This is a genomic window from Geothermobacter hydrogeniphilus (assembly GCF_002093115.1).
GTDB classification, from domain to species: Bacteria; Desulfobacterota; Desulfuromonadia; order Desulfuromonadales; family Geothermobacteraceae; genus Geothermobacter_A; species Geothermobacter_A hydrogeniphilus.
The window spans coordinates 114,285-221,174 of record NZ_NAAD01000004.1 but is presented as its reverse complement, the minus strand read 5'-3'; the positions used below and the strand labels follow the sequence as shown (position 1 = coordinate 221,174).

The following is a 106,890-nucleotide window of genomic DNA, read 5'->3' as shown; positions in this document are numbered from 1 at the left end:
CCTTCCTCTTTTGCTGGCCCAAAAGAGGAAGCAGAAAAGGGCCATCGCCGGCGGCAGGCATGGACACTGCCCCTTGCCAACCATGCTGATAACGAAACCTGCGGTGCTCCCGTAGCACCGCCCGGCAGTGGTGGTACGTGAAGCTGTCTACGCAGGGAGGCAGACAAGCGGGCTGCTCAAAGGAAGCATTAAAACCAAAAGACGCAATCCGTAGCCGTTTTTCTTCAACACCACCGTTCCAAGGCGGTCGAGACGTGCCCGAATGCAAGGCGCGCGAAGACTGAAACCACAGGTGTAGCGGCAGCTACATCGAGGATTGAAGGCTGAGGGCAACGCCGCAGGCGGGTGCGTCTCGGCCGCCCTCGCAGCATGAGGCGTAGCGGCAGCTACGTCGGAATGACGAGGCGCGGGAGCAACGCAGCAGATGTGCGGATATCGACCGCCCTAGAACCCTACTCGGGCCCGAGTAGGATGGCCATCCACCGCGTCTGCTCCCCGCTTTCAAGAGCGATCTTCAGCGTCATGGTCAGCGGCACCGAGAGCAGCATGCCGATCGGTCCGAAAACCCAGCCCCAGAAAACCAGGGAGATGAAAACCACCAGGGTCGACAGGCCGACCCCGCGGCCCATCAGTTTCGGCTCCAGGATGCTGCCGATGGAGGCATTGAAAACCAGGTAGCCGATCGCCACCACCAGCGCCTTGCTGCCGCCGAACTGCACCAGCGCCAGCAGCACCGCCGGTACCGCGGCAATGATCGAACCGATGGTCGGAATGTAGTTGAGCATGAAGGCCAGCAGCCCCCAGAGCAGCGGGAAATCGACGCCGACGATCGACAGGAAGATCCAGACCGCAACCCCGGTCAGCAGGCTGAGCAGCGACTTGATCGCCATGTACTTGTTCAGGCCGACGGCGAACTTGGAGAAGGCATCCAGGGTCTTGTCGGCGTTGCCGAACGCCCGCCGGACCTTGCCGGTGAAACTCGCCGCTTCCAGCAGGATAAAAATAACCGTCACCATGATCAGGAAGGTGTTGGTCAGGATACCGCCGAAACTGGTCAGCATCCGGCTGGCAAGGCGCATCGCCGCGCCGGGGTCGATCTGTTCCCGCAGGGAGGCGGTCGGGGTCCGGATGCCATGCCCCTCCAGCCAGGTGAGCAGGTTGGCGAATTCCCCATGCAGGCTCTGCTGGTAGACGGGAAGCTCATTGGTGAAGCTGTTCAGGGAAGAACCGAACAGGGCCGCCAGACTGCCGCCGACCAGCCAGATCAGCAGCACCACCAGCAGCACCGCCAGCGGCGTCGGGATCTTGTGCCGCTGCAGCCAGAAAACCGGCGGCGCGCAGACAACGGCGACGAAGATCGCCAGCAGAAAGGGGATCACCAGCGCGCTCGCCTCGCGCATCCCGGCAATGACGACAATAAAAGCGGCCAGTCCGACCAACGCCAGAACCGGGCGGCCCTCCTGTTTTGTATCCGGCATCACAAATCCCTCCGACTGAACATGAAACTCAAGAATGCCGCCAGAAAACTCAAAGCCCCTTTAACGCAGAGGCGGAGAGGGGCAGAGATGGAGAGCAATCTTGTCTGCCTGATGCTGACTTCTCTGCGTCTCGGCCTCTCCGCGCCTCAGCGTTAAAGGTTTTTCCGGAACCCCTGGCGGCCACCTTTCGTATTCCTGTCATCCCAGGCGCAACAGCAGCAGGTTGGCCAGCCCGATCAGGAACCCGAGCAGCCCGCCGAACAGGTTGATGTACTTGAACTGCTCCTGCATGATCGACAGCAGCAGGCCCTCGACCTGCAGGATATCGAGCCGGTTGACCTTCTCCTCGACCATGCGGGAGATATTGAGCGTCTCGACCAGCGGCGGCACCTCGCGCTGCAGGACATCTCCAAGCTGCCGGCAGAGCCCGTCAATCAGCTCTTCCCGCACATCCCCCGGCACCCGGGCCGAGAGCCTGCCCAGCGGCCGCTGCAGCAGCAGCTCTTCACTCTGCCGACGAAGGATTTCATCCATGGCCCGATGCACCGCCGGAGACCTGAGCCACTTCAGCAGCCGCTGCGGCAGATCGCGCCGCCAGTCGTCGAGCAGACCCGCGGGCAGGTTCTGCTCCAGCAGCTCACCGAAGGGGCGATCCTTGATCCGGTCGAGACCGTTCTCGGCCAGGCGCCCGAGCGCGGCCGCGGTCTTCGGACTGTGCAGCATCCCGATCGCCTGTTCACGGGCGAAGCGCCGCACCCCGGCGACCTTCTCGTAGGGCAGGTTTTCCAGGTAGCTCGCCACCGGCCGCTGCAGCATCGCCGCGACCCGCTCACGCAGCAGCTGCGCCACCTGCTGCTGGGTCTTCTCCTCCTTCAGCCAGCGGGCGATTTCATCCCCGGTCCGATCGAGAAATTCGGGCAGCCTGTCGTAGATCTTGTCGAGGTTGATGAAGCCGGAGAGCAGCCCGGCCAGACCCTGCAGCGAGTCGAGAAAGGTATCGATCCCTTCACGGGCCTTCTTCACCAGCCGTTGCCGGAAATCGGGGTCGTAGAGCAGACCGCCGAATTTTTCCAGCAGTCCCGGCACTTCCTTTTCGAGCTGCTGCAGCAGCAGCTCGACCAGGTCCTCCGGCAGCAGCTCCGCCAGGCTCTGCTCGCTGGTGAAGAGCCGGTCAAGGCGTTCTTCAACAAAACGCCCCAGGGCCTGTTCAATCCCCGGATCACGCAGCAGCTGGTCAATCCGCCGCCGCAGCTGGTCACAGAGCGTCCGGTAACCCTCTTCGGAGAGACAGCTCTGCAGATCGCGGGCGAGCAGCTCCTCCCCCCTGTCCCGCAGATAGGCCTCCAGCCGCCGGCGGCAGTCTTCCGACTTCAGGTAGGCAAAAATCAGGTTGAGCAGTTTCCAGCGCAGCAGGTCAATCAGTTCGCGGAAGCGGCCGCGAAATTCCTCCGGCACCAGGCTCTCCAGCGGACCGAGTTCCCGGTCGAGAAAGGAGCCGAGCTTCTCCGCCACCGCGCCGCGCAGTTCACGGCGGAAGGAGTCGCGCCCGAGAACCGCGCCGACATCATCGGCGGTGAGCAGGTGACTGCCGACCGTTTCGCCCATGCGGACCGCCAGTTCCGCCCGCTTGGCGGGGATAATCCCCGGTGTCAGCGGCACCCGCAGACCGAACACCCGCCAGGGACGCAGGGGGCGGAAGAGCATGCGGATGGCGACATAGTTGGTGACGTAGCCGATCAGCGCCCCGAGCAGCGGCGGCGCCAGCCAGGGAAGGAATTGAGTCCAGTCGTTCACGGTTGCAAACCACTCCGATCCATTTTCATCGTCGCGAATTTATGCTTTAATCGGGGTCCAATTCACCAAAGGATCTCTGACATGCCCGAAAAAAACCAGTTGATACGAATTCTCAGTGATGACGGCACCCTGCGCGGCATGGCCGCTGAAACCACCGGCATCATCGAGGAGATCCGCGGCCTGCAGCAGACCGACCCGGTCGCCACCATCGCCCTCGGCCGCCTGGCCACCGGCACCGCCCTGATGGGCGCCCTGCTCAAGGACCGGGAACGACTGGCGCTGATGATGGAGGGAAACGGTCCGCTGCGCAAACTGCACGCCGAAACCGATGCCGACGGCAGCCTGCGCGCCTCGATCGCCAATCCGCTTTCCGGCCCGCCCCCGGAGGACGGCAGTTCGGCCGTGGCCCGGGCCATCGGCAAAGCCGGATTCCTGCACGTGATCAAGGATCTCGGCCTCAAGGAACCCTACCGCAGCATGGTGCAGCTGCAGACCAGCGAGGTCGGTGAGGATATCGCCTACTACCTGACCAGTTCCGAGCAGATTCCCTCAGCGGTCGCGGTCGGGGTGCTGCTTGATGCCGAGGGCCGGGTCGAGGCCGCCGGCGGCTTTCTCATCCAGGCCCTGCCCGGCTGTCCGGACGCGACCCTGGAAAAACTGGAACAGACCCTGAACGCCCTGCCGCCGATCACCACGCTGCTGCAGTCCGGCCGAACCCCGGAACAGGTTCTCGGCCAGGCAATGCGGGATATCCCCTATCACACCCTCGGCCGCTGCGAACTGCGTTTCCGCTGCAACTGCAGCCTGCCGCGGGTAACCGCCATGCTGCGGGGACTGCCGGAAGAGGACCGGCGGGAACTGGCCGCCCGGGATGAGCCGACCGTCATCACCTGCGAATATTGCCGGAAAACCTACTCCTTCTCGCCGGAAGAGCTGGCCGGACTCGGCGACTGAACCGGCAGCAGGCGCAGTTCAAAGGGAGTTCCCGCTTCGCCGACAGCAGTGAAGGTCACCTGTCCCGGCGCCAGTCCGCGGGCGATGAAATAACTCTCCAGCAACCGTGCCCGGCCTGCGGCCAGGCGCTGGTCATAATCCTCCCCGTAAGTGCTGACCGCCCTCACCGTCGCCGCCCAGCGGCGTTCACCGCGACTGCGCAGCAGTTCAACCAGCGGGTCGAGCAGCGCCTCGCTGCCGACCTGCGGCATCACCGCCGCCGGCGCGAACAGGCTCTGCTCCGGATAACTGATGGTCGGCAACGGTCCCGCAGTGACCGTCGCCCCGGGGAGATTCCGCAGCTGTTGAGACAGCTCGGGCAGCGGTTTGTCGGCGCGATCCGGCGCCGGTCCGGCGGGCGCGCAGGCGCTCAGCAGCAGCAACAGGAATAAAGACAGACGTTTCATCAGCACGGTCTCAACTGGATGTTCGGGTTGTTCAGCATCATAGCAGATCATTTCCCGGACGGCGAGACCTCCCCGCCGACCTGACCGGTCGCCCCACGAGCAAACGCCGGGTGACGCCGCAGCGTGCCGATCAGCACATCAGCGGCAATACCGTTCAACAGCCCGGCGCCGAGCGCAAACAGCAGCAGCGGCGGATAGAGCGTCCAGAGTCCGGCGTGACGCACCAGCAGCAGCCAGGCGACCAGCAGCTGACCGGTCGCGTGCCCGGCGGCGCCGAGCAGGGAGGCGCCGATCGGCCCGAGCCGTTCTCCGGCCAGGCGGCGCGCTCCGGTCATCAGCGCCGTCGCCAGAACCCCGCCGCCAAGGGAGAGAAAGAAACCCGGCGAAAACAACCGGCCGAGCAGCAGCGCGCCCACCAGGATACGGGCCAGGGCAACCGTCCAGGCGGCACGGCCGCCGAACAGGTAGAGCGCGACCAGGGTGAGGATATTGGCAAAACCGAGCCGGAACCAGGGGGCCGGCGACGGCAGCATGAACTCCAAGGTGTTGAGCGCGACCGCCAGGGCGATGAAGAGAGAAAGGAAAATCTGCCGCCGGCAGCGGGCCAGTTCCCGCGGATCAACGACTGATGAGGTCATAGCCATCCTCCGCAGGCGACCTGCCGCCCTCGATGCGCAGCAGCAGATGGTTGGGCACGCAGGCCAGCCACTCGCCGCTGCGGCTGATCCGCCCCATGCCGATACAGACCTTGTGGCGGCAGGGGGATGCAAGCACCCGCACGGTCCCGTGTTCAATCACCGCCAGGGTCTCTCCCAGCGGCCCGGCGAGCCGCATCCGCCGGTCCCGGTCGAGGGGGGCGCGGTAGATGATGCGGCCGTCCCGCTCCACCACCAGGCGACTGCCGCCCGGCAGCCGGAAAACCAGCACGCAGAGCAGCAGCGCAACCCCGAGCAGACCGCACAGCAGCATCCGGTCAAGCGGCGTCATCCGCCGCCAGAGCGCCTTCAGCGCCATGTCACCCGGTCCTTCAGCCCCGGCGTCACCAGCGGCGTACCGTCCGCGCCGATGAGGATGCCCTCGGCACCCTGCTGCCGCAGCAGACGACTGCCGGCCTCGGGGCCGAGAACAAAGGCGGCCGTGGCCAGGGCGTCGGCGGTGGCGGCATCGGACGCCACCACCGTCACGCTGCGGCTGCGCCGCGACGGCCGCCCGGTCGCCGGATCAAACAGGTGATGGTAACGCACCCCGTCAACCTCGAAGAATCGCTCATAGTCCCCCGAGGTGACCACCGCTTCGTCCGCCGCGGCAATCACCGCCAGCACCGCGCCCGGTTTCCGCGGGTCCTGGACGCCGATCCGCCAGGGGCGTCCCTGACGATCACCGATCAGCAGCAGGTCGCCACCGGCATTGATCGAGGCATGGCGGATACCGGCCCGGCGCAGCAGCGCCCCGGCGCGATCCACCGCGTAGCCCTTGGCGATACCGCCGAAATCGATCTCCAGCTTCGGGACCAGCTTGATCACCCGGTTCCCCTCGATCCGCAGCTTGTCGACACCGCACTGCCGCAGGGCCCGGCGCAGCTCGGCGGCCGTGGCGACGTGCGGCTTGTCCCCCTCGATGTCCCAGAGCCGCTTGACGCGCCCCAGAGTGGGATCAAAGGCGCCGCCGCTGAGATGGTTCAGTTCGATGGAACGACGCAGCAGCGCCAGGGTCTCGGCGCTGACTTCGGCCCCGCGGGAAGCGGCGGCGAGGCGTGCCAGGTCACTGGTCGGCAGCTGCGGCGACATCAGCTGTTCGATGCGGCGCATTTCGGCAAAGGCATCGTTCAGGGCCGCCTCGGCCTTCGGTCCCGACTGCAGCAGGGTGATTTCCACCACCGTGCCCATCAGCAGTTCGGTCCGCTGCAGGGGCGGCGGGTCGCTTTGCCGGCAGGCCGCCGGCAGCAGGAACAGCAGGAGGGAAAGAAGCACGCAGACCGGCCTCAACAAGGTCGGAACACGCAACAGGATGCTGTCACTCGGCGTCGACGATTTCACCGATCAGATCGTATTCGGAGGAGTCGGTTATGCGCAACGGGACGATATCGCCGACATTGGCCTGGCCGTCGGTGATATAGACCATGCCGTCGACATCGGGGGCCTGGCGCACACTGCGCCCCTGCAGCAGCAGGTCGGTTTCCTCGCTGTAGCCCTCGATCAGCACCGGCTCGATCCGGCCGACCAGCTCCCGGTTGCGACGGAAGGAGACCCGCGCCTGGGCCTTCATCAGCTTGCTGTAGCGCGATTTCTTGGTCCGCTCGGGAACCTGATCCGGCAATGCCGCCGCCGGCGTCCCCTCTTCCCGGGAATAGCGGAACACCCCGACCCGCTCGAAATGCCCCTCCCGCACGTAGGCCAGCAGCTTGTCGAACTGCTCCCGGGTTTCCCCGGGGAAACCGACGATGAATGACGTGCGCAGCGTCACTCCGGGAACCCGCTGCCGGATCCGCTCGATCAGCGCCCGGGTTCCCTGCTCGTCAATGCGGCGGTTCATGTGAGCGAGAATGGCGTCATCGATGTGCTGCAGCGGGATATCGATGTACTTGCAGATTTTCTCTTCGCCGGCGATCAGATCGAGCAGTTCGTCATCGATGCCGTCGGGATAGGCGTAGAGCAGCCGCAGCCATTGCAGATCCTCGATGGCGACCAGTTCCCGCAGCAGGTCGACCAGCCTGGCACCATCCTCGCGCTCGGCACCGAAGGCGGTCACATCCTGGGCGATCAGGTTGATCTCCTTGACCCCCTGGGAAACCAGGCGCCGGACCTCTTCGACCACCGAAGGAACGGCCCGTGAACGCAGGGTGCCGCGCAGGCGGGGGATCACGCAGTAGGAACAGTGGTTGGCGCAACCCTCGGCGATCTTGACGTAGGCCGAATAGTGCGGAGATGACTTGACCCGCGGGGTGGCATGGTCATAGAGAAAGTCCGGCAGGCCGACGGCCTCGACCCGTTCCCCGTCGCCAAGGGCCTTATCGAGCAGCTCGACAATCCGCGGCGCGTCACCGGTGCCCATGAACAGATCGACCTCGGGCAGCTCCGCGGCCAGCTCGTCGCGGTAACGCTGCGGCAGGCAACCGGTCACCGCCAGCAGCCTGCAGTTGCCGGTCTGCTTGTAATCGGCCACCTCGAGAATGGTCTGGATCGACTCTTCCTTGGCGTCCTGGATGAAGGAACAGGTGTTGACGATGATGATGTCGGCCTTGGCCTCATCGGTCACAATCTGGAAACGCTCGGCGGGCAGATGACCGAGCATCACTTCGGCATCAACCAGGTTTTTCGGGCAGCCGAGGCTGACCAGGGAAACTTTATATGTCATGTTCACCTTCGGTGAACAGGCACGAGGCACGAGGCGCGAGGCGCAAGGAAAACCCTTTTGCCGCCCGCCGCAGCCCCCTGACCTGTCAGGTTACGAACGCATGTTGACAAACTGCAGGTCGAGGCCGAAATCCTGCGACTTCAGAGCCTGGATGACGTCCTGCAGGTCGTCGATCTTCTTGCCTGTGACCCGCACCTGGTCCTCCATGATCTGCGCCTGGACCTTGAGCCTGGTGGCCTTGATCGCCTTGACCAGTTCCTTGCCCTTCTCCTTGGAAACCCCCTGGATGATGCTGACATGCTGGCGCACCGCACCGCCCGAGGCCGGCTCCTTTTTGCCGAAGTCGAGGCTCTTGGCCGAAACCTGGCGGCGGGCCAGTTTGCCCTTGAGGATGTCGCTGACCGCCTGCAGCTTGTAATCGTCGGCGGCAAGGATGGTGATCTGACCCTCGTTCAGGTCGATTTCGTTGACCGTCCCCTTGAAATCGTAGCGCTGGGCGATTTCCTTGCGGGTCTGGTTGACGGCGTTGTCGACCTCCTGCAGGTCGACCTTGGAAACAATATCGAAACTCGGCACGTTCATCCCTCCGGTTATGGAAGCAAAAAGCTCCCTGAATCGGTGCCTTATAACACAAAAACGCCCCGGATGAAAGCTCCGGAGCGCGGATTGAGTTATCGGGCTGTTTTGAAACGACCTTCAGCCCCTCCGGCACCATTGAAGGCGGGAAGACACCCGCCCCCAACACCACCGTTCCAAGGCGGTCGAGACGTGCGTAGATGCAAGGCGTCTCACGTGCCGAGGAGTGAGGCGTAGCTGCCGCTACGTCGGAATGACGAGGCGCGGGAGCAACGCAGCAGATGCGTACGTATCGACCGCCCTAGCAGAAAACCGCGGGGTCGCGGCCCCGCTCTCCGCCTTACTCTTGCCTGCTCGCAAGAGTAAGCAGAAAGAGCTTTCGCCTGCGGCGGGCATGGACACTGCCCCTTGCCAACCATGCTGATGACGAAAACTGCGGCGCTTTCGTAGCACCGCCCGGCAGTGGTGGTACGTGAAGCCGTCTACGCAGGGAGGCAGACAAGCGGGCTGCGCAGGGGAGCTATTAAAACCAAAAACGCAATCGGTAGCCGTTTCTTCTTCACCAACACGGCTTCAAGGCGGTCGAGACGTGCGTAGCTGCAAGGCGTCTCACGTGCCGAGGAGTGAGGCGTAGCGGCAGCTACGTCGGAATGACGAGGTGCGGGAGCAACGCAGCAGATGCGTGCGTATCGACCGCCCTCGCACCACCACCGTTGAAGGCGGTCGAGATTCGTGCAGATGCAAGGCACCCGAGGGCTGAAACCACAGGCGTAGCGGCAGCTACGTCGAGGATTGAAGACCGAGGGTAACGCAGCAGATGTGCGGATATCGGCCGCCCTCGTACTTAAAAGCCCATTTCTTTGCCTGTTGGCCTTACCACCTCCACCCCCGCCGGGAGAATGAAATGGAAGCGGGCCGCGGAGATGCCGCGGTTGACCTGCAGCTGACGGAATTCAATAGTGGTGGTATTGTCGTTGGGGTCGGTCACGGTCGACGACAGGATCGGAAAACGGATGCCGGTTTTTCCCTGCTGGACGAACTCGGTGACCGCCCGCCGATCGACCACCAGCAGCATCTCGCGGATCAGCGACGAGACCCGCCGCGGCCGCAGCTTGAGGATGTAATTGCCGTCGATATCACGGTTGGGCGTCCCCCAGCTGATCAGAAAATCACGCGACAGGTTGCCGAGACCGGTCAGAAAGGTCATCGGGTCATCGACTCCGGCCTGGCTCGAGAATTCGATATTCGACTGGATCACCTGGCGATTCTCCGGCAGATAGACGTACATGGTCTTGCCGTCGGAAACGATCTCCTGGGTGGTCGGCTGACGGTATTCCCAACGGAACATGGTCAACGGCACCCTGCGGGTCCGGCTGCGGTCAAAACGCACCGCGACATCCCCCCGGCCGCGCTGCATCTGGTCCAGTGAGGCGAGACGCGATTCCTGGAAAAATTCACCCTGAAAATCCTGGATTCTCTCCGCCGCGGGGGTGGTGTCCTGGAAGGGGCGCTCCAGAGTCTGGATGACGTCACGCAGACCGATGCTCGCGGCGTCGGCAGTGCCGGCGAGGGGCAGCAGCAACAACGAAACCAGCAACAGGATCGAAGCTTTCATCAATCTTCTCCTTTACCGTGGTCCAGCCGACAACGGGCGAAATCAAAGTTCCCTGAGTTTATCACGGCCGCGGGCGAGGCGCACCAAAACTTTGCCGTCCTCCAGGCGGAACTCGCAGGTCCGCCCCTGGCAGCCGCCGACATCCTCGGCCAGCAGCGGAATCCGCAATTCCTCCAGCAGCATCCTGGCGACTCGGATATTTCGTTCGCCGATGGTCATGCGACCGTTCAGATTCTGAAACATATGGGCACCACCGCAGAGCTTCGCCACCAGCTGCCGACGCTCAGCGCCGAACTGCTCCAGCCCCGCGATCAATGCCGGGATGGCAGTCCTGACGAACTTGCCCGGCCGGTTGCCCGCGCCCTTCTGCCCCGGCTCCGGCAGCAGGGTGTGAGCCAGTCCGCCGCAGCGCAGCTCGGGAGCATACAGCATCACCCCCAGACAGGAACCGAGACCGTAGCTGACCAGCCGTTCCGGAGCGCCGGCGATGCGGATCTCGGCGATCCCGACCCGCTGCGCGCACGTCACCGGGAACCTCCGACCGCGGCGAGAACCAGTTCCAGCGTCCGCGGATCCGGCAACAGGAAGAAATGACCGCGGATCGGGTCGGCGTCGACCTCGTCGCCGGAGAATTCGGTCTCCAGCACCAGAGCCAGGTCGCCCGATTCGCCGAGTTCGCCGAGAACATGATCGATGACCGCGCCGGCCATGTCGTAAGCCAGCTGCGGGACGGACGGATAGAGCGTCATGCCGAGCATCCCGCCAAGGGCGTTGAGATAGGAGGAGGCGAGAATGTTGCCGATCTCCTTCAGGGTCGACACCCCCAGTTCATCGTCCAGGCCGACCGTCGAACCGAGCAGGATCTGCAGCAGCTGTTCGGCGCTGGCCCGGGGCAGGACCAGCAGCATGTTCCCGCCGGCCGCGCCTTCGAGTTTCAAAATGACCCCGGCAACCAGCCGTTCCGGGCCGCCCAGCAGGTCAGGCACCTCGGACAGGTCAACGGTCATCACCCGCGGCACATGCAGCATGATGGTCCGGCCGACCAGTTGCGACAGCGAGGTGGCAGCATGCCCCATGCCGATATTGCTCAATTCACGCAGGGTGTCCTGCTGACGACTGTCGAGTTGCTGAAAATCCATGGGCATCTTTCAGGCGGCCTGGCCGGCGGCATCGAGCAGCCCCTGGGGGTCGATGAGAAAAACCACCTGGCCGTCGCCGAGAATTGAGGCGCCGGTGACTCCCGGCAACCGGTCAAGGGGAAAACCGAGACTTTTGACGAAAACCTGATTCTGCCCGACCAGGCGGTCGACCACCAGGCCGACACGACGACCGCGGAGTTCGGTGATCACCAGCGGCACGCTGCCGGCAAAGGGCCGGTTCGGCAGCTTCAGAAGCTTGCGCAGCGACAACAGGGGAACGATCTCATCATCAAGCGGCAACACCAGCTGCCTGCCGGAGGACTGCAGCTGCTCGCGGGACACTTCGAGGGTTCGATGAACCCGGGTGATCGGCAGGGCGACGGTCTGTCCGGCGCACGCGACCAGCAGAATCTGGATAATGGCCACCGACACCGGCAGTTTGAGCAGCATGCGGGTTCCTTCACCGGGAGCGGAGAGGATATCGAGCACGCCGCCGAGATTCTCAACCGCCGCCTTGACCACATCCATCCCGACCCCGCGTCCGGAGGTTTCGGTGACCTGATCGGCCGTGGAAAACCCCGGCAGACAGATCAGCCCGAGCAGGTCGCGATCCCCCATGGCGCGGGCCTGGGAGGCATTGATCAAGCCCTTCGCCAGGGCTTTGTCGCGAATCTGCCGTGGGTCAATACCGCGACCGTTGTCGGCCACCTCGACCAGGACCAGGTCGCGCTCGCGCCAGGCCCTTACCGCGATCACGCCCTCACGGTCGATACCGTGGTCAACGGCGTTGCGCAGCAGGTGAACCAGGGGATCGGCCAGTTCTTCGAGAATCGCGCGATCGAGTTCAACCTCATCGCCGTGGATCTGCAGGTCAACCTTTTTGCCGGTCTTGCGGGCCTGGTCGCGCACCAGCCGCGGCAGGCGGCCGGTAATGCTGGAAACCGGCATCATGCGGACCTCAAGAACCTTGTGATGCAGGTTGTTGACCAGCAGCGAAAGCTGGTCAAGTCCCTCACCCAGATCCTGCCAGGAGCGCCTCTTCTGCGCCGACTGCAGCATCGAACGGGTAGTCATCAACTCACCGGTGAGGTTGATAAAGCGATCCAGCAGCTCGGTACGAACACGCACCGTCCGCTCGCTGTCTTCACGACGGCGGCGGGGAAGAGCTTCATCCTCGCTGTCCTCCCCCCAACGCACCCCGGCCAGGTCACTCATGGCCAGCAGCGCCGCTTCGATTTCGGATCTTTCGCAGGAGGATTCGAGCCGCACCCGCAGGTGACGGACCACGCCGCCCTTGAACAACTCCTCCTGGCTCGGCCATTGTTCCAGCAACTCTCCGAACCGCTCCAGCTCACGCAGCACCAGCAGCGCCCTGGCGGCGGGTGCCGGGGCGTGGTCGGCGATCTCGACCGTCAACTCCAGCGGGATCGTCTCGGCAACCGGTTCCAGTTCAAGAACCTCGATCTCCTCTCCGGTCGGAATCGCCTCGGCCGGCGGGATCTCCTCCTCTCCAGCCGGGTTCTGCAAAAAAGCGTCGATGGAGCGTTCCGGACGTTCGGCGGCGATATCCTCCAGCAGTCCTTCGAGCAGGTCGCAACCGGCCAGCAGCCGATCGATGGCCGTCGCCGGGACTTCGCCGTCACCGCGAAAGCCGTCGAGCAGATCTTCCAGCGCGTGGGCCAGGCCGGCCATCCGCTGATAACCCATCGACGCCGCCATCCCCTTGACCGAGTGGGCTTCGCGAAACAGGGTGTCAATCACCTCGCGGTCATCCGGTGCCTTCTCCAGGTCAACCAGTCGACGCGCCATGCCGGCAAGATGCTCGCGGGTTTCGCTGAGAAACATCTCGCGATATTTGGACATATCCATAGACGTTGCAACCTATCCCGATCGAACCGCGCAGGTCCGTCCGGATCAGTGGGCGGTCACCCGGCGGGCGACTTCAAGGACCTTCGCTTCCTGGAAGGGCTTGACAATAAATTCCCTGGCACCGGCGCCGACCGCCTCGACAATCAGGCTCTCCTGCCCCAGGGCGCTGCACATCACCACCCGGGCCGAAGCGTCCTCGGCGATGATTTCAACAAGCGCCTCGATACCGCTTTTCAACGGCATGACAATGTCCATGGTCACCAGGTCGGGGCGCAGTTCCCGGTAGCGTTCCACCGCCTCGGCCCCGTTCTGCGCCTCGCCCACCACCTCGAAATCGTCGGCGCGGGTAAAAATATCCTTCAGCATATTGCGCATGAACAGGGCATCATCAACAATCAGTACCCGACAACTCATAAAATCTTCTCCTGCCCCCTCACAGCATTTCAAGACGACTTAAAAAGGCCGTCATGTCGAACAGATTGATCATCCGCCCGGCCAGGTCGACAACCTCGCCGATACAGTTGGCGCGACGCTGATCGGCATCTCCGGGCAGGGTTTCGGCCTCATCCAGAACCACGATTTCACCGAGCCGGCCGACCGCCAGACCAAGCACGGCAATCTCACTGCAGGTGACGATGATTCTGGACTCAGGTTCGGTTTCGGAAAATCCGAGCAGTCGGGCGAGATTCAGAACCGGAACGATGCTGCCGTGAAAATTGATCGCGCCCAGGTAGCGGTCATCGGCACCGGGAATGTAGAACAGCGCCGGCGCCTCGACGATCTCCTGAATGGCACTGATCTCCAGTCCGTACAGTTCCTCGCCGAGCGTGAATGTCAGTACCTGCCGCACGACGGCTCAGCCCCGATCGGCGCCAAGGTGAAAACGGCTGACCATGGCCAGCAGCTCCTCGGCCAGGTTCGAAAGCTCCTGCGCCTGGTGAGCCATCTCCTCCATCGAAGCCGACTGCTCTTCACTGGCCGCCGAGACCTCCTGCACCGCCGCGGCGTTGTCGGTGATGACGTTGGCGATCTCATCGATGGCGGAGACCACCTTGCGCGCCCCTTCGGTCTGCTGGGTGGCGAGATCGGCAATGGCATCGGCCTTGGTCTGGGTCACGGCGGCGGTTTCGATGATCGCCTCGAAGCTGCTGCCGGTCTGATCAACGGCCCGGTGTCCTTCCTCGACCTGGGTCATGCTGCGCTGGATCGCATCAAGGACCTTCTGGCTCTCTTCACGGATCACCTCGATCAGGGTGGTGATTTCGCCCGCCGACTGACTGGTCGAGTCGGCCAGCTTGCGGATTTCATCGGCCACCACGGCAAAGCCGCGCCCGTACTCGCCGGCCCGCGCCGCCTCGATGGTGGCGTTGAGGGCCAGCAGGTTGGTCTTCTGGGCGATGCCGGTGATGACCTCGACAATCTGGCCGACCTGCTGCACCTGGCCGCTGAAGGAAACCATCTGCTGGCCACTCTGCTCGACGGTCTGAAAAACCTGGCGCATCTTGCCCAGGGTTTCACGCGCCACCCCGCCGCCCTGCTCGGCGGTGCGGGTCGTTTCTGCGGCGGCGGTTTTGACCTTTTTCGCCGAGGCGGCGACCAGGTCGATGGACATCGCCATCTCCTTGATCAGGGTCGAGGAACGATCAACCATTTCGGACTGGGTTTCGGCCCCCTTGCTGATCTGCTCAACGGTATTGGCCACCTCGTGGGCCGAGGCGGTCATCTCCTGCGAGGTCGCCGACAGGGACTGGGCCGATTCGGCGGTCTTCACCGAGGTACTGCGGATGTAGCCGACCAGTTCCCGCAGACTGTCGACGACGGTATTGAGCGAATTGGCGAGATCGGCCGTTTCATCCTCGAACAGGCTCTGGCGCAGGCGCACGTAGCGAGACAGATCACCGTTGCGCAACCGTTCGGCGCCTTCGCGCAAACTGCGGATATTGGCGGTAAAAACTTTGGAAAAGAGCCAGCCGAGCAACAACCCGACCAGCAGGGCGACGCCCACGCTCACCAGCTGCTGCCATTGCTCAGGGATTCCGACCTTCGGCACCAGCAGGTTGAGCACCACAATCGAGGCCACCACGATGATGAACCCCATGATGAACTTGTAACTGATTTCGACACGCATTGGTCCACTCCTTGAAAAAACCGCAGTCACAAAAACGAAATCTGCGACCACAGATTCAGCGGCGCCGATATATTCGCTCGGCGGCAAACAGCGGTGAGAACGCCTCCCGCGCCCTTCCGATCAGACTTTCGGCATTGCCGAGCACCAGCACTCCCTGTGGCGTGAGGGTGGCAGCGAATCGCTCCAGTATCCGGTCCTGGTCGGCGCGGGAAAAATAGATCATGACATTGCGGCAGAGGATCAGATCCGCGGCCGGCTGTGATTCATCACTGAGGATATTGTGCTCGACAAAACGGACCTGGCGCCGAATCCGTTCGCAGACCCTGAAACCGCGGCCCTCGGGTGCGAAATAGCGTTGCAGAACATCCTCCGGCACCTCGCTGACCCGCAACGCGTCAAAGTAACCGCCGGCGGCCTGTCGCAGGACCGGGGCACTGATATCGGTGCCGAGAATATCAACCTTGAGTCCGTCCGGAGCCAGTTCATCGAGCAACAGCGCCAGCGAATAGGGTTCCTCGCCGCCGGCGCAACCGACGCTCCACACTTTCAGAGTCCTGTCCGGCCGCGTTTCGGCCCGGCGGATCAATCCCGGCAGCACCTCGGCTTCAAGCAGGGCGAAGATCCGGGGATTGCGGAAAAATTGCGAGACGTGGATCGAAACGGCGGCCAGCAGGGCATCGATCTCCTCCTCGCGCTGCTGAAGCAGTTGCAGGTAGTCCGCGGCGTTCTGCATGCCGCTGGCCCGAACCCGGCTGGCAATCCGCCGCCGGATACACTGGTCCTTATACATGCCGAGATCGAAACCGCGCCGTTCCAGCAGCAACAACCGGATCTGTTCGAACTCGCCATCATCGAAATCACTGCCGACAAAGGGCGCGGCGGATTTATAAGTCGATTGCCGGATCATCAAAACGCAACTCCGCCTGACAGACAAGCAAACATCGATCCAAGTTCCGGAATATCCCGCAAGAAGACCCGCTCGGCCGCGCTCTTAAACCCGAGAAGCGGCCTTCCGATCGCAACCGGCATCAGGCACGAAAGTGATCAAACCCCCGCTGTTCCGGGCGTGACCGGGCACCATCGGCGGCAACCAGCCAGAACGCTTCCCGGTCGGGCAGGATCCGACCGATTTCACGAATCGGCACGCCGCATTCGGCGGCCGCCCGCCTGGCCGCAGTTTCCCGATCTGGTGGCAGGGTGAAAAGCAGTTCGTAATCTTCACCACCGGTCAGGGCCAGTTGCAGCAGGTCCGGATTTCCCGCCAAATCCCGCCTGAACGGGGCGGAAAGCGGCAACTCCCCGCTGATGATTTCAGCACCGACGGCAGAAGCCTCAAGAATATGCCCGAGATCGGCCAGCAACCCGTCAGAGATGTCGATCATGGCGCTCACCCCGGCCGCGGCCAACCGTCGACCGAGGGACACCCGCGCCGTCGGCCGATGATGTCGCCGCGCCAGCGACCCTTCCGGAGACACACCTTCACCCAGGTATTTCAGCGCCAGGGCACTGTCACCCAGGGTGCCGGAAACAAAGATCCGGTCGCCGGGACGGGCCCCGCCGCGACGGACGACCTGCCGGGGGTCGGCAGTGCCGAAGGCAGTCACCGAAAGGGTCAAAAATTGTTGTGCCCGACAGGTATCACCGCCGACCAGGGCGGTTTCAAAGGCCTCCGCTTCAGCAATGAAACCCGCGACCAGCTCCCGCCGATCAGCATCATCCAGCCGGTCAGGCAGACCGAGACCGAGCACCAGCCCGACCGGCCGGGCGCCCATCGCCGCCAGGTCGGAAAGATTAACGGCCGCCGCCTTGGCGCCGAGGTCGAAACAACTGGTCCAGTCACACCGGAAATGCACCCCTTCAAGCAGCAGATCGCTGGTCACCAGCAGCTGTTCTCCGGGCGGCAGATCGAGAGCGGCACAATCGTCGCCGATGCCGATGGCCACTTCCGGTGTAACCGCAGCTGTCCGACGGATCTGCGCGATGAAGGAAAATTCGTCAAGCGTCATCGGCGACCGGCTCCGCGAGGGCCGCGTCGAGCACCTCGGCAACACTGCGGACCTTGATGAACCGCAGTTTCTTACGCAACGGAGCGGGGATATCAACCAGGTCCTTATCATTGCGATAGGGAATGATAAGGGTATCGATGTGGGCCCGCACCGCCGCCAACGCCTTGTCCTTGAGGCCACCGATCGGCAGCACCTTGCCGCGCAGGGTCAATTCGCCGGTCATGGCGACATCCTTGCTCACCGGTCGCCCGGTGAGGGCCGAAATCAGGGCGGTGGCCATGGTGATGCCGGCACTCGGACCATCCTTGGGAATCGCTCCGGCCGGTACGTGAATATGAATGTCGCTCTCTTCGAAGCGCAGCGGGTCGATGCCGAGTTGTTCGGCATTGGCCCGGGCGTAACTCAGCGCGGCGTGGGCTGACTCCTTCATCACCTCGCCGAGATGCCCGGTCAGGGCCAGGTCCCCCTTCCCCTTCATCACCGAGACCTCGACGTAGAGCACCTCGCCGCCGGCCTCGGTCCAGGCCAGGCCGGTCGCCACCCCGACTTCATGCTCCCGACGCTCCTCCTCGGCGAGAAACCGGGGCGGGCCAAGCAACCTGGCAACCGAGGTTTCATTGACCAGCACCGGCTTGCGCTTCCCCTCGGCAAAGCGCCGCGCGACCTTGCGGCAGAGGCTGCCGATCTGCCGCTCCAGGTTGCGCAACCCGGCCTCGGCGGTGTACTCGGCAATCAGCTTCAGCAGCGCCTTGTCGGAAATCCGCAGATCCTTCTCCTTGAGACCGTTGGCCTCCCGCTGCCGCGGCACCAGGTAACGCCGGGCGATGGCCAGCTTGTCCTCGCTGGTGTAACCGGACAGATCGATCACTTCCAGCCGGTCCTGCAGGGCCCGGGGAATCGGGTCGAGAATATTGGCGGTGGCGATGAACAGCACCTTCGACAGGTCGAAGGGGAGATTGATGTAATGATCAGAGAAGGCGTGATTCTGCTCCGGATCGAGCAGTTCCAGCAGCGCCGCCGAAGGGTCTCCGCGGAAATCGGCCCCGATCTTGTCCAGTTCGTCGAGCATGAACACCGGGTTGTTGCTGCCGGCCTGCTTCATACTCTGCATCACCCGCCCCGGCAGGGCGCCGACATAGGTACGCCGGTGACCACGGATCTCCGCCTCGTCGCGCACCCCGCCGAGGGAGATGCGCACGAACTTGCGCCCCAGCGCCCGGGCGATCGACTTGCCGAGGCTGGTCTTGCCGACCCCCGGGGGACCGACAAAACAGAGAACCGGCCCCTTCATGTCCTTTTTCAGTTTGCGCACCGCCAGGTATTCGAGGATCCGCTCCTTGATCTTCTCCAGGTCGAAGTGATCTTCGTCGAGTACCTGGCGGGCCTTTTTCAGGTTGAGGTTGTCGCGCGTCGTGACGCTCCAGGGCAGCTCGACCAGCCAGTCGAGATAGGTGCGCAGCATCGAATATTCGGCCGCTTCGGGATGCATCGCCTCCAGCCGTTTAAGCTGCTTCTCCGCCTCCTTGTGTGCCTCTTCGGGCAGCTTCGCCTCCTGCAGCTGTTCCCGCAACTCGGCCATCTCCTCGGCGCGAGCATCCCCCTCACCCAGTTCGGCCTGGATCGCCCGCAGCTGTTCGCGCAGGAAATATTCCCGCTGCGAGCGGGTCATCTCCTCCTTGGCCTGGCTCTGGATGCGATTCTGCACCGCCGCCACTTCGAGTTCCTTGGCCAGAGTGTCTTTGACCAGGCCGAGGCGTTCAAAAGGATCAATCGCCTCGAACAGGGCCTGGGCCTCGGGCACTCTCAGCCCGATATTGCTCGCCACCAGGTCGGCCAGGCTGCCCGGATCCTCGACGTTCTCCAGCGCCACCATCACCTCCGGCTGAAGCGCTTTGCCGAGGTTGACCAGCTGGGCCAGCTGGTCACGAACGGTGCGCATCAGCGCCTCGACTTCAAGGGCTCCGACCGTCAGCGGCGGGTCTTCGAGCAGCTCAACGCGAACTTCATAGCAGGGCATGTCGGCCAGCACGGTCTCGATGCGGGCGCGCGCCAGTCCCTGGACCAGGATCTTGATCCGCCCGTCCGGCAGCTTGAGCATGCGCATGATCATCGCCGCGGTCCCGAAAGAGTAGATATCCTCCGGCGCGGGGTCTTCAACCACCAGTTCCTTCTGGCTGGCCAGGAAGATGATCCGGTCCTGACTCAGGGCCTGTTCAACGGCGGCAATCGATTTTTCACGGCCGACGAACAGCGGAATGATCATGTAGGGGAAGATCACCACGTCGCGCACCGGCAGCAACGGCAGTTGCTGCGGAATATGCATGTCACTCGGATGAGCGGGATTCGCCACCTTGTTGCTCCCTTCCGGAGATACCAGAGTCCATGGCTGTGCCGACAACCGGCCGAGGGTACCGAGCTTATTCTATTCTGCCCCACGACCCTGTCAAGGCCGGTACAGCAGCGGCAATCGGCAGCCGGAACGAACGACATCAGGCTGCCAACGACAGTCTTGCATGAAATCCCTCTTCAGGTACACACAACGAAGCGCGATCGCCCGGCAATCCACCGCCGTCAAAGGGCGAGGGATTTTGTGCCGAATCAAGGCGTGTCCCGGTGAGCGCGGAGGCGTAGCGGCAACTACGTCACACCAGCAGAAGAGGGAGACAACGCAGAGTCGGTGCAAAAGACCCGCCCCAACACCAAAGAACGGCCCGGGGCAATGCTCCGGGCCGTTCAAGGAAGAAATGCGGTCTCATCCAGGACCGCCCCTGTTCAGAATCCGTTCAACTCAGTCGAGCTTCGGACCGTACTGGGCGAAGTCGACATCACCCTCAATCAGGTATTTCTTGAAGTTGTCGATGAACATCCCGGCCAGCTTGTTTGCCGTGGCGTCGAAAGCCTCCTTGTCGTCCCAGGCGTTGCGCGGGTTGAGCAGCTTGGTATCGACTCCCGGCAGGGACTTGGGAATATTCAGCTTGAAGAACCGGGTCTGCTCAAACTCGGCGTCATTGATCGAACCGTCGAGAATGGCGTTGATGCAGGCGCGGGTGGCCTTGATGCTCATCCGCTCGCCAACCCCGTAGCCGCCGCCGGCCCAACCGGTGTTGACCAGGTAGGCATTGACGCCGTGCTCTTCCATCTTCTTGCCGAGCAGTTTGCCGTAAACGGTCGGATGGAGCGGCAGGAAAGCCTCGCCGAAGCAGGCGGAGAAGGTCGCCTGGGGCTCGGTGACGCCGCGCTCGGTGCCCGCCACCTTGGCGGTGTAGCCGGAGAGGAAATAGTACATCGCCTGCTCTTTGGTCAGCTTGGAGACCGGGGGCAGCACCCCGAAAGCATCACAGGTGAGGAAGATGATGTTCTGCGGGTGACCGGCCTTGAGGCTCGGCTCATGATTGTCGATATGGTCGATCGGGTAGGAGACACGGGTATTCTCGGTCTTCGAACCGTCGGCATAATCAACCACTCCGTTGGCATTGGCAACGACATTCTCGAGCAGGGCGTTGCGCTTGATGGCACCATAGATCTCCGGCTCGTTCTCGGCCGAAAGGTTGATGCACTTGGCGTAGCAGCCGCCTTCGAAGTTGAAGACGCCATCATTGTCCCAACCATGTTCATCATCGCCGATCAGCTTACGCTCCGGATCGGTCGAGAGGGTGGTTTTGCCGGTCCCGGAAAGACCGAAGAAGAGAGCGACGTCGCCTTTTTTGCCGACATTGGCGCTGCAGTGCATGGAAAGGATCCCCTGCAGCGGCAGCCAGTAGTTCATCATCGTGAACATGCCCTTCTTCATCTCTCCGCCGTACCAGGTGCCGCCGATGATGGCGACGTTCTTCTCGATGTTGAAGACGATGAAAACCTCGGAATTCAGGCCATGCTTCTGCCATTTCTCGTTGAGATAGTTGCTGGCATTGAAGATGGTGAAGTCGGGGGAGAATCCGGTCAGTTCTTCAGCACCGGGGCGGATAAACATGTTCTTGACGAAATGCGACTGCCAGGCGAACTCGGTGATGAAGCGGACATTCTTGCGGGTGGCCGGGTTCGAACCGCAGAAGCCGTCGGTGACGTAGAGATCCTTGCCGGCCAGGTAGTCGATCGTGTCTTCGTAGAGTTCATCGAAAATTTCAGCGGAAACCGGCTGATTGATGCTGCCCCAGGCGATATTTTCCGCCGAGAGGTCCTGCCGGACGAAATATTTGTCCTTCGGCGAGCGACCGGTGAACTTGCCGGTGTCGACCATCATGGTGCCGTTGTCGGAAACAGCACCTTCCCTGTTGGCCTGCTCATGCTCGAAGAGTTCTTCGTAAGAGAGATTGTGGTAGAGCTTGCCGACGCTCTTGAGTCCAAGCTGTGCGGCGTCAAGTTCGCTTGCTGTCTGCATTGCTGCCCCCTATAGATGTTTGGTGTTGCGGTCACCGTCGACCGCAGACTACGGTTGAAAAACTTGAAAAAGCAAAAGGCCCGACTCCGGTCAGGGCCGGATTTCGGGCTGCTGCTCGAAATCCTCTGGGAGATCAGGCCGGTCGCTGTCGCTGCGACTGGTTGCGGAAGGCGCTCTCAGCCGGCAAGGTTTAGAAGGATAATGGCAGTAACCTCGCCGGTCAACACCCAATATCCCCAGAATATATGATTTACGGCACCGCACCTTAGCAAATTCAGCCAAAATAAAAAAGCAAAAGTTTCAGTAAAACCTGGATCCGTTTGCGAACGCCGGACGACTGCGGGAAAGGAGATAAACCACCAGGCTCCAGATCTCGGTTTCGGAAAGATGCGGACCCCAGGTCGGCATCACCGACCCGCGGGAACGAAAAGGCTCGATTGTCTTGCCGTGTTCAATGCGCCAGTAGAGGTAGGCCGGATCAATGTCACGGTAATGGGACTCGGAAAAATCAGGGGCGGGAGGATCGAAGAAATCAGCCCGCTCCGAGCGCCCCTCCGAGGGATGCCCGTGGCAGGAAGCGCATTTGTGTCGAAACATCCGGGCGCCCGCGCCCTGCGCCGCGCGGGAGCCGAGCAGGCCGGCAGGCACGGTTCGCGACGGGTAGTCCGGCGAAACCTCACTGCAGGCGAACGGAAGCGTCAGCAGGACAAGAAACAGCAGGCCTTTGATCATCCTCTCCCCCGACCGGGCAGGCGCCGGAATGAAGCGAGGGCTGCCTTCGGGGCAGCCCTCGCGATTGAATCCAAACTTTTTCCTTCTCAGGCCGCTTCCGGCGCAGCTCCCCAGGCGGTCAGTTCATCAACCACCCCCTGCACCACCTTCTCCAGGGCCGGTTTGACCGGTTCGGTGAGACCGATGCGCATCTCAATCGATTCGGGCTGCACCCCCCAGACCACCAGTTCCGGCGGACAGTAACCCTGCAGTTCGGCCACCGCCAGCAGATCCTGCACGCCCATCTGGTGTACCGAGAGCTTGTTGGCAAAAGCGCGCGGCACCTCCTCCCCTTCGAGCCGGAAGATCTCGCCGGGGGCAGCGTCCATATTGATGGCGTCGAGAATCAACAGCTTCTCCACCCCTTCGAGTCGGGGAAGCAGATCGAGCCCGAGGGTGCCGCCATCAAGCAGCGCAACCTGTGCAGGAAAACGAAAATCCTGCTGCAGCTTCTGAACCGCGAACACCCCGAAGCCGTCGTCACTCATCAGGCTGTTGCCGAGCCCGAGAACCAGTATTTTCATCAAAGATCCTCGGGTTCAACAAACTTGTAGCCGCCAAAAATCGAGCTGAGCGTCCCGTTCTTCTCCTTCACATCCATCAACCAGGCGCTGTAGACGTGATGGATGGCAAAACCGATCAGCAGCCACATCACCACATGGTGGGTCAGGCGCAGTCCCTGGTTGCCGAAGGCGGTCAGCACCGGGGCAAAGAAGCTGTACCAGCCGACCCCGGGACTGAACTGGGCGTAGAGAGCGAAGCCGCTGACGATCTGCACCAGGTAGAGGATGAAGACCGCCGAGTAGGCCATCGCCGCCAGGGCGTTGTGACCGACCTCGTAGGGCGGCTTTTTTGCCATGAAAGCATAGTACCTGAAGGTCCCGATGATCCGTTTCCAGCCGCTCGGCGTCAGCCAGGGGAAGAATTCCCGCCAGGACGCGTGGTGGTTGCCCACCAGGCTCCAGACCACCCGCGCCAGCACCGACAGCGCGAAGGCATAGGCGAAACCGTAATGGACCACCCGCATGGTTCCCATGACGTATTCGCTGGTGCTGTGAACGGTGATAAACGGGTTGCCGATGTAGAACCCGGTCACCGACAGGACCACGATACTGAGCGCGTTGACCCAGTGGGTGATGCGAACCGGCCACTCCCAGACGTATCTTATCTGCAGCATGGCGTATCTCCTTACTTACAGTGCCTTGACCTTGATCAGCTCATTGCCCTTGCCATCCATGACATGCACCGCGCAGGCGAGACAGGGGTCGAAGGAATGGATGGTGCGCAGGATCTCCAGCGGCTTGTTCTCGTCCGCGATCGGCGTCCCCACCAGGGCGGACTCATAGGGGCCCATCTGCCCGGCGGCATCACGCGGACCGGCGTTCCAGGTCGAAGGCACGACCGCCTGGAAATTGGCGATCTGGCCGTTTTCAATGCGTATCCAGTGGCCGAGAGCGCCGCGCGGCGCCTCGTGGTAACCGAAGCCCTGCGCCTCTTTCGGCCAGGTCGACGGATCCCATTTTTCCGCATTATGGGTCTCATAGATGCCGCGACCCATGTTGTTGACAAGGTCGGCGACCCATTTCTCGTTCATGCGCGCCATCATCAGGCAGTCGACACCGCGCGCCGCGGTCCGGCCGAGGGTCGAGAACAGCGCCTCGGGTCCGACGCCGAGCTGACCGAGAACATAATTGACGATCGTCTTCGCGTCCTGGTTGCCGGAGGCGTAAGCGACCAGCACCCGCGCCAGCGGACCGACCTCCATCGGCTGATCGTTGTAGCGCGGTGACTTGACCCAGGAATACTTGCCGTCGGTATCGAGAAAATCGTAGGGCGGCTTCGGCCCGGTGTAGTTGTGGCTGGTTTCCCCCTGGTAGGGATGCAGTCCCCGGTCATTGCCGCCGCTGTAGTCGTACCAGCTGTGGGTGACATACTCGGTGATCTTCTTTTCATCCATCGGCAGCACGTTGGCCAGGTCTTTGCCCATGATCACGCCGCGCGGGAAGTAGAGATTGTCGGTGCCGCCGGCATTGTCCATATGGAAATCGCCGTAGGCCAGGTAGTTGCCGACCCCGCCGCCGATGGCCGCCCAGTCCTTGTAGAAGGATGCCACCGCCAGCAGGTCGGGAATGTAGACCTGTTCGACGAACAGGCGGGCCTTCTTCAGCAGCTTCTGCATGTAGGCGATCTTGTCCGCATTGATGGCGTTCTGGCTGTCCGGGTCGACCGGAATCGCCATGCCGCCGACGAGGAAGGTCTGCGGATGCGGATTCTTCGAACCGAGAATGGCGTGCACCTTGATCACTTCCTTCTGCCATTCGAGGGCTTCCAGGTAGTGAGCCACGGCCATCAGGTTGGCCTCGGGCGGCAGCCGGTAGGCGCTGTGTCCCCAGTAGGCGTTCTGAAAGGGACCGAGCCGGCCGGTGCTGACAAAAGCGGCGATCCGCTCCTTGACGGCCTTGAAGTGCTTGACGCTGGAGTTCGGCCAGTCCGAAATCGACTGCGCCAGCTGGGCGGTCTTCTTCGGATCGGCCTTGAGGGCGCTGGTGATGTCGACCCAGTCAAGGGCGTGCAGGTGGTAGAAATGGATGACGTGATCCTGCACGTTCTGGATGCCCATGATGATGTTGCGGATCAGCCGGGCATTGTCGGGAATCTGGATCTTCAGTGCGTCCTCGACGGCGCGGATGCTGGCCATCGAATGAACGGTGGTGCAGACCCCGCAGAAACGTTGGGTGAAATGATGGGCGTCGCGCGGATCGCGTCCCTTGAGAATGGTTTCAATCCCGCGGAAGGCGGTCGAAGAGCTCCAGGCATTGGCGATCTTGCCGCCCTCCAGCTGCGCTTCGATGCGCAGGTGCCCCTCAATGCGGGTAATCGGATCAACTGCTATCTTCTTGGCCATCGTCTTATTCCTCCTCGATCACCTTATCTTGTTCCATATTGTCGCCACGCCGGAAACAGCTCGCCACGCCATGGGCGCCGAAGGCGACCGCGGTGGCTGCCGCCAGACCGATGCCGATCTTGTCGGCGGTCATCTCGACCCCGAAACCGGGAACGTTCGGCAGCCGCCGGTAGAAGGGGCTCATGGTGTCCCAGAACTGCGGCTCGGAACAGCCGACGCAACCATGACCGGCCATCACCAGCCAGCTGGTCCCCTCGTTGTAGCGGATGGTCGGACAGTTATGGAAGGTCTCCGGACCCTTGCAGCCGAGCTTGTAAAGGCAGTGCCCCTGACGGTGACCGGCGTCACCGAAGGCCTCGGCGTACTGACCGGCGTCGAAATGGGCGCGGCGCTCGCAGTTGTCATGAATCCGCTTGCCGTAGGCGAACTTCGGCCGACCGAGCCGGTCGGTGGCCGGCAGCTTGCCGAAGGTGAGGAAATGAACGATGGTCGCGGTCAGGTTCTCGGCGTTGACCGGACAGCCGGGCAGGTTGATCACCGGCGCGCCGGGCACCAGGTCCATCACCGACACCGCGTCGGTCGGGTTGGGCGCGGCCGCCGGGATGCCGCCGAAACTGGCGCAGGACCCGACACAGATCGTGGCCGCGGCGTTTCTGACCAACTCGGTACAGCTGTCGACCGCGCTCCGGCCGGCGACGGTACAGTAGACGCCGCCGTCACCTTTGGGAATCGCGCCCTCGACAATCAGCACATACTTGCCCTTGTATTTCTCCATTGCCTGCTGCTTGGCTTCTTCGGCGAGATGACCGGCGGCGGCCATGAGCACTTCGGAGTATTCCAGGGAAATGACATCGAGGATGATATCCCCGGCGGCGGGCTGATTGGCGCGCAAAAACGCCTCAGAGTCCCCCGAGCAGCTCTGGTATTCAACCCAGATCACCGGCAGTCGATTGTCCTCCATGGCCTGGGCGACCCTGGGCACAAAGGTCATCGGCAGGGCCATGGCTGCCGTGGTCGCCGTGCAGAACTTGATGAAGTCACGCCGGCTGACCCCTCGCGCTTCCCACTTCCGCAGGGTTTCCTCCGGAATGGAAACCTCATTCGGAGTATGTTCGGTTTTCATGGCAACGTCCTCCTTTCGCTGTGAAAACAAACCGTCAAAACATTATTATGTTCTTATTTTTCGCTCGATTATGTGAAATTGGTTGATGATTGTTTATGATGAGAGCAGTCGACAGGACGCCCGACAGCCCGAATATAACAGTGTTAATATCGCCCGGCGGCAAATCCTGTCAAGGAGTTTCTACCACGATCGTGTATACGTTATACCAGATAGCGAACCCGGCTACCGTATACATCAGCGAAAGGCCCACCGACTGCCGACTGCTGGTAGAATTGAAGCAAAGCGGTAAGCTGTAAACTGCGAATCAGAGCCGTTGAAACGGGGAGACACGAATGAATATTTTCATAACCGGCGGGACCGGATTTGTCGGCCGCGAAGTTGTCGGACAGTTGCTGGCGGCGGGGCACCGGGTGACCTGCCTGGCGCGCAGCGGCCCCGACAGCAGGCTCGGCCGACATGAAAACCTGCGTTTTCACCACGGCGACATCACCGTCCCGGACAGCCTCGGCGACGGGCTGGACGGCTGCGAAGCGGTCATCCACCTGGTCGGCATCATCCGGGAGTTCCCCCGCCGCGGCATTACTTTCACCCACCTGCACACCGAAGCGACGAACAATATCATTGCCGCGACCCGGAAAGCGGGCATCCGGCGCTTCATTCACATGAGCGCCAACGGCGCCCGCGAGCAGGGCGGAACCGCCTACCATCACACCAAGTGGGCCGCCGAACAGGCCCTGCGCGCTTCCGGTCTCGACTGGACCATCTTCCGCCCCTCGCTGATCTACGGACCGGAAGACCAGTTCGTCAACATGCTGGTCGGGCTGATCCGCAAGCTGCCGCTGGTCCCGGTGATCGGCAACGGCCGCTACCGCATGAGTCCGGTGGCGGTTGAAGATGTCGCCGCCGGTTTCGTGCGCGCCCTGCAGCAACCGTCGAGCATCGGTCAGATCTATCATTGCGGCGGACCGCAGAGCCTGAGCTATGATGAAATCCTCGACCTGGTGGGCCGCGCCCTCGGCAGGGGGCGGGTGGTCAAGCTGCACCAGCCGCTGTCGCTGATGAAACCGGTGGTGGCGATGCTGGATTCGATCCCCGCCTTCCCCATCACCCGCGTCCAGCTGGCAATGCTGGTCGAAGGCAATGAAGTCGATCCGAGCGAATGGGCCAGGGCTTTTGAGATTGAGCCGAAAAACTTCTTTGCCGCCATCAGCAGCTACCTGAAGGACTGATCCGGCAACCCGCCCGCGGCGCTGGACAATCCCGGCGCCGCCACGCATAATGACCTCCGGCCGATCCCCTGAGGACCTACGTTATGCGCCTGACCCTTAAAATAGCCGTCGCCCTGCTGCTGACCGTCGCCCTGTTGTTCGCCATCTACAGCTGGCAGACGGTCAAGCGGGAGCGGGTTCAGATCAAGGCCAACCTGAGCCGTGAGGCGCGCCAGGTCGGCATCGTGCTGCGCCAGATGACGGCGGAAATCTGGCAGACCCGCGGCGAACGGGGAGCCATGATCTTCCTCAAGCGCAACCGCCGGCTTGAAGGCGGTCAACGGGTCCGCTGGGTCTGGCTGGAAGGGGAGACCAGCGATCGCTTCACTCCACTCCAGGATCCCAAGCTGGAAGCAACCCACCAGGGCGAAATCGTTACCCTGCTGGCTGAAACCGACGAAGGCAAGGACTACCTCTTCACCTATCTGCCGCTGGTCACCCCCGGCGGTCGTCTCGGCGCCGTTGAAGTCAGCGAATCGCTGGCTGAAATGCACGGCTACGTGCGCGAAAGCATGCGCCGCTCGGCCTTTATGCTGGCCACGGCGGTCGCCTGCAGCCTGCTGCTGATCACCGTCATCGGCAGCATCTGGGTCGATCGACCGGTCAAGAAACTGGCGGCTCACGCCGAACGCATCGCCGACGGCGATTTTTCCGGACCGGTGGAAAGCGACAGCCGGGATGAGTTCGGTCTGCTGGCCGGAGCCCTGGAGAAAATGCGCGGCCAGCTGGCCAGCGCCCGCACCGCCGACCAGGCCCGTCTCGACGCCCTGGAGAAACTGCGCCATACCGAACGACTGGCGACCCTCGGGCGGCTCTCGGCCGGCATGGCGCACGAACTCGGAACCCCGCTCAACGTCATCGCCGGGCGCGCCAAGCTGTTGAGCCGCGACGGTCTGACCGCCGAGGAGGTCCAGCGCAACGCCCGGATCATCGGCGACCAGGCGCAGCGCATGACCCTGATCATGCGTCAGCTGCTCGATTTCGCCCGCCGCGGCGAATTACGCAAGCATCCGCTGGAGTTGTCCGGGCTGGCGACCACGGTCATCAACCTGGTTCATCCGGCGGCGGAAAAACAGGGCGTCGAACTGCAGCTCGACATACGACAGCCCGATGTCCGGGCCGCGGCCGATGCCGGCCAGCTGCAGCAGGTGCTGATCAACCTGAGCATGAACGGCATCCAGGCCATGCCGGAAGGCGGCGTTCTGGTGCTGCGCGTCGACCGGCCGCGGGAGGTTTCCCCCCCGGCGGAAGTCGACCACCCCGGTCCCTGGGTCAGCCTTGCGGTCAGTGACCAGGGGACCGGTATTGACGAAAAGAACCTGCAGCAGCTTTTTGATCCTTTCTTTACGACCAAGGAAATCGGCCAGGGAACCGGCCTCGGGCTCTCGATCGCCTGGGGGATCGCCCGCGATCACGGCGGCTGGATCGGTGTCGAAAGTACGCTCGGAAAGGGCAGCTGCTTCACTCTTTACCTTCCCGAATACCAGGAGCAAGAGGCATGAAGGACGAAGTGACCGGCACCCTGCTGATCATCGATGATGACCGTTCCATGCGGGAACTGCTGGAGGAGGATCTCGGCGCCCGCGGCCACCGGGTGATTCCGGCCGAAAACGCTGCCGCCGGTCGCCGGGCGCTGCAGGACACCGAGGTTGACCTGGTCCTGACCGATCTCAACCTGCCCGGCATCGACGGCATCAGTTTCTGTCGCGAACTGCACGCCGCCCGTCCCGACCTGCCGGTGCTGATCATCACCGCCTTCGGTTCCCTGGAAACCGCCATCGAGGCGTTGCGCGCCGGGGCCTACGACTTCGTCACCAAGCCGGTCGACCTCGACCTGCTCGCTCATGCCCTGCGCCGGGCCCTTGAAAACCGCCGGCTGCAGCAGCAGATCCGCCTGCTTGACGCCGAGGTGGCACGCAGCCGACCGAGCGGGGAACTGAGCGGGGAAAGCCGGCCGATGCGCACGGTCCGGGAACTCATCACCCGGGTCGCGGGCATTGACAGCTCGGTGCTGCTGACCGGGGAAAGTGGAACCGGCAAGGAACTGGCCGCCCGCGCCCTGCATCGGCTCAGCGAACGCGGCAGCGGCCCCTTTGTTGCCGTCAACTGCGCCGCTCTGCCGGAACAGCTGCTCGAAAGCGAGCTCTTCGGTCACCTGCAGGGTGCCTTTACCGACGCCCGCAACGACCGCCGCGGCCTCTTTCTCGAAGCCCACGGCGGCACCCTGCTGCTGGATGAAATCGGCGAAATGCCGCTGACCCTGCAACCGAAACTGCTGCGCGCCCTCGAAGAACGCCGGATCCGCCCGCTGGGCGGCAGCCGGGAGATTCCCATCGACGTCCGGCTGGTCACCGCCACCCACCAGGATCTCGAACGGGCGGTCAGGGAAGGACGTTTCCGCGAGGATCTCTTCTACCGATTGAATGTCATCAGTATCGAAATGCCGCCGCTGCGCAACCGCGGCAACGACATCCTGCTGCTGGCGGAGAGCTTTCTGCACGAATTTGCCGCCCGGCTGAACAAGCCGGTTCAGGGGCTCAGTGCTCCGGTCGCCGCTCAACTGCTCGGTTACGCCTGGCCCGGCAATGTCCGGGAACTGCGCAACGTCATGGAACGTGCAGTGGCCCTGACCCGCCACGACCACCTGACCCTGGAGGATCTCCCTCCCCAGATCACCCGGACCGGAAACTCCGCCCAGGTCCCCGAACTCGACAGCGATGCCCCGCTGCTGACCCTGGCGGAAGTCGAGCGCCGTTACATTGAACGGGTGCTGGGAGAGGTTGCCGGCAATCGATCGGTGGCGGCACGGATTCTCGGCATCGATCGCAAAACCCTCTACCGCAAGCTCCAGGACGACTGACCCCCGCCGAACCGGGGCATTTTGCCCCAAGGGGACATTCTGCCCCACAGCATACATCGCCAACCCCCTGTAATAACTGGCATCATCTTGGCACGAACTATGCTCTACCAGAGAGGCATGGATCAACCAAGGAGCCTTACGATGTCCCGCGATGACCGCCGCAACGCACCGCATGTCCTGCTCGCCGAAGATGATGCGGCGATGCGTGAACTGCTTTCCTTCTGCCTCTACCAGGCCGGCTACCGGGTCACCAGCTGCGCCGACGGCCTGAGCCTGCTGGAGTACCTGGAGGGGAATCAGGGAACGACGAACGGCATCGACCTGCTGGTCACCGACATCCGCATGCCGGCACTGACCGGGCTGGAAGCCCTGGAAGCAAACGTCGACTCCCCCCGCAAACTGCCGACCATCTGCATGACCGCCTTCGGCGACAGCCGGACACACGCCGCGGCCCGGCAGCTGGGGGCGGTTGAAGTTCTGGATAAACCTTTTGATATTGACCAGTTTCTCGATCGGGTAAGAAATCTCTGCCCGCTGTCGGGGAACGCCTGAAGCACTGGGAGACGATCCTCATGCAACCACTCGCACGCACCTTACGCTCTGTTCTGTTCACCGGACTGGTTCTGTTGGCCCTGGTTCTCATCCTGCCGCCGGGCGGCGGCAACGCCCTGGCACAGCAGCAGGGAATCGAAAACCTGAGGCAGACCGGCCGCGCCTTCCGCAATGTCGCCAAGAAGGTTTCTCCGGCCGTAGTCTTCATCAAAGTGGAAAAAGAAGCCGAGGTCTCCAGCCAGGAGCTGCCCTTCGGCGACGAATTCTTCCGTCGTTTTTTCGGTGCGCCCCCCAACATGCCGCACCAGAGACGTCAGGCGCCCCGCAAACACCGCGCGGTGGGGCAGGGGTCCGGCTTCATCATTTCGCCCGACGGGCTGATCATGACCAACAATCATGTCGTCGGTGATGCCGATGAAGTGGTCGTCCGCCTGCTCGACGGGCGTGAATTCAAGGCGGAAACCATCGGCACCGACCCCGCCACTGATGTCGCCATCATCAAGATTGATGCCAGCGACCTGCCCTTCCTGCGCCTCGGTGATTCGGACAAACTGGAAGTCGGAGACTGGGTGCTGGCCGTCGGCAATCCCTTCGGCCTCTCCCACACCCTGACCGCCGGCATCGTCAGCGCCAAAGGGCGCAGCGGCATGGGCCTCAATGACTACGAAAACTTCATCCAGACCGATGCTGCCATCAATCCCGGCAACAGCGGCGGCCCGCTGGTCGACCTCGACGGCCGGGTGGTCGGCATGAACACCGCCATCTTCAGCCGCAGCGGCGGCTATATGGGCATCGGCTTCGCCATTCCGATCAATATGGCCAAGCAGATCCGCGACCAGCTGGTCAAGCACGGCAAGGTCACCCGCGGCCGTCTCGGTGTTTATATCCAGGACCTGACCCGGGAACTGGCCGACTCCTTCGGCCTCGACAAAAACAAGGGAATCCTGGTCGCCCAGGTGATCAAGGACTCCCCGGCCGAGAAAGCCGGCCTCAAGCGCGGCGACGTGATCACCGAGCTTGAAGGTCATCCGGTCGGCAAGGTGGCCGAATTCCGCAACAAGATCGCCCTCACCCCCCCCGGAACCAGTCTCACCCTGACCATTGTGCGGGGCGGTGACGAGCAGAAGATCAAGGTCGTTATCGGCGAACTGGAAACCGACGCCAAAGGGCGCCCGACGCCGGCCAGCACCATCAAGCGCTACGGCCTGCAGCTGCAGCAGTTGACCGAACCGCTGGCCGAACAATTGGGCTACCAGGGCGAGCAGGGTGTGCTGGTGGCCGGAGTCGAAGACGGCTCGGCGGCCGAAGAGGCCGGCATCCAGAAAGGCGACCTGATCCAGGAAGTCAACCGCATTCCGGTCAATTCTCCGGCCGAAGTCAAAGCGGCCCTGAAGAAAACCCGCAAGGGCGGCGCGGCGCTGCTGCTGGTCCGACACGGCGAAGCCACCCGCTACCTGGCCCTGAAAGGGAAAGAATAAAAAGTCACAGTCAGCGAGACGCCTCCTGAACCTCTCGTTGCTCATCGGGCGCCCCCAAAGGGCGCCCTTTTTTTATCAGGGGCGGTCTTTTTGCTCCAGCTCGGCGTTGCATCGCTCATCGCTTGTGCGACGTAGCTGCCGCTACGTCTCCGCGCTCTTCACGATGCGCCTTGATCTGAACCAAAAATCCTCGCCCTGCAACGGTGGAGATTCACGGTACGACAGAGCTTCGTTGCAAGAAAGGGCGGTCTTTTTGCTCCAGCTCGGCGTTGCATCCTTCTTCGCTTGTGCGACGTAGCTGCCGCTACGCCTTATGCTGCGAGGGCGGTCGAGACGCACGCATCTGCTGCGTTGCTCCCGCGCCTCGTCATTCCGACGTAGCTGCCGCTACGCCTCATTCCTTGGCGCGTGAGACGCCTTGCAGCTACACACGTCTCGACCGCCTTGGAACAGTGATGTTCTTCTGTTTTCTTGACTTGCCCTCCCCGTGTTGTCGCCGCCGGAGAGAGGTGGACGTTTCGGGAAACAGCCGGACGAATGTCTGAGGCGCAGCCGAGTTTTCGTCCCGGCCCCGAAACGTCTGCCGAACGGAGGGTACCCGCGCCAGCGGGCAAGACATTCGGGGCGCTTTTTCTGCCTCCTCTTTTGTGCGCACAAAAGAGGAGGGCGGCGGGCGGGGCCGCGACCCCGCGACCCCAAGCCTCACGCCCTTGGCTCCATATATATTCTCTGCCGGTAGACCTCGCCGATAGACCTTACCCCACCACATCGGCTATACTCACCCCCTAAACCTTCCCCGTCCGGAGTTCCCTTTGTCCTCAGCCTATTCCGACCTGGTCCGTCAGCAGCTGCGTACCGCCATCAGCGAAGCCGACGGCAACGAAGTCTTCTTTCTCGGGCACACCGATGAGCACGGCGAGCTGATTTCGGTCGAGGTGCTGGCACGGGGCAACCGGGAAGCCGTACCGGCCATCCTGCAGACCTGCCGTCCCGGCGACCTGGTGCTGCACAACCATCCTTCCGGTCATCTGCAGCCCTCAGACGCCGACCTGGAGATCGCTTCGCGGCTCGGCGAAATGGGTGTCGGTTTCCAGATCATCGACAACCGTGCCGAACATTGCTACGTGGTGGTCGAGTCCTTCGCTCCTCGACAGACGACACTGCTTGATGACGCCGAAATCGGGGAAATGCTCGGCCCCGAAGGCGTCATCGCCCGCAACCTGCCCGGCTACGAAAACCGTCCGGAGCAGCTGCGCATGGCCTTTGCCGTCGCCGAGGCCCTCAACCGCGACCAGCTGGCGGTGATCGAAGCCGGCACCGGCACCGGCAAGAGTCTCGCCTACCTGCTGCCCGTTCTGCTCTGGTCCCTGCGCAACGAGGAGCGGGTGGTGATCTCGACCAACACCATCAACCTGCAGGAGCAGCTGATCCGCAAGGATCTCCCCTTCCTGGCCCGCGCCGGCGGACTGCAGTTCCATGCGGTGCTGGTCAAGGGCCGCGCCAACTACCTCTGCCGCCGCAGGCTGGAAGCGGCCCGCCGTGACCCCGGACTGTTCGACCAGGAACAGGCTGAGGAGCTGAACACCCTGGTCGAGTGGGCCGAGAACAGCTCGGAGGGATCGAAGGATGAGCTGCCGGTACCGCCCCGTGACCAGCTCTGGGAAGAGGTCTGCTGTGAACCTGACCAGTGCGGACGGGCCCGCTGTCGGCATTTTCAGCACTGTTTCCTGCACCGCGCCCGCCGCCAGGCGGCCCGGGCGGACCTGCTGGTGGTCAACCACGCCCTGCTGCTGTCCGACCTGGCGGTTCGACAACAGACCGACAACTATTCCAGCGCCGCGGTGCTGCCCCCCTTTGCCCGGGTGGTCATCGACGAAGCCCACCATCTCGAAGATGTGGCGACCCGCTACTTCGCCACCAATGTCACCCGCTTCGCCTTCGCCCGGACCCTGAACCGTCTGCGCCATCCACGCAAATTCGAAAAGGGGCTGCTGCCGCGGCTGCAATCCCAGCTCGCCCGCAGTCTCCCGGACAGCGCCGATCAGCTCTACCGCAATCTGGCGGACCGCATCGAGGACCTGCTGGAGAACCGCCGGCAGCTCCTCGACCGCGCCATCGCCGACCTCGAACAGATCGGAATGCGACTGCAGCAGGAGAATGAAAAGGGTGCCGGGGCACGGGAGGTGAAACTGCGGATTGCCGCCGCCGCGCGACAGGGCTCCTTCTGGAGCGAAACCGAACGGCAGGTGAGATCCCTGGCGGAAGCAACGGCGCAACTGGCCGGCGACCTGCGGCGCCTGCTCGAAAACTGCGACGAACTGCCGCCCCGGGCGATCAAGGAAACCGCCTCGACGCTGACCGACCTGGCCGGCATGGTCGGGCGACTGGAAAAACTCGCCGCCGACCTGATTGCGTTCGCCGCAGCCGCTGACGACAACTGCACCTGGCTGGAGACGCGCCGGGGACGCATCGGCCGCGGCGAAGGACTGATCACCCGCCTGCAGACCGCACCGGTTGAAATCGCCCGGAGCCTGCGGCAGGCACTCTACGATCCCTTCAAGACGGTCATCATGACCAGCGCGACCCTGGCCGTCGGCGACAGTTTCGGCTACCTGCACCAGCGCATCGGCCTCAGCCTGGCCGAACCGGGGCGATTGCGTGACCTGCAGCTGGCTTCGCCCTTCGACTACCCGCGGCAGGCTCGACTGCTGGTACCGACCGACCTGCCGGATCCGAACGCACGGGATTTTGCCGACCGTATCCTGCCGCTCATTGAGCAGGCGATACTGGCTGCCGACGGTCGGACCTTCGTCCTCTTTACCGCCTACAGCCTGCTGCAGCGGGTTCACGCCGAACTGGCCCCGGGGCTTGAAGCCCGCGGCTACCGCTGCCTGCGTCAGGGCGAGATCAACCGTCACCTGCTGCTCAAACAGTTTCGCGAAGACGCGGCCAGCGTCCTGTTCGCCACCGACTCCTTCTGGGAAGGGGTCGATGTCCCCGGCCGCGCCCTGGAACAGGTCATTATCGTTCGGCTGCCGTTCAAGGTGCCGACCGAACCGGTTCTCGAAGCCCGCGCCGAGGCAATCAGCCGCGCCGGCGGCGATCCCTTCATGGACTACACCGTGCCGCAGGCGGTCCTGAAGTTCAAGCAGGGCTTCGGTCGCCTGATTCGCCATCGCGAAGACCGGGGCGTGGTGCTGATTCTCGATACCCGGGTTCGCCGCCGCGGCTACGGACGCATCTTCCTGCGTTCGCTCCCCGAGGTGCCAGTGGTCTCACTGCCGGGCGACAAGATCCCCCATCAGATCGGCCTTTTCCTGCGCTCGGAAGACTGATTTCCACGCCCGGGTGCCGGTTTCTCGAGCCATGACCAGCCGACTGCCGTCCGGTTGAACCGTTGCGGCGAATTCATGCCCCGCAACGGACAAAACCGAAACGGATGCTATACTTCCCTGCAAGACAAAATCTCCGGAAAGGGTCCAGATCATGTTCCGACTTCACCCCCTGCTGTTTGCCCTGCTGCTGTTGCTCGTCACCGCCTGCACCCCCTCCACCACACACAACAAAACCGGACATTCCCGGCCGCACTATTCACTGCCGGCCGGTATCTTGAACAGCGATCAGCTTCGGGAACTCTTTTCCAACCGCACGGTCGATTCCATCACCATCGCCCGCAGCCGGTCAACCGTCAGCTACTACAACCCCAACGGTGAACTGCGCCAGCGCCGCAACGGGAAGTTGCGGGTCGGCCACTGGCGCATCACCAAAAAAGGGCGCATCTGTCTGCAGATCAAGGGCAAGAAGGAAAAATGCCGGGCGGTCGCCAGGCAGAACGGTCAATACGTGAAGTTCATCATCAAGCAAAATGGCCAACACCAGCCGGTGGTCCGCTACATCGCCTTCCGCGACGGCAACCTGCTCGGTCTCTAACAGGCTGATGAAAAACATCCATCTGCTGCGTTGTCCTTTCCCCCGCATCAACGACGTACCTTCCGGTACGCCTTATTCCGCAGGGTTGCGGACGCCTTGCATCCGGATATTTTTGATCAGCCTCGAAAAGGTGGCTGACACTCTGAGGAGATACCCCATGCGCCGAACAATCCTCACTCTGCTGTTGCTGTCGATCCTGCTGGTCTCTCCCGCTTTCGGCAAGCACAAAAACCGTCCGCATCTGCCGGTCGGAACCCTCAACGGGGAACAGATCAGGCTCCTGTTCGCCGACAAAACCGTCGAATCCATAACCGCCGTCAAACACCGCGTCAGTCTCACCTATTACGCCCCCAACGGCGATGTTCGCCAGCTGCGCAAGGGCATCAAACGGTTCGGACACTGGCGGGTCACCAAGAATGGCCGGATGTGTCTGCAGATGGAAGGGCTGCGGGAGAAGTGCCGCATCATCGTCAACGAAAACGGCACCTACAAGAAATACATCGTCAAAAAGAACGGTCATCACCAGCATACGGTAACCTACCGCTCCTTCAAACCGGGAAATCCGCTCGGACTGTAACCTGATTCAGACTACACCGAAAAGGTGCGTAAAGACCCGTTCGGTGAAGGCTGGATGGGCATGATAGCTCTCGTAGGCGTGGCTGGCATTGGGAATGATCTCGCAGCGAAACTGTGCCGGAACCTGGTAGGCGCGGGCCAGGGCATTCATCGCCTGAACCCAGCGACGGCCCCGCTCCACCCGGTTGAGACCCTGCACGGCGTCGATACGCCGAGACTTGTTGAGATCCTCATCGCGAATATCATCCTCCTCCCCGACCAGAACCAGGGTCGGAATGCTGAGAAAGCGGACCGGGTTGAAACGCAGCCGGGGCCACTCCTTCGAGGAGCGCAGGCCAAGGGGATAGCGCTGACCGGGATCGGGAAACGTGTACCAGCCCGGAGCGCCGACCACCATCCGCTCAACCCGGCGAGGATAGAACAGGGCGTAACGATGCAGAAACTGGCCGCCGCCTGAGAAACCGAAGCCGCGCAGCGGAAGGAGATCACAGCCGATCAGTTCAGCGGCATCATGCAGGATACGATCGAAGGCGGAATCCGCCCGCCCCTCGTGAACTGAATTGCCGAGTCGCTGGTAACGTGGAAAATCATCCTCGGGGAAAAGGGGAGCAACGATGGCCGCGCCATAGCGTTCCGCCTGGACGGCAAACCCCTCGGCATGTTCCCTGGCATTGCGGGATATGCCATGGATGGTGACGAAAACCCGTTGTTCCCTGATCCCGGATTCCGGCAGATAAAGATAATAATCGAGCGGCAGGGTGGCGGCCACCGTACGCCGCATGACCTTTCCGGTTTCCAATTCCTTTGACATCTTCAGGTCCCTCTGTCCTGCGGACGCGAACGCCCCGCTTGTTCCTTCGAATGGCCTCACGGATTCTGGTTCAGACTGACCAGCGAGCCGCTGGCGCGGTCCTGTTTTTCAATCCGCACCAGGCGCCCCTGCTGCAGATACCAGCGCTGATCGGCGCGGGCCAGGCGGGCCGGGTTGCGGGTCACCATCATGACCGTCCCGGCGAAATCCTCCAGCACCCGGTCCAGCACCGCGGCGGCATCAGGATCAAGATTGGCGTCAATTTCGTCGATGATCAGAATCCCCGGCCGACCGAGCAGGGCCCGGGCAATGGCAAGTCGATGGCGTTGTCCGAGAGAAAGGTTGCTGCCGCCTTCCTGCACCCGGTAATCCTCCCCCCCCGGCAACGCCTGCAGCAACTCATCCAGCCCGCACAACCTGGAAACCCTCGCGACCTCCTCGGCAGGAGCGTCCGGGCAACGATAACGAAGATTGTAGCGAACCGAACCGCGCATCAGCGGCAGGTCGGGACTGATCAGGCCGAAGACCTGCCGTACCGAAGAAAGCAGGCATCTGGCGATGTCCTGACCATCAATCAACACCGTACCGCTGTCCGGGTCGATCAGCCGCGCGACGACATGCAGCAGCGTCGACTTGCCGGCGCCATTGTCACCGACCAGCGCCACCCGCGAGCCACCCTCGGCGACCGCGCTGATGCCGCGCAGATAGTCACCGAGGACCAGGTCGCGCAACTCGATGCGCCCGGCCTCAAGACGCAGCGGCGGTAATCGCGATGAGCGCCCCTTAAGGGTCCGGGTCCGCATGAAACTGAGAATCTTTTCCGTCGACACCCGGGCGCTCTGATGATACTCGTTGACCCGCCCCAGATCACGGAACGCCGAAGAGAGAAAGCCGACCACCGTCATCGCCGCGACGACATTGCCCGAGGTGGTCATGCCGCGAAAAACCTGGTAGGCGCCAAGGGAAAGAACCAGCCCCATGCAGGCCGCGGTCGCACCGTCGGTCACCACCCGCATCCGTCCCGACGCCCGCGCCCGGTCAATCATCGCCTCACGGAGCCGCAGGCTGTGGCGACCGAATCGCCGCCGTTCCCGCGCCCCCTGATCGAACGCCTGAATAACGGCAAAAGAACGGATCTTCTCGTTGATATTGCCCGCCAGCCGCCCCCGCCGTCGGCGCGCCTCGGAAATAACGCCGTGCAGACGCGGGCCGAGACGGATGTTCCAGAGCAGCCCCAGGGCCAGCAGCAGCAATGAAACCCCCGCCAGAGACGGATCAAGCCAGGAGAGGAAACCGAGGGCGATAACGGTGACCACCGCAGAGACGACAATGCGCGCCAGCCCGAGGCTGACCCAGCGGCGCAGGGAATTGAGATCGCCGACGAAACGCAGCATCGCGGCGCCGGTGGTGCGCCGGCTCATGGCCCGGGGGGCGAAACGACGCATGCGGTCAAAAAGCAGCAGCCGCACCCGATGAACATAATCCTGCCCCAGTTTTTCGGCATCGACCCGCTCCAGCCAGCGCAGCCAGGCCGCGAACCCGGTGCAGACCAGCAACCCCACGGCCAGCCAGACGATCTGCCAGACATCGGTCAATTCGTAGAGATTAACCTCGGGGTCATCATAAGCCGGATTGAGCAGCACGTTGAAGGCATGCCGGACCAGCAGCATGGAACCAATAATCGCCAGGGCCTGCAGAATGCCGTTGATCACCAGGCGGATAAAGAGCAGCCGCCGGTGACGGGCGAAAATCGGCGGCAGTTCGGGGGCGTTCACGAACCACCCGCTGCCGCCTGCTGAGCAGCCGCGGCGGAGTCCTGAACCAGAATCCGCCGCCGACTGCGCAGGCAATTGTAAATCAGAGCCGCAACATTGGAATGCTGCAGCGCGCTGGTGTGAAACACCGGCAGACCGGTTGCCGCCTCGGCTTCACGGGTCGCCAGTGGTGAAGACGTCAGCACCCCGGTCACCCCGATGACCGGCAGTTGACGGGCCGCCAGCCAGGCGACCCCGGCCTGGGCACCGAGAGCGTCGTTGGCGGCGAACATCACCCCGTCAAGACGGTCGGCGAACTCCGCCATACCGAATACCTGTGCTGTCTCCTGCTGCAGAATGCCGTCGGCGATTTCAAGGACGATGACCTCGGGCCGCGTCGCCGTCAACCGACCACAGAGGGTCAGCACGACATCGTAAAGCGCGTCCCGGCTGATCCGGTAGGTCGAGACATAGCCGGCATCAACGAAATCGTAAACCGGATCCGCTCCGGCATCGACCAGCAGTCGGTAGTCGGCGCCCGCCCCGGTGCCGGTCAACTTGGCGGCGGCCACTTTCAGTCTGCGCCGCACCAGCCCCTTGACCAGGTTGGCGCAGGCGGTCGTCTTGCCGGCGTTCATCGAGGTCCCGGCCACCGCCAGCATCAGCGGTTCAGAATCGATGGCGACCGACTGCGGCAGACGATAGGAACGTAAGTTGAGCCGGTTCCCCTCAGCATCGGCCAGCAGGCCCAAAGTGGTAATCCGGGTCGCCCGCTTCATCCGGTCATGACTGTTGAGCAACCGCGCTGCGACACCACCGGCAGCCACCAGCCGACAGGGTCCGAGATGCTCGGGGACCACACCCTCGAACTGATCGGGAGCATACCGATTGCCGAACGCAACGACAATATGGTCACCTTCAAAAAGATCGGCCCGACGACTGGTCGTCAGTTCCAGGCGGCGATGCTGGCCGATTTCATCAACCCGCGCCAGGGTCAGGTCTCCAGCGGCCGGCCGCACATCACCGGACAACAACAACCCGACGTGACTGCGATCAACATTGCGGGTCGTGTAGGCCCATTTGAGTCGGAACAGGTTGTCCCGATTGATTTTCTGCATCTGCATGACGTTATCCTTCATCGAGCAAAAACCTTCTCCAGGCATCTGCAACCGCTGACTGCAAACCAACAGAACGGCGTGGGAGAATACGGATTTCAGGGTCTTACGACTCTATCCGACCAACAGCGGGATGCAACCCCCGGCCGGAGATTTGTGCGCTCAAACAATGCCGGACTGAAGTAGACAACGACAATGTCCTTCAACTATGCTACGGGTTGACCTGAATCAACAAGGAGTTCTCCTCATGCTCAAGCACCTGGTATTTTTCAAATTCAAGGAAACCACCGGCCCGGCCGACATCGAACGCCTGGCCGAAGGCCTCGGCAAGCTGCCGGAGAAAATCGAACTGATCCGCGAGTTTGTCTTCGGCCGTGACATCATCCACTCCGACCGTTCCTACGATTTCGCCCTGGTTTCGATGTTCGACGATCTGGAAGCGATGCGGGCCTACCAGGTGCACCCCGACCACCAGCGGGTGGTGGCACACGTCAAGGAAATCTGCTCCTCGGTGATCGCCGTCGATTTCGAATGCTGAAGCAACCCGGGCTCTTCGATCCCCCGGAACCCTCCCTGCTCGACCGACCGCTGGCACTGCTCGATCTGGAAACAACCGGGACCGGACCGACCCGCGACCGGATCATCGAAATCGGCCTGGTTCTCTGCAACCAGGGGCGACAGGAGCAGCAGTGGTCGTCCCTGGTCAATCCGCAAACCCCGGTCTCGGACTTTATCGCCGACTATACCGGCATCAGCAACACCATGCTGGAAACGGCGCCGCTCTTTGCGGATATCGCGCCGAAACTTGCCCGGCTGCTCGAAGGCCGGCTGCTGGTAGCGCATAACGCCCGTTTCGATTACAGCTTCCTGCAGCAGGAGTTCGATCGCTGCGGACAGCGTTTTCAGGCGCCAGTCCTCTGCACCGTGCGTCTTTCCCGCAAGCTTTTCCCCAAGGAAAGACGCCACAGCCTCGATGCGGTCATAGCCCGTCACGACCTGAACTGCCCGGCGCGTCACCGGGCTCTCGGCGACGCCCTGGTTCTTGCTGAATTCCTGGCACATCTGCGGCGGAACGTCAACGTTACCGACCTCAACCGCGCAATCGAGGCCCAGCCGGGTGCGGACTCTGCACCTTTCGCCCGCTGAAAAAAATCCTCCGGAGCATTTATACTTATCTTTTCGGTCGCAGGACGAAAAATCTTAAAGACCACGCCACCGGCAACCGAAGAGTATCTTTACAGTCGTATCGTCTCACCCTGAGGACCAGCCCGATATGCAGCTTGCTTCCGCCGCAAACGCCTACACAGTCACCATTTCAAACCGGTCGCCGCAGGGTGTCGGGGCCCCGGAGAAGACTCTTTCCCAACCCGCCTCCAGCGATAGAAAAAGCTCCGGACCGGACCGGGTTTCCATCAGCCGGGAAGCCAGGGAACTGGCCGCCCGGCAATCACCTGGCAACCGGCTGCCGGATGCCGGATTGAGCGCATCCGCGTATCAACCATCCCTGTCCCCGCCACCGACCGCAAACCTGCCGGTCTCATCCCCCGCAAAGGCGGCCGGGCCGCAACTCAGCAACAACCAACAACCCGTCGAAACGGATCAAAAACCGCAGACCCGACTCAATATCCGGATCTGATCAGAGTGCATCCCCCCTTACGGACATCCGGGCAATCTATGTCAACCTGAATCAAGTGAGTCCCTTGTGCTGTTCACCGGCGATGAGTTCACTGATTCAGGAAAGAAATAATCGACCTTTTTCGCACCCCTTTGTTTGCCGGGAGAGGGCTCACTGTGGTAATTTATAGCGAGAAAATAACAGCCCGCGGTTCCGCACAACCCTTTCCCACCGGATGATACCCCGGCGGACCGGCCCCGGGAATCACCGTCTCAACCCTTGAACGACCACCTGCCGGATGGTCAGAAACTGGAAACACTTCGCCATGTACCTGTTACGTCGTTCCCTGGTCTTCTCCCTGTTGCTGCTGTTGCTCAATCCGCTGACCGCAAGCCTCGCCCACGCCCGTCCGGCCACGGATGATGCCGACGTCGCCAACCGTGCAAAATTGCTCAGCTACGTGCTGCGTCAGCAGTTGACCCAGCACCACTTCAGCCATAAGGCTATCGACGACAAGTTCTCGGAAGCAACCTTCGACCTCTACCTGAAACAACTCGACTTTCAAAAACGATTTCTGCTCGCCAGCGACGTTGCTCAGTTGCGCGCCTATGCCGATCGCATCGATGATGAATTCAAACTCGGCCAGATTGAACTGCCGGCCATCGCCGGACAGCTGCTCGATAAGCGCATCCGCCAGGTCAGAAAAATTGTTGCCGAACTGCTGACCCGAAAATTCGACTTCAGTCGCGAGGAAGAACTGGAATCCGACCCGGAAAAACTGGCATGGGTTGCCGACAGCGCGGCCTTGAAAGAGCGCTGGCGCAAGATCCTCAAATACCAGGTGATGGTGAGAATGCTGACCCTGGAAGAAAACCCCGAGAGCGACAAGAAGGGGGCCGGGAAAGGCAAAAAGGATCCTTCCGCCAAACCTGAAACCCAGGCCGAAGCGAGGAAAAAGATCGCCAAGCGCTTCGACCACTTTTTCGACCGTCTGCTCAAGGACACCCTCCGGGACCATTACGATCGTTTTTTCAACGCCGCCACCCGCGCCTTCGACCCTCATACCTCCTATTTCGCTCCCAAGCAGAAGGAGGATTTCGAAATCGGCATGCGTGGTTCGCTGGAGGGCATCGGCGCCACTCTGCGTGAGGAGGACGGCTTCATCAAGGTCGTCCGCGTCATCCCCGGAAGTGCCGCCGCGCGCCAGGGCGAACTGGCGGCCGAAGACACCATCCTGGCCGTCGCTCAGGGTGACGAAGAGCCGGTTGATGTCACCGACACACGGTTGCGGGACGCCGTGGAACTGATCCGCGGACCGAAGGGAACCGAGGTCCGCCTGACGGTCAAGAAAGCCGACGGCAAAACCCGCGTCATCCCCATCGTCCGGGATGTGGTGGAAATTGAAGAAACGTTCGTCAAATGGACCACTATCCCTGACCCGAAAACCGGAAAACTCTTCGGCTATATCCGCATCCCCAGCTTTTACCGCGACTTCAAGGGCCCCTTCCAGGGAGGCACCGGGCGCAACGTGACCGATGACGTCGAAAAAGCGTTGCAGGATCTGAAAAAAAGCCGTATTGACGGCCTGCTGATCGACCTGCGCAACAACGGCGGTGGCGCCCTGACCGACGCTGTCAAGATTTCCGGGCTGTTTATCAAATCGGGTCCGGTGGTTCAGGTCAAAAGCAGCAATGGCCAGGTTCGGGTCCTGGATGACCGCGACCCCGACGTTGCCTACGACGGTCCGATGCTGGTTCTGGTCAACCGCTTCAGCGCCTCGGCTTCGGAAATTTTCGCTGCTGCGCTCCAGGATTACCACCGCGCCCTGATCGTCGGCAGCGAACACACTTACGGCAAAGGGACGGTGCAGACCATCCTCGATCTCGATCGGGCCATTCCCTTCCGCAACATGGAAAAATACAAACCGCTCGGGGCCCTGAAAATCACCACCCAGAAGTTCTATCGCGTCAGCGGCGGCTCAACCCAGGACAAGGGAGTCGAAGCGGACCTGATCCTGCCGGATCGTATGCAGTATGTCAAAAGCGGCGAAAAATATATGGATTACGCCCTTCCCTGGGACACCGTGCCGGCGGCCCGTTACACCCCCTGGCCGCGACCGAAACAATCCCTCAAGGTGCTGATAGAAAACAGCAGAAAGCGGCTGGAAAAGAACAAGGAGTTCCAGGAAATCGTCAGCGATGCCGAAAAAGTCAAAGAACGGCGCAACAAAACCCGGCTCACCCTCAACATCGCCAAGGCACGAAAGGAACGTGCCGAGATGGATGACAGCAACGATGATCCGAACGCCTTTCATGACGGTCTCGCTATGGACAAGGATACCGACAAGCCCCTTGATGAAGCCGCCAAGCACAAGCGATGGGAAGAGCAGGTTCGTAAAGATCCCTATACCCGGGAAGGCGTCGCGATCCTCGATGACCTGCTGGCAGGTACCCTCTCCGTGGGAAAAACCGGGGCTGAAACCACGACGGCCAATACTGACTGACAACCTGCTCGCGAGAATCCGTCCGGTCAACGGGCGGCCGGCAAACCACCTCTCCCCCCCCCTGACAGGGCACGGGTGACGCGCGGCGGTCGATTGCTACTTGATTCTGGCGCAAAGACGGGATATTCTTGGGTTTTTTGAAGCCGCTGATGATTCCTGAATCAGCGAGTCCATACCGGTTCCCGCAATATCGGAATCCGGTCAGGAGGCCGTCATGCGTCACCCCATGCTCAGCTTGCTGTTGGTCCTCGGACTGACCCTCCCCGCGCTGTCCGCCGTTGCCGCAACCGGCTATGTGACCGATCAGCTGGTTCTGACCCTGCGTTCCACGGCCGGCAACCAGTACCAGACACTCGGCCATCTCAAGACCGCCAGCAAGGTTGAGATTCTCGGCGAGGAAGGAAAATTTCTTCATGTCCGTTCAGCAGACGGCACAGAAGGGTATGTCCTCAAGCAGTACATCACTGCTGACCTTCCCAAGCAACTAATCATCGACCGTCAGAACAGGGAATTGCGGCAGTTGCGCCAAAAACTGCAGCAACTCACCGCCGGCAGCAGTCAACAGCAGCAGACCCTGGCCGACCTGCAGAAGCAGCGTGACAAACTGACCAGGGACCTGCAACAGACCCGCCGACAACTGCAGCAACTGACTGAAGCACACCAGCAGCTGCTCGATGCCTCGGGCAACGTGCTGCAGATCACCCGGGAAAAAGATCAGCTCAAGGAGGAAAACGATCGTCTGGCCGCGGAAGCAGCGCGTCTGGAAGAGGAAAACGCCACCCTGCTCACCACCGGCAGTATCAAGTGGTTCCTGGCGGGCGCCGGAGTTCTCTTTTTCGGCTGGATCCTGGGTAAAATCTCACGCAAGAAACGCCGGTCCTTCTGAGCGAACCGTCCAAACCGGCAACCGTCAGCACAAACCGTCAACTGCTCGTGCCCAGTGTCCGGGCAACGATTCGGCTCACCTCGGCCGCACTCTTCAGCAACACCCTCTCCAGCACCGGTCCGAAATCGAACCGGTCGGAATAGCGATATTTCGACCGATTGTCATCATCCCGGTAAATCACCTCCCGGTCAACAATCTCCAGGGTTTGTCGATGAATCACCCGGCCTTCGACCAAAATCTGCAACTCGCCGATCAGGGTCGCGCCGCGGTGAACTTCCAGGGGTAAATCGATCCCGCCGTCGCCCCCGCCATCCATTGCCGTCCGTTGCAGGAAAAAGTTTTTTTCTCCAAAGACCATGGCGGTCCTCATAACCGGAAAATTCAGCAGGCCATATTGATCAAACCGTGGAACCAATGCCAGCAGCCGAAATGCGATGACCGCCTGTAAAGAGCCGGCAGCCTCCTGCTGCCGGTTCAGGGTCTCGGTCAGCAACCTCTTCAACGCGCCATTCACGGGATAGCGATTGTAGGTTTCCATCGGCCCCGCGAACAGATAGAAGGGATCGGGCAGAGCGGAACTGAAATCCAGGGAAAGACGATAGGGGACCGAAGCCGCGGGGTCCGGCGTTCGCCTCACCAGCGGCGGTTCAGTACAACTCGACAGCAGCAGAACAATCAACAGGGGTAAAAACGTGAAACGGATCATGGCAGACTCCCTTGCCATCATTCTATCACTCCTGTCCTGCAACTGAACGACAGGACTTGCAAATTACCTGCGAAACCGGGAGAATCTGTTGACTTTGCCGTCGCCGATATGCTAGAGAAGTTGACCATTGGAAAAGACCATGGACATGCATTGTTTTTCTGCAGATTTTCCGGCTGCCGCGGCAGCACGAGCTATTTTCGCCGCGGCCGCAGGGACCGACGGCTTCGGAAATGTCCATGGCGGAGAATGCTGACGCATTCGACTTGATAACGACGGGCCATGGCATCTGCCATGGCCTTTTTTATTGGATCAGCTGATTCGCACCTGAATCAGAGTCAACGCCCGACCAGAACGGGCCAGGGGAGCTGGAAATGCGCAAGAATATCGTCCACATCGGCGCCGGAGAATGGGTTTACGAAATCCGCGCGATCGTTGAGATTGCCGAAAAGCTGCAACAGCTCGGCATCAAGACCAATATGGAAAACATCGGTGATCCGATCGCCAAGGGTGAGAAAATTCCGGTCTGGATGAAAAAAATCGTCGCCGATCTGGCGATGCAGGACTGCAGCTACGGCTACTGTGCGACCAAGGGTGTGCTGGAAACCCGCCAGTTCCTTGCCGAACAGACCAACGCCCGCGGCGGGGCGCAGATCACGGCTGAGGATGTCATCTTTTTCAACGGCCTCGGCGACGCCATCCAGAAAGTCTACGGCCTGATGCGCCGCGAGGCGCGGGTTATCGGCCCCTCACCGACCTATTCGACCCACTCCTCGGCGGAAGGCGCCCATTCCGGGCAGGCCCCGGTGACCTATCGTCTCGACCCCCACAACCACTGGTATCCGGACCTCGATGACCTGCGGCTGTCGATCAAATACAATCCCTCCATCGCCGGTCTGCTGATCATCAATCCCGACAACCCGACCGGCGCCGTCTACCCGGAACGCATCCTCCGCGAAATGATCGCCGTGGCCAGGGAATATGACCTGTTTGTGATCATCGACGAGGTCTACCAGAACATTGTCTACAATGGCCAGATGACCCGGCCGCTCTCCGACCTGGTCGGTGATGTGCCGGGCATCTCAATGAAGGGCATCAGCAAAGAAGCGCCCTGGCCGGGCGCCCGATGCGGCTGGATTGAGGTCTATAATGCCGACAAGGATCCGGTCTTCGCCCGTTACATCCAGAGCATTCTTGATTCGAAAATGGTCGAGGTCTGTTCCACCACCCTGCCGCAGAAAGCGATCCCGAAGATTCTCAGTCATCCCGAATATCCCGGTTGGCTCAAGGAGCGCACGGCCCGGTACGAAAAGTATTCCAATATCGCCTACGAGTTGCTCAAGGACGTTCCCGGTCTGGAAGTCAACCGCACCAATGGCGCCTTCTACATGAGCGTGGTCTTCGAACGAGGGAGCCTCAATGACCGCCAGAGTCTGCCGATAGAATCGCCGGAAGTCAAAGAACTGGTCGAACAGCTGGTCACCGAACCGGACATCGCCCTCGACAAGCGCTTCGTCTACTACCTGCTCGCCTCCACCGGCATCTGCGTGGTCCCGCTCTCCTCCTTCTCGACCCCCGAACGCGGTTTCCGTATCACTCTGCTGGAACGCAACGAGGACGAGTTCCGCAAAATCTTCCACACCATTGCCGAAGTCGTACCGCAGTACCTCGGGCTCTGATTCAACTGAATAACAAAGGGCCCTGCCCGGAATCTCTCCGGACAGGGCCCTTTGTGTCGTGAGGACGCCGGCTTTTTCATCAACTTTGCGTTGCAGACTCGCTTCGCTTGTGCGACGTAGCTGCCGCTACGCCGCCGCGCTCACCGAGCCTGCGCCTTGATCCAGCGTCTTGCAGCTGTGGTGCGAAATTGGCTGATATGTGTGATGTAGCGGCCGGACCGGTACCGGTCACGCCCAGTGTTCCAGCATCGCTTCCACCTTCGGACGATCGGCAGTCCGCCAGGGCCCGACGACCGCCAGCGCCAACCTCCCGGGAACCAGCAACTGACGAGCCACCCGCTGCAGTGTCTCTCCAGTCAGGGCCTCGGCATCGGCCAGGTCCCGCTCGAAACTGCGTCGGTAACCGACCAATGTGCCCCAACCATAACGTACCGCCAATTCTTCAGGCAGGTCGCGACTGTAATCAAGATCATAGCGAAAGTTGCGCAGGGTGCGTTGCAGTTCTTCCTCGGCGACAGGACGGCTGCCCATTTCCAGCAGCAGCGACAGAACCTCCTCCACCGCCTGCAGCAGCCGCTCCGGAGGGACGGCCAGGTCAACGGTCAGGCAGCCGGTATCGCTCAACATGTTCAGGCCGGCCTCGACATGGTAGGTCAGGCCGAGCTCCTCGCGAAGTCGAAGCATCAGGCGTGAGGTCCCACCCCAGGAAAGAATACGCCGCCAGATACGCAACGCAAAGGAATCGGGATGAGATCTTCCCCAGGGGATCTGCAGGGCGAACTGCAGATTCAACTGGGAACTGGAGTCGTGCACCCAGCAACTTTGCGGACAGCCCTGTTCCGGCAGGGGCGAAGCCGGCAACGGAGCGGCGACCTCCGGCCCTCTCCAGGAGGTGAAGGCTTCGCGGAGCGCCTCGTAGGACCGCGGCCCCGGCAGTTTACCCGCCACGGCGACCAGGACATTCCGCGGGCTGTAATAGCTGCGATGGTACTGCTGCAGCTGCGGCAGAGCGATCTTCCGCAAGGTCGATTCACTACCGATAAGCGGTTGGCCGAGGGGATGGTCGGGCCACAGCAGGGCATTGGTCAGGGTATCGCTGTTGATAACCTCCCCCGCCTCGTTCAAATCCTCCCGGGCTTCCTCCAGGATGATCCGCCGCTCGGTCTCAATCGCGTTCCACTGCGGCTTGCAGAGCAAACGGGCAAAGAGATCAGCCCCCTCGGCAAGACGCTCGGGATGGAGGCGACTGAAAAAACAGGTGGTGTCGGCATCGGTGGTGGCATTGACGGCCCCACCAAGTGCCTCGAATGCCCGCTCCAGTGAGATGCTGTCGTCATACCCCTCGCAACCGCGAAACAGCATGTGCTCGACAAAATGGGAAATTCCGGAAAGTTCGGCCGTCTCGTTGCGGCCTCCGGCCCCGACATAGCAGACCATTTCCAGACTGTGCAGGTGCGGCATGTCGGCCAGCACCAGGCGCAGGCCATTGGGCAGAACTTCTTCGTGAACAGGCATGGATATGATCGTCTCGACTGGTTATTTGCTATGCAGCAGGTCCCGCCCGCCGCTCGGTTTGCGCCCGAGGCGGCTGAGCAACCACAGGTAGGCGAAAAAGAGTCCCATCAGACCGAAGGTGAAACCACCGGGCAGCATGCCGATGGCTCCCTGGCGGACAAACGCGGACCAGGAGGTGGCAACCACCGGATGAATCCAGATCTTCACCAGCCAGGCCAGCACCAGCAACGTGAAAAGATAAATGTAATTGGCCCGCAACCGCCGGGCCAGGGCCGCCCGCAGGCTCATCTTGTATTGCGGATAACGCAGGTCCGAGGCGAGTTCGGCGCGCCAGTAACTTTCATCGGCGGCATCGAAATCGGTCGGCAGGGTGCCGTGCGCCAAGATATCGTAAATGAAGTGCTGATTCAACAACCGGACACGATATTCATAGGCATCGTAAAAACGAAAACGCCGCGCTTCGATAAACAGCAGGATGTGCAGGATGGCGAAACCGAAGATAAAAATCGAATGGTGGATCTCCGGGTGAGCGAAGCCGAAGCCGAGAAAAGCGGTCGAGGTCACGCCGGCCCAGTTGGTGGTCCGGTCGAGACGCTCACGCCAGGCGAGGCTGCGCTGCACCTCGGCCCGATAATAGTGAGAAATGGCCGTAATCTGTTCGGAACGGCTCAACGGCTGCGGCGAAGGGATATCATCAGTCATAGAGGCTCCTGCCCTTCATTATACCCGGAGCGGTGGCTTTCTGCCGGAGAAAAGGGTCAACACCCGAACCGGAATCAACCCAGATGAAGCGGGGGCATCCACTGTGGATGCCCCCGCTTATTTCCCTCGACAAGGCCGTGAGGCCTCAAGCCCCCAGCAGTTTCGCCGCCTGTTTGGCATGGTAGGTGATAATCAGGTCGGCCCCGGCCCGTTTCATGCCGACCAGGGTCTCCATCACCACCCGATCCTCATCGATCCAGCCTTTCTCGGCGGCCGCCTTGATCATCGAGTATTCACCGGAGACATTGTAGCAGACCAGCGGCAGGTCAAAACGGTCCTTGATATCGCGGATGATGTCAAGATAGGCTAGGGCAGGCTTGACCATCAGGAAGTCGGCACACTCCTGGACATCGAGTGCCGCCTCGCGGAACGCCTCGATACGGTTGGCCGGGTCCATCTGGTAGGAACGCCGGTCGCCGAACTGCGGCGTCGAATCGGCCGCGTCCCGGAACGGTCCGTAATAGGCACTGGCGTACTTGACCGCGTAGCTCATCACCGGGATGTCGCTGAAACCGTTGGCATCGAGAATTTCGCGGATCGCCGCCACCCGGCCGTCCATCATATCAGAGGGAGCAACGATATCGGCCCCGGCACGGGCGTGGGAAAGAGCCTCGGCAGCCAGCAGCTTGAGGGTCTCGTCGTTGTCGACATCCCCCTCCCGGATCACCCCGCAATGACCGTGGTCGGTGTATTCGCACATGCAGACATCAGTGATCACCGTCAACTCCGGCACTGCCTCCTTGATGGCGCGTACCGTGCGTTGAATGATGCCCTCGTCATCATAGGCGTCCTGGCCGAGAGGATCCTTGCATTCCGGAATACCGAACAGGATCACCGCCGGGATGCCGAGAGCATGCACCTCCTGCGCTTCAGCGACGATGTTGTCGATCGACTGCTGGTAGATACCGGGCATCGACGGGATTTCCTTTTTGATCCGCTCGCCGAAGGCGGAAAACATCGGGTAGATCAGGTCATCGACACGCAGGTGAGTTTCACGCACCATGCGGCGCAGATTGTGATTGCGGCGCAGACGCCGGCCGCGGTATTCGGGGAAAAACATGGGGGCACTCCTCAGGGTCGGCTAAGGGCACAGGGCTAAAGGCTGACGGCAACAATCAGGGAAGAGGGCCTTCCCCTTGGCCTTTTGCCCTTAGCCTTTGGCCGGTTTTCGATAATATTCGATCAGGCTGGCGACCAGCCCCTCAAGGGTCGAAAAAGAAGCCTCAGCGGCGACCGACAGCCCATGTCGTCGCAAGGTTTTACTGGTTTCGGGACCGATGGAGAAGAGCGGCAGACGACTCAGTTGAGCGCGCTGCTCCTCGTCAGCCAGAGCAAACAGGTTGGTCACGGTCGATGATGACGTGAAGGTCACGGCATCCAGTCCGCCGAGCAACGCCTGCCGCAGACGGCCGGCCCCCTCGGCGGCCGGCAGGGTACGATACAGGACCGGCGCCGCGACCTCGGCCCCGGCGGCGGTCAGCTGCTCGGGAATCAGCGGACGGGCAAGCGCCGCCCGCGGGTAGAGAATCCGCTGGTCTCTGACGCCCTCGGCCAGCAGTTCGGCAACCACCCCCTCGGCACGGCTGTCGACCGGAACCAGATCAGGATTGATGCCCTGCGCGGCAATGCAACGAGCCGTCTTCGATCCCACCGCCACCACCCGCAAACCGGCCAGCGCACGCAAATCAAGCCCCTTGCCGCGAAGGCGGGCGAAAAAACGCTCCACGGCATTGGCTGAGGTCAGAATCAGGATGTCAAAATCGGCCAGATGCTCAATCTGGGCATCGAGTGGAGCAAAATCCTCCGGGTCGACCAGTTCGATGACCGGGCAGGGAAGCGCCTCGGCCCCCTGCTGTTCAAGCAGGCGGACAAAGTCCCCGGCCTGACCGGCGGCCCGGGTCACCAGCACCCGCTTGCCGAGCAGCGGACGATCTTCGAACCAGCGCAACTGCCGGCGCAGGCCGACCACCTCGCCGACGACGATCACCGCCGGCGGCTTGAGCCCGGCGGTCGCGACCCGGTCAACGATATCGGCCAGAGTCCCTTCCACCACCTGCTGGCGCGGCGTGGTCGCCCAGCGGATCACCGCCACCGGCGTTTTCGGGGAACGCCCGTGGCAAACCAGCTGCTCGCTGATTACCGCCAGGTTGGCCATCCCCATGTAAAACACCTGGGTGCCGACTCCGGTTGCCAGCTTGCTCCAATCGAGGCTGGAAAGTTTCTTCTCCGGCTTCTCATGACCGGTAAAGAGCGCCAGACTGGTGGTGAAATCCCGGTGAGTAAGAGGAATACCGGCATAGGCGGCGGCAGCGAACCCGGCCGTGACCCCGGGAACCACTTCAAAGGGGATACCGGCCTCATGCAGCGCCAGGGCTTCTTCACCGCCGCGACCGAAAATGAAAGGGTCGCCCCCTTTCAGCCGGACCACCTGTTTGCCGGTACGCGCCTTGTCAATCAGCAACTGGTTGATGTCCGCCTGAGACGTATGGTGGCAACCACTGGTCTTGCCGACATAGATTCTCTCCGCCGCTGCCGGAGCTTCGTCAAGAAAAACCGGGTTGGCCAGGTAGTCGTAGATCACCACCTCGGCACGCCGCAGGCAGGCCAACCCCCGGATCGTCATCAACCCGGGATCACCGGGCCCGGCGCCGACCAGGTAAACCATGCCGGAAAATAAAATCTGCTCTGCCATCGGCTGCGGGTTAAACGTCTTCCTTGTTCGGGTGGAAGGTCTCGACGCCGTAAACCGCGTTGAGAATCCGGCCGGCCCCGCGAATCAGCAGATCATCTGCCAGCGAGACCCCAAGCTGTCCGGCCTCGGCGACCGGTCCCTCGACCTGCCCCTGGATGACCTCACTGCCGTCGACGCTGGCCACCAGGCCGCTGAGGGTCAACCGTTCTTCCTCAACCGTACCGTAGGCGGCAATCGGCACCTGGCAACCGCCTTCGAGCCGGGCCAGCAGGGCTCGCTCCGCGGTGACCGCGGCGGCGGTTTCTGGTTCATTGAAGAAATCGATCAGCTCGTTGGTTTCGTCGTCATCGATGCGGCTTTCCAGGCCGAGCGCTCCCTGACCAATGGCCGGCAGGGAAACATCAACCGGCAGATATTCAGAGATCTGGTTGCCGAAGCCGAGCCGCTTCATGCCGGCGGCGGCCAGCACCACGGCATCGAGATCCTCTTCGGTCAGCTTGCGAATGCGGGTTTCGACATTGCCGCGGATGTCGACCATCTGAAAATCGGGTCGCACCTGCAGCAGACAGGCCTTGCGGCGCAGCGACGAGGTGCCGATGCGCGCCCCCTGCGGCAGATCCCGGAAACTCTTGAAACCGGGCTTGAGGATGCAGATATCGCGGACATCCTCGCGGGCAGTGATGCAGCGCAGGGCGAGCCCCTCGGGAAAAACGGTCGGCACATCCTTCATCGAATGCACGGCGATATCGACCTCGCCGCGTAGCATCGCCTCTTCGATTTCCTTGACGAACAGGCCCTTGCCGCCGACCATCGCCAGCGGCACATCGAGAATCTTGTCACCCTGGGTCTTGATTTTGGTCAGAGTGACTTCGAGATCCGGATAACGTTTTTCCAGTTCGGACTTGACCCAGTTGGCCTGCCAGAGGGCCAATTGACTGGCACGGGTGCCGATGCGCAGGGTTTTCTTCGCCATGATAATTATTTCGCTCCTTGACTCTGATCGGGTGTCGGTTGATCTGTTTCGAGGTCGTCGTCATCCACCGCCAGCGGCTTGAATTGCGTCTCCCCCGATGTTCCTTCGAGGGCGAACAAGGTCCGTACGGCATCGACGAAGTTGTCCCCCTCGCCATTCTGCTTCTCTTTCAGGGCGCTGATCGCCGGATGCAGGATCTTGTTGATGATCGCGGAGGTCAAGGCTTCGATGGCCTGCTCCTGTTTCTTGTCGACATGCTTGAGGTTGCGCAGGGTTTTTTCCACCTCGCCGCGGCGAATCTCCTCGAACCTGCGCCGCAGGGAAACAATGGTCGGCTTCACCTGGAGCGTCCCCATCCAGGCGTGGAACTGGCCGATCTCCAGGTCGATGATCTCTTCGGCCTTCTTCGCCTCTTTATGCCGTTCCTTGAGATTGGCCTGAACCACCCCCTGCAGATCGTCGACGTCGTAGAGATAGACGTTGGGCACTCCGTTGACCTGCGGTTCGATGTCTCGAGGGACGGCGATATCGATAAAGAACATCGGTTTGTTCTTGCGGATCTTGAGGACCTTCTCAACCCGGGAACGATCGAGGATACAGGTCGGCGCGCCGGTCGAAGTGAGGACGATGTCGGCGAGGTGCAAATGCTCGGGGAACTCCTCGAAGGGGATCGCCCGCCCGGCAAACTCGGCGGCGAGCCTCTCCGCCCGGGAGAACGTCCGGTTGGTGACCAGCACCCGACCGACACCGTTGTTGATAAAATGCTTGGCCGCCAGTTCGCACATCTCTCCGGCCCCGATCAGCAGCACCGTCTTGTTGTCGAGCGAACCGAAAATCTTGCGCGCCAGTTCCACCGCGGCAAAGGACACCGAGACCGCGTTGCCGGCGATATTGGTTTCTGTCCGCACTCGCTTGGCGACCGAGAAGGCCTTGTGCAGAAAACGGTTGAGGATCAGACCGACGGTCTTGAATTCGGCGGCGTAGCCATAGGCGGTCTTGATCTGACCGAGGATCTGCGGTTCACCGATCACCATCGAATCGAGGCTGGCCGAAACCCGGAAAACATGACGAATCGCCTCCTCGCCCTGGTAATCGTAGAGATGCGGCTGCAGGTCATCCTGGGAAAGCTGGTGAAAATCCGCCATGAAACGGCGCAAACCGGCGATGCCGGCGTCGGGGTCGCGACTGGTGGCATAGATTTCCACCCGGTTGCAGGTGGAAACGATCATCGCCTCCCCGATATCCGGCAGATCGAATACCTGCCGCAACGGACGCTGCATGTCATTCGGCGAGAAGGCGACCTTCTCCCGAATTTCCACCGGCGCGGAATGGTGGCTGAGACCAACAACAATAATATTCATACAGCGCGTAACTCCCCTAGCGTCCTTCCAGGGCGTTGAAACTGTGCAGATCCGAAAGCATCATGTTCACCCCGAAGAAGGTGAACATCAGGCAGAGAAATCCGATGATGGCAAAGATAGCCGCCCGTCGTCCGCGCCAGCCGATGGTCAGGCGACCGTGCAGCAGGGCCGCGTAGAGGAACCAGGTGATCAGCGCCCAGGTCTCCTTGGGATCCCAGCGCCAGTAGCCGCCCCAGGCCGAGTTGGCCCACACGGCCCCGGAAATGATCCCCATGGTCATCAGCGGAAAGCCGATGGTCAGGCACCGGTAGTTGATGTTGTCGAGAATCTCCAGAGACGGAAGACGGTAATAGAGCCCTGAGAAACTCTTGCTCTTGAGCATTCTCTCCTGCAACAGGTACATGACCGCGGCGACAAAGGAGAGGGCGAAGACGGCATAGCCGAGAAACGCCAGGGCGACATGAACCGGAAACCACCAGCTGTCAAGGGCCGGGTTGACGGTCGGCGTCGGTGCGGTGGTCGCCGCGCCGAGGATCATCAGTGCCAGGGCCAGCGGACAACTGAAGGCGCCGAGAATATCAAGTCGGTATTTGAAATCAAACAGGAAGAAGATGCCGATCACCGCCCAGGCAAAAAAGGACAGCGATTCATGCAGATTGACCACCGGGACGTGGCCAGTGGCAAAGTAGCGCGCCCCCAAGGTGACGCAGTGCAGAAGGAATCCTCCCCCCAGGACCCAGCGGGCGATTGTGCCCAGCTTGACACGACGGGTGATCACATCGACCAGGAACAGCACAGTCGCCGCGAGATAAACCAGCAGGGTGATTTTGTAGAGGAGAATATTGATGCTCATGGGTTCCCGTCCGGTCGTTCCAGCCCCAATGCCGCCAGGCTGCAATTGCCACCGCAGACCGTTTGCAACAACTGGTCCACATCGTTCCAACGCCCCCGGGCAACCATCTCGGCCAACCCACCGTCAAGCAAAAGGCGCAAAAAAGATTGATTATATTCCCGCCCCGAAGCGGCTGTCAACGCGGAGCGCCGCAGCGCCGCGACCAGTTCAGCCACAAACTCCCATTCGGGACCGAATCGCTGCAGCGCCAGATCGGCAACCAGCCCGGCCAGAGCCGGACTGCCCCCCTCGGTGCCGACCGCCAGGGTCAGTCGTCCCCGGCGCCGCACCGCCGGAAACTGCAGGTTGCCACGAGTGCCGACAGCGGCGGCATTGACCAGGATATTCATCCGTCTTGCCGTCTCGGCAATCTCCCGGTTGACCTGCGGGTTGTCGGTGGCCACGACCACCAGCAGAACATCCGGACTCAGGTCCTCCGGCCGCCAGCAGCGGCGCAGCCATTCAAACTCTCCCTGAACGGGCGGCCGCCGACAGTCGGGAGCCACCAGGCGAACCCTGGCTCCGGCCGCCAGCAGCGACTGCAGCTTGCGGCAGGCAACCGTACCGCCGCCGACCACCAGGCAGAGCCGGTCCTGCAGGTCGAGCATTGCCGGGAAGAGGGTCATGAGATCAGATTCCAAACAGTTCGTGTTCAACCAGTTCGCACAACAGTCGGCCAAAAAGCAGAGCGGTTTCTGCCAGTTCACCGGTATTGTCGGCTTCCAGTTCAAGCTTGAAATCAACCGCGGGGCCGTTCCAGCCGGGCCGGGCCGGACAGAGAACGGCGATCGTGCACTCCTTGTCACGCGCCACCTGAATCGCGGCATCGATGGCCGCGTCGTGCTGGCCGTCGGCAAGGATCAACAGCAGGTCACCGGAAGCGGCCAGCATCTGCAGCTGGCGGGCATAGTACTGGTCATCCAGGTTGTGACGGGCCAGGGACGCCGCCAGGGTCAGGTCATGGCAGAGGGAAACCGCCGGCAACTGCGGCCGTTCAAAATGGAGCCGGTGAAGAAACTGGTTGGCGATCAGGTTGGCCACGTCACCAAGCACGCCCGAAGCGGCCAGCAACAGCTTCTGTTCCTGATAGAAGCCGTTGACAACCTGCTCGACCAGTCCGGCCAACTCCTCGGACTGCAGCTCAAAGCTTTTTGTCACTCGTTCGACATGCTGCGCAACCGCAGTCATGATCCTGGCTTGGGACATGACCCACCTCCGTTCAAGACTTTCACTCCAATGGCAGACCGGGTCAGGGCAGACCGGGTCAGGGCAGAGCATAGGAACCCGAGGGGGAACTGTCAAGCGCAGCCGGTCTCGCCCGTGCCCAAATCCACCGGCTGTTTGTGGACCGAGGGTGGCGGAACGGGTGGAGATGCGAGGCGCCGCGCCGATTTGGGCGCAGACGTAGCCGTGCTACGTTGAGCACCGAAGCGGTGAAGGCAACGAAGCAGATTCATCTGTAACGACAGCCGAATCCCGAAATTGCCGGTGGATTTGGGCCGTAAACATGCCCTTGATTTTTCTGAAGCGTTGATTATCATTGTACGACGTGATTTCTTCCCATTGAAGCATCCCTGAATTCGTGGCCCCCGGCAGGCGCGTCGACCCTGTTCGACTCCGGTTACCGATTGACCGTTTTCAGGATTTCATTCCAAAGGAGATACAGACGATGGCAAGCGATAAAGTTGTAGAGTTGACCGACGACAGTTTCGACAGTGATGTTCTGCAGTCCCCCACTCCGGTCCTGGTGGATTTCTGGGCATCCTGGTGCGCCCCCTGCAAGGCTATTGCCCCGGTGGTCGACAGCCTGGCGGATGAATTTGACGGCCAGGTCAAGATCGGCAAGCTCAATGTTGATGACAATCCAGCCACTCCGGGCCAGTACGGTGTGCGCGGCATCCCGACCCTGATCCTGTTCAAGGACGGCAAGGTCGTTGACCAGGTGGTCGGCGCGGTACCGAAAAACCAGCTCGAAGGCCTGATCAAAAAAGCTCTCTGAGTTTTACCCTGAATCCGGTTGACAAAAAAACCCGACCAGATGGTCGGGTTTTTTTGTTTCAATCGGGGATCACGGCCAGCAGTTCAGCCAGTTCCTGGCGCAGAATAAGACGGTTCGATCGCTGCACCTCGGCCAGCAGCAGTTCCTTTTTCTCTTTGACCAGTTCCAACCGCTGGCGCGCCACGCGCCGGTCACGACTGCGGCGGATGCGGGACATCTCACCAACAATCCGACGATAATCAGCCAGCAGGGTTTCAGCACGATGTTGCCATATCCGCGTCCGGGCCCGTTCCAGCTGACCGGTACGGGACGGAGCCGTCATGACGCCGCGGGCGGGAGGACTGTCGTCAGGAGAGGTCACGATACTGAAGCTCCCCTTGCCCGGAGGTGCCCCGAGCAGGGTACAGCCTTCCGGCAGGTGACCCGGGTCGTCGGTCACGAACAGGCGCCCCTCCTGATCTCGACAGGGATAAAGCTCCACGGCACAAACCGGGGCGGCAACCGTCAGGCTCACGACAAGTATGATTATCAGACGCAGCATTTACAATCCTCCCTGTTTCAGCTTAACATCCCCCACCCCGGATTCAATCACGGCAGAGTTCTCCCTCAAGGTCACGCAACAGCCGAAAGACCTTCCGCGCCGCACCACGGTCACCATTGCCGGCAACCCGGGAAAGCCGTCTCAGTTCCTTGATTTCGGGCCCGGACAGACACCCGGACAACTCCTGGATCACAGTATCGACCGTCTGCGGATCGCAGAGGCGGTCACGCAGTTCTTCCAGCCGGTGAAAACGGGCCTGCTGCCGCCAATGGGCTTCGCTCATACCTGCCAGATGGTCTTCAATCCGACCGATCAGTTCCTCGTCACGACGCAGCATCCCGGCCAGGTGCTTGACCGCCCGGCGCCGTGAAGAATGACCACGGGTGCGGCGCACCTGCTCCAGCTCCGTTGCCAGCTCAGCCGGCAAAGGCAAATCCGGCAGCTGCTTCTCCGGCAGGTCAACCAGTTGCTGTGCCAGTTTTTCCACCTGCTGCGCGGCTCGTTTCCTGGCGCTGCGGCCACGCCCTTCCTGAACATCTCCGTCCATCAGAACTCCCTGTTGCTGTCAAGCAGCATGGTCACCGGCCCGTCGTTGACCAGCTCGACTTTCATATCGGCCTGAAAAATACCTGTGGCAACCGGCAGCCCCAGCTGCCGCAACCGGTCAACGAACAACTGGTAAAGACGGTTCGCCTCGTCTGGAGGAGCCGCCGCCGAAAATCCCGGCCGCCGTCCCTTGCGGCAGTCCCCGAACAGAGTGAATTGCGAAACCGCCAGCACGGCACCACCGATATCGCTGACCGAAAGATTCATCTTGCCGCCGTCGTCTTCAAAAATACGCAGACCGGCCGTCTTGTCCGCCAGGTAGGCAACATCCCGCTCATCATCACCCCGACCAACTCCGAGCAGTACCAGCAACCCCGGCCCGATCTCCCCGACGATTTCGTTGTCCACCCTGACGCGGGCCTCACTGACCCGCTGCAACACTGCACGCATAAATAAGTTGCTCCGTAAACAGGTTCCCGGCACCTGAGGTGCCGCAATCTTCCGATCAACCCTCCCCCGCGAGTCGTCGCAACAGCTCCAGGTTGCGCAGGTCATCGGCGTGCTCCTCCCCCGGCGGTGTTTCCAGGATCTTGGGAACATCTGCAAAGCGCGCATCCCGCATCAGACAGGCGAAGCCGGTCTCACCGATACAGCCCCGCCCGACATGCTGGTGGCGATCGACCCGCGAACCACAGTCCCTTTTGCTGTCGTTGATGTGGAACAGGCGGATGCGCCCGCAACCGACAAGACGGTCGAACTCGGCCATGACCGCCTCGTAACCGGCTTCACCGGAGATATCGTAACCGGCGGCGAAGACGTGGCAGGTATCGAAGCAGATACCGAAATCATGTTCGGGAACCCGCTCGATAATACGCGCCAGCTGTTCGAAGCGCCAACCGAGATGACTGCCCATGCCGGCGGTGGTCTCAAGCAGCACCTGCGGCGCATCCGGGACGGCGGCAAAAATCTCGTGGAAGGCGGCGGCGACACGTTGCAACCCGACCTCTTCTCCGCTCTCAAGATGGGCGCCGGGATGCATCACCAGCCCGTCGAGTCCGAGCTGCCGGCAGCGTCGCAGTTCATCGATGAAGGCGGCTTTCGATTTTTCCCACTTCCCGTCGTCGGGTGCGGCAAGATTGATCAGGTAACTGTCGTGGGCGAACACCCTGCTGATAGAACTGTTCAGCCGGGCGGCGTGAAACGCCTCAACACCAATCGGTGAAAGGGGTTTCACGACCCAACGGCTGGCGTTGCCGGTGAAAATCTGCAGCGCGGTACAACCGATCCGCTCGCCACGCAGGATCGCTTTTTCAATTCCGCCGGCAATCGAGGCATGAACACCGAGGGGATGCCGGATCACGATGGCTCACCTTCCCCGTCAGCAGGAGGGAGAAACCAGGGTGCCGACCGCTTCAGCGGCACTCCGGGCATCGGCGACATGATGATCGACATGGCCTGCAGCCGGTCCGCTCCCGACCAGCACGGTGATCATGCCAAGTTGCTTGGCGGTCTGCAGGTTGTCAAGAGAATCCTCGATCATCACACAGCGACCGGCGTCGGTTCCCAGTCGTTGCAGCACACCCCGGTAGGGATCAGGGTTCGGCTTCGGCTGGTAGTTGGCGATGCGGATATCGAAGATGCCGGCAAAAACCCCCTGCAGGCCGAGAGCATCGACCACCCGTTCGGCATGACCGCAGGAGCCGTTGGTAAAAACATAGCAGTCCATCGGCAGCTGTTCGATGGCATTACGCAGCCCGGGGTCGGGCGAAAGCCGACCGGCGACATCGACGTCATGCACATAATCGAGATAATCCTCCGGATCGACCTGCCAATGGCGCACCAGCCCCTGCAGGGTGGCGCCGTAGTCCTGCCAGTAGCGCCGCCGCAGGCCGTCGACCTCGCCCGGGGCAATACAGACCACCTCTTTCATGTAACGGTTGATGCGCACGTCAATCAGGGAAAAGAGGTCACGCTCCGGTGAATAGAGAGTATTGTCGAGGTCGAACAGAACGGCATCCACGTTATTCAGTCCTCCAACGCTTCGCGGATCAGCCTGATCCGCTCGCGGCAGGCCTCCGATGCAAGCGGTTGTTCATCATGGGGCTCGCTCCAGATCGGACGCGGCCAGAGCGGGTCATCGACAAAGCGCGGCACCAGGTGCCAGTGCATGTGCGGCACCATATTGCCAAGCAGTTCGTAGTTCATCTTGGTCGGGTTGAAAATCCTGGCCAGGGCCTCTGCCACGCGATTGACCTCCTCCAGCACCGCCCCCCGGGTCACGGCATCGAGATGAAACAGCTCCGTGACATGGTCTTTGCTGAACACCAGGGTGTAGCCCCGAAAAAACTGGTCCCGATTGAGGGTCACATAACAATGCTCGAATTCGACAATACGCAGGTCGGGCTCCTGCCGCCAGCGCCGGCACATCGGACAGTCGTTCATCCCCGCCACTCCCCGCTGAAGACCTCGGTCGCCGGTCCGGTCATGTAGACATCGCCGTCCGCGGCCCATTCCAGCCGCAGCTCACCACCGGGCAGATGGACCAGCAGCGAGCGGTCGCCGCGACCAGTCAGCACCCCGGCCACGCAGACCGCCGCGGCCCCGGTCCCGCAGGCAAGGGTCTCCCCGGCACCCCGCTCCCAGGTCCGCTGCCGGACTTCGGTGGCGGAAAGCACCTGTACGAAATGAACATTGATCCGCTCGGGAAACCAGGCATGATGCTCGATCAACGGACCGACGTCCGCCACCGGAAAGCGCTCGACATCATCAACATAGATGACGCAGTGAGGGTTGCCCATCGACACGCAGGTCGCCCGGAAAACCTCACCATTCACCGCCAGTTCCACGTCCACCGCCCGGTGGTCGGCCGCTCCGGTCATCGGCAGTTCAGCCCGGGTCAGGCGCGGTGTCCCCATATTGACCCGCACCCGCTCGATTCTCTCATCGGCCCCGGGAAAGAGCTGCAGGGTCAAAATGCCGGCTCCGGTCTCCACGGTCAGTTCCTGACGACGGACCAGGCCATGATCCCAGGCGTACTTGGCCACGCAACGGACGCCGTTGCCGCACATCTGCGCTTCACTGCCGTCGGCATTGAAAATCCGCATCCGCAGATCGGCCCGTTCCGACGGCAGGATCAGAATCAGGCCGTCGGAACCGATGCCGAAGTGACGGTCACTGACCCGCCGCGCCAGCCCTTCCGGATCTTCCGGCTGTTCCACGAAACCGTTGACGTAGACATAATCGTTGCCGGCTCCATGCATCTTGGTAAACTTCATCCAACCTCCTGTCGCCGCTTCAGCTCCACAGACAGGAAGCATTATAGCCGCAATGCCGCCGGCATCACAACCGGCGTCCCGGATCCACCGGCAATTTCGGGATTCGGCTGTCGTTATGGCTGAATCTACTTCACTACCTTTACCGATTCGGTGTTCAACGTAGTTTGACTACGTTTCCGCCCGAATCGGCACGGCGCCTCGCATCTCCACCCATCCCGCCACTCTCGGTCCGCAAAACAGCCGGTGGATCTGGAACCGTCGGAAGCGATTGCGTCCCGGCGGCATCTGCGGCTATGATTAAATCGGTGATCACATCAGCCCCCAATCCACGAAACCAGGAGATCCACGTTCTATGGCTTACGGACTTAAAACCAAAATCTGGCAGACCGGCCAGCTCGAATGGTATGGCATGATCGACAATGAAGACATCTACCTCGGCAGCCGCGAATTCCCGCAACCACCGGCCGAGGGAGATGAATGGACCGTCAAGGCAACCGGCCTGCAGTTCAAAATCACCGAGGGGGAGATCCGCATCATCGGCCGGACCGAGCCGGCAACCCCGGACTGGCTCTGATCATGACAAACTTTGAAATCCTGCAGCTGCCGGTCGGCCGGTCGGACAACTTCACCTACCTCGTCTGGTGTCCGGAGACCCGTGAAGCCATGGTTGTCGACCCCGGTTTCGCACCGGAACTGCTGCTCGAAGCCGCCGCCGAACGCGGGCTGGACATCCGCATCCTGGCCAACACGCATGGCCATCGCGATCACATCGCCGGCAACAACGCCATCCATTCCGCCACCGGCGCGGTGCTCACCGCCCATCCCAGCGACATTCCCCACGCCCAGCAGCCGCTCGGCAACGGCAGCCTGATCCTCCTCGGCAACGGCCGGATTGAATCCCTGCATACCCCGGGTCATACCCCCGGCTCGGTCATTTTCAGAGTCGGCGACGCGATCATTACCGGCGACACCCTGTTCGTCAGCCGTTGCGGCCGTGCCGATCTGCCGGGCGGAGATGTGAAACGTCTCTACCACAGTCTGCAGCGGATCAAACAACTGCCCCCCGAAACCCTGGTCTATCCCGGACACGATTATGGACCGACCCCGACCTCGACCATCGCCTGGGAACTGGAAAACAACGCCTTTCTCAACTGCCCCGACCTGGACAGTTTCATCGCATTGCGCATGGGCTGAAATCTGACTCAGTACGTTCAGGCAAGCCCCGCCCCCCGGTGATAAGCCGGTAATTATAGGCGTGAAAGAACCGGACCTCCGCTTCCGGCAGGGTGACGACCGGCTTGCACCCCGCCTGCGGGGCGATAAACTGCTGACTGGAACAGGGATTGCTGGATAAAACCTCGCCAGACCTGATTCAGACTACGGATTCTGACCGCCACCAAAGAGAGGGCCGATGAGCAGAGAACGATTCAACGTCCTGGTCGAGCGAGGAAAACAGGCGATCGCTGAAGGCGACACCCTGCTGGCGCTGGTCCTGTTCGAGGATGCCGCCAGGCTGTCCGCCACCCCGCTGGTCAAATCGCATCTGGCCTACTGCCTGGCGCGGGAAAAAAAGCAATACCAGAAGGCCATCGCCATGTGCCTCGCTGCCCAACAGAGCGACCCGGGAAAAAGCCTGCATTATCTCAACCTGGGAAAAGTCTACCTCGAAGCCGGCCAGAAGGGACGCGCCATCCGTGCCTTTCGGCAGGGGCTGAAGATGGAGCGCAACCAGGAAATCATCGACCAGCTGAAGCGACTCGGACAGCGCAAGCCGCCGCCGGTCGCCGCTCTGCCGCGGGAACATTTTCTCAACCGCAAGCTCGGCGTGTTGCTGAGCAGGGTCGGCATGCGCTGACCGGTTGAGCAAAAACGCCCATCTGCGGCGTTGTCCTTCCCCCTGCGTCAACGACGTACCTTCCGGTACGCCTTATTCCGCAGGGTTACGGACGCCTTGCATCTGAGCATTTTTGCTCAACCGGGGGCAAACGATAAACGACACAAAGGCCACACCCGATACAAAATTGGATTGTGGCCTTTGTCGTGTCATGCCTCCAGCACCACCGTCCGAGGCGGTTGAAATCACAGCACCTTTGCTTCAAGGCGGTCGAGACGTGCGTAGATGCAAGGCGTCTCGCGGCTGAGGGAGTGAGGTGTAGCGGCAGCTACTCCGCAGCGACTGAAGGCGCGAGCAACGCAACAGATGCGTGCGTATCGGCCGCCCTCGCTAATAAGGACGGCGGCTTTTGCCGGGTTTGTACGTCCCCGTAAACGGCGTCAGCACCAGCGTCACATCTTCGACAAAGGACCCTTTCTTCACCGCCAGCGGCTTCGGCTGGTCACCCCCGAGCTTACCGTACAATTCCCCGGGATGCGGCATATCCCAGGCATGAACCCGCCCCGCCAGGTAGTAGGTTCCGCCCTTGGGCAGGTAGATGGTGAACCGCCCCTGGCCGTCGGAAAGGGTCGACGCATAGTCCGGCAGGCGCTTCAGATTGTCGTCGACATAGGCGATGGCGAAACTGCCGGGTACCGGTTTGCCGGAAGCATCAACCAGGCGACCGCGAATACCGGTGTCGGTCCGGCGATCAGCCAGGTTTTTCTTGAAGAACATCGGCGCCTTCATCGGCACCACTTCCAGATCGACCCGCGCCAGGCGACCCGACTTGACCTCGGCCCTGATGCGTCGGTGCTCGGAATAATAGTCACCCGGTGCCAGCGGTCCGCTCGGTTCTCCCGTGGTCCGTTTGCGCGCCACGATATAGTAGGTCCCGGCCGGAACATCAATCCGGTAATATCCGTCCTCATCGGTCGGGCTGGAAATGAACTGCGATGGACCGAGCAGGTTGGAGGTGGTATCGGGGTAGATATTGACATAGGCGCCGGCCAGCGGCTGACCGCCATCCTTGAGAAACACCCGGCCGACCAGTCCGGTTCGACCATCCTGCTGCTCATAGCCGGAGACACCATCGACCGCCTGTTCCTCCTGCGCCGCAACGGTTGTTTTATCGACACTCGCGGCGGGCCGGGATGACGCGCACCCCGCCAGGAAAAACACCGCTGCCACCGGCAACAACCACCATCCACTTTTGCTCATCGTTCCCTCCCCGCTGGAAAAACCTGCAGTTATTGTCTATCCTAGGAGACTGTCGGACGATACAGGCTGAAGCGAAAATTCGAGCGTTTGAGCACAGATTTCGGCTCAATTGCAGCCTCATAGCAGTGGCTATGGGACAAAATAGAGCTGGGATATGGGCCGAACGCGCGGATTTGCAGCCAGTTTATGGATAGTCCGACAGCCTCCTAGCATTCTAGCGGGCCGGAGCCGAAAGTCAAAATGCCCGGGCCCCGCGAAATTCCTGAAACAACGTTGTCCCTGAAAGGAACGAGGAGTCCTCATGAAACTGCAGGTCAAGAAAGCCGCCCCCCTGAAACAGAAAACCCCCTGCCTGATCCTGGGGGTCCAGGAAGGCAGGATGACCACCCCCCTCCTGAAAGAACTCGACAGCGCCCTCGGCGGAATTCTGCAACGCGCCCGCCGCGAAGGCGAGTTCCGGGGGCGTTGCGGCGAAACCATGCTGCTGCACAGCGGCGCGATGATCGGACCGACCCGAGTTCTGCTGATCGGCCTCGGCAAAACAGCCGAGATCAGCGGCGAGACTCTGCGGCAGGGCGCCGGCCGGGCCGTAAGACAACTGCGCGAACGCCGACTCGGCCAGTTCTGCCTGGATCTGGCAAGCTTCTCCACCGCCCGGACTGCGGACCTGGCGGTGCAGGCAACCGCCGAGGGGCTGCTGCTGGCCGGCTACAGCTTTGACCACTACCTGAGCGACGATGAACGGAAAGCGGCCCCTGTCGACGAAGGACTGTTGCTGGTCGATACGCGGGCCCAACGCGATCAGGCCGCAGCCGGGGTGGCGGACGCCGCCGCGATCTGCGCCGGTGCCTGCTTCGCCCGTACCCTGGTCAACCAGCCCGGCAACATCAAGTCACCCGCCTTCCTGGCTGAGCAGGCGCAGTCAATGGCCGCAGAGGCGGGACTGAAATGCACCGTACTGGAACGCCGACAGCTTGAAAAAGAGGGTTGCGGAGCCCTGCTCGGCGTTGCCCAGGGCAGTTGCCGTGATCCGCGTCTGATTATTCTTGAATACAATGGCGGCGACCCGGCCCAGCAACCGATCACCCTGGTCGGCAAAGGGGTGGTTTTCGATGCCGGCGGCATCTCCCTGAAACCGGCCGATAAAATGGATGAAATGAAGATGGACATGGCCGGCGGCGCGGCGGTACTCGGGACCGTCAAGGCGGCCGCCGCCCTGCGGTTGCCGGTCAACCTGGTCGGCATTGTCCCGGCGGTGGAAAACCTTCCCTCCGGCACGGCTTACCGCCCCGGCGACATCCTCACCTCGCTCAGCGGCAAGACCATTGAAGTCCTCAACACCGATGCCGAAGGGCGGCTGATCCTGGCCGATGCCCTCAGTTACGCCGCCCGTTTCAAGCCACGGGTGGTTATCGACCTGGCGACCCTGACCGGCGCCTGCATCATCGCTCTCGGCCACCATGCCAGCGCCGTGCTCGGCAACCATGACGGCCTGATTAAACAGCTGCTGGCCGCCGGCCGACGCAGCGGCGAACGCCTCTGGCAACTGCCGCTGTGGGATGACTACGACCACCAGATCAAGAGCGAGGTGGCAGATGTCAAGAATGTCGGCGGCCGACCGGCCGGAACCATCACCGCCGCAGCCTTTCTGCAAACCTTCGCCCGCGACTATACCTGGGCGCACCTCGATATTGCCGGTACGGCCTGGCAGGAAAAGGAACGCGATTACCTCAGTCCCGGAGGGACCGGGGTCGGGGTTCGCCTGCTGATCGAATACCTGCGCCGACAGGCGTCCGGAGAAAAGAAATAATCCCAACCCTGAGTCCTTGACACTACAAGATCTTGTGGTATCTGGTAATGCAAACCACAAGGGAGAGCGTCATGCTCAAGTATTGTGCCTGGTGCGGAAGCTACCAGGGTGCCATCGAGGCCGAAGGGTATCAGATTCGCCGCAATGTCTGTGAAATCGACACATCAACCATCTGCGAACCCTGCCACGACAAGATGCTCCGTCAGTTGCGCAGAAAATTGAAACTGCACTGACAGCCCACAAAGATCATCGGCAACATCCAATGCGGGGAGGGCCGCCGACAGGCGGCTTTCCCCTTTTTTGCATCATCAGGACAAGAACAGGCGCAGTAATGTTTGCATAATTTAACGAATCCCGCTTGATTTTTCTCGGCAAAGCGCTAAAGTTGAGATGTTTTGCGCCGACAGGAGGGCGCCTTTTCGAGAACGGCCTGTCAGCCATCTCGGCTACGGCCAGTTGAACAGGAGATGCGGTATGACGATGCAAGGCACGGTCAAGTGGTTCAACAACACCAAGGGATTCGGCTTCATTGAACAGGAGGGAGGCCCGGACATTTTCGTCCACTTTTCCGCTATCCAGATGGATGGCTACCGAACACTCAACGAAGGGGATATCGTCTCCTTCGAAATGATCGACGGACCCAAGGGCCTGCAGGCCCAGAATGTCACCATCAGCTGACCACCCCCTTCCAGCCCGTCTTTCCGCCCGGCTCCGATGCCGGGCTTTTTTATGCAACCCCCCGTCCAGTCTGGCTTTTACCTTGACACCGCAGGGCCCTGTTGCTAGTTTATCAGGTTGGTGCGCAGCGCTGAAAAAACGGCCCGAAAGCACCGCCCCGACCCCATGAAAGTCCTTATTTCAGACACATTCTCCCAAGAGGGGCTGCAGGTCTTCGAATCCGCCGAAGGCATCACCCTCGATTATCAACCGGGCATCTCCAGCGACGACCTGCGGGTCGCAATCCGTGATGCCGAAGCACTGGTGGTGCGTGGCGGCACAAGGGTCAGCGCCGAACTGCTGGAGAGCGCCGCATGCCTGAAGGTCATCGGCCGGGCCGGAATCGGGATTGAAAACATGGACCTTGCGGCCGCCAACCGCAAGGGAGTGGTGGTCATGAACACCCCGTTCGGCAGCACCACAACCACCGCCGAGCACACCCTGGCGATGCTCTTCTCCCTCGCCCGAAACATCCCCCGGGCGCATATCTCCACCAGCGCCGGCAACTGGGATAAGGAACAGTTTCTCGGCATTGAACTGGCGGGAAAAACTCTCGGCGTGATCGGTGCCGGAAAAATCGGCCGACTGGTGGTTGAACGTGCCCGCGCCCTGAAGATGAACGTGGTGGTCCACGACCCCTATCTGCCGCAGGAGATGGTCCGGCAGCTCGGCGCCCGTCAGCTCAACCTGGACCAGCTGCTGGCGGAGGCCGACTTCATAACCCTGCACGTCCCCCTCAACCAGGAGACCGAGAACCTGCTGGGAGAAAAACAGCTGCAGCGCTGCAAACCGGGCTGCCGCATCATCAACTGTGCCACCGGCGGCCTGATCGACGAGCAGGCCCTGGCGAAAGCCATTGCCGCCGGACAGATCGGCGGCGCCGCGCTGGATGTTTTCAGCCAGGAACCTCCGGCCGCGGACAATCCCCTGCTGCGGCTGCCGGAAGTAATCTGCACTCCGCATCTCCGGGCCGCCACGGTCGACGCCCAGATCAATGTCACCGTCCAGGTGGCCCGACAGATCGTCGCCTTCCTGCAGCACGGCGAAGTGATCAATGCCCTCAATGTCCCCTCGGTCAGCGCCGAACTGCTCGCCGAGATCCGCCCCTACGTGCAGCTCGGAGAAAAGCTCGGTGCCCTGCTGACCCAGCTCAGCAACGGCGCGGTACGCAAACTCAACATCGAGTATGCCGGTGACATCACCGCCCACCCGATGGCGCCGCTGACCATGGCGGTCCTCAACGGGCTGCTGCAGCCGGTGGTCGGCTCGATGGTCAACTATGTCAACGCGCCCTTCATCGCCAAAGAGCGGGGGATCGACATCGTCGAGGCGAAAAGCTCGCAAAGTGAAGGCTACGCCACCCTGATGCGGGTCACCATCGAGGACGAGAACGGCAGCCGCAGTGTCTGCGGCGGGCTGTTCGGCGACCGCGCGCGAATCGTCAAGATTGATCACTACGACCTGGAAACCTCGCCGGAAGGTCCGATCCTGATCCTCTACAACCATGACCAGCCGGGCGTGGTCGGCTACATCGGCCAGCTGCTCGGCGAAGCAGAGATCAACATCGCCCGGATGAACCTGGCCCGGGGCAGTGACGAAGCCCTCACGGTCCTCAATATCGACACCCCGATCCCGGATGATGTCCTGGAACGGATCAGGGCCCATCAGGCCATCCGTTCGGCCATCCAGGTTATTCTCTAACGGCCTTCATGCCCACGGAAAACGATGACGACTGACGCAACCATCCCCGAAGCCCTACTTCCCAAGGGGGTCAAAGACTTTCTGCCGAACAGGGCGGCCAAGATTGAATTCCTGCAGAAGACCCTGCTGGAGCTTTTCCACCGCTGGGGATTTCGCCCGGTGCTGCCACCGGCACTGGAGAACCTCGACGTCCTGGAACAGGGGCTGGGCAGCGGTCTGCGTGAAAAGACCTTCCGCTTCGATGACCGCCAGAGCGGACGACTGGTCGCCTTCCCGCCGGACATCACCCCGCAGGTGGCGCGTATCGTCGCCACCCGCATGCAGAACCTGCCGCTGCCGCTGCGGCTCTGCTACAGCGGCCGGGTGCTGCGTCACACCGAGCAGCAGGCCGGCAAGGATCGGGAGATCTTCCAGGCCGGCGTCGAATTGATCGGCCTGCCGAACGCCGAGGCGGACGCCGAAATGATCGCCATGGCGGTCGAAGCGCTGCAGGATCTGGGGGTGCCGGAATTCACCATCGACATCGGCCAGGTCGAATTCTTTCGCGGCATCATGAACGACCTCGACCTCGATAAGGCAACACTGGCCGCGCTGCGCGACGCCATCGGCCGCAAGGACACCTCCGGCCTCAGACAACTGCTCGAACCGCTGGCCGTCAGCGACCGGCAGAAGGAGGAACTGCTCGCCCTGCCACGGCTGTTCGGCGGACGGGAAGTCCTCGACCGGGCCGACCTGGTCGTCCACACCCCCTCCGCCCGCCGGGCCCTGAGCAATCTCGCCGACGTGCTGCAGGTCCTCGAAACCTATGAGGTCGATCCCTATGTCACCTTTGACCTTGGAGAGATCCGCGGCCTCGACTACCATACCGGGATCACTTTCCAGGGATTTCTGCCCGGTCTCGGCCGGGCCGTCTGCAGCGGCGGCCGCTACGACAACCTGACCGCCCGCTACGGCCGCCCGCTGGCGGCCACCGGATTCACTTTCAATCTGCTCAACCTGCTGTTCGCCCTCGACAAAGAACTGCAGCTGCCGGCGGCCCGCACCACCGACGTGCTGCTCTTTCAACAGGGAGACAACAAGAGCCGGGCCCAGCAACTGGCCCGCGCCCTGCGTCGACAAGGTTATTCCGCCGCCCGCGACAACTACCCGCGCGGGCTTGAAGAAACCCTGGCCTATGCCGGGAAAATGGACTTTCACTACGTGATGATCATCGGGAGCGAGCAGGATTCCGTCAAGCTGGTCAGGGTCGCCGACGGCCACGAAAGGCAGATTTCCATTGACGAGATCGAAGCCGGCAACCTGCAACTCGATCCCCACAGGAGCTGAAAAGAATGCCGAACGTTGTAATCGTAGGCGCCCAATGGGGCGACGAAGGCAAAGGCAAGGTCGTCGACATCTACACCGAGTACGCCGACGACGTGATCCGCTTTCAGGGCGGCAACAATGCCGGGCACACCCTGGTGGTTGGTGACCAGAAAACCATCCTCCACCTGATTCCCTCGGGAATTCTGCACCCCGGCAAACGCTGCATCATCGGCAACGGCGTCGTCCTTGATCCGCGCGTCTTCATCAAAGAGATCGAAGGGCTCAAGGCCAGAGGCTACATGCAGGATGACGGCCAGCTGGTGATCGACGGCAACGTCCACATCATCATGCCCTGGCACACCGCCATCGACATTGCCCGCGAGGAAGCCAAGGGGGACAGGAAAATCGGAACCACCGGCCGCGGCATCGGTCCGGCCTACGAAGACAAGATCGGCCGGCGCGGTATTCGTCTCAACGACCTGGTGCGACCCGATGTCTTCGCCCGCAAGGTCGATGAATACCTGCCGGAGAAGAATTTCCTGCTGGAAAAATTCCTCGGCAAGCCCCCCCTCGACCGTGACGCCATCATCGACGAGTACAGCACCTATGCCGAGACCCTGAAAAAATATCTCGGTTGCTCCTCAACTCTGCTCGGGCAGAGCGTGAAAGAAGGCCGCAACCTGCTCTTCGAGGGCGCCCAGGGCGCCCTGCTCGACATCGACCACGGGACCTACCCCTTTGTCACCTCATCCTCAACGGTGGCCGGCGGCGCCTGCACCGGCAGCGGCATCGGGCCCCGCCACCTCGACCAGGTGATCGGTATTTCCAAGGCCTATGTCACCCGGGTCGGCAGTGGCCCCTTTCCGACCGAGCTGCACGACGAAATGGGCGACGCCCTGCGCAAGGCCGGCCAGGAATTCGGTTCAACCACCGGTCGCCCCCGTCGCTGCGGCTGGTTCGACGCCGTGGCCCTGCGCGAAGCGGTGCGCACCAGCGGACTGACCGGTCTGGCCATCACCAAGCTCGATGTCCTCAACGACCTGGAAACCATCAAGATCTGCACCGGCTACTCCTACCGGGGAGACATGCTTGAACACTTTCCCCGCGATTTCGAGGTACTGCGCGAATGCAAGCCGATCTACGAAGAACTGGAAGGCTGGCAGTCGGACATCTCCGAAGCCAAGAGTCTGGACGCGCTGCCGGCCGCGGCCCGTGCCTATCTCGACAAACTGGCGGAGGTCGCCGGCTGTCCGCCGGTGCTGATTTCGGTCGGTCCGCGCCGTGACCAGACCATCCAGCTGAGCAATCCGTTCGCTTGACCCAAGCCCCGAACAGGAGCATTTTTTCTCCCGTTTGACGGGGTGAAAAAAAATTCGAGAAAAGGGTTGACTATAACCACGGCTTCCAGTATAAATTCATTCCCGTTGCGGGCCGGTAGCTCAGTTGGTAGAGCATCTGACTTTTAATCAGATGGTCGTGGGTTCGATCCCCCCCCGGCTCACCATTTTCAAGCAGTAACCGCAGGGACATTTCCTGCAGGGTACTTGATGTTTTAAGTCCCTATCGTCTAGCCTGGCCCAGGACACCGCCCTTTCACGGCGGCGACGGGGGTTCGAATCCCCCTGGGGACGCCAAAAAGCAAAACGCCCTTCTACGCAAGTGGAAGGGCGTTTTGCTTTTTTCGCCAGGGGGATTCGAAGCGTAGCGAGTGCGTCCAGTGGACGATGAGCGGCCAGGGATGGCCGCGGCAGCGAGCGAAGGGGAGTCCACGCAGGAAGGCGCAGGACGCGCCTGACGTAGTGGACGAATCCCCAAGCCCTTCTACGCAAGTGGAAGGGCGTTTTGCTTTTTTCGCCAGGGGGATTCGAAGCGTAGCGAGTGCGTCCAGTGGACGATGAGCGGCCAGGGATGGCCGCGGCAGCGAGCGCAGAATGTCAATCAAGTTGTCCGGTCTTCCCCGGAGCCATGGACAGTGGCCGCCGGCTGCGACGACCCGAAAATTCCCACACCAATCCTCCCAGCACAACCAGGGACAACCCCTGCACACTCCAGAAGGCCGCAAGCTTCAGCCAGGCGAATTCCGCGGCCAGGTACCTGACCAGCCATCCGGACGCCATATCCGTCAGCAGGGCACCGGCCAATCCCCAGGTCAGCCGGTCTTTGACTTGCGCCCGGAACCCCGTGAACAGCAGCAGATGCGAGAACACTACGAAAAACAACCCCATGGCGAACAGGTGAAAGTGGCTCACCTCCAGCAACCCACTGAAGCTGCGCGGGTTCATGAAACGTTCCGGATCCCCAAGATAGTAACGGACAACACTGCCGTAAGTGAAGCCGAGCTTGGTGAAAAACATGAAAAATCCGGTCAGCCAATGCAGCAGAAAGTAAAAATAGAAAAACCCCATGATGGTTCCGGCAGGCCGCTCCGCCTGTGGTCCGGTCAGCAACATCCGCATCACTCTGCCCTCGCCAGATAAGTTTTCAGTATGGCCACAGTTTTCCGCACCTGTCGGGTGACCGACTGGGCGGACAGGGTAGCCCCGGTCATGCCGTGAATATCGTCGCCGATCCTGAGCCTGCCGGAGATACTCCGCTCACGGAACTGCTTCAGCCAGCGCCTGGACGGCAGGTATTCTTCCGGCTCGAAAAATGCCAGGATTTCAACAAAACGTACCCTGCCGTCCGGGTGGAGCGCCACCAGCACCGTCTCCGGATGGGTGCGGACGGTCGCCGCCTCGATGGCAGCATAGCCGATGACCCGGTTGCCGTCCTTGCCGACATAGAACGTATAGAGTGCCGAGTCGGGGCGGATTCCGGATTCTCCGGCGACCTCCGCCAGTTCGGCTTCGGTCATGAACAACTGGACGGTCCCGATCTCGACCCCTTCTCCGAAGGCGAGAGCCAGGGCTTCACTCCTGGTCATATAGGTTCCGGCATGGGCTACCGCCGCAGCACAGAGCAGAGCCAGAGCCAGAGCCAGAGGGATAACTGTTTTCAGACGCATAATGTCAAACCGGCACGCCGGCGGCAAAGGACGTACCGCCGGCGCGCTGTCTCTCCGTTACTGAATCCTGACTCAGAAGATAAAGCCGATGCCCAGGTTGACCTCGTCGGCCGTATCGGCCCTGTTCTTGTTGTTGAAATTGCGATAATCGGCCTTGACCACGACATTCGGAGTCGGCTTGTAACTGATACCGCAGACCAGCAGATCGACATCCTCGTCGGTGCCCCGGTAATCGATCTGCTCGTAGCGCGCGAAGGGCGCCAGGTACTGATCGGTTCCGGGAACAAACAGCGGCAGGACATCGTAGGCGACCTCCCCGTACCAGCCGGAAATCCGCTCCGCAACCGCTTCGCCGACTTCAGCCGAAACCGCGTCAGTATCATCGATCCGGACCAGTGAGCCGAGGGCCTTCAACTCCAGGCCGGAAACCTTGTACTGGACGTGAGCTTCGTAGATCCGGGTGAAGGCGTCGACCTCCCTCCCGGCGAATTCCTGTCCCTGTCCGGAGTTGCCCAGGTAGGCGCCGGCGCCGAGATTCAATCCGAGGAGCGGTTCATAGTCGAGACGGGCGATGACAGCCCAATCTTCGGCCAGCGACTTGGAACCATCCTGTCGTCCGCCGCGAATCCCCTTGCCGTCGAAACCGGTCGCGTCCAGACCGTTGACGAGGTAGAGCTTGTACTCCAGGCCTTCGGCGAGTTCGCCGAAGGCGCCGACCCCCATTTCGCGCCAGGTCGTCGGAATGACATAGCGCTCGACCAGCGGCCGGTCATTGCCATGGAACAGGGTCGGCTCATGGAGTTCATTGGTGATTCCGAGGGGAATCAGCATCAGGCCGGCCCGGAGATTGAATCTTTTGCCGAGCAGGAAATCGAGGTTGGAGAATTCCAGGGAAACCGCACCGTCATCCTCAGTCGAAGCGTGTTCGAACTCGATCTCCGAATTCAGAACGATGCTGTCGGTGAACTTGTAACCGGTATAAAGGACAAAACGGAGGAAATCCGCCTGATCCTGCTTGCCGCCCTGATCGCTGACATAGTTCGTGTAGCGGGCTTCGCCGTAGCCGCCGATCGATAGTCCCCGTGAGAGAGTATAAACTTTCGAGGCCGCGGGACCGAACCCGTAGATCGACTGATATTCAGCCTCACTCACCGCCGATTCATTTTTCATTTTCTGCAGTTCCGCAGTCACGATGTTCAGGCGCCGCTCAAGCTCTTCGAGGCTGGCGGAGATGGCGAGGTGCGGTGAAAAAACCAGCAGCAATCCGACGAGACCAATAATACGTTTCGACATGCAACAACTCCTTGGGTGGTTGAAATGGGCGCTCCGTCGCGGCCTTGAGCTGACAACCGGACGAAACGAAATTGAAAATTGTTTTCGGAACATACAGATCGCCGCCCGCCTCGTCAACAAGAAAATGAAAACCGTTTTCAATAAAGGCCTTGTTGATATCCATCGACACGCAGGAAAAAAACTCATGACAGGCCCTTACATGAAATTTTTGATTTTTTCCTATTTTTTCATTGTCATCATTCTCCATTTGTGGCAAATTCTGCTTCTCAAGTCCCTATCGTCTAGCCTGGCCCAGGACACCGCCCTTTCACGGCGGCGACGGGGGTTCGAATCCCCCTGGGGACGCCAAAAAGCAAAAGGCCCTTCTGCGTCAGCGGAGGGGCTTTTGCTTTTTCACCGGGGGGATTCGAAGCGCAGCTCCGGCAGCTGCCTCCATTCAGCACTTCTGTTATGCTGTCGACATGCACACCTTCTTCCGCCTGATGTCCCCGCTCCTCCTGCTGCTGCTCGTCGCCGCCTGCGACCGGCAACCGCAACTGCGCCCACTGGCCGCCGACGCGGTGATCCTCGCCTTTGGCGACAGTCTGACCCACGGCAACGGCGCCACGGAGGAACAGAGCTACCCGGCAGTGCTGCAACGGCTGCTGGGGCGCCGGGTGATCAACGCGGGCGTTCCGGGGGAGATTTCGGCCGAGGGCCTCCGAAGACTGCCGCGGGTACTGGAGGAGACGCAACCGCAACTGATCATCCTGATCCATGGCGGCAACGACTTTCTCCGCCGTCTCGACAGGGAACGGACACGCCAAAACCTGCAGGCGATGATCGATCTCTGCCGGCAGGCGGGCAGCGATGTGGTTCTGGTCGGCGTGCCGCAACCGGGACTGTTCCTCTCGCCACCCGCCTTTTACGAAGAGCTGGCCGAAACCAACCGGCTGCCCTATCTGGAGGAAACTCTCAGCGACATCCTTGCCGACCGTGACCTCAAGAGCGACACCATCCATCCGAATGCCGCCGGCTACCGCAAACTGGCCGCGGCCCTGGCTGAACTGATCCGCGACACGACCGACTGAACAGCAATAATTGCTGCTTTCGCAAAAAAGCATCAAGAGTGTTGGCTAAGCAAAAAGCGCCGGCAGCAAGGCGCGCGGTTGTCAAGCAATGAGGCGTACTTACGTACGTCGAAGCAGCGAGGCAAACGCAGCAACGCAGCTGCTGGCGAGTTTTTGCGACGTCATCATAATTGAGGTTCCACCCGCCCGGGTGTTCTGCTATCCTGCCCGCGGAATCGGCCCCGCCCCCTTGCTCCAACCGGCAATCAGAAAGAGAAATCTCCATGACCGATCAACAACCCATTGTCGAAATCTTTTCCGACGGCGCCTGCAGCGGCAATCCCGGCCCCGGCGGCTGGGGCACCCTGCTGCGCTACGGTGACCATGTCAGGGAGCTTTCCGGCTATGAACCGGAAACGACCAACAACCGCATGGAGCTGTGCGGCGCCATCGCCGGCCTCAAGGCTCTGAAGCGACCGAGCCGGGTACGCCTGACCACTGACTCCCAGTACGTCAAGAAAGGCATGACCGAATGGCTTGCCGGATGGATTCGCCGGGGCTGGAAAAACTCGCAGAAAAAACCGGTCGCCAACCGCGACCTGTGGGAACAGCTGGTCGAACTGGAAAAGATCCACCAGGTCGAATGGTGCTGGGTCAGGGGCCATGCCGGCCATCCTGAAAATGAACGCTGTGACGAGCTGGCCCGCGAGGCAATTGTCAATCGCTCCGGGATCTCCTGAACAAATCCAACCGCTTGCACCTGCCCGGCAGTGTGCTATCCTGAAACCTGTGATTCAGCCTCGCGTTCGCGCCTGCGGGGCTTTTTAAGCCGCGCCGATCCTGATGCTTTCGCAAGAAAGCAACAAAGTGAATAGCTAAGCAAAAAACATCAGCAGCAAGACGCGCGCTTGTCGGGCAATGAGGCGTACTGAGGTACGCCGAAGCAGCGAGAGCAGGCGCAGCAACACCGCTGCCGGTGGGTTTTGCGACGCTATCAAGTTTACTGCAACGGTCAGCTTTATGCCTCTGGCAAACGCCGCCACAACCGCCGCGACCAGCGGACCTCCACCGACATCCGACCTGCTTTCGCTGGTGGTCTACGCCGGCCTGGCGGTCGTCATGATCAGCGCCCTGATGTGCATCTCCTGGCTGCTCGGCCACAAGAGCCGCGGCGGCCTCAAGGAAGATCCCTACGAATCGGGCGTGGCGCCGACCGGCCAGGCCCGGCTGCGCGAACCGGTTCCCTTCTACCTGGTCGCCATCTTCTTCATCGTCTTCGATGTCGAAGCGATCTTCATCGTCTCCTGGGCGGTCGCCTGGGACCGGCTCGGCTGGGCCGGCTACCTGCAGATCACTTTCTTCATCATCATCCTGCTGTTCGGCCTGATCTACCTGTGGAAAATGGGCGGCCTCGACTGGGGGCCACGGGCCTGGTACCGGCAGCGCGACAAGAGGAAGGGCGCGTGAGCGAAGAAATCCCCGACAATGTGGTGCTGACGACCTTGGATGATGTCATCAACTGGTCGCGCAGCAATTCGATCTGGCCGATGTTTTTCGGCCTGTCGTGCTGCTTCGTCGAAATGACCACCAGCCTCACCCCGCGCTTCGACCTGGCCCGCTTCGGCGCCGAGGTGCTGCGCGGCACCCCGCGCGAAGCCGACCTGATGGTCATCTCGGGAACCCCGTTCAAGAAAATGGGTCCGTCCATCCTGCGCCTCTACGAGCAGATGACCAACCCGAAATGGGTCATCGCCATGGGCAGCTGCGCCAACTCCGGCGGCATGTACGACAGCTACAGTGTCATCCAGGGAATCCATCAGATTCTTCCCGTGGACGTCTATATCCCCGGCTGTCCGCCGCGCCCGGAAGCCTTCATGCAGGGCATCATGCTGCTGCAGGAGAAGATTCGCAGCAAGGAAAAACCGACCCGCCTGGTACTCGGCATGAACGGCGGCAGCGAAGGGACAACGGAACCGATTCTGGTCGACGGACACAGCAAGAGCCGCGACCCGCGCGGACCCGGCTACGGCAACGCGCCGCTGCGCGGCAGCCAGCTGCAGCACCCGCATTTCCACCCCAGCCGCGCCGACAACATGTGGTTGCCGCCACAGCCGCGAGCCGCTTTTCCCGCCTCGACCCACAACCTGCGTCGGGCCCTGAAGGAGCGTTTCGGGGAAACCGTTCAGGAAGAGGACGCCCGCGACATGCCGACCCTGGTGGTCGCTCCGGAGCAGCTGGTGGAACTGATGACCTTCCTCAGGCAGGACGCTCCTATCCGCTACCGCCGTCTCGAAGACTTGACCGCCGTGGACGAAAGTGACCGTCGTCAACAGACCGGCCACCGCTTCACCCTCACCGCCCACCTGCTCAGCTTCGACGAACCGGGCTACCTGCGCGTCAAGGCCCCTCTCGACGGCGGCTGGCCGGAAGCACCGAGCCTGACCGGGCTCTGGCCGAGCGCCGACTGGTACGAGCGGGAAATTTTCGACATGTTCGGCATCCGCTTCGCCGGACATCCCGACCTGCGGCGCATCCTGATGCCGGACAGTTGGCAGGGGCACCCGCTGCGCAAGGAGCACCCCTTCCGGGCCACGGAAATGGACCCCTACACCCGCAAGACCGCCCGGCAGATGGAACCACGTGATGGCGGCGACTTCTTCCGCGGCAAGCCGCTGGCGGAGGATTTCGAGGCAATGATCCTCAATATCGGTCCGCATCATCCCGGCACCCACGGGGTGTTGCGGCTGATCGCCCTGCTCGACGGCGAAGAGATCGAAGATCTCGACATCGACCTCGGCTACCATCACCGGGCCGCCGAGAAGATCGGGGAACGCCAGCACTGGAGCCAGTTCATCCCCTACACCGACCGCATCGACTACCTCTCCGGAGTGCAGAACAACCTCGCCTACCTGCATCCCCTCGAAACCATGCTCGGTGTCGAAGTGCCGCCACGCGCCGAAACCGTGCGGGTGATGCTCTGCGAGCTGTTCCGCATCGCCAACCACCTGGTCTGGCTCGGCACTTTTGCCCACGATGTCGGCGCCATGACCCCGATTTTCTACTGCATGGAATCGCGCGAAAAGATCTTCGACATCATCGAGATGATCACCGGTGGACGCATGCACCCGAGCTGGTTCCGTATCGGCGGGCTCCCCAAAGACCTGCCCGAGGGCTGGAAATCGGTCGTCGAAGCTTTTACCCGGGATTTCGACCAGCGCATCACGGAACTCGACAAGCTGCTGACCAACGGACCGATTTTCCGCAAGCGCACCGAGGATGTCGGACCGGTCTCCCGCGACGAGGCTCTCGACTGGGGCATGAGCGGCCCCAACCTGAGAGCCTGCGGATTCGAGTGGGATCTGCGCCGCAAAATGCCTTACTCGGGCTATCAGCACTACGATTTCGACATTGTTACGGCAGCAGGCGGCGACTGCTTCGCCCGCTACCTGGTGCGGCTTAAAGAGATGCGGGAGAGTCTGAAAATCGTCCGCCAGGCGGCGGAAAGAATGCCCGCCGGCCGCTGGATGACCGATGACTACCGCTACGCTTACCCGCAGCGCGAAGATGGTCTGAACGACATCGAGAGCCTGATCCACCACTTCTGCAACGTGACCCGCGGCCCGAGCGTGCCGCGCGGCGAGGTCTACCGGGCCATCGAGTCGAGCAAGGGAGAATGCGGCTACTACCTGGTTTCCGACGGCCACACCGTCCCCTACCGGCTGCGCATCCGCACCCCGAGCTTCGCTCACATGCAGATGGTGCCGATGATGAGCCGCGGCTGGCTGGTGGCGGACATGATCACAATATTGGGATCGATCGACTTCGTGCTGGCGGACCTGGACAGATAAAACCCGAGATGGCCACCAAGGCGCCAAGAACACCAAGAACTTCTTTTTAACCTGAATCAGTGGGTTTGTGCCGGATGAAGAGTGTAAGTGCTTGGCCTGGATGCGATTTTCAAAAATCTAAGGCGCACCCATAGGTTCGCCGGTGATTTTTGGGAAGCGCAGGCAGGTCAATGACTTACGCTATTCGCTGGTGACAAGATCACTGATTCAGGTTTAACGCAAAGACGTAACAGGGTGAGAGGACGCAGAGAAAAATAATTAAGCTGTTTGAATTCGGACAAGGCTTTTGCATGCTTCTCCGTCTATACTGCTCTCCACCCCGGAGTTCATGTAAATGATGTTGCGTTTCTTGGTGTCCTTGGTGTCTTGGTGGCAGATGCAAGATTCTGGTTCTGATGAGAGAATTATTATCGACAACCGAAATTGAAAACTTCCGCGCCAGGGCGGCGGCCAGCGCTCATCCGCGGGAGCTGATCATCGACCTGCTGCGCGCCATCCAGGAGCATCACGGCTGGGTGCCGGATGAAGGGGTCGAGCTGACAGCGGAGATTCTCGGCCTGTCGCCGCTGCAGGTCGAGGAGATCGCCACTTTTTACGACAAGATCTTCCGCCAGCCGGTCGGCCGCAAGGTGATTCACTACTGCGACTCGATCTGCTGCTGGGCAACCGGAGGCGAGCAGGTCGCCGCGCACCTGCAGCAGAAACTCGGCATCGCCCCCGGCGAAACCACCGCCGACGGCGCCTTCACCCTGCTGCCGAGCTGCTGCCTCGGCGTCTGCGGCGACGCCCCGGCGATGATGATCGGGCTGAAACTGTACGGCAGGCTGACGCCGGAGAAGATCGATGCGGCACTGGAGAAAGAGAAAGACTAAAAATCTTTTTCTGCCACCAAGACACCAAGGACACCAAGAAGGGCGGAAATCTGTTAAACCTGAATCAGTGAGTTTCTGTTGGATGGAGAGTGCAAGTGCTTGGCCTGAATGAGATTTCCAAAAATCGTAAAGCGCACCCATAGGTTCGCTGGCGATTTTTGGGAAGCTCTGGCAGATCAATGACTTGTGCTATCCGCCGACAAGAAGCTCACTGATTCAGGTTAGATCCAGAGCCCGGCTTCCGGTTGTCCGCTATGCAAAGGCTTTCTTGGTGTTCTTGGCGCCTTGGTGGCCGTCTTTTTCCCTGAGACTCTGTGTCAAAAGGCTGGTAAATGCCCGACTACCCGCAAATTCTCTTCAAGAACCGCCGTCCCGGCGAAACCGTCTTTCTCGACGGGTTCAGACAGACCGGCGGCTATCAGGGACTGGAAAAGGCCATCCGCGCGATGACCCCGCTGGAGGTGCGCGAGACGGTCAAGCGCTCGGGTTTGCGCGGCCGCGGTGGAGCGGGCTTCTCAACCGGGCTGAAATGGTCCTTTTTTCCGGCCGACCAGCCGGGTGACAAATACCTGGTCTGCAACTGCGATGAGATGGAACCGGGCACCTACAAGGACCGCCAACTGCTGATGGCCGACCCACACCAGCTGGTCGAGGGGGTGATCCTCTCCGCCTGGGCCCTGCAGGTGTCGGAGGCCTACATCTTCATCCGTTACGCCTATGAACAGGAGGCCCGCAACCTCGAACGGGCCATCGTCGAGGCGAAGGAGGCCGGTTATCTCGGCACGGACATTCTCGACTCCGGCTGGAGTCTGCAGATCCACGTTCACCGCAGCGCCGGGCGCTACATCCTCGGCGAAGAAACCGCCCAGCTCAACGGCATCGAGGGGGTACGACCCAATCCCCGCAGCAAGCCGCCCTTCCCGGCGGTCAAGGGCCTCTGGGGAAGGCCGACCACGGTCAACAACGTCGAGACCCTGGCCGACGTCCCGCATATCATCACCGGCGGCGCCGAATGGTTCAAAAACCTGGCCCGCAACGAGATCGGCGCCGGCACCAAGCTGTTCGGTCTCTCCGGACACCTGGAGCGGACCGAATGCTTCGAACTGCCGGTCGGCATCCCCCTGCGCGAGGTGATCTTCGAGGTCGGCGGCGGCATTCGCGGCGGCGGAGAGTTCAAGGCCTGCCTGCCGGGCGGCGCCTCGACGCCGTACCTGACCCGCGAACATCTCGACGTGGCGATGGATTTCGACACACTGGAAGCTGCCGGCAGCCGTTTCGGCACCGCCGGAGTGACCGCCTTCGACAACGACACCTGCATGGTCGCGGTGACCCTTAACCTGATCCGCTTCTTCGCCCGCGAATCGTGCGGCTGGTGCACCCCCTGCCGCGATGGTCTCTCCTTCGTCCAGTGGCTGCTCGAAGAGATCGAAGCCGGACGCGGCAACATGGAACAGATCGAGATGCTGAAACACCAGCGCAGGAACATCACCGGCCGCTCCTTCTGCGCCCTCGCCGAGGGAGCGATGGGGCCGCTGGACGGGCTGCTGCGACTGTTCGAGGATGAATTGGAAGAGCATGTGCGGAAGGGGCGGTGCCCCTTTTAGTGAAAGGCGGCGAAAGGCAAAGGGCCAAAGGAACCCCTTCAGCCTTCAGCCTTCAGCCCTTAGCCCTTAGCCCTTAGCCCTTAGCCCTTAGCCGATTTTAGCTCTTATGCCGACTTTAACCATCGACAACCAGACCGTGACCGTCCCCGACGGCAGCAATGTGCTCGAAGCGGCGCAGCAACTCGGGATCGTCATCCCGCACTTCTGCTACCATGAAGCGCTCGGGGCGGTCGGTTCCTGCCGGCTGTGCGCCATGCGGTTCGAACAGGGCCCGGTCAAGGGCCTGCAGATGGCCTGCATGGTTCCCGCTCAGGACGGGATGGTGGTTTCCACCGTCGATGCTGACGCCCGGGAGCTGCGTGCCGCGGTGATCGAGTGGCTGATGCTCAACCATCCGCACGACTGCCCGGTCTGCGACGAGGGCGGAGAATGTCAGCTGCAGGACATGACCATCGCCGGCGGCCATGGCATCCGTCGCTATCGCGGCAAAAAGCGCACCTGGATAAACCAGGATCTCGGTCCCTTTATCGAACAGGAAATGAACCGCTGCATCCAGTGTTACCGCTGCGTTCGGACCTACCGGGACTACTGCGGCGGCGACGATTTCGGCGTCATGGGCTCGCGCAACCGGGTCTTCTTCGGCCGCTTCAAGGATGGCAAGCTTGAATCCCCCTTCTCCGGCAACCTCGCCGATGTCTGCCCGACCGGGGTCTTCACCGACAAGACCTGCCGTTTCCGCAGCCGCAGCTGGGATCTGCAGGAGGCCGCCTCGATCTGCCCGCACTGTTCCCTCGGCTGCAGCGTCATTCCCGGCGCCCGCTACCGGGAGCTGCAGCGGGTCCGTTCCGGCATCAACCGCCAGACCAACGGCTTTTTCATCTGTGACCGCGGGCGCTTCGGCTACGGTCACGTCAACCATCCCGAACGTCCCCGCACTCCGAAGCTGCAGGGAGCCGATGCCGCCTGGCCGGAGGCCCAGCAGCTGGCCCGCCGGCGGCTCACCGACATTGCCGCCAGGGTCGGCCCGGAGGCGATCGCTATGCTCGGTTCACCGCGGGCCTCGCTGGAATCCCTGGCACTGCTGCACGACTGGGCGCAGCAGCTCGGCGGCGCCCGCTTCTGCGGCGACCCACAACCCGGACGAGACAGGGCCGCGCGGCAACTGACCGCCCTGCTCGGCTCCAAAGCGCGCAGCCTGGAGGATGTACGCCGCAGCGACTGCCTGCTGCTGGTCGGTTCCGACCCCCTCAACGAGGCGCCGCTGCTCGGACTGGCCGTACGCCAGGCGGCCCGCCGGGGAGCCCGGGTGACCGTCATCGACCCTCGTCCGGTTGAGCTGCCCTGTGATTTTCAACAACTGTCGACCGGGCCCGAGTCGTTGCCGAGCCTGCTTGAACAACTGGTCTCTCCTGCTGAGCCGGAGGATGACCTGGCTGAACTGCGCACCCTGCTTCGACAGGCCGAACGTCCGATTCTCTGCGGCGGCGGCGACCTGCTCGGCGAAACCGGCATTCGCCAACTGGCGGCAGCAGCCGACCACTTCGAAACCGGGCTGTTCGTCACCCTCGGCGGCCCCAACAGCTATGGCGCGGCCCTGCTGAGCGGCAGCGGCCCGGACGCCGACCAGCTCTGTGAAGAGATGATGGCGGGAAAAATCCGCGCCCTGGTCTGTCTCGAGAACGACCCGCTGGCCGACGGCCCGCAACGCATGGCCCGGGCGCTGGGCAAACTCGAATTTCTGCTGGTCCTCGACCACGCCCCCAACCGGCTGTCGCGCCAGGCGGACGTCTTTCTGCCGACCACGACTGTCGCCGAAGGCTCCGGCACCCTGGTCAACAACGAGGGCCGCATGCTCGTTTTCAGCAGTGTTTTCAGCCCCGGCATTCCCCTCGGCACCAACGACGACGGAGGACACCCGCCGCGCAGTTTCTTCCCCACCACACCCGGTGGCGAACCACGTCCGGCCTGGGCCGCTCTGGCATTGCTGCGCGGCGACAACCAGTCTCCGGAGATGATCCGCCGCAAGCTCGAAGGGCGGGACGCCCGCTTCGCCGGGTTGAGCCTGCTCGATCCCGATGGCGAAGGACAGCGGGTGCGGGGCGGCGGCCATCCGGCCGAAAGCCGTGACCAGAGCTTCCCCCATCCCGCTCCGGAAGGGAGTCTGCCGCTGCTGGTGGTCGACCAGCTGTTCGGCAGCGAACAACTCGCCAGCCTCTCCCCGGCACTCGACGCCGTCCGGCCCGTTCCGCAGGTACTGCTGCATCCGGAAACCGCCGCCGCGCGGGACCTCAAGGAGGGCGACACGATCGAATTGCACACCGAGTTGGAAACCTTCCCACTGCAACTGAAACTGAATGCCGCCATGGCTCCGGGGCTGCTGCTCGCCACGCGCCTGCGCGGCACGCCGCTGGAGTTGTTCGCACCGGGGAGCCTGACCCCCTGCCTGGTCGGGAAAGGAGGGGGAAATGCCTGAATGGTTGATCACCACCATCCTGATCCTGGTCAAGCTCGGGTTTGTCTTCTTCCTGCTGCTGACCGGAGCGGCCTACATGGTTCTCGCCGAGCGCAAGCTACTGGGACGCATGCAGTTGCGCTACGGTCCCAACCGGGTCGGTCCCTTCGGCCTGCTGCAGCCGCTGGCCGACGCCGTCAAGCTGGTCACCAAGGAGGACTTCATCCCCTCCCAGGCTGACAAGTTCCTGTTCTTCATCGCCCCGGGGATCGCCGCGGTCACCGCCCTGCTGACTTTCGCCGTGATTCCCTTCGGCCCTCCGATCCACCTGTTCGGCCGTGAAGTGCCGCTGGTGATCTGCGATCTGAACATCGGCGTGCTCTACTTTCTCGGCCTCTCCTCGCTGGCGGTCTACGGCGTCACCCTCGGCGGCTGGGCCAGCAACAGCAAGTACGCCCTGCTCGGCAGCATCCGCGCCCTGTCCCAATTGATCAGCTACGAACTCTCCATGGGACTGGCGATCGTCCCGGTGGTCCTGATGGCCAGATCTTTCTCCCTGACCGATATTGTCAATGCCCAGGCGGGGTTGCCCTTCGCGATTCTCAATCCGCCGGCCTTCCTGATTTTCCTGGTCAGCGTGCTGGCCGAAAGCAAGCGCATCCCCTTCGACCTGCCCGAAGCCGAGAACGAGATCGTCGCCGGCTTCCACACCGAATATTCGGGAATGCGTTTCGGCCTGTTCTTCGTCGGCGAATACATCAACGTCATCATTCTCAGCAGCATGGTCACCGTCCTCTTCCTCGGCGGCTGGCACGGCCCGCTGCTGCCGGGAATCGTCTGGTTCTTCCTCAAGGTCGGATTCATCTCCTTCCTCTTCATCTGGACCCGCGGCACCCTGCCGCGGCTGAGATATGATCAGCTGATGCATTTCGGCTGGAAAATCCTGGTGCCGCTGGCGCTGGTCAACGTGATCGTAACCGGAGCGATATTGCTCCTTTTGAAAACAGGTTAGGGGCCAGAGGCCAGGGGCCAGAGGTTATTTAAATAAACAACCTTTTGCCTCGCGCCTCGCGCCTCACACCTGATACATGGTGAACGCAGTGAACCTGTATCAAGACATCAAGGCGACCGCTCAGGCCTACTGGATCACCCTGCGGAACATGTTCCGCAAACCGGTGACGATCCAGTACCCGGAACAGAAGCGGGTGCCGTTTGAACGCTACCGGGCACGGATCGTACTGACCCGCGACCCGGACGGCGGCGAACGTTGTGTCGCCTGCTACCTGTGCAGCGCCGCCTGCCCGGTCGACTGCATCTCGATGCAGGCCGCGGAAGCGGATGACGGCCGCCGCTATGCAACCTGGTTCCGGATCAACTTCACCCGCTGCATCTTCTGCGGCATGTGTACCGAGGCCTGCCCGACCCGCGCCATCCAGATGACCGCCGACTACGAAATCTGTCGCCGTGATCCCCTGACCCTGGTCTACGAGAAGGAAGACCTGCTGATCGACGGCCCGGGCAAGGAGCCTGACTACAACTTCTACCGCCACGCCGGTATCGGCGTGGTCACCCCGCGCGGTCAGGGCGAGGAAGAGCGCCCGGCGGCGGATGTGAGGAGTCTGCTGCCGTGAAAAGGAAAAGCCGCCACCAAGGCACCAAGAACACCAAGAAGGACGGAAATTCAAATGTTTTTTGGTTTTAATCACGGACTGGCTTTTGTTTTTTTCAGGACACCTCAGCCAAACGGGTTCCTTGGTGTTCTTGGTGTCTTGAGCGAGCAAAGCGAGCGGGTGGCCCAAAATCAGGAGACACTGCTGAATACGATACTATGATCGCGACTATTTTCTACATCCTCTCCGCCGCCGCGCTGCTGGCAACGCTGATGGCCATCACCCGGAAAAACCCGGTACACGCGGTCATCTACCTGGTCCACGCCTTCTTCGCCCTGGCACTGATCTTCTTCATTCTCGGGGCGCCGCTGGTGGCCGCCTGGGAGGTGATCATCTACGCCGGGGCGATCATGGTGCTGTTCCTGTTCATTATCATGATGCTGGAGCTGACCCCGGGAGAAGCCGCCAGGGGACCCGGCTGGCAGCGCTGGGCGCCGGTGATCCTGCTGTCCGGCAGCATTGTCGTCTGCACCCTGCTGCTGATGACCGCCGAGCCGCAGGCGGGACCGGGGGGACCAAACTTCTATGCTTCACCGCGTGATTTCGGCTACGGGCTGTTCAAGGAATATGCCCTGGCGGTGGAAATCGTCTCCTTCCAGCTGCTGTTCGCGGCGGTCGGAGCCTTCTACGTCGGCAGGGGAGAACGTACCCGCCGCCGGGCCCGGGGAGATGAACGATGATCGTACCCCTGGAACATGTGCTGATCGTCGCCGGGCTGATGTTCGGCCTCGGCTTCGCCTGCGTGCTGGCGCGGCGCAGCCTGATCATGATCCTGATCGGCGTCGAGGTGATGATCAACGCCGTCGGCCTGGCGCTGGTCGGCGCCTCGGCCTTCTGGCACAACATCGACGGTCAGCTGCTGGTGGTGCTGCTGATGGCGCTGACCTCGGCCGAGGTCTCCATCTCCCTGGCGATGGTCGTCTACCTCAACCGGCGCAAGGGAACCCTTGATGCCGATGCCTATAACGAGATGAAGGGATGAACGCCAAGCTGCTGTTCCTGATACCGCTGCTGCCGCTGATCGGGGCGGGCATCAACATCCTCTTCGGGATGCGTTTCCCGCGTGCCGCGCGCGGCTGGATCGCCGTGGCCGCGGTGGCCGCCAGTTTCGTCGCCAGCTGCCTGCTCTGGCCCCTCTCCTCCGGCGGAGGAACCCGCACAGTGCTGGCAACATGGCTGGCGAGCGGCAACCTGCGGGCCGACTTCGGCATCCTCTTCGACCCGCTGGCCGCCTCAATGACATTGATGGTCACCGGGGTCTCGACCCTGATCCACCTCTACGCGGTCGGCTACATGGAAAAGGAGCAGGATACGGCGCGCTTCTTCGCCCTGCTCAACCTGTTCGTTTTCGCCATGCTGACTATCGTCCTGGCCGACAATCTGCTGCTGCTGTTTCTCGGCTGGGAAGGAGTCGGCTTCTGTTCCTACGGCCTGATCGGCTTCTGGTATCGCGAGCTGAAGAATGCCCGCGCCGGGCAGAAAGCCTTCCTGGTCACCCGGGTCGGGGATGTCTTCTTCGCCATCGCTCTGCTGTGGCTGTTCTCCGCCTCCGGCCAACTCGGGATTCCCGAAATCAATGCCTTCGCCAGCCAGCTCCCGGCTGCCTCGATCACCGCCATCGTGCTGCTGCTGCTGGCCGGGGCGAGCGGTAAGAGCGCCCAGCTGCCGCTGATGACCTGGCTGCCCGATGCCATGGCCGGGCCGACCCCGGTTTCGGCTCTGATCCATGCCGCAACCATGGTTACCGCCGGAGTCTACCTGCTCTGCCGGCTGTTCCCGCTGGTCTCCCTGTCGGCGACCGGCATGACCGCCATCGCCCTGGTCGGCGGACTGACCGCCTTCTATGCCGCCACCTGCGCCCTGGCGCAGCGGGAGATCAAGCGGGTGCTGGCCTACTCGACCATGAGCCAGATCGGCTACATGTTCATCGCCGTCGGCGCCGGAAGCGTTTCCGGGGCGATGTTCCACCTTTATACCCATGCCTTCTTCAAGGCCCTGCTGTTCATGGGCGCCGGCTGTGTCATCCACCTCTGTCACGAGGAGAACGACATCTACAAGATGGGCGGGATGGCGAAAAAATCCCCCCTGGTCACGGTCCTCTTTCTTGCCGGCCTGCTGTGCCTGGCGGGAGCACCGCTGACCGGTGGCTTTTTCTCCAAGGACGGCATCCTGGTAGCCGCGTACGCCGCGGGAGGAAACGGACTGCGCCTGGCCTGGGCGCTCGGCACGCTGAGCGCCCTGCTGACCAGCTTCTACAGCTTCCGCCTCTTTTTCCTGGTCTTTACCGGCCCGCCGCGCAGCCCCGGGAAACCGCATCCGCTGCCGATGCTGATGCGCTGGACCCTGCCGCCACTGGCCCTGCTCGGCCTGTTCGGCGGACTGTTCAATCTTCCAGCGGCCTGGGGCGGGCAGGAACTGCTGCATCGTCTGCTGACCGGAAGTGAAGCGAAACCGCTGGTCGATCATGCCACCGAACTGGCGCTGACGGTGACCGCCGTGTGCCTGTTCGCTCTCGGCCTGTTCGCCGCCGTCGGACTCTATCGTTCTTTTCCCGGCGAACGCCCTGCCTGGTACAAACGCTTCCTGTTGCACGGCTGGCAGGCCGATCGCCTGGTTGAATGGAGCCTGCTGAAGCCTTTTCGGGCCCTCGCCCGCTTCTGCGGCCTGGGCCTCGACCAGACGGTGATCGAAGCGACCCTGCACGGCCTGGCCGGCGCAACCCAGAAACAGGGTGATCGCACCCGGCAGCTGGCCACCGGCCGCATCAGCACCTACCTGCACGGCTTCGCCTGGGGACTGGTCCTGATGCTCGGCTGGTTTCTGCTGGAGATGGTTAAAGGGTGAGATGTGAGATGTGAGATGTGAGATGTGAGATGTGAGATGTGAGATGTGAGATGACTGTGGATCAATTTCTTGATAAAGGGAAACGCTAAAAGGTGACCTCCTTTCCTGCTCTGACATTGCTGTTGCTGCTGCCGCTGGCCGGGACCGGACTCTGCCTGCTCTTCCGCCGCAAACCGGACCTGTGCCGGGCGGTCACCCTGGCGACCACGCTGGTGATGCTGGCATTGTGCGTCTGGGCGTTCTGCCAGCAGCCGGATGCCGCCGGCTGGTACCTGCGCGAGGACTACCCCTGGATCGAGCGGCTCGGAGCGCGTTTCACCCTGGCGATGGACGGTCTTTCCCTGCTGATGGTGGTGCTGACCACCTTCCTGCAGGTGATCGCGGTGCTGATCTCCTGGCATCAGAAAAAGTACCCGGCCTTCTTCTACGCCCTGCTGTTGCTGATGGAGGCGGGAATTCTCGGCGTCTTTCTGGCCAGCGACCTGCTGCTCTTCTACCTTTTCTGGGAGGTGATGCTGATCCCGATGTTCTTCCTGATCGGCATCTGGGGCCACGGTCGGCGGGTCTATGCCGCGGTCAAGTTCTTCCTTTTCACTCTCGCCGGCTCGCTGTTGATGCTGCTGGCGATCATCGGCCTTTACCTGCTGCACGGCCGGCAGACAGGCGACTACAGCTTCGCCCTTGAAGCCCTCCGAAACACCGACTGCGGCGCCTGGGAACCCTGGCTCTACGCCGGTTTCATGCTCGGCTTCCTGGTCAAGGTGCCGGTGGTGCCGCTGCACACCTGGCTGCCCGACGCGCACACCGTCGCCCCGGCGGCCGGCTCCCTCGATCTGGCCGGGCTGCTGCTCAAGACCGGGGTGTTCGGTATCCTCCGTTTCGCCTTCCCGCTGTTTCCGGCCAGTGCCGCGGCCAGCCTGCCGCTGCTGGCGTTTCTGGCCCTGGTCGGGCTGTTTTACGCCGCCTGGTGCGCCTATATCCAGGGGGATGTCAAGCGCCTGATCGCCTACTCGTCGGTCTCCCATCTCGGGATGATCATGCTCGGCCTGGCGGCCGCCAACGTGCTGGCCCTGGAGGGAGCGATCCTGCTGATGCTCTGTCACGGGCTGACCACCGGCGCCCTGTTCGCCCTGGTGTCGATGCTGCGCCGCCGTACCGGAACCCGCGAACTGGCCAAGCTGGGCGGAATGTGGAAGGAAGCGCCGATCTTCTCCTGCTTCTTTCTGTTCTTCGCCCTGGCCTCCCTCGGCCTGCCGGGACTGGCCAATTTCAGTGGTGAGATCCTGGTCTTCGCCGGCACCTTCCAGGTCCGGCCCCTGTGGGGCGCGCTGGCGGTCGTCGGGGTGGTGTTCGCCGCCGCCTACATCCTGCGGATGGTCCAGGAACTGCTCTGGGGTGAGCGCCCTCCCGGGCATCCATGGCCCGACCTGACCACCCTGGAAGTGGTGGCCCTGGCACCACTGGTCTTCTTCACTCTCTGGCTCGGGCTCTATCCGGAGACCTTCCTTGCCCACCTGCATCTGCCGGTAAAAATTCTGCTTGAGCAGGCGGCACCGCTGGTCGCCGCCCACGGAGGTCTGCCATGAGCGGCGCCGAACTGCTCGCCCTGCTGCCGGTGCTGATCCTCGCCCTCGGTGCCACCGCGATCTTGATGGCCGGCGCCTGGTGGCCGCGGCGCAACACCCTGATCGGCGCCGGCGTGGCCATCGCCCTGCTGGCGGCCCTCACCGCCGGCGGCTGCCCGCCGCCGGTGGCCGAAGTCGGCGGTATGTTCAGCAGCGGCCCCTACGCGCGTTTCTTCACCATTCTCTGGAGCCTGCTGGCGGCGATGACCCTGCTGCTCTCACCGCGCTACGGCCGGGCGCGCCGCTTCCCCGCCGGGGAGTATCCGGCCCTGGTGCTGTTCGCCGCCGCGGGAATGGCGCTGCTTTCTTCGGCCAGTTCCCTGGTCGGTCTGCTGGTCGGCCTGGAATCCTTCACCCTGGTGCTCTATATCCTGATCGCCATCGACAAGACCTGTCCGCGCGGCACCGAGGCGGGGCTGAAATACCTGGTGATGGGCATCGTCGCCACCGGCCTGCTCAGCTTCGGCATCGCCCTGATCTACGCGGCAACCGGAACCTTCCATTTCGCCGAAATGCACCAGGCGCTGCTCGAAGGCGACCGGATGCGCCCCCTGGGCCTGCTCGGCTGGGCGCTGATCCTCTGTGCCGCCGGTTTCAAGGTCTCACTGGTGCCCTTCCATCTCTGGACCCCGGACGTCTATCAGGGGGCACCGGCACCGATCACGGCCCTGCTCTCGACCGGGTCCAAGGGGGCGGTGTTCGCCGCCCTGGTGGCGCTGATGCTCGGCATCGGCCGGGGACTGGAAGCGCTGGCACCGCTGCTCTGGGCGCTGGCCGCCGCCTCGATCATCCTCGGCACCCTCTGCGCCCTGCGCCAGGACAACATCAAGCGGATGCTCGCCTACTCGTCGGTCGCCCACATGGGCTACGTCACCATCGGCCTGCTGGCCGGAGGTGAAACCGGCCGCAGCGCGGTGATCTTCTACCTGGTGGTCTACACCCTCTCCAACCTCGGCGCCTTCGGAGTGCTGACCGCCTTCGCCATCCAGGGGGAGGAACCGCAGAACTACAAGGATCTGCGCGGCCTCGGCTATCACCACCCGCGGCGCGGCAGCGCGCTGGCCTTCTTCCTGCTGTCGCTGGCCGGCATCCCGCCGACCGCCGGTTTCATCGCCAAGTTCAACATCTTCCACGCCGCCCTCAAGGCCGACTACCTCGGCATCGCCCTGCTCGGCATCCTCGCCTCGCTGGTTTCGCTCTACTACTACCTGCGTCCGGTGATCGTCATGTTTCTCGCCCGTGAACGGGATCTCTGTCTCGACCGGGGCAGTGCGAGTGAACACACCGTGCTGGGCGTCTGCCTGCTGGCGATCCTGTTGCTCGGCATCTATCCGGGACCGCTGTTCGACCTGATCGCGCTGATTCTACCCTCCTGATCGGCGTCTGCAGCTTCAACAGGATGTTGAACCGCCGGGTTGAACAAAATGATCCCGCATCCGGGCGGTCTCTATTTCAGGACAATGCCCGCATCCGCGGCAGCATCAGCAGCGTGCCTGACGAAGATATCCGCGACCCGGTCATTCTCTCCCATGCCGTGCAGGTAGGGAAGAACCTCGATCCCTTCTTTTTCAAAGATGGATTTCCATGAATCCTTCTCCGGACCGGCCATATCATTGGTGGCATGATCGCCGGCAACGATCATAAAGGCTCGGATCACCACCTTTTTGACCCCTGATCTTTTCAACGTCTCCAGGACCTGCTCGACTGCCGGGTAGCCCTCAACCGTGCCGATGACGGTTTTGACGTCGGGATAAACCTTGTTCATCTCGTGTTCGAACTGCAGGTAGGAGCCACCCGAGGGAAAATGATCATTGCCATGGCCCATGTAGACCAGCGCGGCACCATTTTTTCTTGCCCGGTCCACATCCTCCCGCATCGCCCTGACTGCTGTTTTGATATCTTCGGCATAAGGGTGTTCAACCCCGAACGTTCCCAGCATGGGGCGGCCGATAACCAGTTTGTTGAACGGCTTGAATTTTTTCTTGATGGTGTCAATGGATGCCAGGGCATCCACATAGGCGGTCAGGTCAAGAAATTCCTCGGCAGGGGCAATATGGGTGGGCTGCACCACCAGGGTGTCATAGCCGTCATCCTGGAAATTGGCGATGGTGGCCAGCGGTCCCTGGACATGAAGAATCTCCGGCGGGATATTCGGATGGGCCTTGATGTAGGCCGGATCGGCAGCCCTTTTCTGCCAGATTTTCCGGATGATGTTTGAGGTGAAAGCAAAACGAACCGGGGTCTCGGGATAGGCTTTTTTCATTTTATCCCGGATGTTGAGCAGCCCCTGCAGCGCCGGTTCAACCGTCGTGCCGAACATTGCCAGAACAATTCCGTTTTTGTGCACAACTTTATACTCCGCTGCCTGAACCATCTGGGTGGACAAAAGAAAAGCAAGGGCGACCGTAAAAACAACCGACTTTTTCATAGGGACCTCCGGTGTTTACGGCCCGGAATAAAAAAATCCCGGACCAATTAAAATAATTGATCCGGGATTTCCCTGTCTGTATCCCAGAATCCAGCTGCCGTTGACAGCCTGCGCCACAGGAAATCAACAACGTTTCAGGCAGGTCTTCTGACTTCCGGATCAAGCTACTTGTCGCGCCTTCCCGATCGCATTGATCAGTGGCTCTCATGCGACGTTCGTCCCCGGTCACAGCGGCGGGCCCGTCCCGGATTTACACCGGGTTCCCTTTTCATCCACGATAAGCGGACACCTGAAACCAATGTCAGGTACTTTATCGATCTCGAATACTTAAGTCAACAACCCGAACTCGGCGGGATACCGGCCTTGTCAGCGGCACCTGCTTCATGTTAAAAATGCGGACCATTGAGAATACCTGTTCGCCGGTGCCCCGACGGGGCTTGATAGGGAAGAGGGGTGCAAATCCCCCGCGGACCCGCCGCTGTGAGCGAGGACGAAGGGCCGACAGCCACTGATCAATACGATCGGGAAGGCGGCCCGGAGGATGATTCGCGAGCCAGAAGACCTGCCGGAACGAACCCGCCACATTCTTCCCCGGGGTTCAGGGAAAGTGGACTGCCCGGATCTTAAAAACGCAAGGTCCGCACGCCCCTGCCGGGGTGGTGCGGACCTTTTTTTATTTCTATGCAAGCTGAAATCGAAGTCATCGACCTCTGCCGCCGATTCGGGAAAACCCGCGCGGTCGACGGAATCAGCTTCCGGGTCGCCCGGGGGGAATTGTTCGCCTTTCTCGGCCCCAACGGTGCCGGGAAGACCACGACGATCAATCTGCTGACCGGGCTGCTCTCTCCGGATCGCGGGCACATCCGTTATCGTGGAGAAGACTTCGACCCGGGACGACTGGCCGTCAAAAAAATGATCGGCGTCGTGCCCCAGCACAATAACCTCGACAAGGAACTGACGGTCCGTGAGAACCTGCGGGTTCACGGCCGTTTGTTCGGCCTTGGCGGACGGGAGCTCAGCGAACGGATCAATTTCTGCCTCGACTTCGCCGCCCTGAACGAAAAACGCGACACCCCGGCCGGCAAACTCTCCGGCGGCATGAAGCGCAAACTGGTCATCGCCCGCGCCCTGCTCCATAAGCCGACGATCCTGTTTCTCGACGAACCGACGGTCGGCCTCGACCCGCACAGCCGGCGCCGCATGTGGGCCTTTCTGCGTCGCATCAACCAGGAACAGCAGTGTACGGTTTTTCTCACCACCCACTATATCGAAGAAGCCGACAGCCTCGCCGACCGGGTCATGATCATCGATCGGGCACGGATTATCGCCGAAGGCACCCCGGCCGAGCTGAAACAGCAGGCCGGTCATTTCGTCCTCGACATCTACCGGGAAGAGTCCCTGGACAACGAATTTTTCACCACCCGGGAAGCGGCCCTCGAACGACTGAAACAACTGGAGATGTCGGTGCGCATCCGTGAGACCACCCTTGAAGATGTCTTTCTGCGCCTGACCGGCAAACGGCTGGAGGCACGATGCTGAACGGCGTCCGGGGCATCTATCTGCGGGAGATCCTGATCCTGCGCAGGAAGCTGGTCAAGACCGTACTCTCGGCTGCCGTTTCACCGGGACTGTTCCTGATCGCCTTCGGCTACGGCATCGGCAGCAACGCCCGGGTGGACGGATTGAGCTACCTGGCCTTTCTGCTGCCGGGGCTGCTGACCATGAGCAGCATGAACCAGAGTTACGGCATCGCCACCGAAATCAACATCGCCCGCTTCTACTTCAAGGTGTTCGAAGAATACCTGCTGGCACCGATCCGACGCTGGGAAATCGTGGTCGGCGAGATGAGCTACGGTATCACCAGGGGACTGATCCCGGTGCTGGTCATCGCCTGCTACAGCCTGCTGTGCGGTGTGCAACTGCACTTCGGACCACTGTTTCTGCTGGCGCTGCTGCTGCACCTCGGCATCTTCGCCCTGCTCGGGCTGGTGGTCGCCCTGCTGGTACGCAACCACAGCGACCAGGCGACCATGAACGCCTTTCTGATCACGCCGATCATGTTTCTCTCCGGCACCTTCTTTCCGGTGGCGCAGATGCCGCTTCCGGTTCGTCTGCTGGCCGCTCTCTCGCCGCTGACCTACTCAACGCGACTGATACGCTCGACCCTGCTGCCGGGGGCTGCGGTCGAAACCGGGCTGTTTCCGGTGCTGCTGATCATGCTGGTCGGCCTGTTTCTGCTCGCCGGCCGGGTGGTCGCCAGGGTGCAGGCATGAAACGGCTGCTCTGGTTCCTCTTCGTTCTGACCCTGATCGGCTCCTGCCTGCTCGGTTCGACAACCATCCATCCCTTCAATCTGACGGCGGTGGAACGGGACATCCTGTTCGGACTGCGGCTGCCGCGGGTACTGTTCAGCGCCGTGATCGGTGCCATGCTCGGCCTGTCGGGGAGCGTCTACCAGCTGACCCTGAAAAATCCCCTGGCCGACAGTTTCACCACCGGGGCAGCATCCTCGGCCGCCCTGGGCGCGGTCCTCGCCATCGCCCTGGGCATTCCCCTGTCGCTGGTGCCGCTGGTTGCCCTGCTGACCGGGCTGGGCGGGCTGCTGCTGGTCTATCGCCTGGCCCGCAGGGACGGCTTCATCAACCCGGTAAGCATGATCCTGGCCGGGATTGTCATGAACATCGTCGCCTCGGCGGTGATCAGTTTTTCCAAGTATTATTTCGAGGATTCCCTGTCCTCGATCGTCTTCTGGTTGATGGGCGGATTTTTCGTCGTCGACTGGGAAAAGCTGCTGGTCTGTGTGACGGTTTTTGCCGTCGCCTACCTGCTGTTCACCCGCCGGGCCCTGCAGCTCAACCTGCTGGCTCTCGACGAACATTCGGCTCAGACCCTGGGCGTCAACGTCCATCGGTTGCGCAGCTTTGCCTTTGTCATCGCCACCCTGCTGGTCGCCGTCGCCGTCAGCCACACCGGCATCATCGGCTTCGTCGGCCTGATCGTTCCGCACATCGCCCGCAGCCTGTTCGGCAGCGACATGCGCCACAACCTCTTCTATTCCTCTCTGCTCGGCGCCCTGCTGCTGACCGCCGCCGACACCCTGGCCCGCATCATCATCCCCGGCGGTGCCGAACTGCCGGTCGGCATCGTCACCGCCCTGCTCGGCGGCGGGTTTTTCCTCTACCTGCTGCAGACCCGCCGGGAAAGGTTCTGGCATGGCTGAACTGAGCGTCGACAGGCTGCACTTCCGACGGGGACGGTTCACCCTGGAACTGGACCGGCTGCAAATCGCCCCGGGAGAGAAGGTCGCCATCCTCGGAGAAAACGGCTGCGGCAAAACGACCCTGCTGCAGCTGCTCGCCGGACTGCTGCCGCCATCCGGAGGGCGGGTGCGATACGACAACGAGCCGCTGCAGAAAATCCCCATGATCCGGCGGGCGCGGCTGTTCGCCCTGCTGCCCCAGTTCAGTGACGTTATCTTCCCGTTCAGCGTCTTCGAAGTGGTGCTGTTCGGCCGCTTCCCCCATCGGCAGGGGAATGCCTTCAGCGCCGAGGACCGGCAGCTGAGTACGGAGATGCTGGCCCGGTTCGACCTGGAGGACCTCACCGAACGGCCGTTCAACCAGCTCTCCGGGGGAGAGAAACGCCGGGTGATGCTGGCCCGGGTCCTCAACCAGCAGGCTCCGCTGCTCTATCTCGATGAGCCGAACGCCGGCCTCGACATCCGCCATGCCCTGGAAATTTTTTCCCTGCTCAGAGAGCGGCCGGAAACCATCGTCGCGCCGGTCCACGACATCAATCTCGCACACCGCTTTTTCGACCGCTTTCTGCTGCTGAAAGAGGGGCGCCTGCTGGCCGACGTACACCGGGCGCAACTGACCCCCGCACTGCTTACGGAGACTTACAATGTCCAAGTTGCTACTGGTACTGCTGCTTTTCTGTTTCAGCACTGAAGCTGTCGCCGCCAGGCGTATCGTCCTGCTGGCCCCGGCCGCCGGCGACATTCTGCTCAAACTGGGCGTGGCGGACCAGGTGGTCGGAGTGACCCGGAACCTCAAAGGATTCCCCCGCGCCCGCCAGGTCGGCTCACACATTCATCCCAACCTGGAGATTATCCGTTCACTCGCCCCTGACCTGTTGATTATCTCCTCCAATCGGTTTTTCTCAGAGCAGATGGCAGCCGCGATCGACGCACCGGTTTTCACCTATCACCCCCGCACCCTCGATGAAATCCTGCAGCAGATCGGCGAACTGGCGGCGACGCTGGACAAACCAACCGCCGGCAAACGATTGATTGCCCGCCAGCGGCAGAAACTGACCGATCTCAGACCGCTCACCACCACGCCGAAAGTGATCTTTGAAATAACCGCCATGCCGCTCATCGTTGCCGGCAGCGGTCACATCGTGGCCGACATTGTCAACCGGGCAGGAGGTGTTCTGCTCGCCCCGAGCCAGCGCAAACTGGTTCGTTTCAACCCGGAATCGGTCCTCGCCCGGCAGCCGGATGTCTACATCTACCAGGTTGGACCGATGAACAAGAATCCCCTCCCGCCCGCGGAACGTGGTCCGCTGAAGCGACTTGATGCCCGGTTTCTGCGGGTCGACGAACTGCTCTTCTCCCGCGCCAACACGCACAGTTTCGACAATGTCCTGAAACTCAACCGCTACTTCCGGGAGGCCAGCAACGGATGAATCCAGCCAGCCCCGCCCTGTCCGGGCACTTCTACGCCGTCGGCGTCGGTCCCGGCGCTCCGGACCTGCTGACTCTGCGCGCCGCCCGGATCATCGAGAGCGCCGATCTGGTGATTGTTCCCCGCGCCCGGGGAGCCGATCGCAGCCTGGCCCTGGAGACGATCCGGCCGTTCCTGCGGGATCAGCAACTGCTCTGTGTCAGCTATCCCATGCAGCGCAATGATCAGGCCACCCGCGCCCGCTGGCAGGAGCTGGCCGCGCAGGTGACGGACCATTGCCGGCAGGGACGTGCCGTGGTCCAGGCAACCCTCGGCGACCCCCTGATCTTTGCCACCAGTTCCTACCTCATGCAGGGGCTGACGGAACAGCTCCCCCGGGAGCGAATTCACGTGGTCCCCGGAATCAGCGCTTTTCAGACCGGCGCCAGCCGTTTCGGCGTCCCCCTCACTCTGCAGGAGGATCGCCTGACCCTGATGTCGGCCACCGACATGGAACTGGTTGCCGGGGCGCTGGACCATTGCGAGACCCTGGTACTCTACAAGGCCGGCGGGATGATCAGCGCTCTCCGCAAGCTCCTGAAAGAACGCGGCCTGCTCGGCTCCGCCCGACTGGTCAGCTGCATCGAGCAGGGCAACGGCGAACTGCTGATCGACAATCTCGAGACCTGGCAACCGGTCCCGCTCAGCTACATGAGCACTCTCATTGTGCATGTGGGCCGGCAGGGCTGGCGGCCGGGAAACGGCAATGAAAAGCTCCGCGACGACAGCGCATGAACAGCACCGGACCCCGCACCAGAGGTTTGCAGGATCGGCGGGCGGCCAGCAGTCGCAACGCTATTCGCCAGGCATTGCCATCGGGCTCGGGTAACAACCCTTTCTTTTCGACAACAAAATGAAAATCGCCATCATTGTCCACAAGACAACCCTCGACAAATGCACCGGCAAGGGCTGCCTCGGCGCCTTTTTCCAACGAGAAGACGCCTTTGCCCCCTACGGACCGGAGGCCCGGCTGGTCGCCTTCACGCATGACGGGGGGGCACTGGACAAAAAGATCGAGCGGCTGAAACAGCTCGGAGTCGAGGTGGTACACCTGTCCAGTTGCGTGCGGAGCAGGAACCCCGCCTATGAGGCGCTGGCCCGGAAGCTGTCAGAGAATTTCGCGGTGGTCGGCTACACGCATGGCTCCCGCCAGGGACGAACCAGGGCGGCAATATGCCTGCCGGCACGAAAACACTGCGAGTGATCAGCTTTCGCTGTCGGGACTGAACCCGCAGCCCCCGTCACAGAAGGGCCGATTGCCGGTTTTGCCGCAGCTGCAGAGATAAACCTTCTGCCGCCGGGTGATCTTGAAGCGGATCGGCCGGGGACCGTCAGAGGAGTGACTGCCGTCACAGAAGGGCAGGTTCTGCGAACCGCCACAGGCGCAGCGATCGTAGGTTCCCGGGTCAAGAGTGATGGCGATCGGCATACCGGCATCGGTGTTGGGCTTGGTCATGGGAGCTGGATTCCTTCCACCTGAGTCAGTGAGTTCCTGTTGGAGTGTTGCCCGCGCGGGGTGCTTACCGGTGCATTTTACCATGCCCCGCGCCATCCATCATCCGCTCGTGACGGCGCACGTGTAATCAGCACGGCGGAGAAGAACATTGTGCTGATTGCCGATCACGGGTTCACTGATTCAGGCCTTCTTTCTCACCTCCATTTGACAATCACCCTTCTCGCGATAGAGTTGATTTATCTGCCAATAAATCGCTAACCGCTTGAAAAATGGAGGATTTCATGGGAACCAGGGGAAGAGAAATCATCGGTCTGGATGCCGATGAACTGCTGAAAACTCTCAACAAGGCCTTCGCCGACGAGTGGCTGGCCTATTACCAGTACTGGCTCGGGGCCAAGATCGCCAAGGGGCCGATGAAGGATGCCATCATCGCCGAACTGCTGCAGCACGCCACCGAGGAACTGGCACACGCCGAGCTGGTTTCCAACCGCATCATCCAGCTGGGCGGCACGCCGCTGACCACCCCCAAAGACTGGTTCAAGTGGACCAACTGCGGCTACGACGCCCCCGACAACCCCTTTGTCCGCGCCCTCCTGGAACAGAACATCAAGGCCGAGCAATGCGCCATCAGCGTCTATGACCGCCTGATGAAGCTGACCGAAGGCAAGGATCCGATCACCTACAACATCGCCCTGCAGATCATCGAACAGGAGGTTGAGCACGAAGAAGACCTGCAGGCCCTGCTGGAAGACCTCGATCTGATGATCCAACCTCCGCGCTGATCCCACGGAAAACACTCTCGCCATCCCGCCTGAACGCACGAATTAAAAACGCCCCGCCGGAAAACCCGACGGGGCGTTTGCACAGCAGACCTGCCTGACCGCTCAGAACAGACCGGAGGCGGCCATATCCTTGCCGACTTCATCGACAAATTCGGTAATCAGCTCACCGACCGGCTTGTCGATCACGGTTTCAGCCTGGGCTGACCAGATCAGTTTCTTGTCCAGGTTATAGAGGTTGCTCTCCATGGTTACTATCTTGAAATCCGTACTGGTCACCGGTTCGTGTGTGATATCGAAACTGCTCCGATAATAATCATCCCATCCACGCCGGGAACGATCGGAAGGTGTGTAACGGCGGCGTTCATAGCGATAGCTGTCACCACGGACCGTGCCGTAGGTCCGGCCGGGGGTAATAACTGTTTCGGTCCGGCTGCCGGTTGCCATGGTAACCAACACCGCGTCACAACCAAGCTCCCTGACCTTGGTCATCACCGCGTCCTTGTCATCCTTAAGCTGGGTATCACTGAAATAATTATAACTCTGCACGCCCCTGCTTCCCAGCGAAGCCAGCTTGGCGGCAAACTTGTCTTCCACCAGGCGTCGATTGAGCTGATCCTTGGCGACACCAATGACAAAGACCTTTTTCACCGATCCGCTCGGCACATTCGGATCATGCCAGGTCGCGGCCATCTGGGTTGAACTGCAGCCGGCCAGAAAAACCAGGGCCGACAGCAGAAGGGTCCAGCGGATTACTGCTTGTTCCATGGATGCACCTCCGTAGGATGTTGATATCGCTTAAAAAGCATAACATCAGCCAGAGGGATTGCTATTCAGTCGACGATCTTTTCCACTGTCGCCGCGGGGGACACCGATTCCGGCAACCGAAACAGGGGTGAACAACGGCGGCATAATGCCGATGGTCAATGGTTGAACATGCGGGTTACGGCCCGAAAAAACCGTCAATCGTCTGCAAGGAAGGTACGCGAGATATCGATGAAATGACGCTCGACATGCTGACTGGCCGGAGCGAGGATATTGGTCGGCAGATCGATGACCTCCCAGGCCCTGGGGTTGAAGGGTGAAATGGAACTTGCCAGATTGGTTTCCGCGCCCAGGGCATGGGCCATGAAATCGGCCAGGTGCACAATGCAGGTTTCTTCCGAGAACCGATCCCCCTGCGGCTTGTGGTGCCAACCGATCATTTGACTGAGGGTCCGGGAAAGTCGCCACAACTCGCCCAGCATGCGGCCGATCTGTCCATGGTCGTAGGCCAGTTCCTGACGTTCAGCCTGGTAGATGGCCAACCCTTCCCGCTGCGCCGTCACCAGGGCCCGGGCATAGAACTCCGGTATCTCCACCAGCATCACCAGGCGACCGATATCATGCAGCAGGCCGCCGACAAAGAACATTTCGGTTTCTTCCAGCCCCTTGCGACGGGCCAGCTGCTGGGCAAAAAGACCGGTCCGGATGGAATGCTTCCAGAAGGCCTCCATATCGATCAGTTCGGTCGGAATCGTGCGGAACAGACGGACGATGGAAATCCCCAGAGCCAGGCTCAGCAGTTCCCGGGTGCCCAGCAGGGTGATCGCGCGGGAGATGGAATCAACCTTGCTCGTCAGACTGTAGAAGGCACTGTTGACCAGCTTCAGCAGCCGGACCGAGATACTGCTGTCCTTACTGACAATCTCCGCCAGGTGATTTGCGGCGCAGCCCGGGACATTCAGCGCCTCGACAATCTTGCTGTAGACGTCCGGCAGCGAAGCGAGCTTGACCTTGCCCCGGACCAGGTCTTCCGAGGTGGGCTTGTTGCTCCAGTCGAGATCCTCTCCAAGAGTCTCCGGAAGGTTGGCGACCGCGGGTTTCCAGCCGGACTGCAGTCGCCTGGCGGTCTGCTCGCAGGCAAGCTCGAAGACTTCGGAGACCACCTCGTGGTCACGATCATTAAGACTGAAGCGGGCCTGCTGGAAGCGGACACTCTCTTCGATCAGTACCGGGTCGAGTTCGCCACCATCGAGTTCGGACTGCGAGGTTCCGACAATATCCACTTCGAGGATGCCGAACCGACGCAGGGCCTGCAGATGACGTTCTTCCAGTTCGACTCCCTTGGCAAGAACAAACTGGCCCTTTTCGGTGAACAGGTCGTCACCGAGAACCATTCCCGCCTGCAGATCATCGAGCAGTACGTAACCCAAAACTGTTCCTTTCCTGGTTGCACCGGGCAGGGGCAAGCCTGCGCCACCTTCCCCGCTCTTTTCTTATCGACCCGAAAGGAATTGATTTTAGTTTTTTTTCCCGCGACAAACGGTGCAGAATGGGGATCGGGCAGCATGATTTGCCCACGGGCGTCGAAACGCGTAGAATCGGCACCATGACCGCCAAGGAGAAATCCATGACCATCGAAGAGAAGATCCGCCGTTTTCTCGACCAGCCGGCCTTCGGCGTGGTCGGTGCCTCAACCAGGCCTCACAAGTACGGCAACAAGGTGCTGCGCTGCTATCTGCAGAATGATCGCCGGGTGATTCCGGTCAACCCGGTCGCAGAAACCATCGAAGGGCAGGCCTGCGTCGCCTCGGTGGCGCAGCTTCCCCCGGAGGTGAAGAGCATCTCGGTGATCACCCCGCCGGAGGTCACCCGCACCGTTGTCGAGATGGCCATCACCAGGGGCATTGAACATATCTGGATGCAACCCGGCGCCGAAGATCCGGAAGCGGTGCGCAACGCTGAACAGGCGGGGATCAATGTCATCGCTAACGGCTCCTGCCTGCTGGTGGTGCTCGGCTACCACGAACATTGACCTGCTGACACGTCAGCTCAGGGCAACCAGCCGCGCCGCCCGAAGTACTCCTTGAGCAGTTCAATCGCCCGATCGATATTGGCAATCGAATTGGCATAGGAAAAACGCAGAAACCCTTCGGCGGCCGCCCCGAAATCGACGCCCGGCGTCAGGGCAACGCCGGTCTGTTCCAAAAGCTCCAGCGCCAGCGCCTTGGAATCGGTGCTGATATGCCGGGCGTCGGCCAGCACGTAAAAAGCTGCCACCGGATCACGTTCAACCCCGAGTCCCAGTTCCGGCAGGCGTCCCAACAGGTGCCGGCGGCGGGCATCATAGGCCGCGCGCATCCTTTCGACATCGTCGCCGCAGTGGCGCAGGGCGGCGATTCCGGCGGCCTGAACGAAATTATTGGCACTGATCAGAAAATTCTGGTGCAGGCTCTGCAGGGTGCGAACACATGAACGGGGAGCGATCAGGTATCCGAGCCGCCAACCGGTCATGGCATAGGTCTTGGAAAATCCGCCCAGGACGAAAGCCTCGGAGCTGTACTCGAGGATTGAGCGCTCCTCTCCCTGATAGGTCAGCCCGTGGTAGATCTCGTCGGAAACCACCGGCACCGGCAACTCCGCCAACTGCTCCAGCCAGGCGGGCGGCATGACCGAACCGGCCGGATTGGAGGGGGAGTTGATCAGCAACGCCCGGGTGCGGTCGGTGATCGCCGCCCGCACCACCTCCGGCCGCGGCTGAAAAGCATCTTCCGGGCGGGTCTTGAGATAGCGCGGCAACCCCTCAAAGAAGGTGATGAAATTGGGATAACAGGCGTAGCTCGGATCGGGCAGAATCACCTCGTCGCCGGGATCGAGCAGGGCGGCGAACAGCAGCAGCATCAGCGGACTGGTCCCGGCCGAAACCAGGACCTGCTCGGGGTCAACATCAACCCCGTAACGTTGTTGATAATGGGCGGCGATCTCTTCACGCAGGTCGAGCCGACCGAGAGAATGGGTGTAACCGGTATCTCCCCCCCTGACCGCCTCGACCACGGCCTCAACCACCGGTTGCGGCGTGGCAAAATCGGGCTCACCCAGGCACAGATAGATAACCTCCCGTCCCGCGGCCTGCAATTCCCTGGCCCGCTCCATCACCTCCATGGCCAGAAACGGAGTCACCTGGCGGGAACGCTTCGACAGCGGAATCCGGCGATGACGATTCATGTCGAAAACCTCCCTATCCCGCGGAAATGCTCAGGAAAACCAACCCCTGCCGCCCATTGTTGATCACCCCGTGCGGTTTGCCGGCCGGGACCACCACCAGACTGCCTGGCGTGATCGGCAGCGGTTCGTCATCACTGAGGTAACTACCGCTGCCTTCGAGCACCGACCAGACGTGATCGCCGGCATGTTCATGAGGTTTGATCTGCTGCCCCGGCAACAGGCACCAGAGGGTGGTGCGTGAATGATCCAGTTCGGCGATGACCACCTTGTTGGCCTTCTCCTCGCTGTAGGCGATCATCTCCCGGTAATCACAACTGACGGTTTTCATCTCAAACCTCCGAAAATGATTCGAACCAGTGCCTGGTCCGGTGTCGGTGAATGAATCCACGGATTCAGGTCAATGCAAAGGGCGCCGCGGTCATGCGACCGGGCGCCCTGATTTTACCTGAAAAAAAACTCTTGTGGAGAAAATGATCAGCCCGTGGCTAAGGCCTACTGATCTCCACCGCCACGTAGCAGCTGTCGATCGGAATCGCCTGCTGCACGTTGACATCGGCGAAATGCACCGGGGCGAACACCAGCCCCTGCGGGACCGCGTCGCTGAAACGGACCGGACCCAGGGCACTGCCGGTACTGGTCGTCAACTTGGCCCGACCGCCGTCCCGAACGCCACAGGCTTTTCCATCCTGCGGATTCATTTCGATGTACCCGGCCGGCGCCACCTCGGCGGGACCGGGAGCATAAGTGGTGGTACTACCGAACTGAAAGAGGATCGTTCCGGCCAGCAGTTGCAGACCTTCAACCGGGCCTGCCGGGGACACGGGAAGGACTTTCAGCTGTTTCGGCTGCGGCTGCCAGGGAAGTTTCTGACAGCTTCTGCGGCCCCGGCCGGTGAAACAGACGTCTTCGTAGAGACCACAAAGATCCTTGATCTCGGCCTGCAAGGCCGCGGCCTCCAGCGGGGCACCACCCAGCAACGCCAGCAGCTCGGCAAAGATCTGACCATCAGGGCGGGCCTCTCCCACAGGCTTCAGGGCCGGCTGCAGATAACCGAGACGGCCGTCATGGCTGGTCACCGTACCGCTCTTTTCGGCAAAACTGACACCGGGCAGAACCAGGTCAGCGCATTCGGTCAACTCGGAAGCGAGGATGTCCTGAACTACCAGGAAATCAACCTTGTCAAGGGCCTGACGCCAGCGGCCGCTCTCGGGAAAATCAACCAGGGGGTTAACCCCGGCCAGATAGAGAAACCGGATTTCACCCTTTTCGATGCCTTCAAGGATGGCGGCGGCGTCACGCCCGCCGTTCGGCAGGCTTACCCCCCAGGCCTTTTCAAACCGCAGCCTGGCGGTGGCGTAATCCTGCTGGCCGGGCAGCAACTCGGGAGCCACTCCCATGTCAACCACGCCCTGCATGTTGCCTTTTTCATCGAGCGGGAACAGACCGCCGACATCGCCGTGCAGGGCCCCCGACACCAGGGCCAGATCGGCCAGAGCGGCCGTGGCGGCTTCGGTCTGACGACCCTTGAGAAGGTCTCCGCCGAAAATGATGGCGACCGATTCAGCACCGCCGATGTGATCGGCCGCCTCTTCGAGCAGCGCCCGGGAAACCCCGGCCGCGGCAGCCGCCTGATCGATATCAACCGTCCTCAGTTGCTCAAGGGCTGCCGGGTCGGCAAGATACTGATTGAGGAAATCCTCATCGGCCAGCCCCTTGTCGACAATCAACCGGGCCAGCGCCAGCGCCAGGCCGGTTTCACTGCCCGGCTTGTACTGCAGGAAGATATTGGCATGTCGAGCCAGC

At 61.7% G+C, this 106,890-nt stretch carries 104 protein-coding genes, 3 tRNA genes and 2 riboswitches (1 of these 109 cut by a window edge); of the genes, 51 read left to right on the top strand and 56 right to left on the bottom strand.

Translation table 11 applies throughout. From position 1 onward, the window contains the following. Positions 1-452: 452 nt before the first annotated feature. Positions 453-1,478: an AI-2E family transporter gene (locus B5V00_RS05540; protein ID WP_085009763.1), complete on the bottom strand. Its 1,026-nt coding sequence runs from the start codon at positions 1,476-1,478 to the stop codon at positions 453-455. Positions 1,479-1,676: 198 nt separating this feature from the next. Next, entirely contained in the window at positions 1,677-3,272 is a 1,596-nt protein-coding gene (locus tag B5V00_RS05535) for a DUF445 family protein (protein WP_085009762.1), read from the bottom strand. Positions 3,273-3,353: 81 nt separating this feature from the next. On the opposite strand from B5V00_RS05535, the gene hslO reads away from it, so the two are divergent. Beyond that, the gene (gene hslO / locus B5V00_RS05530) at positions 3,354-4,226 is read left to right on the top strand and encodes an Hsp33 family molecular chaperone HslO (RefSeq protein WP_085009761.1); all 873 of its coding nucleotides are present in this window, start codon (positions 3,354-3,356) and stop codon (positions 4,224-4,226) included. On the opposite strand, the gene B5V00_RS05525 is transcribed toward hslO, so the two are convergent. The 22 genes from B5V00_RS05525 to B5V00_RS05420 all read right to left on the bottom strand — a co-directional run bounded on the left by B5V00_RS05525 (position 4,184) and on the right by B5V00_RS05420 (position 26,536). Beyond that, on the bottom strand, positions 4,184-4,672 hold the full coding sequence (locus B5V00_RS05525) for an OmpA family protein (protein WP_139800670.1): 489 nt from the start codon (positions 4,670-4,672) through the stop codon (positions 4,184-4,186). The genes hslO and B5V00_RS05525 overlap by 43 nt on opposite strands. 47 nt (positions 4,673-4,719) lie before the next feature. After that, positions 4,720-5,310, bottom strand: coding sequence for a Gx transporter family protein (locus tag B5V00_RS05520; protein WP_085009759.1), 591 nt, complete (start codon positions 5,308-5,310; stop codon positions 4,720-4,722). After that, a complete protein-coding gene (locus tag B5V00_RS05515) occupies positions 5,291-5,686 on the bottom strand; it encodes a NusG domain II-containing protein (RefSeq protein ID WP_085009758.1) in 396 nt (131 codons plus the stop codon). The genes B5V00_RS05520 and B5V00_RS05515 overlap by 20 nt, the downstream gene beginning before the upstream one ends. Next, complete coding sequence (locus tag B5V00_RS05510) at positions 5,677-6,642, bottom strand: FAD:protein FMN transferase (protein ID WP_139800669.1); 966 nt, start codon at positions 6,640-6,642, stop codon at positions 5,677-5,679. Before B5V00_RS05510 ends, B5V00_RS05515 begins: the two co-directional genes overlap by 10 nt. A 43-nt stretch (positions 6,643-6,685) precedes the next feature. Then, positions 6,686-8,026, bottom strand: a complete 1,341-nt coding sequence (rimO, locus tag B5V00_RS05505; protein WP_085009756.1) for a 30S ribosomal protein S12 methylthiotransferase RimO — start codon at positions 8,024-8,026, stop codon at positions 6,686-6,688. Between the two features lie 90 nt (positions 8,027-8,116). Next, positions 8,117-8,602, bottom strand: a complete 486-nt coding sequence (locus B5V00_RS05500) for a YajQ family cyclic di-GMP-binding protein (RefSeq protein ID WP_085009775.1) — start codon at positions 8,600-8,602, stop codon at positions 8,117-8,119. A gap of 844 nt (positions 8,603-9,446) precedes the next feature. Further along, the gene (locus B5V00_RS05495; RefSeq protein ID WP_085009755.1) at positions 9,447-10,217 is read right to left on the bottom strand and encodes a LolA family protein; all 771 of its coding nucleotides are present in this window, start codon (positions 10,215-10,217) and stop codon (positions 9,447-9,449) included. 42 nt (positions 10,218-10,259) lie between these two features. After that, complete coding sequence (locus B5V00_RS05490) at positions 10,260-10,745, bottom strand: chemotaxis protein CheD (RefSeq protein ID WP_085009754.1); 486 nt, start codon at positions 10,743-10,745, stop codon at positions 10,260-10,262. Continuing rightward, positions 10,742-11,356 (bottom strand): chemotaxis protein CheC, encoded by a 615-nt coding sequence (locus B5V00_RS05485; protein WP_085009753.1) that lies wholly within the window; start codon positions 11,354-11,356, stop codon positions 10,742-10,744. Before B5V00_RS05485 ends, B5V00_RS05490 begins: the two co-directional genes overlap by 4 nt. 9 nt (positions 11,357-11,365) lie before the next feature. Further along, positions 11,366-13,225, bottom strand: coding sequence for a chemotaxis protein CheA (locus B5V00_RS05480; RefSeq protein ID WP_085009752.1), 1,860 nt, complete (start codon positions 13,223-13,225; stop codon positions 11,366-11,368). Positions 13,226-13,270: 45 nt separating this feature from the next. Next, the gene (locus B5V00_RS05475) at positions 13,271-13,639 is read right to left on the bottom strand and encodes a response regulator (protein ID WP_085009751.1); all 369 of its coding nucleotides are present in this window, start codon (positions 13,637-13,639) and stop codon (positions 13,271-13,273) included. 19 nt (positions 13,640-13,658) lie between these two features. Next, entirely contained in the window at positions 13,659-14,075 is a 417-nt protein-coding gene (locus tag B5V00_RS05470; RefSeq protein WP_085009750.1) for a chemotaxis protein CheW, read from the bottom strand. A gap of 6 nt (positions 14,076-14,081) precedes the next feature. Then, positions 14,082-15,353: a methyl-accepting chemotaxis protein gene (locus B5V00_RS05465; protein ID WP_085009749.1), complete on the bottom strand. Its 1,272-nt coding sequence runs from the start codon at positions 15,351-15,353 to the stop codon at positions 14,082-14,084. Between the two features lie 55 nt (positions 15,354-15,408). After that, a complete protein-coding gene (locus B5V00_RS05460) occupies positions 15,409-16,260 on the bottom strand; it encodes a CheR family methyltransferase (protein ID WP_085009748.1) in 852 nt (283 codons plus the stop codon). 121 nt (positions 16,261-16,381) lie between these two features. After that, the gene (thiL, locus tag B5V00_RS05455) at positions 16,382-17,359 is read right to left on the bottom strand and encodes a thiamine-phosphate kinase (protein WP_085009747.1); all 978 of its coding nucleotides are present in this window, start codon (positions 17,357-17,359) and stop codon (positions 16,382-16,384) included. Next, a complete protein-coding gene (gene lon / locus B5V00_RS05450; protein WP_085009746.1) occupies positions 17,349-19,682 on the bottom strand; it encodes an endopeptidase La in 2,334 nt (777 codons plus the stop codon). Before lon ends, thiL begins: the two co-directional genes overlap by 11 nt. Positions 19,683-20,147: 465 nt before the next feature. After that, positions 20,148-21,737 carry a phosphoenolpyruvate carboxykinase (ATP) gene (gene pckA / locus B5V00_RS05445; RefSeq protein WP_085009745.1) on the bottom strand — a complete coding sequence of 530 codons (1,590 nt, stop codon included), beginning with the start codon at positions 21,735-21,737 and terminating at the stop codon, positions 20,148-20,150. Between the two features lie 300 nt (positions 21,738-22,037). Beyond that, positions 22,038-22,469 carry a c-type cytochrome gene (locus B5V00_RS05440; RefSeq protein ID WP_085009744.1) on the bottom strand — a complete coding sequence of 144 codons (432 nt, stop codon included), beginning with the start codon at positions 22,467-22,469 and terminating at the stop codon, positions 22,038-22,040. Positions 22,470-22,555: 86 nt separating this feature from the next. Next, the gene (locus tag B5V00_RS05435) at positions 22,556-23,032 is read right to left on the bottom strand and encodes a HyaD/HybD family hydrogenase maturation endopeptidase (RefSeq protein WP_085009743.1); all 477 of its coding nucleotides are present in this window, start codon (positions 23,030-23,032) and stop codon (positions 22,556-22,558) included. Continuing rightward, positions 23,032-23,685, bottom strand: coding sequence for a Ni/Fe-hydrogenase, b-type cytochrome subunit (gene cybH, locus B5V00_RS05430; RefSeq protein ID WP_085009742.1), 654 nt, complete (start codon positions 23,683-23,685; stop codon positions 23,032-23,034). Before cybH ends, B5V00_RS05435 begins: the two co-directional genes overlap by 1 nt. 15 nt (positions 23,686-23,700) lie before the next feature. Then, positions 23,701-25,413: a nickel-dependent hydrogenase large subunit gene (locus tag B5V00_RS05425; protein WP_085009741.1), complete on the bottom strand. Its 1,713-nt coding sequence runs from the start codon at positions 25,411-25,413 to the stop codon at positions 23,701-23,703. A 4-nt stretch (positions 25,414-25,417) separates the two neighbouring features. Continuing rightward, positions 25,418-26,536: a hydrogenase small subunit gene (locus B5V00_RS05420; protein ID WP_085009740.1), complete on the bottom strand. Its 1,119-nt coding sequence runs from the start codon at positions 26,534-26,536 to the stop codon at positions 25,418-25,420. Positions 26,537-26,868: 332 nt separating this feature from the next. On the opposite strand from B5V00_RS05420, the gene B5V00_RS05415 reads away from it, so the two are divergent. From B5V00_RS05415 to B5V00_RS05380, 8 genes are all read left to right on the top strand, one after another. Then, positions 26,869-27,765 carry a complex I NDUFA9 subunit family protein gene (locus B5V00_RS05415; RefSeq protein WP_085009739.1) on the top strand — a complete coding sequence of 299 codons (897 nt, stop codon included), beginning with the start codon at positions 26,869-26,871 and terminating at the stop codon, positions 27,763-27,765. Between the two features lie 83 nt (positions 27,766-27,848). Beyond that, positions 27,849-29,306, top strand: coding sequence for a sensor histidine kinase (locus tag B5V00_RS05410; RefSeq protein ID WP_085009738.1), 1,458 nt, complete (start codon positions 27,849-27,851; stop codon positions 29,304-29,306). Beyond that, a complete protein-coding gene (locus tag B5V00_RS05405) occupies positions 29,303-30,664 on the top strand; it encodes a sigma-54-dependent transcriptional regulator (protein ID WP_172399631.1) in 1,362 nt (453 codons plus the stop codon). Before B5V00_RS05410 ends, B5V00_RS05405 begins: the two co-directional genes overlap by 4 nt. Before the next feature lie 141 nt (positions 30,665-30,805). Further along, the gene (locus tag B5V00_RS05400; RefSeq protein WP_172399630.1) at positions 30,806-31,216 is read left to right on the top strand and encodes a response regulator; all 411 of its coding nucleotides are present in this window, start codon (positions 30,806-30,808) and stop codon (positions 31,214-31,216) included. Between the two features lie 20 nt (positions 31,217-31,236). Further along, on the top strand, positions 31,237-32,694 hold the full coding sequence (locus B5V00_RS05395) for a DegQ family serine endoprotease (protein WP_085009736.1): 1,458 nt from the start codon (positions 31,237-31,239) through the stop codon (positions 32,692-32,694). Between the two features lie 812 nt (positions 32,695-33,506). Continuing rightward, positions 33,507-36,029, top strand: coding sequence for a helicase C-terminal domain-containing protein (locus B5V00_RS05390; RefSeq protein ID WP_085009735.1), 2,523 nt, complete (start codon positions 33,507-33,509; stop codon positions 36,027-36,029). A 151-nt stretch (positions 36,030-36,180) separates the two neighbouring features. Continuing rightward, positions 36,181-36,624: a hypothetical protein gene (locus tag B5V00_RS05385; RefSeq protein ID WP_085009734.1), complete on the top strand. Its 444-nt coding sequence runs from the start codon at positions 36,181-36,183 to the stop codon at positions 36,622-36,624. 157 nt (positions 36,625-36,781) lie between these two features. Beyond that, a complete protein-coding gene (locus tag B5V00_RS05380) occupies positions 36,782-37,201 on the top strand; it encodes a hypothetical protein (RefSeq protein WP_085009733.1) in 420 nt (139 codons plus the stop codon). Between the two features lie 6 nt (positions 37,202-37,207). On the opposite strand, the gene B5V00_RS05375 is transcribed toward B5V00_RS05380, so the two are convergent. Genes B5V00_RS05375 through B5V00_RS05365 form a run of 3 tightly spaced genes read right to left on the bottom strand, consistent with a single transcriptional unit; the run spans position 37,208 to position 40,889 of the window. Next, positions 37,208-38,011: an alpha/beta fold hydrolase gene (locus tag B5V00_RS05375; protein WP_085009732.1), complete on the bottom strand. Its 804-nt coding sequence runs from the start codon at positions 38,009-38,011 to the stop codon at positions 37,208-37,210. A 56-nt stretch (positions 38,012-38,067) separates the two neighbouring features. Further along, positions 38,068-39,786, bottom strand: coding sequence for an ABC transporter ATP-binding protein (locus B5V00_RS05370; RefSeq protein ID WP_085009731.1), 1,719 nt, complete (start codon positions 39,784-39,786; stop codon positions 38,068-38,070). Beyond that, positions 39,783-40,889 carry a P-loop NTPase family protein gene (locus tag B5V00_RS05365; RefSeq protein WP_139800667.1) on the bottom strand — a complete coding sequence of 369 codons (1,107 nt, stop codon included), beginning with the start codon at positions 40,887-40,889 and terminating at the stop codon, positions 39,783-39,785. Before B5V00_RS05365 ends, B5V00_RS05370 begins: the two co-directional genes overlap by 4 nt. Before the next feature lie 238 nt (positions 40,890-41,127). On the opposite strand from B5V00_RS05365, the gene B5V00_RS05360 reads away from it, so the two are divergent. The 5 genes from B5V00_RS05360 (at position 41,128) to B5V00_RS05340 (ending at position 45,884) form a co-directional block, all read left to right on the top strand. Next, positions 41,128-41,418: a Dabb family protein gene (locus tag B5V00_RS05360; RefSeq protein ID WP_216355455.1), complete on the top strand. Its 291-nt coding sequence runs from the start codon at positions 41,128-41,130 to the stop codon at positions 41,416-41,418. After that, positions 41,412-42,026: a 3'-5' exonuclease gene (locus B5V00_RS05355; protein ID WP_085009729.1), complete on the top strand. Its 615-nt coding sequence runs from the start codon at positions 41,412-41,414 to the stop codon at positions 42,024-42,026. Before B5V00_RS05360 ends, B5V00_RS05355 begins: the two co-directional genes overlap by 7 nt. A gap of 127 nt (positions 42,027-42,153) precedes the next feature. Further along, on the top strand, positions 42,154-42,516 hold the full coding sequence (locus tag B5V00_RS17145) for a hypothetical protein (RefSeq protein WP_085009728.1): 363 nt from the start codon (positions 42,154-42,156) through the stop codon (positions 42,514-42,516). 304 nt (positions 42,517-42,820) lie between these two features. Beyond that, the gene (locus B5V00_RS05345) at positions 42,821-44,998 is read left to right on the top strand and encodes a carboxy terminal-processing peptidase (RefSeq protein WP_085009727.1); all 2,178 of its coding nucleotides are present in this window, start codon (positions 42,821-42,823) and stop codon (positions 44,996-44,998) included. A 214-nt stretch (positions 44,999-45,212) separates the two neighbouring features. After that, a complete protein-coding gene (locus B5V00_RS05340; protein WP_085009726.1) occupies positions 45,213-45,884 on the top strand; it encodes a TIGR04211 family SH3 domain-containing protein in 672 nt (223 codons plus the stop codon). Between the two features lie 37 nt (positions 45,885-45,921). Here the strand turns inward: B5V00_RS05340 and B5V00_RS05335 are convergent, their stop codons facing one another. Then, the gene (locus B5V00_RS05335; protein WP_085009725.1) at positions 45,922-46,590 is read right to left on the bottom strand and encodes a hypothetical protein; all 669 of its coding nucleotides are present in this window, start codon (positions 46,588-46,590) and stop codon (positions 45,922-45,924) included. Between the two features lie 371 nt (positions 46,591-46,961). Here B5V00_RS05335 and B5V00_RS05330 point away from each other — a divergent pair, with 371 nt between their 5' ends. Further along, on the top strand, positions 46,962-48,266 hold the full coding sequence (locus tag B5V00_RS05330) for a pyridoxal phosphate-dependent aminotransferase (RefSeq protein WP_085009724.1): 1,305 nt from the start codon (positions 46,962-46,964) through the stop codon (positions 48,264-48,266). 228 nt (positions 48,267-48,494) lie between these two features. On the opposite strand, the gene B5V00_RS05325 is transcribed toward B5V00_RS05330, so the two are convergent. The 9 genes from B5V00_RS05325 to B5V00_RS05285 all read right to left on the bottom strand — a co-directional run bounded on the left by B5V00_RS05325 (position 48,495) and on the right by B5V00_RS05285 (position 57,667). Beyond that, positions 48,495-49,781 (bottom strand): M16 family metallopeptidase, encoded by a 1,287-nt coding sequence (locus tag B5V00_RS05325; protein ID WP_085009723.1) that lies wholly within the window; start codon positions 49,779-49,781, stop codon positions 48,495-48,497. 21 nt (positions 49,782-49,802) lie between these two features. Continuing rightward, a complete protein-coding gene (locus B5V00_RS05320; protein ID WP_085009722.1) occupies positions 49,803-50,483 on the bottom strand; it encodes a DUF2270 domain-containing protein in 681 nt (226 codons plus the stop codon). A 145-nt stretch (positions 50,484-50,628) separates the two neighbouring features. Further along, positions 50,629-51,603: a porphobilinogen synthase gene (hemB, locus tag B5V00_RS05315; RefSeq protein WP_085009721.1), complete on the bottom strand. Its 975-nt coding sequence runs from the start codon at positions 51,601-51,603 to the stop codon at positions 50,629-50,631. Between the two features lie 90 nt (positions 51,604-51,693). Beyond that, on the bottom strand, positions 51,694-53,235 hold the full coding sequence (gene cobA / locus B5V00_RS05310; RefSeq protein ID WP_085009720.1) for a uroporphyrinogen-III C-methyltransferase: 1,542 nt from the start codon (positions 53,233-53,235) through the stop codon (positions 51,694-51,696). Positions 53,236-53,245: 10 nt separating this feature from the next. Continuing rightward, positions 53,246-54,208 (bottom strand): hydroxymethylbilane synthase, encoded by a 963-nt coding sequence (gene hemC, locus B5V00_RS05305; RefSeq protein WP_085009719.1) that lies wholly within the window; start codon positions 54,206-54,208, stop codon positions 53,246-53,248. A gap of 5 nt (positions 54,209-54,213) precedes the next feature. Continuing rightward, complete coding sequence (gene hemA, locus B5V00_RS05300) at positions 54,214-55,569, bottom strand: glutamyl-tRNA reductase (protein ID WP_085009718.1); 1,356 nt, start codon at positions 55,567-55,569, stop codon at positions 54,214-54,216. Positions 55,570-55,585: 16 nt separating this feature from the next. Further along, positions 55,586-56,416: a c-type cytochrome biogenesis protein CcsB gene (ccsB, locus tag B5V00_RS05295; RefSeq protein WP_085009773.1), complete on the bottom strand. Its 831-nt coding sequence runs from the start codon at positions 56,414-56,416 to the stop codon at positions 55,586-55,588. 2 nt (positions 56,417-56,418) lie between these two features. Next, the gene (locus B5V00_RS05290) at positions 56,419-57,087 is read right to left on the bottom strand and encodes a precorrin-2 dehydrogenase/sirohydrochlorin ferrochelatase family protein (protein ID WP_172399629.1); all 669 of its coding nucleotides are present in this window, start codon (positions 57,085-57,087) and stop codon (positions 56,419-56,421) included. A gap of 4 nt (positions 57,088-57,091) precedes the next feature. After that, positions 57,092-57,667 carry a phosphoheptose isomerase family protein gene (locus B5V00_RS05285; RefSeq protein ID WP_172399628.1) on the bottom strand — a complete coding sequence of 192 codons (576 nt, stop codon included), beginning with the start codon at positions 57,665-57,667 and terminating at the stop codon, positions 57,092-57,094. A gap of 463 nt (positions 57,668-58,130) precedes the next feature. Between B5V00_RS05285 and trxA the strand changes: the two genes are divergently transcribed. Then, positions 58,131-58,460 (top strand): thioredoxin TrxA, encoded by a 330-nt coding sequence (gene trxA / locus B5V00_RS05280; protein ID WP_085009715.1) that lies wholly within the window; start codon positions 58,131-58,133, stop codon positions 58,458-58,460. 58 nt (positions 58,461-58,518) lie between these two features. Here the strand turns inward: trxA and B5V00_RS05275 are convergent, their stop codons facing one another. The 7 genes from B5V00_RS05275 to dapF are packed head-to-tail and all read right to left on the bottom strand — an operon-like array spanning position 58,519 to position 62,822. Continuing rightward, a complete protein-coding gene (locus B5V00_RS05275) occupies positions 58,519-59,001 on the bottom strand; it encodes a DUF4124 domain-containing protein (protein WP_085009714.1) in 483 nt (160 codons plus the stop codon). A gap of 43 nt (positions 59,002-59,044) precedes the next feature. Next, a complete protein-coding gene (gene yjgA / locus B5V00_RS05270; protein ID WP_085009713.1) occupies positions 59,045-59,548 on the bottom strand; it encodes a ribosome biogenesis factor YjgA in 504 nt (167 codons plus the stop codon). Continuing rightward, entirely contained in the window at positions 59,548-59,997 is a 450-nt protein-coding gene (gene dtd, locus B5V00_RS05265) for a D-aminoacyl-tRNA deacylase (protein ID WP_085009712.1), read from the bottom strand. The genes yjgA and dtd overlap by 1 nt, the downstream gene beginning before the upstream one ends. Before the next feature lie 55 nt (positions 59,998-60,052). Further along, on the bottom strand, positions 60,053-60,904 hold the full coding sequence (locus B5V00_RS05260) for a deoxyribonuclease IV (protein WP_139800671.1): 852 nt from the start codon (positions 60,902-60,904) through the stop codon (positions 60,053-60,055). 21 nt (positions 60,905-60,925) lie between these two features. Further along, positions 60,926-61,567, bottom strand: coding sequence for a pyrimidine 5'-nucleotidase (locus tag B5V00_RS05255; RefSeq protein ID WP_085009710.1), 642 nt, complete (start codon positions 61,565-61,567; stop codon positions 60,926-60,928). 5 nt (positions 61,568-61,572) lie between these two features. Further along, complete coding sequence (locus tag B5V00_RS05250; protein WP_085009709.1) at positions 61,573-61,989, bottom strand: HIT family protein; 417 nt, start codon at positions 61,987-61,989, stop codon at positions 61,573-61,575. Continuing rightward, positions 61,986-62,822: a diaminopimelate epimerase gene (gene dapF / locus B5V00_RS05245; RefSeq protein WP_085009708.1), complete on the bottom strand. Its 837-nt coding sequence runs from the start codon at positions 62,820-62,822 to the stop codon at positions 61,986-61,988. Before dapF ends, B5V00_RS05250 begins: the two co-directional genes overlap by 4 nt. Before the next feature lie 352 nt (positions 62,823-63,174). On the opposite strand from dapF, the gene B5V00_RS05240 reads away from it, so the two are divergent. From B5V00_RS05240 to B5V00_RS05230, 3 genes are all read left to right on the top strand, one after another. Then, entirely contained in the window at positions 63,175-63,396 is a 222-nt protein-coding gene (locus B5V00_RS05240; RefSeq protein ID WP_085009707.1) for a hypothetical protein, read from the top strand. A gap of 2 nt (positions 63,397-63,398) precedes the next feature. Further along, positions 63,399-64,016 (top strand): hydroxyacylglutathione hydrolase family protein, encoded by a 618-nt coding sequence (locus tag B5V00_RS05235; protein WP_172399627.1) that lies wholly within the window; start codon positions 63,399-63,401, stop codon positions 64,014-64,016. Positions 64,017-64,233: 217 nt separating this feature from the next. Beyond that, positions 64,234-64,677: a tetratricopeptide repeat protein gene (locus tag B5V00_RS05230; protein WP_085009705.1), complete on the top strand. Its 444-nt coding sequence runs from the start codon at positions 64,234-64,236 to the stop codon at positions 64,675-64,677. Between the two features lie 369 nt (positions 64,678-65,046). Here the strand turns inward: B5V00_RS05230 and B5V00_RS05225 are convergent, their stop codons facing one another. Next, the gene (locus B5V00_RS05225; protein ID WP_085009704.1) at positions 65,047-65,916 is read right to left on the bottom strand and encodes an MSCRAMM family protein; all 870 of its coding nucleotides are present in this window, start codon (positions 65,914-65,916) and stop codon (positions 65,047-65,049) included. A gap of 301 nt (positions 65,917-66,217) precedes the next feature. Between B5V00_RS05225 and B5V00_RS05220 the strand changes: the two genes are divergently transcribed. The 8 genes from B5V00_RS05220 to B5V00_RS05190 all read left to right on the top strand — a co-directional run bounded on the left by B5V00_RS05220 (position 66,218) and on the right by B5V00_RS05190 (position 73,083). Next, complete coding sequence (locus B5V00_RS05220; RefSeq protein ID WP_085009703.1) at positions 66,218-67,726, top strand: leucyl aminopeptidase; 1,509 nt, start codon at positions 66,218-66,220, stop codon at positions 67,724-67,726. A 71-nt stretch (positions 67,727-67,797) separates the two neighbouring features. Further along, a complete protein-coding gene (locus B5V00_RS17140) occupies positions 67,798-67,959 on the top strand; it encodes a hypothetical protein (protein ID WP_172399626.1) in 162 nt (53 codons plus the stop codon). A gap of 241 nt (positions 67,960-68,200) precedes the next feature. Further along, positions 68,201-68,404, top strand: a complete 204-nt coding sequence (locus B5V00_RS05215) for a cold-shock protein (RefSeq protein WP_281249650.1) — start codon at positions 68,201-68,203, stop codon at positions 68,402-68,404. 165 nt (positions 68,405-68,569) lie between these two features. Beyond that, a complete protein-coding gene (gene serA, locus B5V00_RS05210; RefSeq protein WP_085009702.1) occupies positions 68,570-70,144 on the top strand; it encodes a phosphoglycerate dehydrogenase in 1,575 nt (524 codons plus the stop codon). 24 nt (positions 70,145-70,168) lie between these two features. Next, entirely contained in the window at positions 70,169-71,470 is a 1,302-nt protein-coding gene (gene hisZ / locus B5V00_RS05205; protein ID WP_085009701.1) for an ATP phosphoribosyltransferase regulatory subunit, read from the top strand. Positions 71,471-71,475: 5 nt separating this feature from the next. Next, a complete protein-coding gene (locus B5V00_RS05200) occupies positions 71,476-72,768 on the top strand; it encodes an adenylosuccinate synthase (protein WP_085009700.1) in 1,293 nt (430 codons plus the stop codon). Between the two features lie 109 nt (positions 72,769-72,877). Continuing rightward, a tRNA-Lys gene (locus B5V00_RS05195) sits at positions 72,878-72,953 on the top strand. Positions 72,954-73,005: 52 nt separating this feature from the next. Continuing rightward, positions 73,006-73,083 (top strand) — tRNA-Glu (locus B5V00_RS05190). Between the two features lie 300 nt (positions 73,084-73,383). On the opposite strand, the gene B5V00_RS05185 is transcribed toward B5V00_RS05190, so the two are convergent. The 4 genes from B5V00_RS05185 to B5V00_RS16865 all read right to left on the bottom strand — a co-directional run bounded on the left by B5V00_RS05185 (position 73,384) and on the right by B5V00_RS16865 (position 75,993). Continuing rightward, entirely contained in the window at positions 73,384-73,905 is a 522-nt protein-coding gene (locus B5V00_RS05185; protein ID WP_085009699.1) for a hypothetical protein, read from the bottom strand. Next, positions 73,905-74,453, bottom strand: a complete 549-nt coding sequence (locus B5V00_RS05180; protein ID WP_085009698.1) for an RnfABCDGE type electron transport complex subunit G — start codon at positions 74,451-74,453, stop codon at positions 73,905-73,907. The genes B5V00_RS05185 and B5V00_RS05180 overlap by 1 nt, the downstream gene beginning before the upstream one ends. A gap of 72 nt (positions 74,454-74,525) precedes the next feature. Next, positions 74,526-75,746, bottom strand: coding sequence for a hypothetical protein (locus tag B5V00_RS05175; RefSeq protein ID WP_139800663.1), 1,221 nt, complete (start codon positions 75,744-75,746; stop codon positions 74,526-74,528). Then, positions 75,661-75,993 carry a hypothetical protein gene (locus tag B5V00_RS16865; protein WP_139800662.1) on the bottom strand — a complete coding sequence of 111 codons (333 nt, stop codon included), beginning with the start codon at positions 75,991-75,993 and terminating at the stop codon, positions 75,661-75,663. The genes B5V00_RS05175 and B5V00_RS16865 overlap by 86 nt, the downstream gene beginning before the upstream one ends. 23 nt (positions 75,994-76,016) lie before the next feature. Between B5V00_RS16865 and B5V00_RS05170 the strand changes: the two genes are divergently transcribed. The 15 genes from B5V00_RS05170 to B5V00_RS05100 all read left to right on the top strand — a co-directional run bounded on the left by B5V00_RS05170 (position 76,017) and on the right by B5V00_RS05100 (position 93,086). Next, positions 76,017-76,094, top strand: a tRNA-Glu gene (locus tag B5V00_RS05170). 134 nt (positions 76,095-76,228) lie between these two features. Beyond that, entirely contained in the window at positions 76,229-76,816 is a 588-nt protein-coding gene (locus B5V00_RS05165) for an arylesterase (protein WP_245803910.1), read from the top strand. Between the two features lie 263 nt (positions 76,817-77,079). Further along, positions 77,080-77,535, top strand: coding sequence for a ribonuclease HI (gene rnhA / locus B5V00_RS05160; RefSeq protein WP_085009696.1), 456 nt, complete (start codon positions 77,080-77,082; stop codon positions 77,533-77,535). Between the two features lie 280 nt (positions 77,536-77,815). Next, positions 77,816-78,262, top strand: a complete 447-nt coding sequence (locus B5V00_RS05155; RefSeq protein ID WP_085009695.1) for an NADH-quinone oxidoreductase subunit A — start codon at positions 77,816-77,818, stop codon at positions 78,260-78,262. Further along, the gene (locus B5V00_RS05150) at positions 78,259-80,643 is read left to right on the top strand and encodes an NADH-quinone oxidoreductase subunit B/C/D (protein WP_085009694.1); all 2,385 of its coding nucleotides are present in this window, start codon (positions 78,259-78,261) and stop codon (positions 80,641-80,643) included. Before B5V00_RS05155 ends, B5V00_RS05150 begins: the two co-directional genes overlap by 4 nt. Positions 80,644-81,038: 395 nt before the next feature. Beyond that, positions 81,039-81,515 (top strand): NADH-quinone oxidoreductase subunit NuoE, encoded by a 477-nt coding sequence (nuoE, locus tag B5V00_RS05145; RefSeq protein WP_085009693.1) that lies wholly within the window; start codon positions 81,039-81,041, stop codon positions 81,513-81,515. Positions 81,516-81,847: 332 nt separating this feature from the next. Further along, entirely contained in the window at positions 81,848-83,119 is a 1,272-nt protein-coding gene (gene nuoF, locus B5V00_RS05140) for an NADH-quinone oxidoreductase subunit NuoF (RefSeq protein ID WP_085009692.1), read from the top strand. A 106-nt stretch (positions 83,120-83,225) separates the two neighbouring features. After that, a complete protein-coding gene (gene nuoG, locus B5V00_RS05135; protein ID WP_085009691.1) occupies positions 83,226-85,592 on the top strand; it encodes an NADH-quinone oxidoreductase subunit NuoG in 2,367 nt (788 codons plus the stop codon). Further along, positions 85,585-86,583 (top strand): NADH-quinone oxidoreductase subunit NuoH, encoded by a 999-nt coding sequence (gene nuoH / locus B5V00_RS05130; protein WP_085009690.1) that lies wholly within the window; start codon positions 85,585-85,587, stop codon positions 86,581-86,583. Before nuoG ends, nuoH begins: the two co-directional genes overlap by 8 nt. A gap of 88 nt (positions 86,584-86,671) precedes the next feature. Next, positions 86,672-87,202, top strand: a complete 531-nt coding sequence (nuoI, locus tag B5V00_RS05125) for an NADH-quinone oxidoreductase subunit NuoI (protein ID WP_085009689.1) — start codon at positions 86,672-86,674, stop codon at positions 87,200-87,202. Positions 87,203-87,399: 197 nt separating this feature from the next. Further along, positions 87,400-87,921 carry an NADH-quinone oxidoreductase subunit J family protein gene (locus B5V00_RS05120; RefSeq protein ID WP_085009688.1) on the top strand — a complete coding sequence of 174 codons (522 nt, stop codon included), beginning with the start codon at positions 87,400-87,402 and terminating at the stop codon, positions 87,919-87,921. Beyond that, positions 87,918-88,223 carry an NADH-quinone oxidoreductase subunit NuoK gene (gene nuoK / locus B5V00_RS05115; RefSeq protein WP_085009687.1) on the top strand — a complete coding sequence of 102 codons (306 nt, stop codon included), beginning with the start codon at positions 87,918-87,920 and terminating at the stop codon, positions 88,221-88,223. The genes B5V00_RS05120 and nuoK overlap by 4 nt, the downstream gene beginning before the upstream one ends. Beyond that, a complete protein-coding gene (gene nuoL, locus B5V00_RS05110) occupies positions 88,220-90,085 on the top strand; it encodes an NADH-quinone oxidoreductase subunit L (RefSeq protein ID WP_085009686.1) in 1,866 nt (621 codons plus the stop codon). The genes nuoK and nuoL overlap by 4 nt, the downstream gene beginning before the upstream one ends. A 92-nt stretch (positions 90,086-90,177) precedes the next feature. Then, positions 90,178-91,671 (top strand): complex I subunit 4 family protein, encoded by a 1,494-nt coding sequence (locus B5V00_RS05105; protein WP_085009685.1) that lies wholly within the window; start codon positions 90,178-90,180, stop codon positions 91,669-91,671. Next, positions 91,668-93,086 (top strand): NADH-quinone oxidoreductase subunit N, encoded by a 1,419-nt coding sequence (locus B5V00_RS05100; RefSeq protein WP_085009684.1) that lies wholly within the window; start codon positions 91,668-91,670, stop codon positions 93,084-93,086. Before B5V00_RS05105 ends, B5V00_RS05100 begins: the two co-directional genes overlap by 4 nt. Positions 93,087-93,157: 71 nt before the next feature. Here the strand turns inward: B5V00_RS05100 and B5V00_RS05095 are convergent, their stop codons facing one another. Beyond that, positions 93,158-94,138, bottom strand: coding sequence for a sirohydrochlorin cobaltochelatase (locus B5V00_RS05095; protein WP_085009683.1), 981 nt, complete (start codon positions 94,136-94,138; stop codon positions 93,158-93,160). A 120-nt stretch (positions 94,139-94,258) separates the two neighbouring features. Next, positions 94,259-94,446: riboswitch (cobalamin riboswitch) on the bottom strand. Between the two features lie 95 nt (positions 94,447-94,541). Further along, a riboswitch (cobalamin riboswitch) is annotated at positions 94,542-94,724 on the top strand. Between the two features lie 95 nt (positions 94,725-94,819). Here B5V00_RS05095 and B5V00_RS05090 point away from each other — a divergent pair. The 7 genes from B5V00_RS05090 to B5V00_RS05060 all read left to right on the top strand — a co-directional run bounded on the left by B5V00_RS05090 (position 94,820) and on the right by B5V00_RS05060 (position 100,069). After that, the gene (locus tag B5V00_RS05090; protein ID WP_085009682.1) at positions 94,820-95,677 is read left to right on the top strand and encodes an ABC transporter ATP-binding protein; all 858 of its coding nucleotides are present in this window, start codon (positions 94,820-94,822) and stop codon (positions 95,675-95,677) included. Then, a complete protein-coding gene (locus tag B5V00_RS05085; protein WP_085009681.1) occupies positions 95,671-96,411 on the top strand; it encodes an ABC transporter permease in 741 nt (246 codons plus the stop codon). Before B5V00_RS05090 ends, B5V00_RS05085 begins: the two co-directional genes overlap by 7 nt. Next, a complete protein-coding gene (locus B5V00_RS05080) occupies positions 96,408-97,358 on the top strand; it encodes a FecCD family ABC transporter permease (RefSeq protein WP_085009680.1) in 951 nt (316 codons plus the stop codon). The genes B5V00_RS05085 and B5V00_RS05080 overlap by 4 nt, the downstream gene beginning before the upstream one ends. After that, complete coding sequence (locus B5V00_RS05075) at positions 97,351-98,088, top strand: ABC transporter ATP-binding protein (protein ID WP_085009679.1); 738 nt, start codon at positions 97,351-97,353, stop codon at positions 98,086-98,088. The genes B5V00_RS05080 and B5V00_RS05075 overlap by 8 nt, the downstream gene beginning before the upstream one ends. Then, complete coding sequence (locus B5V00_RS05070) at positions 98,042-98,827, top strand: ABC transporter substrate-binding protein (protein WP_085009678.1); 786 nt, start codon at positions 98,042-98,044, stop codon at positions 98,825-98,827. The genes B5V00_RS05075 and B5V00_RS05070 overlap by 47 nt, the downstream gene beginning before the upstream one ends. Then, positions 98,824-99,600: a precorrin-2 C(20)-methyltransferase gene (gene cobI, locus B5V00_RS05065; protein ID WP_085009677.1), complete on the top strand. Its 777-nt coding sequence runs from the start codon at positions 98,824-98,826 to the stop codon at positions 99,598-99,600. The genes B5V00_RS05070 and cobI overlap by 4 nt, the downstream gene beginning before the upstream one ends. A gap of 118 nt (positions 99,601-99,718) precedes the next feature. Beyond that, positions 99,719-100,069, top strand: a complete 351-nt coding sequence (locus B5V00_RS05060) for a CGGC domain-containing protein (protein ID WP_085009676.1) — start codon at positions 99,719-99,721, stop codon at positions 100,067-100,069. Here B5V00_RS05060 and B5V00_RS05055 read toward each other — a convergent pair whose 3' ends face one another. Further along, positions 100,070-100,321 carry a CDGSH iron-sulfur domain-containing protein gene (locus B5V00_RS05055; protein WP_085009675.1) on the bottom strand — a complete coding sequence of 84 codons (252 nt, stop codon included), beginning with the start codon at positions 100,319-100,321 and terminating at the stop codon, positions 100,070-100,072. A gap of 281 nt (positions 100,322-100,602) precedes the next feature. Here B5V00_RS05055 and B5V00_RS05050 point away from each other — a divergent pair, with 281 nt between their 5' ends. After that, a complete protein-coding gene (locus B5V00_RS05050; RefSeq protein WP_085009674.1) occupies positions 100,603-101,103 on the top strand; it encodes a ferritin-like domain-containing protein in 501 nt (166 codons plus the stop codon). A 102-nt stretch (positions 101,104-101,205) separates the two neighbouring features. Here B5V00_RS05050 and B5V00_RS05045 read toward each other — a convergent pair whose 3' ends face one another. Beyond that, the gene (locus tag B5V00_RS05045; protein ID WP_085009673.1) at positions 101,206-101,868 is read right to left on the bottom strand and encodes a hypothetical protein; all 663 of its coding nucleotides are present in this window, start codon (positions 101,866-101,868) and stop codon (positions 101,206-101,208) included. Positions 101,869-102,062: 194 nt separating this feature from the next. Then, the gene (locus B5V00_RS05040) at positions 102,063-103,295 is read right to left on the bottom strand and encodes an HDOD domain-containing protein (protein WP_085009672.1); all 1,233 of its coding nucleotides are present in this window, start codon (positions 103,293-103,295) and stop codon (positions 102,063-102,065) included. Between the two features lie 197 nt (positions 103,296-103,492). Here B5V00_RS05040 and B5V00_RS05035 point away from each other — a divergent pair, with 197 nt between their 5' ends. Next, on the top strand, positions 103,493-103,897 hold the full coding sequence (locus B5V00_RS05035) for a CoA-binding protein (protein ID WP_085009671.1): 405 nt from the start codon (positions 103,493-103,495) through the stop codon (positions 103,895-103,897). Positions 103,898-103,914: 17 nt separating this feature from the next. Here B5V00_RS05035 and B5V00_RS05030 read toward each other — a convergent pair whose 3' ends face one another. The 3 genes from B5V00_RS05030 to B5V00_RS05020 all read right to left on the bottom strand — a co-directional run. Continuing rightward, positions 103,915-105,087: a pyridoxal phosphate-dependent aminotransferase gene (locus B5V00_RS05030; protein ID WP_085009670.1), complete on the bottom strand. Its 1,173-nt coding sequence runs from the start codon at positions 105,085-105,087 to the stop codon at positions 103,915-103,917. A gap of 13 nt (positions 105,088-105,100) precedes the next feature. Next, a complete protein-coding gene (locus B5V00_RS05025) occupies positions 105,101-105,415 on the bottom strand; it encodes a cupin domain-containing protein (RefSeq protein ID WP_085009669.1) in 315 nt (104 codons plus the stop codon). Between the two features lie 157 nt (positions 105,416-105,572). Next, on the bottom strand, positions 105,573-106,890 hold the 3' portion of the coding sequence (locus B5V00_RS05020; RefSeq protein WP_085009668.1) for a molybdopterin-dependent oxidoreductase. Its footprint extends 1,229 nt past the window's final position; 1,318 of the gene's 2,547 nt are visible here — the last part of the coding sequence; the start codon falls outside the window, past its right edge — the gene reads right to left on this strand; it ends in the stop codon at positions 105,573-105,575.

Coding starts and splice junctions, on each gene's coding strand:
- B5V00_RS05540 (WP_085009763.1), bottom strand. CDS start 1,478: ATGCCGGATACAAAACAGGAGGGCCGCCCGGTTCTGGCGTTGGTCGGA.
- hslO (WP_085009761.1), top strand. CDS start 3,354: ATGCCCGAAAAAAACCAGTTGATACGAATTCTCAGTGATGACGGCACC.
- B5V00_RS05525 (WP_139800670.1), bottom strand. CDS start 4,672: ATGAAACGTCTGTCTTTATTCCTGTTGCTGCTGCTGAGCGCCTGCGCG.
- B5V00_RS05520 (WP_085009759.1), bottom strand. CDS start 5,310: ATGACCTCATCAGTCGTTGATCCGCGGGAACTGGCCCGCTGCCGGCGG.
- B5V00_RS05515 (WP_085009758.1), bottom strand. CDS start 5,686: ATGGCGCTGAAGGCGCTCTGGCGGCGGATGACGCCGCTTGACCGGATG.
- rimO (WP_085009756.1), bottom strand. CDS start 8,026: ATGACATATAAAGTTTCCCTGGTCAGCCTCGGCTGCCCGAAAAACCTG.
- B5V00_RS05495 (WP_085009755.1), bottom strand. CDS start 10,217: ATGAAAGCTTCGATCCTGTTGCTGGTTTCGTTGTTGCTGCTGCCCCTC.
- B5V00_RS05485 (WP_085009753.1), bottom strand. CDS start 11,356: ATGGATTTTCAGCAACTCGACAGTCGTCAGCAGGACACCCTGCGTGAA.
- B5V00_RS05480 (WP_085009752.1), bottom strand. CDS start 13,225: ATGGATATGTCCAAATATCGCGAGATGTTTCTCAGCGAAACCCGCGAG.
- B5V00_RS05475 (WP_085009751.1), bottom strand. CDS start 13,639: ATGAGTTGTCGGGTACTGATTGTTGATGATGCCCTGTTCATGCGCAAT.
- B5V00_RS05465 (WP_085009749.1), bottom strand. CDS start 15,353: ATGCGTGTCGAAATCAGTTACAAGTTCATCATGGGGTTCATCATCGTG.
- B5V00_RS05460 (WP_085009748.1), bottom strand. CDS start 16,260: ATGATCCGGCAATCGACTTATAAATCCGCCGCGCCCTTTGTCGGCAGT.
- thiL (WP_085009747.1), bottom strand. CDS start 17,359: ATGACGCTTGACGAATTTTCCTTCATCGCGCAGATCCGTCGGACAGCT.
- lon (WP_085009746.1), bottom strand. CDS start 19,682: ATGCATATTCCGCAGCAACTGCCGTTGCTGCCGGTGCGCGACGTGGTG.
- pckA (WP_085009745.1), bottom strand. CDS start 21,737: ATGCAGACAGCAAGCGAACTTGACGCCGCACAGCTTGGACTCAAGAGC.
- B5V00_RS05440 (WP_085009744.1), bottom strand. CDS start 22,469: ATGATCAAAGGCCTGCTGTTTCTTGTCCTGCTGACGCTTCCGTTCGCC.
- B5V00_RS05435 (WP_085009743.1), bottom strand. CDS start 23,032: ATGAAAATACTGGTTCTCGGGCTCGGCAACAGCCTGATGAGTGACGAC.
- cybH (WP_085009742.1), bottom strand. CDS start 23,685: ATGCTGCAGATAAGATACGTCTGGGAGTGGCCGGTTCGCATCACCCAC.
- B5V00_RS05425 (WP_085009741.1), bottom strand. CDS start 25,413: ATGGCCAAGAAGATAGCAGTTGATCCGATTACCCGCATTGAGGGGCAC.
- B5V00_RS05420 (WP_085009740.1), bottom strand. CDS start 26,536: ATGAAAACCGAACATACTCCGAATGAGGTTTCCATTCCGGAGGAAACC.
- B5V00_RS05415 (WP_085009739.1), top strand. CDS start 26,869: ATGAATATTTTCATAACCGGCGGGACCGGATTTGTCGGCCGCGAAGTT.
- B5V00_RS05410 (WP_085009738.1), top strand. CDS start 27,849: ATGCGCCTGACCCTTAAAATAGCCGTCGCCCTGCTGCTGACCGTCGCC.
- B5V00_RS05405 (WP_172399631.1), top strand. CDS start 29,303: ATGAAGGACGAAGTGACCGGCACCCTGCTGATCATCGATGATGACCGT.
- B5V00_RS05400 (WP_172399630.1), top strand. CDS start 30,806: ATGTCCCGCGATGACCGCCGCAACGCACCGCATGTCCTGCTCGCCGAA.
- B5V00_RS05395 (WP_085009736.1), top strand. CDS start 31,237: ATGCAACCACTCGCACGCACCTTACGCTCTGTTCTGTTCACCGGACTG.
- B5V00_RS05385 (WP_085009734.1), top strand. CDS start 36,181: ATGTTCCGACTTCACCCCCTGCTGTTTGCCCTGCTGCTGTTGCTCGTC.
- B5V00_RS05380 (WP_085009733.1), top strand. CDS start 36,782: ATGCGCCGAACAATCCTCACTCTGCTGTTGCTGTCGATCCTGCTGGTC.
- B5V00_RS05375 (WP_085009732.1), bottom strand. CDS start 38,011: ATGTCAAAGGAATTGGAAACCGGAAAGGTCATGCGGCGTACGGTGGCC.
- B5V00_RS05365 (WP_139800667.1), bottom strand. CDS start 40,889: ATGCAGATGCAGAAAATCAATCGGGACAACCTGTTCCGACTCAAATGG.
- B5V00_RS05360 (WP_216355455.1), top strand. CDS start 41,128: ATGCTCAAGCACCTGGTATTTTTCAAATTCAAGGAAACCACCGGCCCG.
- B5V00_RS05355 (WP_085009729.1), top strand. CDS start 41,412: ATGCTGAAGCAACCCGGGCTCTTCGATCCCCCGGAACCCTCCCTGCTC.
- B5V00_RS17145 (WP_085009728.1), top strand. CDS start 42,154: ATGCAGCTTGCTTCCGCCGCAAACGCCTACACAGTCACCATTTCAAAC.
- B5V00_RS05345 (WP_085009727.1), top strand. CDS start 42,821: ATGTACCTGTTACGTCGTTCCCTGGTCTTCTCCCTGTTGCTGCTGTTG.
- B5V00_RS05340 (WP_085009726.1), top strand. CDS start 45,213: ATGCGTCACCCCATGCTCAGCTTGCTGTTGGTCCTCGGACTGACCCTC.
- B5V00_RS05335 (WP_085009725.1), bottom strand. CDS start 46,590: ATGATCCGTTTCACGTTTTTACCCCTGTTGATTGTTCTGCTGCTGTCG.
- B5V00_RS05330 (WP_085009724.1), top strand. CDS start 46,962: ATGCGCAAGAATATCGTCCACATCGGCGCCGGAGAATGGGTTTACGAA.
- B5V00_RS05325 (WP_085009723.1), bottom strand. CDS start 49,781: ATGCCTGTTCACGAAGAAGTTCTGCCCAATGGCCTGCGCCTGGTGCTG.
- B5V00_RS05320 (WP_085009722.1), bottom strand. CDS start 50,483: ATGACTGATGATATCCCTTCGCCGCAGCCGTTGAGCCGTTCCGAACAG.
- hemB (WP_085009721.1), bottom strand. CDS start 51,603: ATGTTTTTCCCCGAATACCGCGGCCGGCGTCTGCGCCGCAATCACAAT.
- cobA (WP_085009720.1), bottom strand. CDS start 53,235: ATGGCAGAGCAGATTTTATTTTCCGGCATGGTTTACCTGGTCGGCGCC.
- hemC (WP_085009719.1), bottom strand. CDS start 54,208: ATGGCGAAGAAAACCCTGCGCATCGGCACCCGTGCCAGTCAATTGGCC.
- hemA (WP_085009718.1), bottom strand. CDS start 55,569: ATGAATATTATTGTTGTTGGTCTCAGCCACCATTCCGCGCCGGTGGAA.
- B5V00_RS05290 (WP_172399629.1), bottom strand. CDS start 57,087: ATGACCCTCTTCCCGGCAATGCTCGACCTGCAGGACCGGCTCTGCCTG.
- B5V00_RS05285 (WP_172399628.1), bottom strand. CDS start 57,667: ATGTCCCAAGCCAGGATCATGACTGCGGTTGCGCAGCATGTCGAACGA.
- trxA (WP_085009715.1), top strand. CDS start 58,131: ATGGCAAGCGATAAAGTTGTAGAGTTGACCGACGACAGTTTCGACAGT.
- B5V00_RS05275 (WP_085009714.1), bottom strand. CDS start 59,001: ATGCTGCGTCTGATAATCATACTTGTCGTGAGCCTGACGGTTGCCGCC.
- yjgA (WP_085009713.1), bottom strand. CDS start 59,548: ATGGACGGAGATGTTCAGGAAGGGCGTGGCCGCAGCGCCAGGAAACGA.
- dtd (WP_085009712.1), bottom strand. CDS start 59,997: ATGCGTGCAGTGTTGCAGCGGGTCAGTGAGGCCCGCGTCAGGGTGGAC.
- B5V00_RS05250 (WP_085009709.1), bottom strand. CDS start 61,989: ATGAACGACTGTCCGATGTGCCGGCGCTGGCGGCAGGAGCCCGACCTG.
- dapF (WP_085009708.1), bottom strand. CDS start 62,822: ATGAAGTTTACCAAGATGCATGGAGCCGGCAACGATTATGTCTACGTC.
- B5V00_RS05240 (WP_085009707.1), top strand. CDS start 63,175: ATGGCTTACGGACTTAAAACCAAAATCTGGCAGACCGGCCAGCTCGAA.
- B5V00_RS05235 (WP_172399627.1), top strand. CDS start 63,399: ATGACAAACTTTGAAATCCTGCAGCTGCCGGTCGGCCGGTCGGACAAC.
- B5V00_RS05230 (WP_085009705.1), top strand. CDS start 64,234: ATGAGCAGAGAACGATTCAACGTCCTGGTCGAGCGAGGAAAACAGGCG.
- B5V00_RS05225 (WP_085009704.1), bottom strand. CDS start 65,916: ATGAGCAAAAGTGGATGGTGGTTGTTGCCGGTGGCAGCGGTGTTTTTC.
- B5V00_RS05220 (WP_085009703.1), top strand. CDS start 66,218: ATGAAACTGCAGGTCAAGAAAGCCGCCCCCCTGAAACAGAAAACCCCC.
- B5V00_RS17140 (WP_172399626.1), top strand. CDS start 67,798: ATGCTCAAGTATTGTGCCTGGTGCGGAAGCTACCAGGGTGCCATCGAG.
- B5V00_RS05215 (WP_281249650.1), top strand. CDS start 68,201: ATGACGATGCAAGGCACGGTCAAGTGGTTCAACAACACCAAGGGATTC.
- serA (WP_085009702.1), top strand. CDS start 68,570: ATGAAAGTCCTTATTTCAGACACATTCTCCCAAGAGGGGCTGCAGGTC.
- hisZ (WP_085009701.1), top strand. CDS start 70,169: ATGACGACTGACGCAACCATCCCCGAAGCCCTACTTCCCAAGGGGGTC.
- B5V00_RS05200 (WP_085009700.1), top strand. CDS start 71,476: ATGCCGAACGTTGTAATCGTAGGCGCCCAATGGGGCGACGAAGGCAAA.
- B5V00_RS05185 (WP_085009699.1), bottom strand. CDS start 73,905: ATGCGGATGTTGCTGACCGGACCACAGGCGGAGCGGCCTGCCGGAACC.
- B5V00_RS05180 (WP_085009698.1), bottom strand. CDS start 74,453: ATGCGTCTGAAAACAGTTATCCCTCTGGCTCTGGCTCTGGCTCTGCTC.
- B5V00_RS05175 (WP_139800663.1), bottom strand. CDS start 75,746: ATGTCGAAACGTATTATTGGTCTCGTCGGATTGCTGCTGGTTTTTTCA.
- B5V00_RS16865 (WP_139800662.1), bottom strand. CDS start 75,993: ATGGAGAATGATGACAATGAAAAAATAGGAAAAAATCAAAAATTTCAT.
- B5V00_RS05165 (WP_245803910.1), top strand. CDS start 76,229: ATGTCCCCGCTCCTCCTGCTGCTGCTCGTCGCCGCCTGCGACCGGCAA.
- rnhA (WP_085009696.1), top strand. CDS start 77,080: ATGACCGATCAACAACCCATTGTCGAAATCTTTTCCGACGGCGCCTGC.
- B5V00_RS05155 (WP_085009695.1), top strand. CDS start 77,816: ATGCCTCTGGCAAACGCCGCCACAACCGCCGCGACCAGCGGACCTCCA.
- nuoE (WP_085009693.1), top strand. CDS start 81,039: ATGAGAGAATTATTATCGACAACCGAAATTGAAAACTTCCGCGCCAGG.
- nuoF (WP_085009692.1), top strand. CDS start 81,848: ATGCCCGACTACCCGCAAATTCTCTTCAAGAACCGCCGTCCCGGCGAA.
- nuoG (WP_085009691.1), top strand. CDS start 83,226: ATGCCGACTTTAACCATCGACAACCAGACCGTGACCGTCCCCGACGGC.
- nuoH (WP_085009690.1), top strand. CDS start 85,585: ATGCCTGAATGGTTGATCACCACCATCCTGATCCTGGTCAAGCTCGGG.
- B5V00_RS05120 (WP_085009688.1), top strand. CDS start 87,400: ATGATCGCGACTATTTTCTACATCCTCTCCGCCGCCGCGCTGCTGGCA.
- nuoK (WP_085009687.1), top strand. CDS start 87,918: ATGATCGTACCCCTGGAACATGTGCTGATCGTCGCCGGGCTGATGTTC.
- nuoL (WP_085009686.1), top strand. CDS start 88,220: ATGAACGCCAAGCTGCTGTTCCTGATACCGCTGCTGCCGCTGATCGGG.
- B5V00_RS05100 (WP_085009684.1), top strand. CDS start 91,668: ATGAGCGGCGCCGAACTGCTCGCCCTGCTGCCGGTGCTGATCCTCGCC.
- B5V00_RS05095 (WP_085009683.1), bottom strand. CDS start 94,138: ATGAAAAAGTCGGTTGTTTTTACGGTCGCCCTTGCTTTTCTTTTGTCC.
- B5V00_RS05090 (WP_085009682.1), top strand. CDS start 94,820: ATGCAAGCTGAAATCGAAGTCATCGACCTCTGCCGCCGATTCGGGAAA.
- B5V00_RS05085 (WP_085009681.1), top strand. CDS start 95,671: ATGCTGAACGGCGTCCGGGGCATCTATCTGCGGGAGATCCTGATCCTG.
- B5V00_RS05080 (WP_085009680.1), top strand. CDS start 96,408: ATGAAACGGCTGCTCTGGTTCCTCTTCGTTCTGACCCTGATCGGCTCC.
- B5V00_RS05075 (WP_085009679.1), top strand. CDS start 97,351: ATGGCTGAACTGAGCGTCGACAGGCTGCACTTCCGACGGGGACGGTTC.
- B5V00_RS05070 (WP_085009678.1), top strand. CDS start 98,042: ATGTCCAAGTTGCTACTGGTACTGCTGCTTTTCTGTTTCAGCACTGAA.
- cobI (WP_085009677.1), top strand. CDS start 98,824: ATGAATCCAGCCAGCCCCGCCCTGTCCGGGCACTTCTACGCCGTCGGC.
- B5V00_RS05060 (WP_085009676.1), top strand. CDS start 99,719: ATGAAAATCGCCATCATTGTCCACAAGACAACCCTCGACAAATGCACC.
- B5V00_RS05055 (WP_085009675.1), bottom strand. CDS start 100,321: ATGACCAAGCCCAACACCGATGCCGGTATGCCGATCGCCATCACTCTT.
- B5V00_RS05050 (WP_085009674.1), top strand. CDS start 100,603: ATGGGAACCAGGGGAAGAGAAATCATCGGTCTGGATGCCGATGAACTG.
- B5V00_RS05045 (WP_085009673.1), bottom strand. CDS start 101,868: ATGGAACAAGCAGTAATCCGCTGGACCCTTCTGCTGTCGGCCCTGGTT.
- B5V00_RS05035 (WP_085009671.1), top strand. CDS start 103,493: ATGACCATCGAAGAGAAGATCCGCCGTTTTCTCGACCAGCCGGCCTTC.
- B5V00_RS05030 (WP_085009670.1), bottom strand. CDS start 105,087: ATGAATCGTCATCGCCGGATTCCGCTGTCGAAGCGTTCCCGCCAGGTG.
- B5V00_RS05025 (WP_085009669.1), bottom strand. CDS start 105,415: ATGAAAACCGTCAGTTGTGATTACCGGGAGATGATCGCCTACAGCGAG.